Here is a 115343-nt window from a genome sequence, read left to right as displayed (position 1 = left end):
TGATCCAGGTTCGCCAGGACGCGACCCCGGACGTACTCGCCCAATTCAGCGCCGCTGGCCTGGACGACTGCGTGGCGGTGATCGGCCAGCCGATCAACAACGGCGAGATCAACATCTCGTTCAATGGCGACACGGTGTTTGCCGGCCAGCGCCGCTTGCTGCAACGCCAGTGGGCCGAGACCAGCTACCAGATCCAACGCCTGCGTGACAACGCCGACTGCGCCGAGCAGGAATTCGACGTGATCCTGGAAGAAGACAACCCGGGCCTGAGCACCAAGCTCAGCTTCGACGTCAACCAGGACATCGCCGCGCCTTACATCAAGAAAGGCATTCGTCCACAAGTTGCCGTACTGCGTGAGCAGGGCGTCAACGGCCAGGTGGAAATGGCTGCGGCGTTCGATCGTGCTGGCTTCAATGCGATCGACGTGCACATGAGCGATATCCTCGCCGGTCGCGTTGACCTCAACGAGTTCAAAGGCCTGGTGGCCTGCGGCGGTTTCTCCTACGGCGACGTGCTGGGTGCCGGTGAAGGCTGGGCCAAGTCGGCCCTGTTCAACAGCCGTGCGCGCGATGCGTTCCAGGGCTTCTTCGAGCGCAACGACAGCTTCACCCTGGGTGTGTGCAACGGTTGCCAGATGATGTCCAACCTCAGCGAACTGATCCCAGGCAGCGAGTTCTGGCCGCACTTTGTACGCAACCGTTCCGAGCAGTTCGAAGCCCGTGTTGCCATGGTACAGGTGCAGGAGTCCAACTCGATCTTCCTGCAAGGCATGGCCGGTTCGCGCATGCCGATCGCCATTGCCCACGGTGAAGGCCATGCCGAGTTCGCCAGTGAAGAAGCCTTGCTTGAAGCTGACCTGTCCGGCACCGTCGCCCTGCGTTTCGTCGACAACCACGGCAAGGTCACCGAGACTTACCCGGCCAACCCGAACGGCTCGCCGCGCGGGATCACCGGCCTTACCAGCCGCGACGGTCGCGTGACCATCATGATGCCGCACCCGGAGCGTGTATTCCGCGCCGTGCAGAACTCGTGGCGTCCGGAAGAGTGGAACGAAGACGGCGCCTGGATGCGCATGTTCCGCAACGCCCGCGTGTGGGTGAACTAAGGCCGTGTACAAGCTCAGCTTCTTCGTGCCCGACAGCCACGTGGAGACGGTGAAAACCGCTGTCTTCGCAGCGGGTGGCGGGCGCATCGGCAACTACGACAGCTGCGCCTGGCAAGTGCTGGGCCAGGGCCAATTCCGCGCGTTGGACGGCAGTCAGCCGTTTATCGGGCAGGTGGGCCAGGTTGAAGTGGTTGAAGAGTGGAAGGTTGAGCTGGTGGTGGCGGATGAGTTGATTGTGGCGGTTGTGGCTGCGTTGAAACTCAGTCACCCCTACGAGACACCGGCGTATGAGGTGTGGCAGTTGGCGGATTTTTGATTCGCACGCTGCAAAAACAAGAAACCCGCTGGGCCAGTTTGGCCAGCGGGTTTTTTGTCGGCTGTCAGGGCCTCATCGCGGGCAAGCCCGGCTCCCACATCTTGAATGTATTCACAGATAAAAATGTGGGAGCCGGGCTTGCCCGCGATGGGGGCTGTTCAGGCCAAGATTTGTTAGGCCCCAGCCCCAATCTGGCGACCGCTGACCAACCGCTCCAACGCGTCACCCAAGCCCGACGCTTTGTCACCAATCAACAAATGCCAAACACCGCTTTCCAGCTGGCTCACACCCTGGCAACCCAGAGCAGTCAGGTCAGCTTCAGACAACTCCGAGTCATCCCCTAACTCCACTCGCAACCGCGTCATCGCCACCGCTTCCAACTGGCGAACATTACCTCGGCCACCCAAGGCATTCAGCCATTTCTCAGCCTCTTGCACATTCACTGCTACGGGCTTATCCACAGGCGCCGGTTGCACGGGCACACTGGCAACAAACGAAGGCATGGCCAACCGAATCTCATCGGCAATGCTGTCTGCCATCGGCCCGACCACCACCTGCAAACTGCCGCCGTTACCTGGCCGGACGACCGCCATGGCACCCAGCGCTTTCAACTCCGCATCCACCGCCTTGTTGCGATCCACCATGTCCAACCGTAAGCGCGTGGTGCAGGCGCCGACACTCAGCAAATTCTGTGCACCGCCCAAGGCCTGGATGTAGGCCGTGGCGCGCTGGTTATCTGTCATCACCTCAGCCTGCACCACCTGGATATCCTCACGCCCCGGCGTCTTCAGGTTGAACCGGCGAATGCAGTAGCTGAACACGCTGTAATAGACCAGCGCATACGCCAGGCCTACCGGGAACACCAGCCAGCCATTGGTGGACTTGCCCCAGCCCAGCACCATGTCGATAAACCCACCGGAGAAGGTAAAGCCCAGGTGGATATTCAGCATATTGGTGACCGCCATCGACAGGCCGGTCAGCACCGCATGGATCAGGTACAAAAACGGCGCGAGGAACATGAAGGCGAATTCAATCGGCTCGGTCACCCCGGTCAGAAACGACGTCAGCGCCATCGACAGGAAAATCCCGCCCATCACTTTGCGCCGTTCCGGCAGCGCATTGCGGTACATCGCCAGACACGCCGCTGGCAGCCCGAACAGCATCACCGGGAACATGCCGGTCATGAACTGGCCGCCTTTGGGGTCGCCAGCAAAGTAACGGGTCAGGTCGCCGGTCACCACGGCACCGGTCACCGGGTCGGTAAAGGTGCCGAACACGAACCACGCCATGTTGTTGAGGATATGGTGCAGGCCGGTGACGATCAGCAGGCGGTTGAACACGCCAAACACGAACGCGCCCAGGCTGCCGCTTTCCATCAGCAGCACACCGAAGCTGTTGATGCCGTGCTGGATCGGCGGCCAGATCAGGCCAAAGATCACGCCCAGCGCCACCGCCGAAAACCCCGTGACAATCGGCACGAACCGTCGCCCACCAAAGAACGCGAGGTACTCCGGCAGCTTGATGTCCTTGAAGCGGTTATACAGCCCGCCTGCCATCAGGCCGCTGGCGATACCGGCAAGCATGCCCATGTTGATGGACGTGTCCATCACCTTGAGCGTGGAAACCATCACCAAGTAGCCAATCGCACCCGCCAAACCCGCCGTGCCGTTGTTGTCGCGGGCGAAACCCACGGCGATGCCGATGGCGAAGATCAGCGCCAGGTTGGCGAAGATCGCCTGCCCGGCGTCGTGCATCACCGCGATGTTCAAAAGATCGGTGTCGCCCAGGCGCAGCAACAGGCCGGCGATCGGCAGGATCGCGATCGGTAGCATCAGTGCACGGCCCAGGCGTTGCAGGCCTTCGATGAAATGTTGGTACATGGCGAGTCTCCTTTTTTCTTGTTGTTGTCAGCTCAGCGGCCAGTGGTATTGACAGGCTTGGCGAACGGCCTGGGCGCTGCTCAGGTCGAGCAGGCCCTGGCTCAGTTGCCGGCATTGCGCCGCGTCCAGGTGGCGGACGCGGTCCTTGATTTCTCCGATCTGCGGCGGGCTCACCGACAGCTCGCTGACCCCCAGGCCGACCAGTACCGGCGTGGCCAGCGGGTCGGAGGCGAGGGCGCCGCAGACCCCAACCCAGCGCCCGTGTTGCGCCGCGCCTGCGCAGGTCTGGGCGATCAGCCGCAGCAGCGCCGGGTGCAGTGCATCGACGCGCGCGGCGAGGCCGGCGTGGTCGCGGTCCATGGCCAGGGTGTACTGGGACAGGTCATTGGTGCCGATGGACAGGAAGTCGGCATGTTTGGCCAACTGCTCGGCCATCAGCGCGGCGGCGGGCACTTCGATCATCACGCCCAGTTCGGGACGCTGGGTCAGTTCCAACTCAGCGCACAACTCGTCCAGGCGCTGGCGAATCTGCAACAACTCATCCACCTCGCTGACCATCGGCAGCAGGATGCGGCAGCGCTCCAGCGGGCTGACTTGCAGCAGCGCCCGCAGTTGCTGGTCGAGCAGTTCCGGGCGTACCTGGGCCATGCGGATACCGCGCAGGCCCAGCACCGGGTTGGCCTCGACCGGCAGTGGCAGGTAGTCGAGTTGCTTGTCGCCGCCCACGTCGATGGTGCGGATGATCACCGACTTGTCGCCCATGGCATCCAGCACGGCCTGGTAGGCCTGGCGTTGTTCCTGTTCGTCCGGCGCGGTGCGGCGGTCGACGAAGAGAAACTCGGTGCGCAGCAGGCCGACGCCATCGGCGCCATTTTCAAACGCCACCAAGGCTTCGGCGCTGGAGGCAACATTCGCGGCAACTTCGATGCTCACGCCATCGGCGGTGCGTGCCGGCTGCCGGGCTTGGGCCTGTTGTTGCTGGCGCCGCAGTTTCTGCGTATCGCGAATCTGGTGTACTTCGGCGTGGCGCGCATCGCTGGGCGCCAGTTCCAGCCTGCCGTTGGCGGCGTCGAGGACCACGCGTTGGCCCTGGGGCACATCGAGGACTTCGGCGCCCAGCGCGACCACACAGGGCAAGCCTTTACCACGGGCCAAAATAGCCACATGGGAGGTGGCACCGCCTTCGGCCATGCAGATGCCTGCGGCATTTTGCGCGCTCAGTTGCAGCAGGTCGGACGGGGTCAGTTCGTGGGCGCTGACAATCGCCCCTGCGGGCAATTCGAAGTGCCAGGCTTCACCCAGTAATGCGCGCAGTACCCGTTGCTGCAAATCCCGCAGATCATTGGCGCGTTCGGCAAACAGCGGTTTGCCAAGGGCCAGCAACACGGCGCATTGCGCCTGGATCGCGTCGCGCCAGGCATGGGTGGCGGCACTGCCGTGCTCGATGGCGCCGGTGGCGGCGTCCAGCAGGGTCGGGTCTTCCAGCAGGGCGAGGTGGGCGGCGAATATGTCTTCTTCCTCGACGTTCTTGCGTTGGCGCGCATGATCCAGGGTGCTGCGGATTTCGCTGCGCACCTGCTCCAGGGCGGCATCCAGGCGTTGCAGTTGCTCGTCGGCAGCATGCTTGCCGGTGTCTGCCGGCAGTTCGATACCGGTCAGGCGGAACAATGGCCCGCAGACCAGGCCCGGCGCGGCACACACGCCTTGCAACACACCCACTTCGGTATTGACCCGACGGGGCGCGGCTGCCACCGGGGTGTGGTGTTCTTCCTTGACGACGGCTGACAAGGCCGCGATCACTGCCTGCACCGCCGCTTCGGCATCCTTGCCGCGACAGCTCACACGCACCTCATCCCCTTCACCGATACCCAGGCCCAGTAAACCGATCAGGCTGTCACACGAGGCGGTTTTATTGCCAAAGTGCAGCGAGGCCTGGCTGCTGAAACCCTGCGCAGCCTTGCGCACCAACGCCGCCGGGCGGGCATGTAAACCACCGCGATGGGTGATGCGTACGCGGGCGCTGGCTTCACCCGCCGAGTTATCCACAGGCGTCGACACCGACGCTGCCGAACGCGCCACGATCTGCAACAACGGCTCGCCGACCTTGACCGTTCTAGCCGCCACCGAGCGCAACTCGAAGCGCTCGCCATTGGTCAGGATGATCAGGCTGACCAGGCTCTTGCACTGGCGTGCAATGCGGTCCAGCTCAAACTGCACCAGCGCCTGGCCCTTGCTTACCCGCGCGCCATCCTTCACCAGCAAGGCGAAGCCTTCGCCGTTCAGTTCCACCGTATCGATGCCCACATGCATCAACACCTCGGCACCGTTGTCAGCGCGGATCGTCAGTGCATGCCCGGTGCGGGCGACGTGGATGATCACGCCGTCACAGGGTGCATGCAGGCAGTCATTCAACGGGTCGATGGCAATGCCGTCGCCCATGGCGCCGCTGGCGAACACTTCGTCGGGAACGTTGCCCAGGGCCAGCACCGGTCCGCTGAGGGGGGCGCTGAGGGTCAGGTCATTATTGTTGTTGGACATGGGCACGGTACTCATCAGGAAAACGCGACTCAGTGAGTGCGGGTAACTTTGCTCAGGTGACGCGGCTGGTCCGGGTCCATGCCCCGGGCTTCGGCCAAACCTGCCGCCATCACGTAGAAACTCTGGATCGCCAGGATCGGGTCCAGGGTCGGATGTTCGGCGCGGCTCAGGGTCAGGTCACGCTCGGCGATATCGTCCGGCGCAGCCAGCAACACGCGGGCACCGCGTTGACGCATGTCGGCGGCCAGGCTCAACAGGCCGGCTTGCTCGGCGCCGCGCGGGGCGAACACCAGCAGGGGGTAGTTGTCGCCAATCAGTGCCATCGGCCCGTGACGTACCTCGGCGCTGCTGAAGGCTTCGGCCTGGATCGCCGAGGTTTCCTTGAGCTTGAGCGCCGCTTCCTGAGCGATGGCAAAACCGGCGCCTCGACCGATCACCATCAGTTGCTGGCAGTCGCGCAGGGCGTCGATGGCGACCGTCCAGTCCTGCCTGGCGGCGGCACGCAGTTCGTCCGGCAAGGCGCGGCAGGCTTGCAGCAAGTCGGCTTCCTGGTTCCAGTGGCCGATCAGCAGCGCGCTGGCACTCAGTGTGGCGATAAAACTTTTGGTGGCGGCGACGCTTTGCTCCGGCCCGGCGCAGAGCGGCACGTGGAATTCGCAGGCGGCTTCCAGCGGTGAGTCTTCAGCGTTCACCAGCGAAATGCTCAGGGCGCCGCGTTTGCGCAGCAGGCGCAAGCTGTTGACCAGGTCCGGGCTTTGCCCCGACTGCGAGAAACCGAACGCCACTTGGCCGCTGACTTTCAACGGGGCTTGCAGCAGGGTCACCACCGACATTGGCAACGACGCCACCGGGATGCCCACGTGCTGCATGGCCAGGTAGGCGAAGTAGCTGGCGGCGTGATCCGAGCTGCCGCGGGCGATGGTCATCGCCACTTGCGGCGGCTGGCGGCGCAGGCGGCCGGCGACTTCTTCCAGCAGTGGGTCCAGGCGTTGCAATTGCGCCGACACGGCGTCGCAGGAGGCCAGGGCCTCTTCAAGCATTTTTGAAGTCAATGGTTTCTCCTTCGACCATTACGTCGGTGAGTGTCAGGGAGCGGTCCAGGCGCACGCAGTCGGCAAAACTGCCGGGTTGCAGGCGGCCGCGCTCTTCCAGGCCCAGGTAGTCCGCAGGAAATTGCGACAGGCGTTGTGAGGCTTCGCTGACGGGCAGGCCGATCTTCACCAGGTTGCGCAGCGCCTGGTCCATGGTCAGCGTGCTGCCGGCCAGGGTGCCGTCGGCCAGGCGCACGCCGCCCAGGCATTTGGTCACGGTGTGGCTGCCCAGCTTGTATTCGCCATCCGGCATGCCGGCGGCGGCAGTGGAGTCGGTGACGCAGTACAGGCATGGGATCGAACGCAGCGCCACGCGCATGGCGCCGGGGTGCACATGCAGCAAATCCGGGATCAATTCGGCGTACTTGGCGTGGGCCAGTGCGGCGCCGACGATGCCGGGCTCGCGGTGATGCAGCGGGCTCATGGCGTTGTACAAATGGGTGAAGCTGGTGGCGCCGGCAGCGAGGGCGGCGACGCCTTCTTCATAGCTGCCCAGGGTATGGCCGATCTGCATGCGCACGCCGCGTTCGCTGAGGGCGCGGATCAGGCCGTCATGCCCGGCGATTTCCGGGGCGATGGTGATCACGCGGATCGGCGCCAGGCGCAGATAGGCTTCCACTTCGGCCATCAAGGCGGTGTGGGCAAAGTTGGGTTGGGCGCCGAGTTTTCCCGGATTGATGTAGGGCCCTTCCAGGTGCACACCCAGTACGCGGGCGCTGCCCTTCGGACGCCGTTCGCAGAAGGTGCCGAGCTGACCGAGTACGCTTGAGATTTCATCCACCGGCGCAGTCATGGTCGTAGCCAGCAGAGAAGTCGTACCGAAACGCACGTGGGTGCGGGTGATGGTCTCGAAGGCATCGCTGCCTTCCATGATGTCCTTGCCACCGCCGCCGTGGACGTGCAGGTCGATAAAACCCGGCAGCAGGTAGGGCAGGTCGTTGTCAGTCGGGTCGCAAGGGGTGCCTTCGATAGCGATCACCTTGCCGTGCTGATGCACCAGGCGGCCGCGAATCCAGCCGCTGGGCGTGAGGATGTTGTCTTCGGACATGGGCAGTTCTCTAGAGTCGCAGTTCAGCGGAGTAGTCATGGCGGCGCAGCTCTGCGACGAAGTCGTAGTAGTCGTTGCGGCAGTAGGTGTCGGTGATTTCGATCGGTGTGTTGTCGGCGGTGTAGCCGACCCGGGTCATCAGCAGCATCGCGGTGCCGGGGGCGATGCCCACCAGCGCGGCGAACTCGTCGGAAGCGTTGATCGCCTGCACATGCTGCAGGGCGCGCACGATGGGTTTGCCGATGCTTTCGAGGTATTCGTACAGCGAATTGCCAATGCCTTGCGGGTGCGGCAGTACCGAGGCGGGCAGGGTGCTCATTTCAATCGCCATCACCGTGTCATCCGCCTTACGCAAGCGTTTGAGGCGTGCCACTTTATCGGCGGGCGAAAGGCCCAGGCGGATCATCTCTTCGTGGGTCGGCTGGGTCAGTTCTCGTTCCAGCCATTGGGAGCTGGGCACGAAACCCTTGAGCCGCAGCATCTCGCTGAACCCCGAAAGGCGCGACAGCGGCTGTTCCAAGCGTGGCGATATATAGGTGCCGGAGCCTTGATTACGGCGGATCAGCCCTTGGGCAAACAACACTTCCAGCGCCTTGCGAGCGGTGACTCGCGAGATGCTCAATTGCTCGCTGAGGACGCGCTCCGAGGGCAGGGCCTGTTCGGAGGTCCACTGGCCGGCATGGATCGCTGCTTCCAGTTTGCGCGCCAATTGCAGGTACAGCGGCGTGGATTGTTTATCGTCGGGGCGCAGGGCCAGGATGGGGTTCATCTGTCAGGTTTCCGATGCGGTTATTGGAGTGTTGTCGCCCGGTATTGGCCGGAAATTAATACCACTTAAATACCATGTCAATGCAGCTAAAACGGTGCAAGCAGCGGTTTAAAGGCTCCACAATGAGGCCTGGTATGAAGTGGTATTAGAGAGGTCTTTATCGCGCACAGAACGGCGCAGCCCGCAGGGGTGAACTGGTATTCACCGGCGGGCACAGAGGGGGGGCGGGATTTTTTTCGAATTATTTTACGAACGGTACGAGATTACGGACGAATCTCGATCAGGGTGCCGTCCTTGACCAGGTTCCACACTTCGCGCATGTCCACGTTGCGCATGCCGATGCAGCCGTCGGTCCAGTCCAGGGTATGGAACCACTGTTCCGGGTACTCTTCGCTGTCGGGCGTGCCGTGGATCATGATCATGCTGCCGGGCTTCACGCCTTCGCGGCGGGCGCGGGCGGCGTCGCTGATATTGGGGTAGGAGATGTGCATGGCCAGGTTGAAGCGGTCGCTGGTCTTGCGCCAGTCGATCCAGTACAGGCCCTCTGGCGTGCGGCGGTCACCCTCGATCAGCTTGTGGCCCTTGGGGTTCTTGCCCAGGGAAATGCGGTAGGTCTTGAGCGGCTTGCCGTCGTTGATCAACTGCAACTGATGGGCGGACTTGAGCACCAGGACCTTTTCGACGGTCTTGCCGCCCAGGGTTTCCACGGTCGAGGCTGATGACAGGGTCGCGAACGACAGGCAGATAAGGGCAAGCAACCAACGCATTAAAACGGTATCCCTAGTCATGGAGCGGGCAACACCCGCGGCTCTACAGCCTCGCTGCGCACCGGGAAGGCCTGCTGCCGACGGTCAGCAAAAAAGTATTCGAGGGTGCGCCCGACCGTGCGGAACGCCAGCTCGGACCAAGGGATGTCGGCTTCGTCGAACAACTGCACTTCCAGGCTTTCGGGGCCGGCGGCGAAGTCCAGGTCAAGCAGGTCGGCGCGGTAGAAAATATGCACCTGATTGATATGCGGCACGTCGATCAGGGTGTAGATGCTCAGGTTGTGCACGCGGGCGCAGGCTTCTTCCAGGGTTTCGCGCATGGCGGCCTGTTCCACGGTCTCGCCGTTTTCCATGAAGCCGGCGGGCAGCGTCCAGTAGCCCAGGCGCGGCTCGATGGCGCGGCGGCACAGTAGCACTTTATCGCCCCATACCGGCACGGTGCCGGCGACGATATTGGGGTTCTGGTAGTGGATGGTCGAGCAGTGATCACACACAAAGCGCAGGCGGCCGTCGCCTTCGGGGATGCGTTGGGTAACCGGTTTACCGCACTGGCTGCAGAAATTCATGCTGGGGTTCCTGGAAAGTGCGTCTATCTTGGCGTGACGGGCAGGGCGCTGCAACAAGTTGTCGTTTAGCGACACCGGGCGGGTTTTGGGGTTGGGCACCCGCGAGCTTTGGTGCATGATGCAAGGTAGCCAACAGACCGAGATGACTCATGCTGGACGAGCTACTTCGCCGGGTAAGCAACCACACCCCCCACACGCTTGAAACCGACGGGCGTTTCCCCGAGGCTGCGGTGCTGGTGCCGATTACCCGCAGTGACGAACCTGAGCTGATCCTGACCCTGCGCGCCAGTGGCCTGTCGACCCATGGTGGCGAAGTGGCCTTTCCGGGCGGGCGGCGCGACCCCGAAGACCCGGACCTGATCTTCACCGCGCTGCGCGAGGCCGAAGAAGAAATCGGCCTGCCGCCCGGGCTGGTCGAAGTGATCGGCCCGCTGAGCCCCTTGATCTCCCTGCATGGCATTCGGGTCACGCCGTATGTCGGCGTGATCCCCGATTACGTCGAGTACTTGGCCAACGATGCCGAGATTGCCGCGGTTTTCAGCGTGCCCTTGGACTTCTTCCGACAAGACCCACGCGAACATACCCACCGGATCGATTACCAGGGCCGCAGTTGGTACGTGCCCAGCTATCGGTTTGGCGAATACAAGATCTGGGGGCTGACGGCCATCATGATCGTCGAGCTGATCAATCTGCTCTATGACGATGCCAAGATCAGCCTGCACCAGCCACCCAAGAGCTTCATCAATACTTGAGCCATCGCTTGAATGGCAACGCCGTGAGGAAAAACCATGAAATACCGCCTGGGCGACGCCCGCGTCGAGACTCATCCACAGAGCTGGGTGGCACCCAATGCCACGCTGGTGGGCAAGGTCAAGCTGGAGGAGGGCGCCAACGTGTGGTTCAACGCGGTGTTGCGCGGTGACAACGAACTGATCCTGATCGGCAAGAACAGCAACGTGCAGGATGGCAGCGTGATGCACACCGACATGGGCTACCCGTTGACCCTGGGCACCGGCGTGACCATTGGGCATAACGCCATGTTGCACGGCTGCACGGTGGACGATTACAGCCTGATCGGCATCAATGCGGTGATCCTCAACGGCGCCAAGATCGGCAAGCACTGCATCATCGGCGCCAATTCGCTGATCGGCGAAGGCAAGGAAATCCCCGATGGTTCGCTGGTGATGGGCTCGCCGGGCAAGGTGGTGCGTGAACTGACCGACGCGCAGAAACGCATGCTCGAAGCCAGCGCCGCGCACTATGTGCACAACGCACAGCGTTATGCGCGGGATCTGGTCGAGCAGGAAGAATGAATCCGATTGAACGCCCCGTTGCGTCGCCGTGCGTGAGCATTTGCGCGCTGGACGATGACGATATTTGCACCGGCTGCCAGCGTACGGTGGATGAGATTACGCGTTGGAGCCGCATGGATAACGCCGAGCGCCGGGTGGTGCTGGGGTTGTGTCATGAGCGGGCGGTGGCGAGTGGATTGGTGTTTATGGCCTCTAATAAATCCGGCGCCTGAACCAACGCTATCGGGGGCAAGCCCCCCTCCCACAGTTGGCCGCGTTCAGTCTGTAGGAATGCAGTCAAAATGTGGCAGGGGGCTTGCCCCCGATAGGGCCATCCCAGACGACATATTTCAAAATGTGAAGTACCCTGTGCCCCTTGTTCACAGGTCCATCCCCATGCTCTTCCTGATCGCCTACATCAGCAGCGTCGTGCTGATCAACTTCGCCTTCTCCACCGCCCCGCACCTGGATGTCATCTGGTCCGCCTGGGGTGGCCTGGTCTTTATCCTGCGCGACATGGTGCAAACCCGCTTCGGCCATGGCGCAATCATCGCCATGCTGGCCGCGCTGGTGCTGTCGTATGTCACGTCCGACCCGGCCATCGCCCTGGCCAGCGCCACCGCGTTCGCGGTGTCCGAGTGCATCGACTGGCTGGTGTTCAGCATCACCAAGCGTCCGCTGCACGACCGCCTGTGGATCAGTTCGGCGCTGAGCATTCCCCTCGACACCTTTATCTTCTTCGGCCTGATCGGCGCGCTCACGCCGGCGGTAGTGGGTACTGCACTGGCGTCGAAGTTCGCCGGGGTCACGGTGGTGTGGCTGATCATGGCCTGGCGCATCCGCAAGCGGGCTGTCGCCAACTGAGGCCAATTCCTGCAGTTCATGTAAAATGCCGGCCTTTCTCCCAATGATCCGCTCCCCTGAGGACCTGAGATGACCCGAATCGGAACTCCATTGTCGCCAACCGCGACCCGCGTTTTGCTGTGTGGCTGCGGTGAGCTGGGCAAGGAAGTGGTAATCGAGCTGCAACGCCTGGGCGTTGAAGTGATTGCCGTGGATCGCTACGCCAACGCGCCGGCCATGCAGGTTGCGCACCGTAGCCACGTGATCAACATGCTCGACGGCGCCGCCCTGCGAGCGGTGATCGAGGCGGAAAAGCCGCACTTCATCGTGCCGGAAATCGAAGCCATCGCGACCGCCACCCTGGTGGAACTGGAAGCCGAAGGCTTCACCGTGATCCCGACCGCGCGCGCCACCTCGCTGACCATGAACCGTGAAGGCATCCGCCGCCTGGCCGCCGAAGAGTTGGACCTGCCAACCTCGCCGTACCACTTCGCCGATACCTTCGAAGACTACAGCAAGGCCGTGCAGGACCTGGGCTTCCCGTGCGTGGTCAAGCCGGTGATGAGTTCGTCGGGCAAGGGCCAGAGCCTGCTGCGCAGCGTCGATGACGTGCAGAAAGCCTGGGACTACGCCCAGGAAGGCGGCCGTGCAGGTAAAGGCCGTGTGATCATCGAAGGCTTTATCGACTTCGATTACGAAATCACCCTGCTGACCGTGCGTCACATCGGCGGCACCACCTTCTGCGCGCCCGTCGGCCACCGTCAGGAGAAGGGTGACTACCAGGAATCCTGGCAGCCACAGGCCATGAGCCCGATTGCCCTGGCGGAATCCGAGCGCGTTGCCAAGGCGGTGACCGAGGCCCTGGGTGGCCGTGGCCTGTTTGGCGTGGAGTTGTTCATCAAGGGGGATCAGGTGTGGTTCAGCGAAGTGTCGCCGCGCCCGCATGACACCGGTTTGGTAACCCTGATTTCCCAGGACCTGTCGCAGTTTGCGCTGCACGCGCGCGCCATCCTGGGCCTGCCGATCCCGTTGATCCGTCAGTTCGGGCCTTCGGCCTCGGCGGTGATCCTGGTGGAAGGGCAGTCGACCCAGACGGCGTTCGCCAACCTCGGCGCCGCGTTGAGCGAACCTGATACCGCGCTGCGCCTGTTCGGCAAGCCCGAAGTGAATGGCCAGCGCCGCATGGGCGTGGCGTTGGCGCGGGATGAGTCGATTGAAGCGGCCCGTACCAAGGCGACCCGGGCTTCCCAGGCAGTGGTGGTAGAGCTCTAAAAGCATCGGGGGCAAGCCCCCCTCCCACACTTGATCCAGTTCACAGAGTTAGATTTGTGAATACATTCAAATGTGGGAGGGGGCTTGCCCCCGATAGCGGTCTATCAGCCCACGCGATTCAAATCATTATCCCGCGTCTCTTTCAGGCACAGCACCGCAATCAAGCTCAGCAACGCTGCCGCCGACACATACCCACCGACATAACTCAGCCCACCCATCGCCACCAGCTTGGTCGCGAAGAACGGCGCGGCGGATGCCCCGACAATCCCACCCAGGTTATACGCCGCCGAAGCGCCGGTATAACGCACGCGGGTCGGGAACAGTTCCGGCAGCAGCGCGCCCATCGGGGCGAACGTCACGCCCATCAGGAACAGCTCCAGCGCCAGGAACAGCGCCACCGCCCAGGTCGAACCGTGGGTCAGCAATGGCTCCATGGTAAAGCCCGACAGAATCGCCAGGACTGCACCAGCGATCAGCACCGGCTTACGCCCATAACGATCACTGGCCAGCGCCGCCAGCGGCGTTGCCAAGCCCATGAACAGTACCGCGAAGCACAGCAGGCCGAGGAAGGTTTCACGGCTGTAGCCCAAGGTCGACACGCCATAGCTCAGGGAAAACGCCGTGGTGATATAGAACAGCGCGTAGCACACCACCATCGACGCAGCGCCCAGCAACACCGGCAGCCAGTGTTGGCTGAACAGCTCCACCAACGGCACTTTGACCGGCGCTTGCTGGGCGACGGCGTTGGCGAACACCGGCGTTTCGTGCAGCTTCAGCCGCGCGTACAGGCCTACCATCACCAGCGCCGCGCTGAGGATGAACGGGATGCGCCAGCCCCAACTGCGGAATTGCTCATCGCTGAGACTCATGGCCAGGATCAGGAACAAGCCGTTGGCTGCCAGGAATCCGATCGAAGGGCCGAGTTGCGGGAACATGCCGAACCAGGCGCGTTTGCCCTTGGGCGCATTCTCGGTCGCCAACAGCGCCGCGCCGCCCCATTCGCCGCCCAGGCCCAGGCCCTGGCCGAAACGCAGTACACACAACAGGATCGGCGCCCAGGCGCCGATGCTGTCATAACCGGGCAGCAAGCCGATCAGCGTGGTGCACACGCCCATCAGCAGCAGCGAGGCCACCAGGGTCGATTTGCGCCCGATACGGTCGCCAAAGTGGCCGAACAGCGCCGACCCCAGTGGGCGGGCGATGAAGGCGATACCGAAGGTCAGGAATGACGCCAGCATCTGCGCGGTGCCGGAGGTCTGCGGGAAGAACACCGGGCCGATCACCAGCGCAGCAGCCGTGGCGTAGATATAGAAGTCGTAGAACTCGATGGCGGTGCCGACGATGCTCGCCGTGGCGACCCGTGCGGTCGAGTTGGTCGGGGCGGCAGCAGGTGCGGCCTCGTTGTAGGTGGTGCTCATGGCGATATCCCTGACGGTCAGTGCGCGTTTGGACGCGGATTATTATTGGTCGAACACCCATGGATCAGGGTTGTGCGCGGGGCGGCTCGGGATGGGAGCGAACACCGGTCAGACACTGTAAAGCGGTGCCTGGACGCGTTCAGTGCGGGTAGCACGCGGTCGGGCGGGGCTCTGGTAAGCCGTCCCGATTATAGGAAGGGGTTTGAACACACAACAAGTCAAAATGTGGGAAGGGCAAGCCCCTCCCACATTATGTGGTTGTGTTTTGTCTGGGAACTAAGCGGCGACCGGCATCCGGCTGGTATGCCAGATCAGCACCTTGCTCACCCGGTTGTCCTCGGTCTCGAGGATTTCCAGGCGGTAGCGGCCTATTTTCAGGCACACCGCGCAATCCGGAATGGTCTCCAGCGCCTCGGTGACCAGGCCGTTGAGTGTCTTGGGGCCGTCGCTGGGCAGGTGCCAGTTCAGGCTCTTGTTCAATTCGCGGATCGAGGCGGCGCCGTCGATGATGTAGCGGCCATCCGGTTGCGCTTCGATATGCGGGTTGTCCGCACTCTGTTCGCTTTCGAATTCACCGACGATTTCTTCGAGGATATCTTCCAGGGTCACGATGCCGAGTACTTCGCCGTATTCATCCACCACCATGCCCAGGCGACGCTGCTGTTTGTGGAAATTCAGCAGTTGCAGTTGCAGCGGAGTGCTTTCCGGGACGAAGTAGGGCTCGTGGCAGGCCGCGAGCAACGCCTCTTTGGTCAGGCTCGCGTCGGGCAACAGGTGCTGGATCTGCCGCGTGTTGAGCACGGCTTCGACCTGGTTGATATCACTGTGGAACACCGGCAGGCGCGTGCGCTGGGAGGTGCGCAGCTGCTCGATGATCTCCTCGATCGAGTCATCCAGGTTGATGCCGTCCACTTCGCTGCGGGGCACCAGGATGTCGTTGACGGTGATGTTGTCCAGAGCGTGGATGCCCGGCATGCCGGGGGTACGGCCTTCGGCGATCTCGGGTTCGGGTTCGTCATCATGGTCAGGCAGCGGTTCGTCGCTCTTCTTCACCACGCCGGTCTTGCGCGCGAACGGGCGCAGCAGCAACAGACTGATACCATTGAGCAGCCAGGCCAGGGGGTAGACGATTTTGAGTGGCACGCCCAGCAGCGTATTGCCGAAGCCCAGTACCGCTTGCGGATAGCGGGTGGCCAGGGCGCGGGGCAGGTAGTCGGCCAGGATCAACAGGGTCGCGCAGGAGATCAGCCAGCCGAGCCACGGCCCGTTCTGCGCCCAGGCGTATATGGCCAGCAGCGTGCACAGGATGACCACGGCGGCGCGACACAGGCTGTTGCACAGGATCAGGCTGTTACGCGGAAAGCTCAGGCGGGTGGCCGCCTTGTCGCCCTGGCGTGTTCCGGGGCGCAGGGCCAGCAAGTGTTGCTGGGCGGCTTCGATGGCAGTAAACAGCGCGGCCCATAACACCAGCAGGGCGATTACCGCGAGCATCGGCTCCAGGGGCAAGTTGTCCATGATCGCCGCCCGTCAGATATGCAGGATGTATTCGCGAACCAGCTTGCTGCCGAAATAGGCCAGCATCAGCAGGCAGAAACCGGCCAGGGTCCAGCGGATCGCCTTGTGCCCGCGCCAGCCGAGGCGGTTGCGGCCCCACAGCAGGACGCTGAACACGATCCAGGCCAGGCAGGCCAGCAGGGTCTTGTGCACCAGGTGCTGGGCGAACAGGTTTTCGAAGAACAGCCAGCCGGAGATCAGCGACAGCGAGAGCAAGGTCCAGCCGGCCCACAGGAAGCCGAACAGCAGGCTTTCCATGGTTTGCAGCGGCGGGAAGTTCTTGATCAGCCCGGACGGGTGCTTGTGCTTGAGCTGGTGGTCCTGCAGCAACAGGAGCAAGGCCTGGAACACTGCGATGGTGAACATGCCATAGGCCAGGATCGACAGCAGGATGTGGGCGAGGATGCCCGGTTCTTCATCGATCACCGGCACCGTACCGGTAGGCGCGAATTGCGCCAGCAGCACCGTCAGCATGCCCAGCGGGAAGAGCAGTACCAGCAGGTTCTCGACCGGGATCCGGTAGCAGGCCATCAGTGTCAGCGCGATAACGGCTGCGGCGATCAGGCTGGCGGCGCTGAAAAAGTCCAAGGCCAGGCCGACCGGCGTCATCAAGTGCGTGAACAGGCTCGCGGCATGGGCGAGCAAGGCGAGGACGCCAAGGCCTACCAACAGGCGTTTGTCCGCCTTGGTGCCCTGGGCCAGACGAGTGCCCTGATAGACGGTCGCAGCGGCGTACAAGATGGCGGCGGCGAGGCTGGGTAGCAAACTGGGTGACAAAGGGAGCATAAATCCTGTTAGGCAAGCCCGAAAGGCGCTGAGTTTGGCATACCCCCGCGCAACACGAAAGACTCCCGGGCCAGACAGCGGGTGTGCATGGACGCAGTCTTCGCTATAATCCGCGACCTGCCCACGCCGCAGGCTCGCCGAGCGCTGTTTTTAATAGCGATTTACCACAGCCTGGGCCGCCATTACCTCGGTCTATGAATAGGGCCTGAAAGGATCGCGCATGTTTGAAAATCTGACTGACCGTCTCTCGCAGACGCTGCGCCACGTTACCGGCAAGGCCAAGCTGACCGAGGACAATATTAAAGACACCCTGCGTGAAGTGCGCATGGCGTTGCTGGAAGCCGACGTGGCCTTGCCGGTGGTGAAAGACTTCGTCAACTCGGTCAAAGAGCGCGCGGTGGGCACCGAAGTGTCCCGCAGCCTGACCCCGGGCCAGGCGTTTGTGAAGATCGTCCAGGCCGAACTCGAAAGCCTGATGGGCGCGGCCAACGAAGACCTGAACCTCAGCGCCGTGCCGCCGGCCGTCGTCCTGATGGCGGGTCTGCAAGGTGCGGGCAAGACCACCACCGCCGGCAAGCTGGCGCGCTTCCTTAAAGAGCGCAAGAAGAAGTCTGTGATGGTGGTGTCGGCCGACGTGTACCGTCCGGCGGCCATCAAGCAGCTGGAAATGCTCGCAGGCGAAGTGGGCGTGACCTTCTTCCCGTCCGACCTGAGCCAGAAGCCGGTCGACATCGCCAACGCCGCCATTAAAGAAGCCAAGCTCAAGTTCATCGACGTGGTCATCGTCGATACCGCCGGTCGCCTGCACATCGATGAAGAGATGATGGGCGAGATCAAGGCGCTGCATGCCGCGATCAACCCGGTAGAGACCCTGTTCGTGGTCGACGCCATGACCGGCCAGGACGCGGCGAACACCGCCAAGGCCTTCGGCGACGCACTGCCGCTGACCGGCGTGATTCTGACCAAGGTCGACGGCGACGCCCGTGGCGGTGCCGCGCTGTCGGTACGTGCCATCACCGGTAAGCCGATCAAGTTCATCGGTATGGGCGAGAAGAGCGAAGCGCTCGAACCGTTCCACCCGGAGCGTATCGCCTCGCGCATCCTCGGCATGGGCGACGTGCTCAGCCTGATCGAACAGGCCGAAGCCACCCTCGACAAGGACAAGGCCGACAAGCTGGCCAAGAAGCTGAAGAAGGGCAAGGGCTTCGACCTCGAAGACTTCCGCGATCAACTGCAACAGATGAAGAACATGGGCGGCCTCGGCGGCCTGATGGACAAGCTGCCGAACATCGGCGGTGTGAACCTGGCGCAGATGGGCAATGCCCAGGGCGCGGCAGAGAAGCAGTTCAAGCAGATGGAAGCCATCATCAACTCCATGACCCCGGCCGAGCGCCGCGACCCTGAGCTGATCAGCGGTTCGCGCAAGCGTCGGATCGCCATGGGTTCCGGCACCCAGGTGCAGGACATCGGTCGCTTGATCAAGCAGCACAAGCAGATGCAGAAGATGATGAAGAAGTTCTCCGCCAAGGGCGGTATGGCCAAGATGATGCGCGGCATGGGCGGTATGTTGCCCGGCGGTGGCATGCCCAAGATGTAAAGAATTCGAGCGGGGGCCCAGCTCCTGCTCCGACCCACAGGGATGTGGGATCTCCAGCAAACCCGCCGTTGGCGGGCGCTGACTCGCCGTTTTAACCGACGGCTCTATAGCAAATCTGGATGGCACGCTGATAGGCGCCGGAAAAAGACATTTGCAAAAGTCCGGATATTCCTTAGAATATGCGGCCTTTCGGGCACCTATGCCCGCTGTGCATTTAGATTTGCAGCACCGACTACAGGAACGATGTTCACATGCTAACAATCCGTCTTGCCCTTGGCGGCTCCAAAAAGCGCCCGTTTTACCACTTGACCGTAACCGACAGCCGCAACCCGCGCGACGGTTCGCACAAGGAACAGGTTGGTTTCTTCAACCCTGTTGCTCGTGGTCAAGAAGTTCGTCTGTCCGTGAACCAAGAGCGCGTAGCCTACTGGCTGAGCGTGGGTGCACAGCCATCCGAGCGCGTTGCAAAACTGTTGAAGGACTCGGCTAAGGCCGCAGCCTGAGCAATATGAACGCGACGCCAGCTGTTGCTGATGATTTGATCGTTATCGGCAAGATTTACTCGGTTCATGGCGTTCGCGGCGAAGTGAAGGTGTATTCCTTTACTGATCCGACTGAAAACCTGTTGCAGTACAAAACCTGGACGCTCAAGCGCGAGGGTAGTGTGAAACAGGTCGAGCTGGTCAGTGGACGCGGGAGCGACAAGTTCCTGGTCGCAAAGCTCAAGGGTCTTGATGATCGTGAAGAAGCTCGTCTTCTGGCCGGTTATGAGATCTGCGTGCCGCGCAACCTGTTCCCTGAATTGACCGACGGCGAGTACTACTGGTACCAGCTGGAAGGTCTGAAGGTTATTGATCAACTCGGGCAACTGTTCGGGAAAATCGATCATCTTCTGGAAACCGGCGCCAATGATGTAATGGTGGTCAAGCCTTGCGCTGGCAGCCTGGATGATCGCGAACGCCTGTTGCCGTATACCGAGCAATGTGTGTTGGCCGTCGACCTGGCAGCGGGCGAGATGAAGGTGGAATGGGACGCGGACTTCTAAGCGTGGCTAATTTGCGCATTGAAGTGATCAGTTTGTTTCCCGAGATGTTTTCCGCCATCAGCGAGTACGGCATCACCAGTCGGGCGGTGAAACAGGGGCTGTTGCAGCTCACCTGTTGGAACCCGCGAGACTACACGACGGATCGACATCACACTGTGGACGATCGCCCATTTGGCGGTGGCCCGGGCATGGTGATGAAGATCAAGCCCCTGGAAGACGCATTGGTTCAGGCCAAGGCCGCCGCCGGGGAGAAGGCGAAGGTGATTTACCTGTCCCCTCAAGGCCGTCAGCTGAAACAGGCTGGGGTCCGCGAACTGGCGAATGAGGAAGCACTGATCCTGATTGCCGGTCGCTATGAAGGCATTGACGAGCGTTTTATTGAAGCTCATGTCGATGAAGAGTGGTCGATTGGGGACTATGTCCTGTCCGGTGGCGAGCTGCCGGCGATGGTCCTGATAGATGCGGTTACACGACTGCTGCCTGGAGCTTTAGGGCATGTGGACTCTGCGGAGGAAGATTCCTTCACGGATGGTTTGCTGGATTGCCCGCACTACACCCGACCGGAGGTGTATGCGGATCAGCGTGTTCCCGACGTATTGCTAAGTGGCAATCACGCACACATCCGGCGTTGGCGTTTACAGCAGTCCCTTGGTCGGACCTATGAACGACGCGCCGATCTTCTGGAAAGCCGCTCGCTTTCTGGAGAAGAGAAGAAGCTGCTCGAGGAATACATCCTCGCGCGGGACGATAGTTAACAACGTATCGATGGTAGGTCCATTGACTTACCTTAGGAGCACAGCATGACTAACAAAATCATCCTTGCACTCGAAGCAGAGCAGATGACCAAAGAGATCCCTACCTTTGCCCCAGGCGACACCATTGTCGTTCAGGTGAAAGTGAAGGAAGGCGACCGTTCGCGTCTGCAAGCGTTCGAAGGCGTGGTAATCGCCAAGCGTAACCGTGGTGTGAACAGTGCTTTCACTGTTCGTAAAATCTCCAACGGTGTTGGCGTAGAGCGTACTTTCCAGACCTACAGCCCGCAAATCGACAGCATGGCCGTCAAGCGTCGCGGTGACGTACGTAAAGCCAAGCTGTACTACCTGCGTGACCTGTCCGGTAAAGCAGCTCGCATCAAGGAAAAACTGGCTTAAGTCCAGCTTTCCGATGCAGAAAAAAGCAGCCTACGGGCTGCTTTTTTGTGCCTGCGATTTGAGGTCCGAGATAGGATGCCAGCAGCCTCTCCCACTTTTCTGTTCGAGCCCCTATGCCTGCCATTGACCACCCCCTGATCGACCGTTTCCTCGACGCCCTGTGGCTGGAAAAAGGCCTGTCGGACAACACCCGTCAGGCCTACCGCAGCGACCTGGCGCTGTTCAATGGCTGGTTGCAGGAGAAAAACCTCGAACTGATCAACGCCGGCCGCGAGCTGATCCTCGACCACTTGGCCTGGCGTCTGGAGCAGAACTACAAGCCACGTTCCACCGCGCGATTCCTCTCTGGTGTGCGTGGTTTTTATCGCTATCTGCTGCGGGAAAAGCTGATCGCCCTCGACCCCACCCTGCAAGTCGATATGCCACAACTTGGCAGGCCATTGCCCAAATCCCTGTCGGAAGCCGACGTGGAGGCGTTGCTCGCCGCCCCCGACCTCAGCGAAGCCATCGGTCAGCGTGACCGCGCCATGCTCGAAGTGCTCTACGCTTGTGGCCTGCGGGTGACCGAGCTGATCAGCCTGACGCTGGAGCAGGTCAACCTGCGCCAGGGCGTGTTGCGGGTAATGGGCAAGGGCAGCAAGGAACGGCTGGTGCCGATGGGCGAGGAGGCGATTGTGTGGGTCGAGCGCTACATGCGCGATGCTCGAGGCGAACTGCTCGGTGGGCGCCCAAGCGATGTGCTGTTCCCCAGCCTGCGTGGCGAACAGATGACTCGCCAGACCTTCTGGCACCGCATCAAGCACCAGGCCAAGGTCGCCGGGATCGGCAAGGCGCTGTCGCCGCACACACTGCGCCATGCATTCGCCACGCATTTGCTCAACCACGGTGCGGATTTGCGTGTGGTGCAGATGCTGCTCGGCCACAGCGACTTATCCACCACCCAGATCTACACCCACGTGGCGCGCGCGCGTTTGCAGGATATGCACGCCAAGCACCACCCGCGAGGCTGAAAACGTCCAATTTATCCGGCCGCGGGCTGCCCTGCGGCCCAACTGTGGTAGGCTTTGCCGGTTAGCAAAGGGGACGACCCAGACCTGTGTTTCCAGGCAGTGTCACTGCGCGTCCCTGCATCTGCCTTCAGGAGTTCCCATGCGCTTGACCCAGATTATTGCCGCCGCAGCCATTGCGTTGGTTTCCACCTTTGCCTTCGCCGATGACGCTGCCGAGCAGACCATCCGCAAGAGCCTGGCCAACCTGCAACTCGACACCCCGATCGAGAGCATCAGCGCCAGCCCGATGGCCGGCCTGTACGAAGTCAAGCTCAAGGGCAGCCGCGTGCTGTATGCCAGTGCCGATGGCCAGTACATCGTCCAGGGCTACCTGTTCCAGTTGAAGGACGGCAAGCCGGTCAACCTGACTGAAAAAGCCGAACGCCTGGGTGTTTCCAAGCTGATCAATGGCATTCCAGTGGCCGAGACCGTGGTGTACCCGGCTATCGGTGAGACCAAGACCCACATCACCGTGTTCACCGACACCACCTGCCCGTATTGCCACAAGCTGCACGCCGAAGTGCCTGCGCTGAACAAGCTGGGCGTGGAAGTACGCTACGTAGCGTTCCCGCGCCAGGGCCTGGGTTCGCCGGGTGACGAACAGTTGCAAGCCGTATGGTGTTCGGCCGACAAAAAAGCGGCCATGGACAAGATGGTCGACGGCAAGGAAATCAAGGCTGCCAAATGCGCCAACCCGGTCTCCAAGCAGTTCGCCCTGGGCCAGTCCATCGGCGTCAACGGCACACCGGCCATCGTTTTGGCTGACGGCCAAGTGATTCCGGGCTACCAGCCGGCACCACAAGTTGCGAAACTGGCGCTGAGTGCCAAATAAACCAGCATCGTCGAACCTTTGACGATCATGGCCTGTGGATAAGTCGACAGGCCACTAATTGAAAGCCGCAGTCGTGCGGCTGTTTTCCACGGCCGACCTCGTGTCGGCCGTTTCATGGGGAGTTCTTCAGTGAAACCGGTCAAAGTAGGCATCTGTGGGTTAGGGACCGTCGGTGGCGGCACCTTCAACGTACTTCAGCGTAACGCTGAAGAGATTTCCCGCCGTGCAGGGCGTGGGATTGAAGTGGCACAAATTGCCACGCGTTCGCCAAAGCCTCAGTTCGAAACGACCGGTATTGCGATGACCAACGATGTCTTCGCCGTTGCCACCAACCCTGAAATCGATATCGTGATCGAACTGGTGGGCGGGTATACCGTGGCCCGCGAGTTGGTACTCAAGGCCATCGAAAACGGCAAGCATGTGGTCACTGCCAACAAGGCACTGATCGCGGTGCACGGCAACGAAATCTTCGCCAAGGCCCGTGAGAAGGGCGTGATCGTGGCGTTCGAGGCTGCGGTGGCTGGTGGCATTCCGGTGATCAAGGCGATCCGTGAAGGCCTGTCCGCGAACCGCATCAACTGGGTGGCCGGCATCATCAACGGCACCGGCAACTTCATCCTCACCGAAATGCGCGAGAAGGGCCGGACCTTCGAAGACGTCCTCGCCGAAGCCCAGGCCCTGGGTTACGCCGAAGCCGACCCGACCTTCGACGTGGAAGGTATCGACGCCGCGCACAAGCTGACCATCCTGGCGTCCATCGCCTTTGGTATTCCGCTGCAGTTCGACAAGGCCTACACCGAAGGCATCACCAAGCTGACCACCGCCGATGTGAACTACGCCGAAGCCCTGGGTTACCGCATCAAGCACCTGGGCGTGGCGCGCAGCACCCCGGCCGGTATCGAACTGCGGGTACACCCGACGCTGATCCCGGCCGACCGCCTGATCGCCAACGTCAATGGCGTGATGAACGCCGTAATGGTCAACGGTGATGCGGCCGGTTCGACCCTGTTCTACGGCGCCGGTGCCGGCATGGAACCCACCGCTTCGTCGGTGATCGCCGACCTGGTGGACGTGGTCCGCGCCATGACCAGCGACCCGGAAAACCGTGTGCCGCACCTGGCGTTCCAGCCGGATTCGCTGTCGGCCCACCCGATCCTGCCGATCGAAGCCTGCGAAAGCGCCTACTACCTGCGCATCCAGGCCCAGGATCACCCGGGCGTACTGGCCCAGGTGGCGAGCATCCTGTCTGAGCGCGGTATCAACATCGAGTCGATCATGCAGAAGGAAGTCGAGGAGCAAAACGGCCAGGTGCCGATGATCTTGCTCACCCATCGCGTGCTCGAACAGCATATCAACGATGCCATCGCCGCCCTGGAAGCCCTGCAAGGCGTGGTCGGGCCGGTGGTGCGGATCCGCGTCGAACACCTGAACTAATGGTTTTGCGGCAAGGGCCCCGCAGGTTCGGCGGCCCTTGTTCAAGAATGCTCTAGAGGAGCCAGTCATGCGTTATATCAGCACCCGCGGCCAGGCACCGGCCCTGAATTTCGAAGACGTCCTGCTGGCAGGCCTTGCCACGGACGGCGGCCTGTACGTGCCGGAAAACCTGCCACGTTTCACCCAAGAGGAAATCGCATCCTGGGCTGGCCTGCCATACCACGAACTGGCGTTCCGCGTGATGCGCCCGTTCGTCACCGGCAGCATTCCGGACGCCGATTTCAAGAAGATCCTCGAAGAAACCTACGGCGTGTTTTCCCACAACGCCATTGCACCGCTGCGCCAACTGAACGGCAACGAATGGGTCCTGGAGTTGTTCCACGGCCCGACCCTGGCGTTCAAGGACTTCGCCCTGCAACTGCTGGGTCGTCTGCTGGATTATGTGCTGGAGAAGCGCGGCGAGCGCGTGGTGATCATCGGCGCCACCTCCGGTGATACCGGTTCGGCGGCCATCGAAGGCTGCAAGCACTGCGAAAACGTCGACATCTTCATCCTGCATCCGCACAAGCGCGTGTCGGAAGTGCAGCGCCGCCAGATGACCACCATCTTTGGCGAGAACATCCATAACATCGCCATCGAAGGCAACTTCGATGACTGCCAGGAAATGGTCAAGAACAGCTTCGCCGACCAGAGCTTCCTGAAAGGCACGCGCCTGGTGGCGGTGAACTCGATCAACTGGGCGCGGATCATGGCCCAGATCGTCTACTACTTCCACGCCTCGCTGCAGTTGGGCGGCCCTGCACGTTCAGTGTCTTTCTCGGTGCCGACCGGCAACTTCGGCGACATTTTCGCCGGTTACCTGGCGCGCAACATGGGCCTGCCGATCAACCAGTTGATCGTCGCTACCAACCGCAACGACATCCTGCACCGCTTCATGAGCGGCAACCAGTACGTCAAGGAAACCCTGCACGCGACCCTGTCGCCGTCCATGGACATCATGGTCTCGTCCAACTTCGAACGCCTGCTGTTCGACATGCACGGCCGCAACGGTGCGGCGATTGCTGGCTTGATGGACACCTTCAAGCGCGGCGGCGGTTTCAGTGTGGATGAAGAGCGCTGGACCGAAACCCGCAAGCTGTTCGACTCCCTGGCCGTGGACGACGCGCAGACCTGCGAAACCATTGCAGACGTCTATGCCCAGTCCGGCGAGCTGCTCGACCCGCACACCGCCATCGGTGTGAGGGCCGCCCGTGAATGCCGTCGCAGCCTGGATATCCCGATGGTCATCCTGGGCACTGCCCACCCGGTCAAATTCCCGGAAGCGGTGGAGAAGGCCGGTGTTGGCAAGGCGCTGGAGTTGCCAGTGCACCTGGCCGACCTGTTCGAGCGTGAAGAGCGTTGCACGGTGTTGGCTAATGACCTGACGGCCGTGCAGGCGTTTGTGAGCCAGCATGGCAACCGGGGTAAGCCGTTGTAAGGCACACCGCGTAGACAAAAACGCCGCTTGCCCTTCCCTGGGGCAGCGGCGTTTTTCGTTTATGGCAGGCCCCGCTTGGTATGCGCGGCTACGTGAGTAGTTTCTGCACGATGGCCAAGACAGTGCTGAACGCCGTAAACATGGCCATGACGACACCCAATGGATACCAGAAATTCTCACGGGTTATCTTGTGGGTCTCGGCAGCGAGTTTGCGTTGCTCCGCATAAATGCGTGATATGTCGGCGTGAATCTTCTCTAGCGCAGCTTGCTCTTTGTCGTGTTCCAGCATCGTCTTCATCCTTCACAGTAAGGGCCTTCTGACATGCGCTTTTATCTGCTTGGCAGCGTCACCAGCGCTCACCGAGTAAAGGATCCACCTCTGATCTGACCCTTGGGCAAAACCCAAAACGACTTGCCAGTGCGTAAGCAGTTATGTGCCGTCGTTTTTAGGTTGTCATGTTGCAAGCGCATGCTGGAATCCGTCACCCCCTGACGGCCCCATAAAGACGATAAAGCGAACTTTCCTACGTCACAAACAGTCACTTAGGATAGATGCAGCTCCCGTTGAAACGATTGTTCCCGAACTATTGAGTGGTGATCGAGATGGAAAGTATCAGCCTATTGCTCGAAGAAGCACTGAGCCCTTATCAGGTTACGCTGACCACCTCTGGTGCGCAGGACGAGTGCCTGGTAACCGTGAAGAATCCTGCTGGCGCCATCGTGGTCGAGCGTGACGTCGACCGCGCCCAATTGATGGACAAGCGCGTACTGGTGGATGTGGTGGACTGCCTGCTGCGTGACATCAAAATTGCCGAAGGACGTCTGGAGCCTTCGGTCATCGCGGCCTTGCGCAACGCAGCCCTGACTCGCAACGCCACCGCCGCATGAAGAATTGTTTAACTGTGGAAACTTCCTACAGCGCGGCCGGTCAGACTTTGTAACAGCAAGAGCAAACATTGTGCTCCGGTGTTTGTGCCTTGCTGTACTGGTCTTTGTAGGCCACGTTTAACCCCAAAGTGTCTCCCCACGCTTTGGGGTTTCTTTTTGCCTGCGATTTGTCAGGCAAGTCATCTGGCACAGGGCATCTGGTGCCAAAGCCTGGCGGAATGGGACATCAGATCGCGCCTTCCTCGCGCAAGCGCACAATGGCGGCCGCGTCGTAGCCCAGGCCAGCGAGCACTACGCTGTTATGTTCACCCAGTTGCGGCCCCACCCATTCGCAACTGCCCGGCGTGTCCGACAGCTTGGGCACGATGCCCGGCATCTTGAATTCCTTGCCGCCGGGAAGCCGGGCCTTGAGGAACATCTCCCTGGCGAGGAATTGCGGGTCGCCCAACATGTCCTCGGCGCTGTAGATCCGGCTGGCAGGCACCTCGGCTTTGTTCAACAGGTCGACCACCTGGTCCAGCGGCAGCGAATTCACCCAACGATCTATCACCCCATACAGCTCGTCACGGCGGCTATCACGCCCGTCGTTGCTGGCCAGCACCGGATCGTTGGCCAAGTCCTCACGGCCAATGGCCGACATGAAACGCTTGAAGATCGCATCACCGTTGGCGCCGATCTGTACATGCTTGCCGTCGGCGCTGGTGTGGATGGAGGAGGGCGTAATGCCGGGCATGATGTTGCCGGTGCGTTCGCGAATAAAGCCGAACACGTCGAACTCGGGGATCATGCTTTCCATCATGGCGAAGATGGCTTCGTACAGTGCCACATCCACCACTTGGCCCAGGCCACCGTTGACCTCGCGGTGACGCAGCGCCATCAGCGCGCCGATCACTGCCCACAATGCGGCAATCGAATCGCCAATGGAAATGCCGGTGCGCACCGGCGGGCGGTCTTCGAAACCGGTGATGTAGCGCAGGCCGCCCATGGACTCGCCGACTGCACCAAACCCGGGTTGGTCTTTCATCGGTCCGGTCTGGCCGAAGCCGGAGAGACGCACCATCACCAGCTTGGGATTCAGCGCATGCAGGGTCTCCCAACTCAGGCCGAGCTTTTCCAGCACGCCGGGGCGGAAGTTTTCGATCAGGATGTCGGCGTCCGCCAACAGTTGTTTGAGAATGGCCAGGCCGTCCGGGTGCTTGAGGTTCAGCGTCAGCGACTGCTTGTTGCGCGCCTGCACGAACCACCACAGCGACGTGCCCTCGTACAGCTTGCGCCATTTGCGCAGCGGGTCGCCGCCGTCCGGCGATTCGACCTTGATCACCTCGGCGCCGAACTCCGCGCAGATTCGTGAGGCGAACGGGCCGGCGATCAGGGTGCCGAGTTCGATGACTTTCAGGCCGGCAAGTGGTTTGGCATTGAACGACATGAGGATCCTTGTCTGCGCAGGGCGGTGGTGTGATGCCTTTTAACATAGACGAGCAGCCCAGGGCAGCGCAGGATTCGTTGATTGGCCTCGTCATCGGTTAGACTGGCCGCCTTTCCCTGTCTCTAGAAGCCCGTTCATGGCCCAGCCGTCCACGACCTACAAATTCGAACTCAACCTCACCGACCTCGACCGCTCGGTGTATGAGAGCGTCAAACAGACCATCGCCCGCCACCCGTCGGAAACCGAAGAGCGCATGACCGTGCGTCTGCTGGCCTACGCACTCTGGTACAACGAGCAGTTGTCGTTCGGGCGTGGCCTGTCAGATGTCGACGAACCAGCCCTGTGGGAAAAAAGCCTGGATGATCGGGTGTTGCACTGGATCGAAGTCGGCCAGCCCGATGCCGACCGCCTCACCTGGTGCTCGCGCCGTACCGAACGCACCAGCCTGCTGGCCTATGGCAGCCTGCGTGTGTGGGAAGGCAAGGTGGTGCCGGTGGCAAACAACCTGAAAAACGTACACATCGCCGCTGTGCCGCAGGAAGTCCTGGAGACTCTGGCCAAAGACATGCCCCGCGTGATCAAGTGGGATGTAATGATCAGCGAAGGCACGATCTTCGTCACCGACGACCGCGGCCAGCACGAAGTGCAGTTGCAGTGGTTGGTCGGCGAACGCGGTTGATTGAGTCGCCGCCGGTCACCTGTTTTATTTCCGTATCAGAAGAGAAGTTTTCGTCACCCCATGCGTATCGATCCCCGCCCGTTGCCTGCCGTCCTGCCGTTTCTCGGTGAATTGCCACCGCTGTTGACCCGCCTCTATGCTGCGCGCGGCGTGCAATCCGAGGCCGAGCTGGATAAAAGCCTGGCGCGGTTGATTCCCTATCAGCAGCTCAAGGGCATCGACGCGGCGGTGGACCTGTTGGTGACGGCGTTGGAGCAACGCCAGCGCATCCTCATTGTCGGTGACTTCGACGCCGACGGCGCCACCGCCAGCACCGTGGGCACCTTGGGCCTGCGCCTGCTCGGTGCGGCCCATGTCGATTACCTGGTGCCCAACCGTTTCGAATACGGCTATGGCCTGACCCCGGAAATCGTCGCGGTGGCCCTGCAGCGCGAGCCGCAGTTGCTGATTACCGTGGACAACGGCATCTCCAGCGTCGAAGGCGTGGCGGCGGCGAAGGCGGCGGGTTTGCAGGTGCTGGTGACCGACCACCACTTGCCCGGCGACGAGTTGCCGGCGGCGGACGCTATCGTCAACCCGAACCAGCCCGGCTGTGAGTTCCCCAGCAAGGCGCTGGCCGGCGTGGGGGTGATCTTCTACGTGTTGATGGCGTTGCGTGCGCGCCTGCGCAGCTTGGGTTGGTACGAGAACAAGCCACAACCGAATATCGGCGAACTGCTCGACCTGGTCGCCCTGGGCAGCGTCGCCGACGTGGTGCCCCTGGACGCCAACAACCGCATCCTGGTGCATCAGGGGCTGGAACGTATCCGCGCCGGTCGTGCACGGCCGGGGATCAAGGCGATCCTGGAAGTGGCCAAGCGCGATGCCGCGCGTATCACCTCCACCGACCTGGGGTTCATCCTCGGGCCGCGTTTGAACGCAGCCGGACGCTTGGACGACATGAGCCTGGGCATCGAGTGCCTGCTCACCACCGACGTGGCCGCGGCCCGTGAAATGGCCGCGCAACTGGACGGCATGAACCAGGACCGCAAATCCATCGAGCAAGGCATGCAGCGCGAAGCCCTGGCCCAGCTCAAGGACTTGCCGGTGGAGTCGATGCCCTACGGTTTATGCCTGTTCGACCCGGAATGGCACCAAGGTGTGATCGGGATTCTGGCGTCGCGCATGAAAGAGCGCTATTTCCGCCCAACCATTGCCTTCGCCGACGCTGGCGACGGTTTGCTCAAGGGCTCTGGGCGCTCTGTGCAGGGTTTTCATATCCGTGATGCCCTGGCGGTGGTCGCCAGCCAGCATCCGAACCTGATCAGCAAGTACGGCGGTCACGCCATGGCGGCAGGGCTGACATTGCCCGAGGAAAACTTCCCGCTGTTCGCCGAAGCCTTCGATGCCGAAGTGCGTCGGCAACTGCGCGAAGAAGACCTGACCGGGCGCCTGCTGTCTGATGGCACCCTGGCAGTGGAAGAGTTTCACCTGGAGCTGGCCCGTGCGCTACGGCACGCCGGGCCGTGGGGGCAGCACTTCCCTGAGCCGTTGTTCCATGGCGTGTTTCAGTTGGTGGAGCAGCGCGTAGTGGGGGAGCGGCACCTGAAGGTCGTGCTCAAGAGCGAGTGCGGGTCGGTGAAGCTGGATGGCATTGCATTTGGCGTGGACCGTGAGGTCTGGCCGAACCCGACGGTGCGTTGGGTGGAATTGGCCTACAAGCTGGATGTGAACGAGTTTCGCGGGAATGAAACCGTGCAGTTGATGATCGCGCACATCGAGCCGCGTTAGATCTCACCAACACCACAAAACCAATGTGGGAGGGGGCAAGCCCGCTCCCACATTTAGATTTGTGTAAGGCTCGGGCTTATTCGGTTTTGGTTTGGTGTTTGACGATGATATCCACCAACCGCTTGGCCAGCGCCGGGTAGTTCTCATCGAAGTGATGCCCGCCTGGCAACTTGATGGCTTCACCTACAGCCGTCTTGTCCGTGCAGCCACTCTCGTCGACTTCTTCGGCGCCGTAGATGCACACCACTTTGTCAGCCGGCAGTTTGGCCATTTCCGGGCCTGTCGCCGCTTCTTTGCCCGCGTTGCCCAGCCAGCCTTCGACTTCAATCTCGAAGCTGCCAGTGCGTGCGAATGCCAGCAGGATGATTGCGTCCACACGCTGCTGCTCGTTCTCCGGCAGGCGGTTGTAGATGGCCGGCAGTACATCGGCACCGAACGAATAGCCGGTCAGTACGAAGCGCTTGGTGCCCCACTTCTGACGGTAGTGCTGCATCAGCTCGGTGAGGTCCTTGGCGCTTTGTTCCGGGGTCTTGTGCTGCCAGTAGTAGCGTAGGGTGTCGATGCCCACCACCGGATAACCGATCTTGGCCATTTCACCGGCCACGTCACGGTCGAGGTCGCGCCAGCCGCCGTCGCCGGAGAGGAACAGGGTGACAGTGTCCTTGGCCTGGCCGGCCGGTACTTCAACCACCGGTATTGCCAGGCCGCCATTGTCCGAGCCCACCAGTTGCTTGCGCAGCTCGTTGTTCAGCACTTGCGGGTAGTGGATGTCGTAGTCGCTGATGCTGGTGGTGGCGCGCGGTGTGTCGCGTACGAAACTGGCGCTTTCATCGTCAGGGTTGTCGTTCCAGGCCACCAGCCAGTTGCCGTGGGCGGCTGTCTTCGGCAGTGGGTCCTTGCAGCCTTCCTGCACCAGGGCGAAGCCGACGGAGATGGCGTTGGCGTTGTCGTCGTTCTGGGTGGCCAGCCAGCGCCAGGCGAGGGCAGCGCCAGGGCCGATGCCGCTGACCAGTGTCGCCGGGCCCTTGAGCTGGGCCAGGGCGCCTTGCAGCGCTTGTTCCTGCAGCTTGCAGTCATCCTTGGGCAGGACCACCTGGACAATCTGCGCCTTGCCGCCTTGGCTCAGGGCAATCAACTGGCTGTCGGTCAGGGTTTCATCGGCCATTACGGCCACGGCCACGCGGGCTTTCGGCGTGCCGTTGGGGGTCACCCGGGTCATGACCGAACCGTCGGCCTGGGGCAGTTGCTCCAGCACCGGCTGAGGGGCAGGGCGGTTCCAGTACCAATAGCCGCCACCCAGGACCAGGGCGAGCAGCACTACAAAGGCCAATACATACCGCCAGGAGCGTCGAATCATCAGCGTTTCACCAATCCAGTCAAGCCGCCCGCGATCAGGGCGGCGGTATCGGCCAGTGCCACCAGCGGATCAAGTCCTGCGGGCACGGCCATGTAACGGGGTTCCCAGTCAGGCTGGAACTTGTCTTTGAAGCGGCGCAAACCTTGGAAGTTATACAGTTGCTCGCCACGGCGGAACACCATCGAGCCCAGGCGTTGGGTCAACGGGGCGCCACGTCGTGGTTGCAGGCCCGACAACGGCACCATGCCGAGGCTGAAGCGGGCATAGCCGTGACTCTTATAATGTTGAATCAGGCCGACCATCATGAATTCCATGGTCAGCTTGGGCGCGTCTGGGTGGGCGCGCATCAGGTCGAGACTGGCCAGGTCATGGTTGTAGGTCTCGAGCAGGTTGGCGAAGGCTACCGGGCGCCCTTCGAAGCGAATGATCGCGATGCGAAAGTGCTTGAGGTAGTCGTCGCTGAAGCGTCCCAGGGAAAAGCCTTTTTCCCGTACGTTCTTGCCGGTCAGCCAGGCATCGGAGATCACCTTGAGTTCGTCCATCGGCGCTGTGCCCGGTTCGCAGATCTCCAGGGACAGGCCGTCCCGCGAGCCACGGTTCCAGGTGTAACGCAGGTCCTTCATCTCTTTGCCCTTGGCTTCCAGGTCAAAGCGTTTCAGGTCGACACGGGCTTCTTCGCCCAGTTTGATCGCGGTGAGGCCGATGTCCATGTAGTACGGCAGGTTCTCCGCACGCACCTGGTAGAACACCGGGCGGGCGTGGTGGATGTCGCACAGGTCTCGGAACTGCCAGATCATCTCGGCCCGTGGCTGGGTGGGGCCAATCGGGTCGTACAAGGCTACCAGGCTGCGGCCGCGACGGGCGTACATGAGGAAAGCTTCATCATTGGGGTGGAACAGCAGCGCCTTGTCGCCAGTGAGCGCCAGGCCGCCGTCAGGCTGGGAAGAGGCCATCAGGATCTTGCTGGCACGCTCCAGTTCATCGGGTGTCGGCAGATGGATCACCGGGCGCGCAGTACGCAGCAGCCAGGTCAGGGACACGATCACCAGCAACACGGCGGCGCCCAGCAGCGAGCGCAGGCCACGTGGGGCGTTGGCGTCCAGGGTGAACTGCCACCACAGCTGATGGCTGTACGGGACATCCTGGTAAGCAAACAGCAGCAGCCAGATCGACGCCCCGAGTACGCAGACACTGGCCACCAGGTACAGCGGCGAGAAGGGCAGCTCGGTGAGGCGGCTGGCGCGATAGAACGAGCGTCGGAAGATCGCCAGCAGGATCGCGGTCATGGTCATCAGGCTGGCTTCTTCCCAGTCGAAGCCTTTGAGCAGCGAGAGCAGGGCGCCCACCAGCAGCAGCACCATGGTCAGCATCCAGGCGGCCGACAGGCGTCGACGCAGGCCCTGGGCCAACAGCAGGCACAACACGCCGATCAGGCTGGCGCCAAAGTGCGAGGCGTCAATCAGGCGGTGAGGAATCAGGAAGCCGATGTTTTCCAGGCGTGAGTCGATTTCGGGCGTGGCGCCAGAGAACAGCAGGACCACGCCGGACAAAAAAACCAGGACGGCCAGTACCGGCGCTGCCAGCCCCGAGGCGACCCGCAGGCTTTGCTGGGTCTGGAACAGGCGCTGGGCTTCGTTGACCAGCAGGAACACGCAGGCGATCAGCAGAGGCAGCACCACGTAGATCATGCGGTACAGCAGCAGGGCGGCGGCCAGTGGCGCGGCGCCCAGTTTGTCGGCGAACGCCGCCAGCAGGATCGCTTCGAATACACCCACACCACCCGGTACATGGCTGAGTACACCGGCGGCCAGCGCCAGCAGGTACACGAGCAGGAAGGGGCCGAAGGGTGGCGCTTCAGGCAGCAGCATATAAAGGACGGTAGCGGCAGCGGCAACGTCCAGTGCGGTAATGATCAGTTGCAGGAAGGTCAGGCGACGGCCCGGCAGGCGCAAGGTGCGGCGGCCGGCTTTTACCAACAGGTTGTCCGGGTAGGGTTGCTCCGGCAGGCGACGGCGATAAATGCCGATGCACAACACCGCCGACAACAGCAGCACCGCGCCAGCAATACCGCCCAGCACCGCTTGTGGCAAATGCAGGTAGGTTGATGCGGCGGGCAGGTTGCTCAGTGTTGCCAATGCTGCCAGTGGCGGCAGGGCAGTGCCCAGCGCCAGGCTGGCGAACACGGTCATATGGGCGACTTCGGATGCACCGATGCCATGGCGTGCATATAAACGGTAGCGCACCGATCCGCCGGAAAGCATCGACAGACCAATGGCATTGCCAATCGCGAAGGCGGTGAAACCACCGAGGGCCAGGGTCTTGGCGGGCAGGTTCACGCCGGCATAGCGGGCGCCGGAGAACTCATAGCCTAATAGAATGACAAAACCGGCAACGGCTGCGGCAAACGCACCGAGCAGGGCTGGCTTGGGCACTTCCAGGATCGAGTCGTGGAGCGCGTAGAGGTCCAGCTCCAGCAGCAGGTGGCGGCAGGCGATCAGGGCGATGGCAAACAGCAATAAGGTGACGGCCAGCCCGATAGGCTGCCGATACTTGCTCACCAGATCCAGCCAACGCAAGCGGGTGGGTGTGATCGGTTGTTCTGCTGTGACAGTGTCTTGTGTTTCAGACGAGTTGGCGCGCATCAATCACCTCGTGGATTGTGCGCGACAGGATGGAGGTATCCAGCCAAGTTACCAATCCCTATGGACAAAATAATTACAAATATTAACGCGTATCGCCGGGGGCGGCGACTGCGGCCATTGGTCGTAGAGGGCAGCGCTTGAGCATTGAGCATAGCTTGCAATGAGATGGACTCTACAAACCGCGCGCGGTTTCATGAAAGATGCCATGCCATTGTTTCAGAAGAACTTTTTCACCGGATACAAAAAAGGCCACTCTTTCGAGTAGCCTTTCTTGATGTTTGGTTGCGGGAGCCGGATTTGAACCGACGACCTTCGGGTTATGAGCCCGACGAGCTACCAGACTGCTCCATCCCGCGTCTGTGGGCGGCATTCTACAGTCCAACGCCGAGGTGTCAACCGTTATCGGGCCGATGGGTCAAATAAGTGTGAATTGGCCTCTGAATGCTGGCCATGCACCGTAAGTGCGCGATGGCAAAGATTTTTTTGTCTTACAATTTTCGTACATAACAAAACAGGCACGCACAAAAAAGGCCACTCTTTCGAGTAGCCTTTCTTGATGTTTGGTTGCGGGAGCCGGATTTGAACCGACGACCTTCGGGTTATGAGCCCGACGAGCTACCAGACTGCTCCATCCCGCGTCTGTGTGTCGGCATTCTACAGAGGAACGCCGGTGTGTCAACCTGTGAATTAAAGAAAAGCGCTTGTGGTTCAATCGCTTAGCTCTCTATAAAAGCCCCTTGATACCCCTCGGGCCCAGTCTGGCCGAGGCTTTCAGCTCTATCGGAAGGGGAAATCCGATTGAGAAAATAAATTCATCCTGGAATTTTCCTACCGCTTAGGCGGAAGATTCAAACTACTGGTGCTATATACAGGTGTGAGTGCGATACTGGCCACCCGTAGGTAAACACCCCGTTTATATGACGCAGCGCAAAATCATCCACGTCGACTGTGATTGCTTCTACGCCGCCATCGAGATGCGCGATGACCCGAGCCTGGCGCAAAAACCGCTGGCGGTGGGCGGCTCGGCGGACCGGCGCGGGGTGATCGCCACCTGCAACTACGAGGCACGCGCCTATGGCGTGCGCTCGGCCATGTCCTCGCGGCATGCCTTGAAGCTGTGCCCGGACCTGACCATCGTCAAGCCGCGCATGGATGCCTATAAGGAAGCCTCGAAGGAAATCCAGACGATCTTTCGCGACTACACCGACCTGATCGAACCGCTGTCGCTGGATGAGGCTTACCTGGACGTGTCCGACAGCCCGCACTTTGGCGGAAGTGCCACGCGCATCGCCCAGGACATTCGTCGCCGTGTCTCCAACCAACTGCACATCACCGTGTCCGCAGGCGTGGCGCCGAACAAGTTCCTGGCCAAGATCGCCAGCGACTGGAAGAAGCCCAACGGCCTGTTTGTGATTACCCCGGACCAGGTCGAAGACTTTGTCTCGCAGTTGCGGGTCAGCAAGTTGCACGGTGTGGGCAAGGTCACGGCCGATAAACTGGCACGCCTGGGCGTTGAAGACTGCCTGCAACTGCGCGAGTGGAACAAACTGGCGCTGGTGCGCGAATTCGGCAGTTTTGGCGAGCGGCTGTGGAGCCTGGCGCGTGGGATCGATGATCGTGTGGTGCAGAACGACAGTCGTCGGCAATCGATCAGTGTGGAAAATACCTACGATGTCGACCTGCCGGATCTCTCAAGCTGCCTGGCCAAACTCCCCGAACTGATGGAAACCCTGGCCGGGCGCATGGCGCGCATCGACAGCAGTTACCGGGCCGGCAAGCCGTTCGTGAAGGTGAAGTTTCATGACTTTACCCAGACCACATTGGAGCAGGCGGGGGCAGGGCGGGACCTGGAGAGTTATCAACAGTTGCTGACGCAGGCGTTCAACCGGGGAGGGAAACCGGTGCGGTTGCTGGGGATTGGGGTGCGCTTGCTGGATCTGAGTAACGGCAACGAGCAGCTCGAATTCTCCTGGTAAAAATGGGGAGCAAATTGTGGGAGGGGGGCTTGCCCCCGATAGCAGTGGATCAGCCAGCCTATCTATAGCTGACCCGCTGCAATCGGGGGCAAGCCCCCTCCCACATTTGACCGCCAACAATTTGAGGGGCTCAGCGTGCTCCAGGATCTGCGACTAGCCGCCCCGCATCCTTGGTCAGCGCCTGCAGAAACTCTTGCTGCAACTCGGGATCATTGCGGGTCAGTTCGATCAGGCTCTGTTCCAGTTCGCTGGCTTCTTCTTCCAGGCCCAGTTCCGACAAGCGCTTGACCCGGTGCACCCACTGGCTGACTTCGTCGTCTTCCAGGTCGTCGTAGATCAGGCCGTGGGCTTCCAGCAACTTGCCGCGCAGGGTGTTGCTGATCGCCAGGGTCGAGTCCGAATGCACATCGTCCTGGCCGTCTTCCACACTGATCCTCAAGGTCGTGATGCGGTTCAGGTCCTGCTCGGCAAATGGGCTGTCCAACAGGTTCAGGCGCAGGACGCCGTTGCGGTCGGTGGTCAGCTCATGGGTCTGCTTGCCGGCGGTGACCTGCACCGGGCGTTCGCTCCAGGGCAGGCTCGAATACTCCACGCGCTTGTCGCGCTGGACTTCATCGATACCCGCCAGGTTCTGTTGCGCACGGCCGTGGGATTGCACGTTCATGAACGGGTTGAGGCCGTCCACGCCATAGATCAGCCAGTCATGGGTCATGCTGGTCGGCAGGTGGCCGAGGGCGAAGATATTCGCCACGTTGGCGCCCGCGCCCGCCACCAGGGCGACTGCACCCAAGGGCATCTCGTAGAGCTTGCGCCAGGGCTGGTAAGGGGTATAGCGGTCGTAACGACGGGTGACTTCGTACTCGGTGACCTCGAAGGTCTTCTGCTCGTGAATGCGAACCCGGCGTTGCGGCAGCTCCAGCACTTTGGGCTCGCCGACATCGATCTGCAGGCTGTGGTCGAGCAACTTACGCTCGACCCGCTCTTCGTGCTCACTGCGTTGCGACATCTGGTTGGCGCAGCCGCTGACCAGCAGGGCGCCGCACAAGGCGGCGCCCCCCAGGGCTCTGGTGTTTCGCTTGAACATGACTTCTCTTGATCTGGTTTTCAGCGACGAATACGCGCCTGGAGGAAAGACAGCACTTCAGCCACCGGCAACGGTTGGGCTTCGGCTTCGGTCCGGCTCTTGTATTCCAGATTGCCATCGGCCAGGCCGCGGTCACTGACCACGATCCGGTGCGGGATGCCAATCAGTTCCATGTCGGCGAACTTGATGCCCGGGCTGGTTTTCTTGTCCCGGTCATCCAGCAGCACTTCAAAACCAGCAGCCGTCAATTCGGCATACAGCTTGTCGGTGGCTTCGCGCACTTGCTCGGTTTCATAACGCAGCGGCACCAGGGCGACCTGGAACGGCGCCAGGGCGTCACTCCAGATGATGCCTTTGTCATCGTTGTTCTGCTCGATGGCAGCGGCAACCACGCGGGATACGCCAATGCCGTAGCAGCCCATCTCCAGGGTGATCGGCTTGCCGTTCTCGCCCAGCACTTCGCACTTCATTGCCTTGCTGTACTTGTTGCCCAGTTGGAAGATGTGCCCGACTTCGATGCCGCGCTTGATTTCCAGGGTGCCCTTGCCGTCCGGGCTAGGGTCGCCGGCCACGACGTTACGCAGGTCGGCCACGGTCGGCACCGGCAGGTCACGTTCCCAGTTCACGCCGAAGTAGTGCTTGTCGTCGATGTTTGCGCCGATCCCGAAGTCGCTCATCAGCTCGACCGAACGGTCGATGATGATCGGCAGCGGCAGGTTCAGCGGGCCGAGCGAACCGGCACCGGCGCCAATGGCGTCGCGCAGTTCGGCGTCGGTGGCCATGACCAGCGGGCTGGCCACGCCAGGTTGGTTGGCGGCCTTGATTTCGTTGAGCTCGTGGTCGCCACGGATCACCAGGGCGATCAGCTTGCCTTCTTCCTCGGCGCGCACGATCAGGGTCTTGATGGTCTTTTCAATCGGCAGATTGAATTTCTCCACCAGGGCCGCGATGGTCTTGGTATCCGGCGTGTCCACCAGGCGCAGTTCTTCGGTCGGCGCCGGGCGGGACGTTTCCCGTGGCACGGCTTCGGCTTTCTCGATGTTCGCCGCGTAGTCGGAACCGTTGCTGAACACGATGTCGTCTTCGCCGGATTCGGCCAGCACGTGGAATTCGTGGGAGCCGGCGCCGCCGATGGAGCCATTGTCGGCTTCAACCGGGCGGAACTTCAGGCCCAGGCGCGTGAACACGTTGCAGTAGGCCTGGTGCATGCGGTCGTAGGTGACCTGCAAGGACGCCTGGTCAGCGTGGAACGAATAGGCGTCCTTCATGATGAATTCGCGACCGCGCATCAAGCCGAAGCGTGGGCGGATTTCGTCACGGAACTTGGTCTGGATCTGATACAGGTTCAGCGGCAGCTGCTTGTAGCTGCTCAGCTCGTTGCGCATCAGGTCGGTGATCACTTCTTCGTGGGTCGGGCCGGCACAGAAATCGCGGCCATGGCGATCCTTGAAGCGCAGCAACTCCGGGCCGTACTCTTCCCAGCGCCCGGATTCCTGCCACAGTTCAGCCGGTTGGGTGCTCGGCATCAACACTTCCAGAGAGCCGGCGGCGTTCATTTCTTCACGAACGATGGCTTCGACCTTGCGCATCACCTTCAAGCCCATGGGCAGCCAGGTGTACAGGCCGGAGGCCAGTTTGCGGATCATGCCGGCGCGCAGCATCAGCTGATGGCTGATCACGACCGCGTCTGAAGGCGTTTCTTTCTGTGTGGCGAGCAAATATTGACTGGTACGCATGGTAGGCCGTTGTCGGTTGCTTGGACTTGAAATGACTTGGGATTGTACGGGCGCCGGCTGCTGGAGTACAGGCATCAGAATGCAGAGGGGTATGTGGGAGGGGGCTTGCCCCCGATAGCGGTGGATCAGTAACACATAAGCGCCTGACAACCTGCTATCGGGGCAAGCCCCTCCCACATTGTCAGTCTTCGGCCGGCGGACTCAACCGCGCCCGCCGATTTTCCTGGAACCAGTGCAACGCGATCAGGAACAGCGTCGGCACGCCCAGCAGGCAGGTGATCATGAAGAAATTGTGATACCCGAACTTCTCCACCATTACCCCCGAATACCCGCCGATCAGGCGTGGCAGCAACAGCATGATCGAGCTGAGCAGGGCATATTGGGTGGCGGAGAACTTGAGGTTGGTCAGGCTCGACAGGTACGCCACAAACGCCGAGGTCGCCAGCCCTGAGCTGAAGTTATCCAGGGAAATGGTGAAGATCAGCATCTGCAGGTCCGGGCCCATGTCGGCGAGCATCACGAACAGCAGGTTGGTGCCGGCCGACGCCACACCGCCGATGAACAGGATCGGCAGGATACCGAAGCGCACAATCAGCAGGCCGCCCATGCCTGCACCCAGCAGGGTCATGATCAGGCCGAAGATCTTGCTGACCCCGGCGATCTGGTCCTTGGTGAAGCCCTGGTCGATGTAGAACACGTTGGCCATCACGCCCATCACGGTGTCGGACATGCGATAGGTGGCGATCAGTCCCAACAACAGCAACGCCTGCCAGCGGTAACGCAGGATGAAGTCATTGACCGGTGTCAGCACCGGCGCCAGACCCCGTCGACCCATGGCCGACAGGCACAGCGACGTGAGGGTTATATAGAGGATGGCGCGCAGGAAGGCGCGGTCTTCCATCAGCAGATCCCACAGGCTCACGCCGTGGAATATCACGCTGCCGAAGTCCGTGTTGAACAACTGGGTAAACATTGCCGGTACCGATACCAGCAGCACGATCAGCACGAACACCGATGCCAGTTGGTGTACGAAGCTGTAGCGCCCGGCCTGCAACTGGGTGCGCAGTGGCACATCAGGTTCGCGCATGAACAGCGTGGTCAGCAGCGCCGGAATCATCAGCACGCCGAACAGTACGTAGGTGCCGGTCCAGGCCGAGTGCTTGTAGTTGAAACCGGTGGAACCGAACCCTTCGGCAAAGAACAGTGCGCCTGCGGTGGCCAGCAGCGCGGCGATGCGATAACCGGACATGTAGCTGGCGGCCAGCGCAGCCTGGCGGCTGTCGTCGGCGATTTCCAGACGGTAGGCGTCGACCGCGATGTCCTGGGTGGCGGAGGCGAAAGCCACGATGACGGCGATAGCGATCAGCCAGGACAAGTGTTTCTGCGGGTCGCAGAAGCCCATGCCGATCAATCCGAGGATCACCAGCGACTGGGCCAGCACCAGCCATGAACGGCGGCGTCCGAGTTTACCGAGCAGCGGCAGGCGCCATTGGTCGAGCAGTGGCGACCAGACCCATTTAAAGGCATACGCCAAACCGATCAGGCTCGCATAGCCGATGGTCTCGCGTGCCACACCGGCCTCGCGCAACCACACTGAAAGCGTCGAGAACACCAACATGTAAGGCAGGCCGGCGGCAAAGCCGAGCAACAACAGGACTAACGTCGAAGGGCTGGCATAGGCAGCGAGCGCGGCGCGCCAGGTTTTACGGGGCATGGGCTGGAGTCTGCCTCAGATTTGCGGAAACAAAGCGCGCACTCTAACCGCTGTGCTCTACCGGGCGCCAGCCATGGCGCTGAATATCCACGCGATTGTTGCGGACCGTGACGCCTTCATCGCGCAAACGCGCCCGTTGTTCGTCACCCGAGGCACTGCCCACCGGCAGGCTTATCCGACCACCGGCACCCAGTACGCGGTGCCAGGGCAGCCTGGTGTCTTCTGGCAGTTGGCTCAACGTACGGCCCACCCAGCGTGCGGCACGGCCAAGGCCCGCCAGGTGAGCTAGCTCGCCGTAACTCACCACGCAGCCTTCGGGCACTTGCGCCAGGGTCAGGTACAGCGCGGTACGACGCATCTCGGCGGGGCTTTGCGGCGACTCGGCAGGTTGATTCATTGAGCGGCTATCCGTTTAAATCGTCGGCATATTTGTAAGAAACGTCGGTAAACATCGCGATGAGCATTGAACTCGACCTCGATACTTGAGTCAGTCCTAGCTATCTAACACGATAATGCCTCCTTTTCGCCAACCTTGAGCCCCATACCCGCTTATGTTGTCCAGAACCCTGCTGTGCCTTGCTGTTTTCAGCGCCTCCACGCCCTTGCTGGCCGACACCGTCTGGTTGAAGAACGGTGACCGCCTGACTGGCAAGATCAAAGTCTTCGATGGTGGCAAATTGCTGATCCAGACTGACTACGCCGGTGCCATCCCCGTGGACTGGAAGCAGGTGAAAACCCTGGAGAGCGACCAGGAGTTGCTGGTCAAGCAGGACGCCTACACCGGCGAGAAGGCCAAATCCCTGAAAGCAGCGGAGGATGGCAAGGTGGTGCTGGCCAACGGTGAAGCGCCCAAGACGGTGGACTTGGCAAGCATCCAGCAGATCATCAAGCCCAAGCCTGTGATCGAAGACCTGGTGTGGAAGGGCAATGTGGACATGGCGCTGGACTACAAACGCGCCGACAAAGACACCAACGACTACGACATCGATTTCAAGACCACCGCACGCCATGGTCAATGGCGCCATACCGGACAGGGCGAGTACAACCGCGAATTCCAGGACGATGTCACCACCACCGACAACTGGGCCCTGGAATACGATCTCGACCGCTTCCTGACCGAACACTGGTTCTGGCAGGGGCGCTTGACCTACAAGCGTGACAAGGTTGAAGACCTCTCGCGCCAGCGCACCGTCGGTACCGGCCCTGGCTACCAGTTCTGGGACGATGAGCTGGGTGCGTTCTCCCTGGGCTCGCTGGTCAACCGCACCGACTATGAATACGCCGACGGCGGCAAGGACAACTTCTATTCCCTGGCCATGAAGTGGAACTACAACCGCTACCTGGTGGGCAAGACCGTTGAATTCTTTACCAATGGTGAAGTGGGCAAGCCTATCGACGGTCCTGCTGAGTACTCGCTGGATGCGGAAATGGGCCTGCGCTACAAAGTCACCGAGTGGGCCTCTCTCAACCTCAAGGCCGAGCGCGACGTGATCAGCGGCGACTCCGACAGCAGCCTGAGCAAGACCCGCTACACCGCGGGCTTCGGCGTGGCCTGGTAACACGGCCGAACAAAACCTGCTTGGCAACCTTTGCCGATAATGATTACCTTGCGTTGAGATCCATTCCCATATGCCATGGGCGGCTGAATACCCGAGGAGTCATACGTTGAGCGCACAGGTTGCCAAGAACGCCCGAGAGCTGTTGCTCAAGGAATACCGTGGGGCTCTCTCCACTTTGTCCAAAACCATGCCCGGCTTCCCGTTCGGCTCGGTCGTACCGTACTGCCTCGACGAGCAGGGTCGCCCGTTGATCCTGATAAGCCGTATCGCCCAGCACACCCACAACCTGCAGAAAGACCCCAAATGCTCTTTGCTGGTGGGGGAACGCGAGGCCGATGATGTGCAGGCCGTCGGGCGCCTGACCTACCTGGCCGAAGCGGAAAAACTGGAGGAGGGCGACGCCATCGAGGCGGCGGCCGAGCGTTATTACCGTTACTTCCCGGATTCGGCCAACTACCACAAGGCCCACGACTTCGACTTCTGGGTACTCAAGCCCGTACGCCACCGGTACATCGGTGGCTTTGGCGCAATTCACTGGGTCGACCAGTTGACCCTGGCCAACCCATTCGCCGGCAAGGCCGAGCGCAGCATGATCGAGCACATGAACAGCGATCACGCCAAGGCCATTGCCCATTACGTCGATCTCAGCGGTTTGCCCACCTCCGAGCCCGCCCAATTGGCCGGCATCGACAGCGAAGGCATGCACTTGCGTATCGGCCAATCCTTATATTGGTTGCCGTTTGCGGAGCCTTGCAACACGCCGACACAAGTACGCGAAGCCCTGGTTTCATTGGCCCACGCCGAGGCCTGGCCGAAAAAAGCCAGCGCCGACGCTTGAATTCACGAAACGGCGACGTCATCTAAGGTGGACTGGCAAGGCATTCTTGCGTTGAGGAACCATTTGATGCGCCCTTTTTTATTGCTCTTTCTGCTGTTCCCGGTGTTGGAGCTGTTCGTATTCGTTCAAGTCAGCAGCGCGATCGGGTTTTTCCCGGCCCTGTTGCTGATCATTCTCGGCTCGATGCTCGGCGTCCTGGTGCTGCGCGTCGCCGGCCTGGCCACGGCGCTGCGTGCCCGTGAAAGCCTGAACCGTGGCGAGCTGCCCGCCCAGACCATGCTTGAAGGCCTGATGATGGCCCTGGCGGGTGGCCTGTTGATCCTGCCGGGCTTCATCAGCGATGTGGTCGGCCTGGTGATGCTGCTGCCGTTCACCCGCAAGCTGCTGGCCGGCAAGATGCGCCAGCGTGCCGAAGAGGCGGCGATTCGCCAGCGAGCTTTCGCCGACGACCTGCAACCCCGTGGCGGCCCCGCTCCGCGCCAGCCGCTGGGGCGTGAAGGGGATGTGATCGAAGGCGAGTTCGAACACCGCGACAGCAAATAACCGCTTCATTGGCACGGCACCTTCGGGTGCCGTGCTGCGTTTAACCGCAGGCAGACACAAAAATTTTCATCCCCGGCCCCTTGTAATAAGCATATGCGCCCTTATGTAACGGTCACCGCAAGGTTTCTGGTGGTGACACTGGACAGACTTCCGCGTTTCGCCCCGCGAACCGCGACCGGCACCGCCGGAATTTAACCCGCCGGAATTGATACCGGCCGATGAAAAACACAATTAGGAGAGATCGACAATGAAGCTTCGTCCTCTGCACGACCGCGTCGTAATCCGTCGCAGCGAAGAAGAAAAGAAAACCGCTGGCGGTATCGTTCTGCCAGGTTCGGCTGCTGAAAAAGCCAACCACGGTGTGATCGTCGCTGCGGGCCCAGGCAAGACCCTGGAGAACGGTGATGTACGCGCGCTGGCCGTGAAAGTGGGTGACAAGGTTGTTTTCGGCCCTTACTCCGGCAGCAACACAGTGAAAGTCGACGGCGAAGACCTGCTGGTTATGGCTGAGAACGAGATTCTCGCTGTTCTGGAAGACTGATTTCCCCGCTCATTTTCCCGTTACTCCAAAGTATTTAAGGAATATCGATCATGGCTGCTAAAGAAGTTAAATTCGGCGATTCCGCCCGCAAGAAAATGCTCACCGGTGTCAACGTCCTGGCTGACGCAGTAAAAGCGACCCTGGGCCCGAAAGGCCGTAACGTGATCATCGAGAAGAGCTTCGGCGCTCCGACCATCACCAAGGACGGCGTTTCCGTCGCCAAAGAAATCGAACTGGAAGACCGTTTCGAAAACATGGGCGCGCAGCTGGTCAAAGACGTTGCCTCCCGTGCCAACGATGACGCAGGCGACGGTACCACCACCGCGACCGTCCTGGCCCAGGCCATCGTCAACGAAGGCTACAAGGCCGTCGCTGCCGGCATGAACCCGATGGACCTCAAGCGCGGCATCGACAAGGCGACCATCGCCATCGTTGCCGAGCTGAAAAACCTGTCCAAGCCATGTGCCGACACCAAGGCTATCGCTCAGGTAGGCACCATCTCCGCCAACTCCGACAGCTCCATCGGTGACATCATTGCCCAAGCCATGGAAAAAGTCGGCAAGGAAGGCGTGATCACCGTGGAAGAAGGCTCGGGCCTGGAAAACGAACTGTCGGTTGTCGAAGGCATGCAGTTCGACCGTGGCTACCTGTCCCCATACTTCGTCAACAAGCCGGAAACCATGGTTGCCGAGCTGGACAGCCCGCTGATCCTGCTGGTCGACAAGAAGATCTCCAACATCCGCGAACTGCTGCCAGTGCTGGAAGCCGTGGCCAAAGCCGGCCGCCCACTGCTGATCGTTTCCGAAGACGTTGAAGGCGAAGCCCTGGCGACGCTGGTTGTGAACAACATGCGTGGCATCGTTAAAGTCGCAGCCGTCAAGGCGCCAGGCTTTGGCGACCGTCGCAAGGCCATGCTGCAGGACATCGCCGTACTGACCGGCGCTACCGTTATCTCCGAAGAGATCGGCCTGAGCCTGGAAAGCGCCACCCTGGAAAACCTGGGTAGCGCCAAGCGCGTGACCATCTCCAAGGAAAACACCATCATCGTTGACGGTGCTGGTGTAGATCAGGACATCCAGTCGCGTATCACTCAGATCCGTGCCCAGGTTGCCGAAACTTCCTCGGACTACGACCGTGAAAAACTGCAAGAGCGTCTGGCCAAGCTGTCCGGCGGCGTTGCAGTGATCAAGGTTGGCGCCGGTTCCGAAGTTGAAATGAAAGAGAAGAAGGCCCGCGTTGAAGACGCCCTGCACGCAACCCGCGCAGCCGTTGAAGAAGGCGTGGTACCTGGCGGTGGCGTTGCGCTGATCCGTGCTCTGGAAGCCCTGACCAACCTGACCGGCGACAACGCTGATCAGAACGTGGGTATCGCTGTGCTGCGTCGCGCTGTTGAAGCGCCGCTGCGTCAGATCGCTGCCAACTCCGGCGACGAGCCAAGCGTTGTGGTCAACGAAGTCAAGAACGGCAAAGGTAACTACGGTTACAACGCTGCGACTGGCGTCTACGGCGACATGATTGAAATGGGCATCCTGGACCCTACCAAGGTGACTCGTTCCGCACTGCAAGCAGCATCCTCCATCGGCGGCCTGATTCTGACCACCGAAGCGGCTATCGCTGACGCTCCGAAGAAAGCCGAAGTAGGCGGTGGCGGCGGCATGCCAGACATGGGCGGCATGGGTGGCATGGGCGGCATGATGTAAGCCAGCCTTACCCGGCTCATAAAAAACCCCGCCTGCAGTGATGCAGGCGGGGTTTTTTTATGTCCGGTTGACCGCTCAACCCATGCCGCCGCGTCGCAACAGCTTCTTGAATGTCATCCCCCTGGCAAGCGCCGAGGGCACACGTGCAGCGGACCACGGTGCAGACGTGTGGCCGAGCGGGCCTTGGGCAGACAGAGTCGCGGCTTTAGTGCGTGGCCTGGGTATGGGCCGCCGCCAGCGGCTGGACATGGTCACCTCGCCCAGCAGTTTAAGGGTGTGGGCGTCGTAGCCGGGTGACTTGATCGAACCAGTGAAGTCAGGCGCTGCGCGGCTCACGGCAGCCGCCTGACTGGCCAGCAGCGCGCTGGCGACGATACACAGCGATAGCATCAACGTGGATAAATGCTGTTTTTGGGGACGCATGAACGGGCTCTCCAACCGGGTCCAGAGGACGGGGACCCAGGGCGCAGGGGCAACCCTGGATCAGGTGGCGAGATTACGGAGAATGCCAACGGTTCACTGTCACAGGCTGTAACACGCAGGCTATTGAGGGCGCAGCGGCAGGATCAGGGTCAGGCGTGCCCCGCCCAACGGGCTGCGCGCCACGGACAACTCACCGCGATGCCATTGGCTGGCGCGCCTGGCCAGTGCCAGCCCGAGGCCGAAGCCGCCGGGGTCATCGCCGCCCATGGCCAGTCGTACAAACGGCTCGAATATCTTTTCGCGGTTTTCGGCGAGTATGCCGGGGCCGTCGTCGTCCACATGCAGCACCAGGTGCTGGTCATCCTGGTGGGCAGCACTGACGCTCACTTGGTCACGGGCGTAGGTGATTGCATTGCTCAACAAGTTGCGCACGATCAAATGCAACAAGGCGCGGTCGCCGATCAATTGCAGGTCCGCCGGCTCGGTGTCCAGGCTCAGGCGCCGCTGGTGCCCGTCGAGCAAGGCAAACTCCTGATGCAGCCAGTCACGGATAGGGATGGGCTCATGCTGCAGGTCGGCGGGGGCGCCCGCCATCCGGGCAAAGGCCAGGCTGGCGCGCACCAGGGCTTCAAGCTCTTCCACATCGGTTTGCAGGCGTTCCTGCAAGCGTATGCGCGTGGACGGGTCATCGCTTTTGCCCAGCAGGGTCAAGGCAAAACGCATGCGTGCCAGCGGCGTGCGCAACTCATGGGAGACGGCCTGGGAAACCTCTCGGTGACGTTCGCTCATGGCGTTGATGTCTTGGGCATGTTGCTGCAAGGTCTGCAGCACGGGCGCCCATTCCTTGCCCATGGCTGGCAGCATCGCATTGGGGGTACGGGCCAGGGTAGCCAGGCAGCTATCGAGCGCTTGCAAGTCGGCACTACGCTGGCGGCGTGCGCGCAGACCGAACCACATCCACAGCACCAGCGGCAGGCCGGCCACGCACGCGGTGATCCCATACACCGGGAATTGCAGCAGGTCCTTGACCTCGGCGGTGCCCCACATCGGGCCGAATTGGATCAGCGTTTTGTCGTCGAGCGGGAAATAGGTGATGTCTTCATCGCTGCTCTGCGCCGGTTGCTGGTGCTGAAGCATGATCAGCGCTTCGGGCGGCAGTTCGACCTCATCCAGGGTGACGAGCCGGATCGGGTACTGGAAGCGCGCGCGCAGTACCTCCATACGCGCTTCACGCTGGTCAGCCGGCAAGGCCTTGAGCTGCTCCGCCACCAGATAGCCCGGTCCGGCCATCAAGCGCAAAAAGCTGTATTCGCCGACAAACACCGAGGCGTTGGCGCACAGCCACAGCAAATACAGGGTCAACGCGCCCCAGCCGGTGCCCGCGAGAATCGCCATCCAGGGTCGCACTCTAGAGAACATGCCGGGCCTCTTGCGGTGTCTCGACAAACAGGTAGCCCTGGGCGGTGATGGTCTGGATCGTCACCGGGCAGCCCAGGCCCATCAGCTTTTTGCGCAGGCGCGATACGCGCATATCCACCGAGCGATTGAGCCCGTCGTACTCCAGGCCGCGCAGGCTTTGCAGGAGTTTTTCCCGGGTCAGCAACACCCCGCAGTGGCGGGCGAAGATCGCAAGCAATTCGAACTCGGCCACCGAGAACTGCAAGGGCACCTCATCGAGCCAGGCGAAATGGCAGTCGAGGTCCAATCGAAACGTGCCCCATTGGTAATACGTACGGGGCGCCTGGGGATGGCGACGCAGCAGCGAGCGGATACGGGCCAGCAACAACAGCGGGTCGACCGGTTTGACCACGTAATCGTCCGCACCGACGTTGAACCCCGTCAGTTGCTCGGCGTTTTCGTCCAGCGCCGTCATCATCAGGATCAGGCCGGGGTACTGCTCGCGGATCTGTCGGCACAGGGTAAAACCGTCGATGCCGGGTAGCATCACATCCAGAATCAACAACGCCGGTTTTTCGTCGAGAATACGCTGGGCGGCACGGTCGCCACGGTGCTCCACCGCCACGCTGAAACCTTCGGCGCGCAGGAACTCCGCCGTCAGGGCGGCCAGTGGGCGGTCATCTTCGATCAGCAGCAGGGTGTCGGACATGAAAAGGCGTCGTCGCCGGAGAATGGGCGCAAGTGTTACGCCCTTGCCCCGCAGGAGGCAAGGGCCACGCGTGGCGATCAGCGGGCGCTGATGGCGGGTTCTGCGACCTTCGGCGCTTTCCAGCCCAGCAACTGTTGTTTGAAGCCATAGCTGGCGGCCTGGTAGTAGGTGATGGCGCGCAGGATCAGCGGGTCATCACTGCCCACCCGCAGCTCCTGGCTTTCACCCAGGGCCTGATCGTGGCGACGCAGGCCCTGGCGCGGGCTGAGGATCGCCAGGTCTTTACCGTCAAACAGCCCCAGGTGCTGGTAGTTGCCGACCACCACACGGGGTGGCAGTGGGTTGTCTTGCAGCAGGTTGCGACCGAAGAAGGTCGATTCGTAGCTCAGGTTGAGCAGGCCGAGCAAGGTGGGCGCCAGGTCGATCTGGCTGGCCAGTTGCGCGGTTTCCCGGGCGTCGACCAGCTTGGGGGCGTAGATGAACAGCGGTATCTGGTAGTTGCTGATGGGCAAGTCTTCCTTGCCCGCGCTGCCGGCAGTGTGGTCGGCGACAAACACGAAGATCGTGTTATCGAACCACGGCTTCTGGCGTGCCGCCTCCAGGAACTCACCGATGGCGTGGTCGGTGTACTTCACCGCACCGTCGCGGCCGTTACCGGATTTGATATCGATGCGCCCATCCGGGTACGTGTAGGGGCGATGGTTGGAGGTGGTCATCAGTTGCAGCAGGAACGGCTGCTGCTTGGCGTAGTCGGCATCGGCCAGTTTCAGGGTTTGTTTGTAGAGGTCTTCGTCGGCCATGCCCCAGGCGTTTTTAAATGAGATCTCCGATTCTGGCACGCTGCTCTGGTCGACGACCCGATAGCCGTTGCCGCTGAAGAACGCATTCATATTGTCGAAGTAGCCACGTCCGCCGTAGACGAACACGCTGTCGTAGCCGATGGCGGTGAGTTGCTGGCCCAGGCTGGCAAAGCCGCTTTCGCGGCCGATGCGCTTGACGATCGAGCGGCCTGGTGTCGGTGGGATGGCCAGCGTGATAGCTTCCAGGCCTCGATCCGTGCGGGTGCCGGTGGCATAGAAGTTATTGAAATACAGGCTTTGTTTGCGCAGCGCATCCAGATTGGGCGTCAGGTTGCGCTCGTCACCGTTGCTGCCCATGTATTTGGCGCTGAAGCTTTCGATGGTCACCAGCACGATATTGGGTGTGCGCGGCGTGCCGGGGTTATCGATGGCGCGGCGGATATCCAAGGGGTCCTTGTCGATGAAGCGAGCATTGGGCTCACTCAGTTCGGCGCGCAACTGTTTGGCGACAACGTCCGCGGGCAGGCTTTTATAGAACTGGGTGTAGTCCAGTTCGTTGTTACGGAACGCGGCGAAAAACTGATACGGGCCATTGCTCGCCAGTTCGTTCTTGTAGGCGTTGCCACCTTGGGCGCGTGGGCTGTCCTGGCTGATCAGTTGCAGGCTGAGGCCAGCAACCACCAACAGGCCCAGGGCATTGACCAGGCGACCCCGCATTGCCGGCAGCGGTGCATTCATCGCGGCGATGAACGGTCTGCGCAGAGCCAGGCTCAACACAACGGCGAGCATCGCCAGCAGGCTGAGCAGCTTGCCGATCGGGTAGGACTCCAGCAGGTTGTTCAACACCTCATCGGAGTACACCAGGTAATCGACGGCGATAAAGTTGAAGCGCACGCCGAATTCATCCCAGAACAACCATTCGGCGACCGAGGTGAACAGCATGGCGAACAGGCTGACGGTCAGTACCGCCTGCAGGAACCAGCGGTGACCGCGACGGCGCCAGAGGGCAGGTGGGCACAGCAGCAGATACAACCCCAGTGGCAGGGCGGCATAGGCCAGAAAGCCCAGGTCGTACAGCAGGCCCACGCCAAACACCGGCAGCAGGTTGCCACCGACTTCGTCCAGGTGAGTGATGAGCAGCACGCTGCGCGTGAGCAGGAAAACCAACAGCCAGGCACCGGTGACCAGCAGCAAATAGCGCATAGGCGCTGTTTTGAGAAACCCCATGTCCAACTTCCTTATATCGATGGGCGCGATCTTCGCTCTGACACTGTAGTCAGTTTGTGAAGCTATAGTGAAAAACTCGTTCGACTAATTAATCGGTTGAAAACCTTTATCGACGGCGCTTGCGGGTCTATCCCTGAGCCACACTTGGCCTTAAGCTGCGCGAGCCAACACGGCCGTTACCGCGTACGGAGACACTGCCCATGCGAATTCTACTGGTTGAAGACAACCGCGATATTCTGGCCAACCTGGCCGACTACCTGGGGCTGAAGGGCTACACCGTGGACTGTGCGCAGGACGGTTTGTCGGGCTTGCACCTGGCCGCCACCGAGCATTACGACCTGATCGTGCTCGATATCATGCTGCCCGGCATTGATGGCTACACCCTGTGCAAACGCCTGCGTGAAGACGCTCGCCGCGATACGCCGGTGATCATGCTCACTGCCCGCGATCAGTTGGACGACCGGCTGCAGGGCTTCAAGTCCGGCGCCGACGATTACCTGCTCAAACCGTTTGCGCTATCGGAACTGGCCGCACGTATCGAAGCCGTGCTGCGCCGTGCCCAGGGCGGCGGTCGCCGCGCCCTGCAGGTCGGTGACCTGAGCTACGATCTCGATACCCTGGAAGTTACCCGCGAAGGGCGCCTGCTCAAGCTCAACCCGGTCGGCCTGAAACTGCTGGCGGTGCTGATGCAGAAGAGCCCGCACGTGCTGCGCCGCGAAATTCTCGAAGAAGCCCTGTGGGGCGATGACTGCCCGGACAGTGACAGCCTGCGCAGCCACGTTCACCAATTGCGCCAGGTGATCGATAAACCTTTTGCCAAGCCGTTGCTGCAGACGGTGCACGGTGTGGGTTATCGCCTGGCCGAGGGTCGTGATGGAGTTTAAGCAAAGCCTTGCGCAACGGATCATCATCGCCTTTGCCTTGATGAGTGCGTTGGTGGCGGGGGCCTTCGCCATGGGTATCGTGGCGACGGTGCACCTGGTGGAAGAGAAGTTGATCTCGGCGGGCCTGGGCGGCGACTTGCAACGCCTGCTGCTGATGGACACCGTCGAGGACTGGCGGCACCGGCCCGAGCCGGACCAGCTGTTTTATTTCAGTGGTGGCCCCGGCGACTTCGAGTTGCCCAAGGACCTACGCCACCTTGAGCCCGGTTTCCATGAAGTATTCCGCGAGGCGCTGTCGTACCACGCCATGGTCGAAGTGGTCGACGGGCGGCGCTACGTACTGTTGCAGGACCAAAGCGATTTCGAAGAGCGCGAGCGCGTGTTGTTCGCCGTGGTGCTGGTGGGCTTTGTGCTCAGCCTGGCGCTGGCGGTGTTCCTCGGCTGGGTGCTGGCGCGCAAAGTGATGGCGCCGGTGGTGCGCCTGGCCCGTCAGGTGCGCCACCGTGACCAATTGCTCGGCCTGGCCCCGCCCTTGGCGCCGGATTACGCGGCGGATGAAGTGGGCGAACTGGCGGTGGCGTTCGACGCCACATTGGGACGGCTGCGCCAGGCCCTGTCCCGTGAACAGCTGTTTACCAGTGACGTGAGCCATGAGCTGCGCACACCCTTGATGGTGTTGGCCAGCTCCTGCGAACTGCTGCTGGAAAACCCCGCCATCGATCAGCGCGGGCGCAACCAGGTGCTGCGCATTGCCCGGGCCTGCGAAGAAATGCGCGAACTGGTGCAGACTTTCCTGATGCTGGCCCGTGCCCAGCATGACGAAGCGGCAATGTCGCCCCAGGTCAGCCTGACGCAGGTGGCCGAAGATCTGCTCGGCATCTGGCGCGAGCCCATCGAGCACAAAGGCCTGGAACTGATCTATCAGCCCGGCACCCCCCTGGATACGCGCTATAACACCACCTTCCTGCATGCGGTGATGGGCAACCTGCTGCGCAATGCCCTGCACTACACCGAGCAGGGGTTTATCCGGCTGACCCTGGAACCGAGCGGATTTATCGTGGAAGACAGTGGTGTCGGTATCCCCGAGGACAAGCGCGAGGCAATGTTCGAGCCGTTCGTACGCGGCAGCGAGAAGCGCGGTGAGGGCCTGGGTTTGGGGTTGTCGCTGGTGCAGCGCATCTGCGAGAACCAGGGCTGGAGCGTCAGCCTCAGTACCATGGAGCCCAACGGCTGCCGCTTTCATGTGCAATTGAGTCAGGTCAACGCCTGACGCCATCCCCTGCCGCTATCCTGCCAGAGATCCCGGTAATTCGGCGAAGATGGCCCCATGCTATTGCGTGAGTCTGTAAAGTCTTGAAATGTATGGGGCTGGACAGGACAAGTTTTTCACAACGGGTTGACCTGTTAATCACAGTGCGCTGCTTAACGTTGTAGGCATCAGCTACTGGAGACCCGTTGATGCCTACCCCGATCAAGCTCGAATTTTCCGAAAAGTACGACGACGAACACGCTCAAGAATATTTGCTCAAGCATCAGGACAATCTGGCGCGCCGGTTGTCCCACAAACGCGACGAGCAGTTGGCCCGTGGTGCGCTGGCGATGGCGGGTGAGCCTGGCCTGGTGCTGGACTTGCCCTGCGGCGCGGGGCGTTTCTGGCCCTTGCTGGCGGAAAAGCCCAACCGCGTGATCATTGGCGCCGACAACTCGGCGTCGATGTTGAAGGTGGCAATGGCAGCCCAGCCCGCCGATGTGGTGAAACGGGTACGACCCTTGCAGACATCGGCCTTTGATATTGCTTTGCCAGATAACGCGGTCGACAGCATTTTCTGTATGCGCCTGTTGCACCACATTGGTGATCCGGCGCATCGCGTGGCGATATTGCGCGAGTTTCAACGCGTTACCCGTGACAGCGTGATTGTTTCGTTGTGGGTCGATGGCAATTTCAAGGCCTGGAAACGCAAGCGGCTCGAACAGCAGCGTCGCAAGAAAGGTGAGCAGGAAGGTTACCAAAACAGATTTGTGTTACCGGCTGCTACTGTTGAAGCAGAGTTTGAGGAAGCCGGCTTCCGTGTCCAGGAGTCCCTGGACTTCATACCGCTCTACGCCATGTGGCGAGTGTACGTATTACGCAAGAGGTAACAGGATGGCAGTTGAGTGCGTAGCAGGCAGTCACGTAGCTCCCGAGGAACGATTCGATTATTTCTGGCACCAGCAAGGCGAGTGGGTCGAAGAGCCCAATCGTCGCCGTGGTGGTGAAAGCGGTGTGCAGCGTGTGATCAGCCCCAACGGACGCTTGCTCTACAGCAAGCGCCAGACCGGGCACATCTACCGCAGTTGGCTGCATCCGTTTGGCCGCCCGACGGTGCTGCGTGAGCGCGATGCCCTCAAGGGCTTGCGTTTGTTGGACGTGCGTGTGCCGGAAATGGTGTTTTGCGAAGCGCGCCGCGACCCCGAGCACCAATGGAAAGCGCTGCTGGTCACTGCCGCCCTCGACGGTTTCGACGAAATCGAGAACTGGTACGCCGCCGGTGGCCGCGAGCAATACGGCGAACTGGTGCATGAGCGTGTGCTCCAGGAACTGGCCGGCACCCTGGCGCGCATGCACAAGGGCCGATGGCAGCATGGCTGCCTCTACATCAAGCATATCTTTGTGCGGGTGACGGGCGAGGGTGACTCGGCCAACGTCGAAGTGGCGCTGCTGGACTTCGAGAAATGCCGCCAGCGCCTGACCGCTTATCGGGCCGCCTCCCATGACATGCTGCAATTGCGCCGCCATTCGTCGTGGAACGATACCGACTGGAAGAAACTCAGCTACTTTTACGAGACGGCGTTTGGCAGCGCTATCAAGGGTTTAACCAGATGAAGCTAGAAATAGCACGAGGTCTGTTCCTGGTCGGGGCGCTGGGCGTTGCAGCCCTGGCGCTGGCGGCGTGGGAACAGCCTCGCACCCAGGTGCTCAGTGCAACGCAGGGTGGCGCGCAATGCCTGTTGCCGCGCGTTGCCAAGGCGAGCACGGCGGCCAAGCCCGATCATGAGTTGTTGCTGTTCATGTTTGGCATGTCTCAAGGGATGAGGCCACAGAGTTGATGAGTTTAAAGGCAAAATGAAAAGGCCTCGCGTTACGAGGCCTTTTTTGGGCTTGTTAAAGTAGAAGGGCGTAACTTTCTTTAGTGTTTTTAATGTTCGGCCTCAGTGCGTGTATAACTTATTGAGCCGTTTTGTAGGTCGGGTACTCTGGTTGTAAAGTCGTAAAGAATGCTGTGGGGGCATTGCTTTATTTGCCGTGTTGCCTCGTTGAAGGTGCTGTCGGTTTATGAGTGTCAACGTTAACTTGGCATTATGTGGGAACTTCGTAGTTATGTTTTTTGGGCGGCAAAGCTCCAACTTCAGGGTACGCTATTTTTGTCTGCTTGGAGTACTCGGTTTTATCAGTTGGCAGGGCTGAGTAGGACCTTTCGTGGGCGACCCTATACAAGATGGCAGCCTCACTGCCTGCGTCGATTGTTGCGTAATTAAATGGAGGAGGAAGGGGTGAGTAGCGTTCACCGTCAATTTTTCCGTTGTTTTTGTATTGGTAGGGGGCAAAGTTTTTTTCTGGGTCGGCAGGGTCCGTGGGCATATGGTTACGATGGCTAAGTTCGGTTGTTAAAGAGTCAATGTAGTGGAGTAGACGTACCAAGTAGTAAGCAGCATTAGCTTGGCTTACTGGGTCCGGATTACTAGGAGTATAGTTACCGACAACCTCTATTAACCATTCATCGGGAATGATTTTAGGTCGGCTATTTACAATCTCACGATTCTCTTCGAGAATCTGACCTGCTAACCGCTTATCCCACTCTGGCCTTCCCGTAGGGCCAGTGGGTGCGACGTCGGTGTTTAATTCTGGGCGTTTGGCCTCAGTGCCACTGATGGGGGGCGTCGTTGTTTTAGGTGTTACAGTTTTCTCTGTGTCTGGAGGTGTGTCGGAAGTTTTAGCTTCTCTATTATGTTCGGTTATATCGGTTTTTTTGTTTTTCTCTGTATCTTTGGCTGGGTCTTTCAGGGCCGAATAACCGTTCTCGAGGAAGTTCAAGAACAGTTCATAATTTGAGTTTTTTGTGGGAGGCTTTCCGGGGCCATTATAGCCATCATATATCGGTCGCCCAGGTGTAGGTGATGCTCTGCTGTCCGTGCCTGATGTGATGTACCCGACCACTTGCGAGAAATCGTACATCCTGTCTGCCCGATCATTGGGGTCGGGGTTATCAATCGAAAAGTTACCAACCTTTTTATAAGCCCGGTCGAAGTCACTTTCTGGGTGCGGTCCGAAATAATACTCTTTAAGTCTGGGATTGCTGTCGACCATTTCACGTGCGCCGCGGTTATCGCCCCATGGGCGTCCAGTGGGATGGGATGGAGGGTTGGCGCGTATAACCTGAGTCTTTTGGTCTGTATTGGAGTTGCGGGTATCCGGTCCACAGGGATAGTTAGTGGCTGGCGATTCAGATGGGCACGGCGATCGATTGGCGGGCGGTGTGTGCGCTGACTGCATACCGTTGAGCGTTATAAGGTTGAACATTTATTCTCCTGGCTTGTGTAGTGATTAAAGTCACGTAGCTAAGTGGTAAATGTTCCGAATTCGTTCCATAGAGTGCGAAAGTGCCTACGGCGAGTATCTTCTACTTCTTAAGGTATTGCCGAACTCAACTTACTCTCAGAGATTTCTGAGTTACTTCCCCCTTCTGATATCAAGCAGGCGTAACAGCGAGCCGTTGCTTAACGTGGCATTCGGCTCGTGTCGGGTGAGAAGCGACCTGCACTCAGATCAGATGCAGATGGTTATCCCAAAGCCCTGCCGGCAACTCCAGCGGCGTTGCCACCAACTGTTTCTGGCGACAATCGTAGAACCGGCAACGGCCCTGGCCCGAGGTCACGACAAACCCATCCTCGACCGCGCCCACGCCGGCGCAGTCGGGCAGCGGTCCGTCCAGGCGCAGCTCGCCGCTGTCCATGTTCCAGATAAAGAAGCGGTTGCCCCGTGGGGCAGTCAACGCCACCAGGCGCAATTCGCTGTGCACTGCGACGCTGGCGGTGTAGTGCCCCATCGCCTGCAACTGCTCGTCCGCCACCGGAAACGCCACGTATGGCTGCCCCGGACGCTTGATCGCCAGCAACTCGGAACGCTCCTGTGATGCCCCCATGAACTGCTGCCCGGTGAGGATGGTGCCATCGCTGGCGATCCCCATGTGCCGCACGCTGTTCATCTGCTGGCCGAGGGTTTCCTTGCTGATCAAGGTACCGTCGCGCTGCATCAGCACCAGGCTCGGTTCCATGGCGTCGAGGTTCATCTCCACGCGGCTTTCGGCTTCGGTACGAATGCCGCCGTTGGCCACCACCAGGGTCTCGCCGTCGGGCATCCACGACACCTGGTGCGGGCCGATGCCGTGGGTGGAGATCTCGCCGGTATGCACCAGCCGCTCGCCTTCGAACCGGTACACACCGAGCAGGCCACGGCCGGGGTCGGTTGTGTCGTTCTCGGTGGCGTACAGCCAGTCGCCGCTCTTGTGAATGACCGCGTGGCCATAGAAGTGGCGGTTGACCCGGGAGGTGATGGTTTGCAGCAGCGCGCCATCGCGCAGGTCGATCAGGTAACTCTCGGTGCCCGGGCGACGGGCGACAAACAGCGCAATCGGCAGCGTCGGGTGGTTGATGATGTCGTGGCAGCGCTGGCCGACCTGGGTGGCAAATACCTGCCTGCCGTCCAGGCGGTAACCCACGGCGTAGTGCTTGCCGTCCGCATCATCCCGCGCCGAGAGCAGCAGCGGGCCCTTGTCTTTGCTTTTGAACAGCGTCCAGCCACCCAGTGTGAGAGCACTGAGCAGCACGCTGCCGATGGCCAAAGCCTGTCGCCTGAGCATCATCAGTCACCGTCGTTGGCGTTAAAGCCCAGTTGGATGCCCAGCGCCTTGGCCAGCTCGCCCTCGTGCAGGCGGTGGACGACGTTGAGGCTGTCATAGATATCGTTGAGCTGCTGGCGCCCAGCGTCATCGTTCAACAGTTCGTTGAGGGTGCGCTGGTTGCTGGCGAACAGTTTCAGCGACGCGGCATAGGCGGCGTCGATCTTGTCGGCCAACGGCTTCTGCTCTGACGGCAGCAGGCCACGCAGGCCTTTGTTGTCGACGCCGACCCATACGGTCTGGGCTGCCGCGAGGCTGGCTTCGAGGCTTTGCAGGGACGACTGGCTGCGCCATGCATCGGCCTGGAACGGCTGCGGGATACCCTTGGTCTGGCGGCCCATCGGCGTGCCGAGTTTTTTCTTCAGGGTGTCCAGTGCGGTGACCTGCACGCGCAGCAGATCGGCAATGGCTTCGTGGGAATCGGCGTAGCGCTGGTTCGGAAACTTGGTCATCTGCGCCAGCATGCCGTCGGTGCTGTTCCAGCTGGCCAGGATCTCTTCGGCCAGGGCCTTCTGACGGTCACCGATGGCGACCAGCAGCGGGCAGTAACGGGCCTTTTGTGCGTCGTCGGCGATGTCGGTCTTGGCGTCGTAGAGGATGTATTCGTAGGCGGACAGGCCTTGCACCACCACGCTGGACTTGGCCAGGGCGGCGCCGTCGATCTGCGGCTGGCTGGCGACCAGTTGCTCGACCTGGCGGCCGACCAGGTTCTTCTTGTCCGGCCAGAACTGCACCTGCCACGAACGGTTGCCCTCGGCCAGCGGCCCGATCAGCAGCGGTTGCAGCTCGGCCCAAGCCTTTTGTGCATGCAGGAAATCGGCACGCGCGGTGTCCAGGCTCTCCTTGCCCTGGCAGTAGGCCAGCGCGCTGACGGCCAGTTGGCGGTCGGCTTCGACCCAGCGGCTGTAGGTCGGCAGGATCACTTGCTTGGCGATGGCCGCAGAGGTCACTGCTTGCGGGTCTTGCGGCGAGCAGGCGCCTAGGGCGAGGGCGGCCAGGCTGGTGAACAACAACTTGGGACGGAACATGTCGAGCTCCCTTCTATAAGTGGGGCGAAGCTTATAAAGAATTCAGGAACGCCAGCAACGCAGCACGCTGCTCGGCATTGAAGGACAACACATGCTGCTGCGCCGCTTGGGCTTCACCGCCATGCCACAGCACGGCTTCGAGCAGGTTGCGGGCGCGGCCGTCATGCAAGAACTGGGTATGGCCACTCACGGTTTGCGTCAGACCAATGCCCCACAACGGCGGCGTGCGCCAGTCGCGGCCACCGGCCTTGAATTCTGTGCGGTTGTCGGCGAGGCCCGGCCCCATGTCGTGCAACAGCAGGTCGCTGTAGGGGCGGATCACCTGGTTGGCCAGTTCAGGTTCGGCGGCATTGGCGGCCGTGGTGAATGCAGGCGTGTGGCAACCCTGGCAGCCGGCTTGATAGAACAGGTTTTTACCGGCCAGCACCTGCGGCGTGTTGACGCCACGGCGCGCCGGCACCGCCAGGTTGCGCGTGTAGAACAGCACCAGGCGCAGGATGTTGTCGCTGACTTCCGGCTCGCCATCGGGGCCATTGCCGTTGGGGGCCTGTTTGCAGGCGACTTGGGCATCGGTGCAGTCATCAAAGGGTCTCAGGGATGTGGTGAGGCCCATATCACCAGAGAACGCGTGAACATTTTGTTGATTGAGGTTGGGTTGCCCGGCTTTCCAGCCAAAACGCCCGAGCACGGTTTTTTGCTGGGCGTCGTCCCAGACCCAGTTGGCGCGGCCGACAATGGCTTGCTTGTCGGCGGTCTTCGGGTCGGTGTTGCGTAGGATGTCGGCGTCGCTGATGGCTTCGAGCAAGCCCAGGCCGATCATCGGCGGCGCGATGCGTGCGGAAAAGCGCGTGTCGGGGTGCATCGGGCCGTAGCCAAGCTGAGTGATCTGCAGGTCGGGTTTACGCAACTCGACCACCGTGCCGTCCTTGAACGTCACGTTGACCGGCGTGTAATCGACCCGCACCTTGCCTTCCGGCGGCACGCCCGGCACGGCCATGTCCTGCAATTGCCCACCGTAGACCGGCTCGGGCACCACGCCAATGTGCTCGATGGCCTTGGCATAGGCGGGCGCATCCGGAATCGACAGGCGTACCAGCATCGACACCGCGTTGGGTGCATCGGGCAGCGGTGGGTGACCACGACCGTCTTTTATATGGCAGTTCTGGCAGGCGTTGGTGTTGAACAGCGGGCCGAGGCCATCACGCGCCGTGGTGGTGGACGGTGCGATCACCCAGGGGCTGCGAAAGAAGCTGTTGCCGACGCTGAAATCCAGGCGGCGGGTGGGCGACAGGTTGGCCGAGGGCAGGGAAAACGCGTTCTGGTCGCGCTTGTTCACCGTCGCAGCACCGCCCGCCCGTGATTCACCCGGCTCGGCCTTGGTAAATCTGGGCGCGTCATCGCAGCCAGCCAGGCTCAAGGCCAGCAAGGCTGCGGACAGGCGAAAAAGCGAAGGGGACATCGAATTTCCTGAACCACGGCGGAAAATAAGGTCGCAAAGTCTAACAGGGCAGGGCGCAATGAATAAGAGCAATTATCGTTTGGTGGCATCCCGATTCATTCCCGCTAGAATGACCGCACATTTTTTTCTGGAGGTGGCCCATGCAGGCTCTCGACGCTTTGCTCAACCGTGTTTCCGTGCCGCGCCTGCTGGAACCGGCGCCGACCCAGGAGCAGCGCGATGTGCTGTTTGCCGCCGCCATGCGTGCGCCCGACCACGGCCAACTGCGCCCTTGGCGCTTCCTCACGGTTGAAGGCGCTGCTCGCGAACAGATGGGCACCTTGTTGGCCGAAGCGGCCCGGCTGCAAGACGCCGATGCGCCACAGGCGGTGATCGACAAGGCCCAGAACGGCCCGTTGCGCGCGCCGTTGGTGGTGGTGGTGATTGCCCGTTTGCAGGAGCACTTCAAGGTGCCCAAGTCCGAGCAACTGCTGGCTGCTGCCTGTGCGGCTCATGGCATCCTGTTGGCGGCGTATGCCCAGGGGATTGGTGCGGTATGGCGCACCGGGGAATTGTCCTACTCGGCCCACGTGGCCAAAGGCCTGGGGCTGACGGCGGATGAGGAGGTGATTGGCTTCCTGTACCTGGGCACACCGCAGAACCCGCCGCGTACCGCGGCTAAAGAAGACCTGACGCAGTTTGTCAGTGCCTGGACCGGTCTCTAAATCCAAAGTGATCAAACTGTGGGAGGGGGCAAGCCCCCTCCCACATTGGAACTGTGTTGTTTTTGAGATTGGGTTTACACCCTGAACTGATCCATCAACTTCATCTGCTGGCTGGCCAGTGCATTGAGTTGGCTGCTGATGGCCGCCGACTCGGTGGCCTGGCCGGTGAGGGTTTCGGTCACGGTACGGATCGCCGAGACGTTGCGGTTGACCTCTTCGGCCACGGCGCTCTGTTGTTCGGCGGCGCTGGCGATCTGCAGGTTCATGTCGCTGATCACGGTGACCGCATCGCTGATCTTGCCCAAAGCCTGCACCGCCTGATGGATCTGCCCGGCATTGCTCTGGGCCTGGCTCTGGCTGGAGTGCATGGTCGCCACCACGCCACGGGTGCCGCTCTGGATGCGCTCGATCACCAGGCGGATTTCCTCCACCGAATCCTGGGTACGCTTGGCCAGGTTACGCACTTCGTCGGCTACCACCGCAAACCCTCGACCGCTTTCCCCGGCGCGTGCCGCTTCGATGGCGGCATTGAGGGCCAGCAGGTTGGTCTGCTCGGCAATGCTGCGGATCACTTCCAGCACTGAACCAATCTGTTCGCTGTTGACCGCCAGGGCTTCGACTTCGCCCACGGCCTTGCTGACTTCTTCGGCCAGGGTGGTGATGTCGCGGGTGCTCTGCTCGATGATCGACATGCCTTCACGCGCCGACTGGTCGGCACCGCGTGCCGCGCTGGCGGCATTGGACGCGCTGTTGGCGACGTCGTGGGCGGTGGCGCTCATTTCGTTGGACGCGGTGGCCACCTGGTCGATTTCGCGGAACTGCACCTGCATGCCTTCGCTGGTCTGGCGTGCGATGGCCGAAGACTGGTCTGCGGTGCCGCGTGCTTCGGTGATGCTTTGCTTGATCTGGGCGATGGTCGGTTGCAGCTTGTCGAGGAAACGGTTGAACCAGTTCACCAGTTCGCCCAGTTCATCCTTCTTGGCGTAGGCCAGGCGTTGGGTAAGGTCGCCGTCGCCGCTGGCGATGTCCTTGAGCATGGCGGCCACGCTGTTGATCGGCCGGGTCACGCCGGTAGCGGTCAGCCAGATCAATAGCAAACCGAGCAGGCCGGCGGCGGCGGCCACCAGCAGTGCCTTCAGGGTGCCGGCGGATTGGGCGTCGTCAAGCACCCGCTGCAACTTGACGTTGTCGGCGAGCATCACGGCTTTTGGCAGCTTGATCACCACGCCCCAGGATTTGGCGTCGGCAATCGGCTTGACCGGGTACACGGCGCGGATGGTGTCGTCCTGTTCGCGGATCATGCGGTTGTCACTGGCCAGCAACTGTACGATTTCCTTGCCCTCGGCGCCGAGGGTGTCGATCAGGTTCTTGCCGACCTTGGCCGGCTCGCCGCTGTAGGCGGCAATCAGGCCGGTACTGGAGAGAATCTCCAGGTGCGCTGCGCCGTTGAACAGGTCCTTCTGTGCAGCGTCGGCGGTTGCTTGCAGGGCGGTGAGGGCGATGTCGACACCGACGACGCCGATGAGTTTACCCCCCACGATCAGTGGCGAGGCGATGGTGGTCATCAGTACCTTTTTGCCGGCCACCGTATCTTCATAGGGGTCCAGCAGGCAGGTATTGCGGGTGTCCCGTGGGCAGGTGTACCAGATGTTGTAGGGCGTACCGTTGAGGGTGAGGGTGGTCTTGTTCAGGTCTTCTTCGACCATGATGGTGTTCAAGCCTTCACCGCCGGCACGGCTCCAATAGCTGGAGAAGCGCCCTGTTTCGTTGGAGACGCGTGCCTTGTCATCGACGAACTCGCTGTCCTTGCCGTCCAGGCCGTTGGGTTCGAATGACAGCCAGAACCCCAGCACTTTGCTGTTGCGATCAAAGGTGGTTTTCAGGCTCTGGTTGATTTCTTCGCGCAGCGCGCCGGCTTCCAGGCCACGCTTGCTGGCCATGGTGCGCAAATCCTTGATCTGGTCGGCCAGCGCTGTCAGCGCCATCAGGCTGTCGCCAAAGGTTTTCTGCAACTGCACCGCTTGCTCGGCGGCCCTGGCTTGCAGCAGTTGTTCCACGCTGGCGGTGAGCATGCGCGAGCTGGAATCGCTGACCAACAGATCATTCTGGTTGGTGTTGTAGATATTGATGCCGACGACCAGCGCTATCACCCCCAACAGGCAAAGGCCGGACAGCAGCACGATTTTCAGGCGGATGGAGAGGGTGTTGAACATAGGCTCACTCGCGAATGGACTGGTGGGGATGCATGCAGCAGAGCCAAGTCCATTCAGCGCTATGTCTGAAACATCGGCGTCACAAATCAATTCATGAGAAAGAGGCGATGAGCGGTAGGAAAACACCTACATGCGGCGTCAGACAGGCGCTGCAAGCCTTTCCGGGCGTGACCAGATCCACAGGTTGCCCAGGCTCATTCCGGCAATGGCCAGGTAGATCGGCCAGCCGTGGTCGAGCATCACCAGCATCAGCATGGCGCACAGCAACATGCTTACAGTGGCGCTGACTTTGGCTCGGCGAGCGATGATCTTGCCGTTGCGCCAGTTGAACAGGATCGGCCCGAACAGCCGGTGGTTCTCCAGCCAGGCGCTGAGGCGTGGCGAGCTTTTAGTGGCGGCCCAGGCGGCCAGCAGGATGAATTCGGTGGTGGGCAAACCCGGCACGACAATCGCGATCAACCCAATGCCCAGGCTGACATAGGCCAGCAGGCCGAAGAGGATCCGGGCGATTTTCGAGGTGGATTGGGTTTTGCGGGTCATGGTTTATTTGTAACGTCGCGAAGTGAGCGCCAACTGTTGGAGGGGCTTGCCCCCGATGGGGATGTGTCAGCTAGAGAAGCGTTGACTGGCGCTCTGCTATCGGGGGCAAGCCCCCTCCCACAGTTGATGGCATTTCAATCTGGATGTCAGGCCAATTCAGGGGCGCTAGCGTACGCCTGTTCGAGCAAGACGGTGAAGCGTACAAACGCGTCGATCGCACCTTTTTCCACTGCGGCTTCCTCTTCGGCACTGAACTCCAGGGCGTCGAGGGTACGGGTGAAGCTTTTCCAGCCTTCGGCGCGACCACCGGCCGGCTCACCCAGGTGACGGGCACCGAAGGTTTCGCTCAGGCCCAGGCCCACGGCACGCTTGATCAGGAACGCAGCGCCCAGTTTGGAGCCTTCGGACACAAACAGCCAGCCCAGGGCTTCGGCCTTGCTCGGGTTTTTCACGGCGCCGGCGACCGGTGCAGGCACCTCGGTGTCCAGGTCGCCCAGGTCCAGTTTGGCGGCTTCGGCACGGCAACGCTCGGCCAGGTCCGGCACGATCTTGATCAGTTCGGCATCGTTGTACAGGGCCACCAGTTCCGATTGGAACAGGTACTGCGCCACCACGAAACGGGCGAAGTTGGCCCGGGTTTCAAACGGGGCGTGAGCCTTGACCAGTGCGTCGAGCTTGGTGTGCGGCTCGTTGGTGATCTGGTTCAGGCGTTGGGAGCGCAGGCTTGCGCGTTCTGCGGTAGGGGAAGCGGTCATGAAAAGTCCTTGAGAAGGGATGCGCCTGGGTGCCCGAAAGAGAGCTGTTATCAACTAGACGAACAAGAAGACGCGGCACAGTAAAAAATCCTCACCCCGTCGAAGAAATTTCAACGGGGTGAGTAGGGCGGTGCTAGATGTCCCAGATCACGTTGATCGCAAAGTTGCGGCCGGGCTGGGTCAGGCGGTCGAGGTTGGCCGGGCCGGTCACGGCGGCTTCGCCGACACTGTCGTAGCTGCGCACGTCATCCCAGTTCCAGTACTTCTTGTCGGTGAGGTTGTAGAGGCCGCCGTTGATGGTCACGTCGTGGGTGACTTTGTAGAAGGCGGTCAGGTCGACCACACCGAAGCCAGGCGTCTTGAAGGGGCCGCTGGTGTCGCCGTCCGGCGCGTGGAAGGTGGTGCTGTCGACGCGATCCTGCTTTTTCACCAGGGTCCAGCTCAACAGGCCACCGTAGTTGTCCTGGTCGTAGCCCAGGCCGAAGACGCCCTTGAGCGGGTTGACGCTGTTCAGCGGCTCGCCGTTATCGTCGTTGCGGCCATAGGCATAGGACACCGAGCCCTGGGTGTACAGACCTTGCGGCGCACCGAAGGCATCCAGGTTCAGGCGGCCCTTGGCTTCGGCGCCCTTGATGGTGGCGCGCTTGATGTTGATGGCCTGGAACTGTTCAAGACTGCCCCCGGCAACGGCGTTGTCTTCGTCGATAAAGTCGCGGTATTTGTTGTAAAACACGGCGATCTCGAAGGAGCCTTCGTCGAACTTGCCGCGAATCCCGGTTTCGACGCCTTTGCTGGTTTCTGGCTTGAGGTCGGGGTTCGGCTCGACGGTGTAGCCCAGGTTCAGGTTTTCAAAGCGGCCGTACAAGGCCTTGGCAGACGGCGTACGGAAACCTTCGGCGTACTGGCCGAACCAGGTGTATTGATCCGTCAGGGCGTACGTCAGGCCAAACTTGGGCGTCACACGGTGCCAGGTTTTTTCCTTGTCGCTCACTGGGTCCGCCCCTGTCGGGTTGACGGTGTTGAGAAATTCCTGGGTCAGCTTGGGTTTGAGCTGGGTGTAGTCGTAGCGCACGGCGGGCAGGAAGGTCCACTTGTCCCAGGTGATCTGGTCCTGTGCGAACAGCGAATACGTGTTGATGGTCGGGTCGGGGAAGTCGCTGGACTTCTTCACACTGTCGCTGGCAATCGGGCTGGGTGCACCGATGGCGGTGCACCCACTGCCGACGGCCACGCAGGTCGCGTTGCCCTCGCGCGAACCGGTGACTTTCTGCTGCTTGAGGGTGGTGCCGTAGGTCACCTGGTGGTCGGTTTCACCGAGGCTGAACGCCTTGTCGAGCTGGGCGTCGAAAATCCACTGTTTTTCCTGGTAGAGCGTGTCGCGGGTGCGCAGGACACGACGGCCTGACTGATAGATCTCGGCGGTGGTCTGGTCGGTCTTGGCGATCTGGTAATTGAGGCTGGTCTTGATGCGGTCGGCAATCGGCGACTCGAGGGCGAAGCTGTTTTCCAGGCCGAAACGTTCACGGGTAATGGTGTCGTTGCCACGACGATCACGGTAGAGGTTGAAGCCTCGGCCGCCGATGAACGGGCCGCCTACCGCGTTCTTCAGGTTGACGTCGCGATCGTCCTTGTACTTCTCGTAGGTCAGGCCCAAGCGGTTGTCATCGCCATAGTTCCAGCCGAGCTTGGCCAGGATGTTGGTGGTGCGCGCGTCCTCCGGGTTGGCGCCGGTGCGGGCCAGGCCGGTGGCGTTGTTGCCGTCGTAGGATTCGGTCTCGTGGCCATTGCGCTGGCTCAGGTGCAGCAAACCATCGAAGTCCTGCAGGCGGCCGGCGACGGTGCCGGAGGTCAGCCAGCTTTCGTCGGCGGAGCTGTAGCCGGTCTTGAGGCGGGCGCCGAAATCCTGGCCTGGCTTGATGATGTCGTCCGGGTCGAGGGTGAAGTAGCTCACGGCGCCACCGATGGCGCTGCTGCCGTACAGGGCGGAGGCCGGACCGCGCAGGATCTCCACACGCTTGACGATCTCCGGGTCGACGTAGTTGCGACGGGTCTTGGCGTAGGGGCCGTTGAAAAAGTTGTCCGGCACTTCCACGCCGTCCACCTGGGTGAGGATGCGGTCGCCGTCGATACCGCGGATGTTGAAGCCGGCGTTACCGGAGCGGGTGCCCGCGCCGCCGACCGAGACGCCGGGCTCGTAGCGCACCAGTTCGCGGATGTTGTTGACGTTCTGGCGGTCCAGTTCTTCGCGGTCCTGCACGCTGACGGTGCTCGGTACGCTGGTCACATCCTGCTCGTTACGGGTGGCGCTGATGGTTACCTGTTGCAGGTTTAGGGTGCCGCCCGCTGCGCGTTTTTCCAGGATGATGTTGTTGCTGCCCAGCTTGCGATAGCTCAGGTTGGTCCCCACCAACAGCCGGTCCAGGGCTTTTTCCGGCGACAACGGACCGCGTACGCCAGGGGATGACACACCCTGGGCCAGTTCCGCCGGCAGGCCGACCTGCCAGCCGGTCACGGCGGTAAATGCGTTGAGTGCAGAGACCAGCGATTGCTGCTCGATGCTGAAGTTGTAGTTGCCATGGCTGCGCGGAGCAGGCTCGGCGGCGGTGGCGGTCATCACTGGCGCACCGGCCAGCAGGATGGCCGCCGTCAGCAAGGACAGCACGGGCGAAGAGGACCGGCGGTTGAAACAAGAGGACATCGAGAGCGCTCCGGGGTACGAATCTTATAGTTGCGAACCGAACCAAATAGGAATCAGTTGCATTGGCTAAGACGAGACGTACCAGTGCCAGCTATCGAGTAAAAATAATTCTCATTTAGTTGAGGATCACCAGCGCCGGGTATTCCGACAACTTGGCCGAGGTGATGTGGGCCAGCGAGCGCACCACATCCAGGGGCTGGTCGAGGCGGTAATTGCCGGTGACGGCGACGCTGGCGAGTTGGTCGTTGGTGTTGACGATCCAGCCAGGGTAATAGCGGCGCAGCTCGGCGAGCACTTCGCTCATGGGGCAGTTTTCGAAGATCAGCCGGCCTTGCACCCACGCCAGGTCCTTGTTGGCGTCCAGTCTGGCGGGCGAGCCGAAACCCTTGGGGCCGACGCGGATGCTTTCCCCGGCGCTCAGACGCACGCGGGCATCATTGAAGGTATTGCTCAGGTCGACATCGCCACGTTGCACCTGCACCTGTGCTTCGCCATTGAGGTAGCGCACGGCGAAGGCGGTATCGCGCACGCTGGCGCGCACGGGGCCGGCGTCGATTTCCAGGGGCAGGCCATGGTTGGGTTTGATTTCGAAAAACGCCTCGCCCTGGTACAGGCGAGCGATGCGCTGATGGTCCTTGATGCTGCTGGAAAACGCCGAATTGGTGTTGAGCAGCACCTTTGAACCGTCGTCCAGTTGCAGGCGCTGGCGTTCGCCCACCACGGTGAGGTGATCGGCCTGCAGGCGCACCGGCAGGTTGCTGAAACTGAACAGCCCGATCAGCAACACGGCGGCGGTGGCCAAAGGTTTCCAATGGGGTTTGATCCACCGCCAGGCGCTGGGCTTGCGCGGTGCTGCCAGGGCGACGGCGGCGCTGTGCACTGGCGCGCCACCCCAGGCCGCCTGGGCCTTGGCGAAGGCGTGGACGTGGGCGGGATCGCTGGCCAGCCAGGCTTCGAATTCGGCCTGCTGCCCGGGCTGCGGGCACTGCAAGGCGATCAGCCAGTCGAGGGCTTGGTCCATGGCCGTGTCTTGCAACACCTCATGAGCCAGCTCGTGGGGGTGCAGTTTGTTCGGGTCCGTCACGGTGTTCCTCGGGTCTTCGCCACGTTCTATTCAACTTTCCTACAGCTTGAGTCGACGTTTCTGTCGGGTGAAGCTTAAGGCCGATCCAGCCGTTCGGCCACACCTACACAGATGGCCATGATCAACTTCAGTTCCTTTTGTACGGTGCTCAAGGACACTTCCAACTGATCGGCGATCTCCTGGTAACTGCAACCGTGCAGGCGGCTGAGGATGAAGATCTGCTGCTGGCGGGCGCTCAACTGGCCCAGGCTGACGCTCAGGGCCTCGAGCATTTGCTCGGCCTGGGTGGCATCTTCGGGCGTGCTGATGGGGGCGGCGACACTTTGCAGGACGTCCAGCGGGACATCTTCCTGCAGCGTGCGTGCCTGGATCCTGCGCGCACGCAGATGATCCAGCGCCAGGTTGCGCGCGGTCTGATAGACGAAGGGTTCAAGGTGATCGATCGGCCGCTCGCTGAGGGCCCGGGTGACGCGCAGGTAGGTTTCCTGCAACAGGTCCTCGGCGGTGCTGTGGTTATTGACCATCCGCTGCAAGGTGCGAAGCAGAATCACCCGTTGGGCGAGAAAGACGTGGTTGAAGCGAGATTGGCTCACAGTGCTACCAGACCGATTTGCAGTTAATGATAATGCTTATCATCAACTGAAATGGCAAGTAGCTATTTTCCTTATGCGGGACACAAACCAGTGTGGGAGGGGGCTACACCCCGATGGCAGTGTGTCAGTCAACAAAGATGTTGAATGTGCCACCGCTATCGGGGGCAAGCCCCCTCCCACACAAGCCTCTTCAGAAGGTCCCGCACAGCTCACATTACTCGGCGTTGCACAGCGCCAGGCAGTTATCCAGCATGCGGTTGGAGAAGCCCCACTCGTTGTCGTACCAGGCCAGCACTTTCAGCAATTTACCGCTGACCTTGGTGTGATTGGCATCGAAGATCGACGACAGCGGGTTGTGGTTGAAGTCACTGGAAACCAGCGGCAGGGTGTTGTAGCCGAGGATCTTCGAGTGCTGGCTGGCTTCTTTGAGCAGCGCGTTGACTTCTTGCGCCGTGGCTTCTTTCTTCAGTTGTACGGTGAGGTCCACCAGCGACACGTTGATCACCGGCACCCGCACCGCCATGCCGGTCAGCTTGCCCGCCAGCTCCGGCAGCACCAGGCCTACCGCTTCGGCGGCGCCGGTCTTGCTCGGGATCATGTTCTGGGTGGCCGAACGCGCGCGGTACGGGTCGGTGTGGTAGACGTCAGTCAGGTTCTGGTCGTTGGTATAGGCATGGATGGTGGTCATCAGGCCGCTCTCGATACCCAGCTCGCGGTGCAGCACTTGAGCCACTGGCGCCAGGCAGTTGGTGGTGCACGAGGCGTTGGAGATGATCTGGTGGGATTGACGCAGAATGTCATGGTTGACGCCGTAGACCACGGTGGCGTCCGCGCCCTTGGCCGGTGCCGAGATGATCACCTTGCGTGCGCCGGCGGTAATATGGGCGGCAGCCTTGTCACGGTCGGTGAACAGGCCGGTACATTCGAACACCACGTCGATCTTGTGCGCAGCCCAGGGCAGGTCGGCCGGGTTGCGAATGGCACTGACGGCAATCCGGTCGCCATTGACGGTCAGGCTTTCCTGATCGTGGGCGACCTCTGCTTCGAAAGTGCCATGCACGGTGTCGTATTTGAGCAGGTGGGCATTGATCGAACTGTCGCCCAGATCATTGATGGCGACGATCTGCAAATCCTGGCGGTAGCCTTGGGTATACAGTGCGCGCAGGACATTACGGCCGATACGGCCAAAACCATTGATTGCGATACGAAGAGTCATTGGAAAGTGCCTGTCGTCGATTTGTTGTAAGAATTACAAGATTATTCGCATAAAAATAGAAAACAAGCCTTTTTAGTGGCAATATTTTGTTCAATCTACAACGAGTGACCTGAATCAACTGGTCCGATGATCCAAACGACTCCCTGCCATCCCATGCGCTGCGGGCGTTTGATCAGCATAGACACTCAGGTCGCCACATCCGTTAGCCTGGAGTTCTACACATGCATCCCCGCGTCCTTGAGGTCACCGAACGGCTTATCGCCCGCAGCCGCGCCACCCGCGAGGCTTACCTTGCGCTCATTCGCGGCGCAGCCAGCGACGGTCCGATGCGCGGCAAGCTGCAATGCGCCAACTTTGCCCACGGCGTGGCCGGTTGCGGCACTGAAGATAAAAATAGCCTGCGCATGATGAATGCCGCCAACGTGGCAATTGTTTCGTCATATAACGACATGCTCTCGGCGCACCAGCCGTACGAACATTTCCCTGAACAGATCAAGAAAGCCCTGCGCGAAGTCGGCTCGGTCGGCCAGTTCGCCGGCGGCACTCCCGCGATGTGCGACGGCGTGACCCAGGGCGAGCCCGGTATGGAGCTGAGCCTGCTCAGCCGTGAAGTCATCGCCATGTCCACGGCGGTAGCGCTGTCCCACAACATGTTCGACGCGGCCTTGATGCTGGGCATCTGCGACAAGATCGTCCCCGGCCTGATGATGGGCGCGCTGCGCTACGGCCACCTGCCGATGATCTTCGTACCGGGCGGGCCGATGCCGTCGGGCATTTCCAACAAGCAGAAGGCCGATGTGCGCCAGCGCTATGCCGAAGGCAAGGCCACCCGCGAAGAGCTGCTGGAATCGGAGATGAAGTCCTACCACAGCCCCGGCACCTGCACCTTCTACGGCACCGCCAACACCAATCAGTTGCTGATGGAAGTCATGGGCCTGCACCTGCCGGGCGCCTCGTTCGTCAACCCGTACACGCCGCTGCGTGATGCGCTGACCCGCGAAGCCGCGCACCAGGTCACGCGCCTCACCAAGGCCAACGGCAACTTCACGCCGATCGGCGAGATCGTCGACGAGAAATCCATCGTCAACTCCATCATCGCGCTCAACGCCACCGGCGGCTCCACCAACCACACCCTGCACATGCCGGCCATCGCCATGTCGGCGGGCATCATCCTCACCTGGGACGACATGGCCGACCTTTCCGAGGTGGTGCCGACCCTGTCCCACGTGTATCCCAACGGCAAGGCCGATATCAACCACTTCCAGGCAGCGGGCGGCATGTCGTTCCTGATCCGTGAACTGCTCGAAGCCGGCCTGCTCCACGAAGACGTCAACACCGTGGCCGGCAAGGGCCTGAGCCGCTACACCCAGGAGCCGTTCCTGGTGGACGGCGAGCTGATCTGGCGCGACGGTCCCATCGAGAGTCTCGACGAAAGCATCCTGCGCCCGGTGGCCCGTGCGTTCTCGCCCGAGGGCGGCTTGCGCGTGATGGAAGGCAACCTGGGGCGTGGCGTGATGAAAGTCTCGGCCGTGGCCCTCGAGCACCAGATTGTCGAAGCACCCGCCGTGGTGTTCCAGGACCAGCAGGACCTGGCCGATGCGTTCAAGGCTGGCCAGTTGGAAAAAGACTTCGTCGCCGTGATGCGCTTCCAGGGCCCGCGTTCCAATGGCATGCCGGAATTGCACAAGATGACGCCGTTCCTCGGTGTATTGCAGGATCGTGGCTTCAAGGTCGCGCTGGTAACAGACGGGCGTATGTCGGGCGCGTCGGGTAAGATCCCCGCCGCGATTCACGTCAACCCCGAAGCCCAGAGCGGCGGGCCACTGGCGCGGGTGCAGGATGGCGATATCATTCGTGTGGATGGCGTGAAGGGCACCCTGGAGCTTAAGGTGGACGCCGAAGAATTTGCAGCGCGTGCGCCTGCCACTGGCCTGTTGGGTAACAACGTGGGGGCCGGTCGCGAGCTGTTTGCATTTATGCGCTTGGCCGCAAGCTCCGCAGAGCAGGGCGCCAGCGCCTTTACCTCTGCCTTGGAGACGCTTAAGTGAAGTTAGCGCTGGTCGGTGACATCGGGGGCACCAATGCCCGTTTTGCGTTGTGGCGGGATCAGGAACTGCATTCGATCCGCGTGCATGCCACGGCGGATCATTCCAGTCCTGAGGCCGCTATCAAGGTTTACCTCAAGGAGGAAGGCCTGGAAATCGGGGACATCGGCGCGGTGTGTCTTTCCGTCGCTGGTCCGGTGAGCGGAGATGAATTTAAATTCACCAACAACCACTGGCGCCTGAGCAAGACTGCGTTTTGCAAGACATTGCAGGTGGATGATCTGCTGTTGGTCAATGATTTCTCGGCCATGGCCCTGGGCATGACCCGCCTCAAGCCCGACGAATTCCGCGTGGTCTGCGAGGGCACGCCGGAGCCGTTGCGGCCTGCGGTGGTGATCGGTCCGGGCACCGGGCTGGGTGTCGGTACCTTGCTGGACCTGGGCGGTGGCCGTTTTGCGGCGCTGCCGGGGGAGGGCGGGCACGTCGACCTGCCGCTGAGCAGCCCACGGGAAACCCAGCTGTGGCAGCACATCTACACCGAGATCGGGCATGTCAGCGCTGAAACGGCTTTGAGCGGTGGCGGGCTGCCACGTCTGTACCGGGCGATCTGTGCGGTCGACGGCCATGCGCCGGTACTGGAAACCCCCGAAGCCATCACGGCCGCCGGCCTGGCCGGTGACCCGGTGGCGATGGAAGTGTTGGACCAGTTCAGCATCTGGCTGGGCCGCGTAGCCGGTAACAATGTGCTGACCACCGGCGGACGCGGTGGTGTGTACATTGTGGGCGGGGTGATACCGAGGTTTGCCGACTTCTTTATCCACAGCGGTTTTGCCAGGAGCTTTGCTGACAAAGGCTGCATGAGCGAATACTTCAAGGGTATTCCGGTGTGGTTGGTGACGGCGCCGTATTCCGGGTTGACCGGGGCTGGCGTCGCGTTGGAACAGGCTTTTGCATAGGGACTGATGGTCCTATCGGGGGCAAGCCCCCTCCCACATTTGGAACGCATTTGCCCCCGATAAGGCCATCAATAACACCCCATAACAACAAGGAGGACCCCGTGAGCGTAATCAGTAAATCGATCCTCCTGGTCGATGACGACCAGGAAATCCGCGAATTGCTGCAGACCTACCTCAGTCGCGCCGGTTTCCAGGTGCGTGGGGTGCCGGATGGCGCGGGGTTTCGCCAGGCGATGAACGAGGCACCGTGCGACCTGGTCATCCTCGATGTGATGTTGCCGGACGAAGACGGTTTCAGCCTTTGCCGCTGGATCCGCCAGCACCCGCGCCAGGCGCAGGTGCCGATCATCATGCTCACCGCCAGTTCCGACGAGGCCGACCGTGTGATCGGCCTGGAGCTGGGCGCCGACGACTACATCGGCAAACCCTTCAGCCCTCGCGAGTTGCAAGCGCGGATCAAGGCCTTGTTGCGCCGTTGCCAGTTCGGCCAGGAGCGCAGCAGCGGCGGCGATGTGCTGGTGTTCGATGAGTGGCGGCTGGACATGATCAGCCACCGTCTGTTCCATGTGGACGGCGAAGAAGTGATCCTCTCCGGCGCCGATTTTGCCCTGCTCAAATTGTTTCTCGACCACCCGCAGCAGATCCTCGACCGCGACACCATCGGCAACGCCACCCGGGGTCGTGACCTGATGCCGCTGGATCGCATCGTCGACATGGCTGTCAGCCGCCTGCGCCAACGCCTGCGCGACACCGAAAAGCCCCCTCGTCTGATCCGCACCGTGCGGGGCAGTGGTTATCAACTGGCAGCCAGCGTGGTTGCCGGCAATGTCCACTGAGCCGTTGACCGAACGCCGCCGACGCTTCCCGGTACCGCGTTCGCTGCTGGGGCGCATGCTGCTGCTGACGCTGCTGGCAGTGTTGTTCGCCCAGGCGCTGTCCAGCGTGATCTGGGTCTCGCAATTGCGCGCCACCCAGCTCGAAGGCCTGGTCACCAGTGCCCGCAGCCTGGCGCATTCGATGACCGCCAGCGTGAGTTATTTTCGTTCGTTACCGGTGGCGTATCGGCCGCTGGTGCTCGATCAACTGCGCAGCATGGGTGGCACGCGTTTTGTGGTGACGCTCAATGATCGCCCGCTGGACATGGCCATCCTGCCGCAGACCCCGCGCAAACAGGCGGTGCTTGAAGCGGTGGATGAGGTGCTCAAGCAGACCCTGGGCGCCGATGTGCATATGTCGGTGGAGTTCGTCAGCGCCGAAGACCTGCGCATCTTCAACGCCGGCCTGAAACTCGATGAGCTGCCGCGTTCCTGGGCCCACTACGCGCTGACCCTGGAACCGGTGAACCCGCCGGTGCTGGTCACCCAGATCCAACTTGCCCAGGGCGAATGGCTGTACATCGCCTCGCTGTTGCCCGAGCCCTACACCAGCCTTGAAGAACAAGGCCTGCCGTCCCAGCAGGTGTGGTTTATCGTGCTGACCAGCGGCTTTTTACTGCTGTTCATCGGCCTGCTGGTGCACTGGCAAAGCCGGCCGCTCAAGCGCTTGGCGCGGGCGGCGCGGTACATGTCCCTGGGCGCCGACGTGGAGCCAGTGGCCGAAGGTGGCGGCAGCGAAGTGGTGGAAGTGGGCCGTGCTTTCAACGCCATGCGTGAGCGCATCAGCCGCTACCTGACCGAGCGCAGTCAATTGTTCAGTGCGATTTCCCACGACTTGCGCACACCGATCACCCGCCTGCGCCTGCGCGTGGAACTGCTGGAGGACGAGAACCTGCAAACCAAGTTCGGCCGTGACCTGGATGAACTGGAGTTGCTGGTGAAGGGCGCGCTGCAATGCGTGAAGGACACGGATATCCACGAGAACATTGAGCCGGTGGACCTCAATCATGTGCTCGAATGCCTGGTGGAGCCTTACGTGGCACCCAACGGCAACGGCCGGGTCACGCTGGACGGTGCTGCCCTGGCGGCGTATCCGGGCAAGCCGCTGGCGCTCAAGCGCTGCATCGGCAACCTGATCGACAATGCCTTGAAGTATGGGCAGAACGCCCATCTGCACATCGAGGACGATGGCGCGGAGTTCGTCCTGCATGTGGACGACGAGGGGCCCGGCGTGCCGGAGCAGCGCCTGGAGCAAGTCTTCGAGCCACACTTCCGCCTCGCCGGGCAGCAACAGGGTTATGGCTTGGGCCTGGGGATTGCGCGCAATATTGCGCACAGCCATGGCGGTGAAGTGAGTTTGCAGAATTTGCGTGAGGGTGGCTTGCGCGTGACCCTGCAACTGCCGCGCGGATTAGACTGAACACAAGCGGTAACAGTGTGGGAGGGGGCAAGCCCCTCCCACATGTTGATCGTCATTGGCTCAGATGCTCTGGCGCAACCGGGCCAGGTCACGCAACGGCGGTGCGCCAAACAATCGGCTGTATTCCCGGCTGAATTGCGATGGGCTTTCATACCCCACCCGATACCCCGCCGCCGATGCTTCCAACCCTTCGGCAATCATCAAGCGCCGTGCCTCCTGCAAGCGCAACTGCTTCTGGTATTGCAACGGGCTCATGGCGGTGATCGCCTTGAAACGGTGGTGCAAGGTCGAAACGCTCAGGTTCACTTCCTTGGCCAGGTCATCGATGCGCAGCGGTTGTTCGTAGTTGCCGTTCAACCACTTGATCGCCTGGCTGACGCGATGGCTCTGACTGTTGGCCACGGCGATTTCATACAGCCGATAGCCCTGCGGCCCACGCAATAACCGGTAAAGAATTTCGCGGTTGATCAACGGCGCGAGCATGGCGATGTCTTTCGGCGTATCCAACAGGCGGGCCAGTCGCAGTACGGCGTCCAACAGTTGGCCATCGATGCGGTCGACGTACATGCCGCGAGAAGTCGGGCGCGATGGCACGCCCATCGGGCCAGCCTCGGCAATCAGCGCCGTGAGCTGTGCCGGATCGATATTGATGCGCACCGACAGGTTCGGGTCCTCCGGCGTGGCATCGATGATCCGCCCGGCCACCGGCATCGCTACCGAGAACACCAGGTAGTTGAGCGGGTCGTAGGCAAAGATTTCGTCGGCCAGGCGTACTTCCTTGCTGCCACTGGCGAGGATGCACAGGGCCGGTTCCACCAGCACCGGCATGAAGTCGCGCGGGGTGTTGTGGCGGTTCAGAAACAGGGTGGTGATGGCCGTACCGTAGGAGCCGTCCTCCCAGGTATGCCGGTGCACGATGCTGGCCAGTTCGGCGCGCTGTTTTTCCATCTCGGCGTCGAGGGGAATGGCTGTATGTTCGGGCGACGACATGGAACGTCCTCTACTGGCTACTTCGATGGGTTCAGCTTAGCGGCGGCTTTTCAAACAGTGTTACGTCGATTCTGCACAATCCTTGCCTGATCCTGCGATACATCGTGAATCAGGCAATCGCGGCACCTGTCATCTCCCTGAAACAAGGCCTCGGGTCATGGAAAAAACCTCTGTGCCAGACGTCCTCCCTACGCTTCTCGCAGGATTGTGCAATAAGCCGACAGGAATTGACTAACCGCGCGCCGACTCGCGCCGTTATCTTTGATCCTGTGGCAACACGCCCTCACAGTGCTTGCCGAGCATCACTTCTCAACGGGAGAGTCGAACATGTCCACCCCCATTCCCGCGAGCCATATGGCCTTTATCCGCGCCCGCACCGGGTGCAGCACCGAACTCGGTGCACGCTTGAGCAGTTTGATCGAACCGGGCCGCCAGGCTCAGGGTTGCCTGCAGTTCTCGTTGCAGCATTCCCAGGTTGATCCTGATGTGTGGTTGATCTCCGGTTTCTGGAGCAGCGAGCAGGCGATGAGCGCCTACTTCAACTCCCCGGCGCTGATGATCTTCACCGAGCTGTTGAACGACATGGTCGTGCGCAGCATGGACTTCCAGACCTTCACCGATGCATCCGCCGCACACGCCTACGGCGAGTACCTGCAACTCGCCGGCTGAAGGTCTAGAATGGCCGACTTTCCATTGGCCAGGACCTGCAACATGGCACGTAAACAATTTGCCCACCACGAAGCCGTATCCGCCGTAGTACCGGGTGAAGGGGGCTACAGCGCCGCCGTTGCCGTCAAGGCACTGGATGGCATGGGCGCCCCGCAGTTTCACAAGATCCTTGACGGACAGACGTTCAAGACGGCCTCCGATGCTGACGATGCAGCCACTGTGCAGCTTGAACGGCTGACGGGTGTGGACGAAGAGGGTCAACTGACCTGGGCGAGCGCCGCCAGCTGAGCAACACCGACAGTCCAATGTGGGAGGGGGCGTGCCCCCGATAGCGGCGTGTCATTCAACAACGATGTTGAATTGCCATTGCCATCGGGGGCAAGCCCCCTCCCACGTTTTATTGTCTTTCAGTCAGGGTTTGCTGGCGCCTGGGCGATACATCCTGAACAGGGCTTCTGGCCCCAACTGAAAGTAATCCGCCGGTCCGCCACCGCGCAGGATCGGCTCGGCGGCGGCGGTATCGTAGATGCCATCCTTGAGCAGCCACTTGGCAATGTGCACCGCGACCACCTCGCCGAGCACCAGCCAGCTCGGCACCAATGCCTTGTCGGCACGTTGCAGCTGAATGATCTGCGTCACCTTGCATTCGAACGAGACCGGGCTTTCGCCCACCCGCGGCACACCAACGATCTTCGAGGCCACCGGCGTCAGGCCGGCCAATTCAAACTCGTTCACCTCGGGTGAGACGGCAGCACAGCTCTGGTTCATCTGCTCGGCCAACGGGCGGGTGGCCAGGTTCCACACAAACTCGCCGGTCTGTTCGATGTTGTTCAGGCTGTCTTTGCGCCCGACGCTGGAAAATCCAATGATCGGCGGAATGTAGTTGAACGCATTGAAAAAACTGTAGGGCGCCAGGTTCAGGTGACCTTCGTTGTCATGGGACGAGATCCAGCCGATCGGCCGTGGACCGACGATGGCATTGAACGGGTCATGGGGCAGGCCGTGGCCGTTGGCGGGTTCGTAGAAGTGGATATCGTCAGGCATGGCCGGGGTTCCTGCAGTGGTCGTCGATGAAGTGGCCATACTATGGAATTTTCATTCATCGCCCACCTATTTTTCACAGCTCCACCGTCAGTCTGCGCCCACTGTCGACAACCCAATAAGTCGGCCTATTGAGAGACTGAGCTTTGGAGCCTTCCCCCTTATGAATAAACTTCCTCAGATCACCCTGGCGTTCTGGGTCATGAAAATCTGCGCGACCACCTTGGGCGAAACCGCCGGGGATTTGCTGTCGATGACCCTGGATGTCGGTTATGCCATCAGTTCGATGATGCTGATCAGCGTGTTCCTGATCACCTTGGTGACGCAACTGCGCTCGAAAACCTATAACCCGGTGCTGTACTGGATCGTGATTCTGTCCACTAGCACCGCAGGCACCACGATGTCGGATTTCATGGACCGCACCTTGGGGCTGGGTTATGCCACGGGCTCCATGATCCTGATCGCGATCCTGATGATCATCTTCGCGTTGTGGCACCTCAGCGGCGATTCGCTGAACGTGAACAAGGTGCAGACCTTTCGGGGTGAGTTGTTCTACTGGATGGCCATCCTGTTCTCCAACACCTTGGGCACCGCGTTGGGCGATTTCCTGGCAGATGACTCCGGGCTGGGCTTTGCTGGCGGCGCCTTGTTGATCGGCTCGGCGATTGCGGCGGTGGTGGCACTCAAATACTTCACCAGGATTTCTTCGGTGCTGTTGTTCTGGGTGGCGTTTGTACTGACCCGGCCGTTCGGCGCGACCTTGGGTGACTTCCTTACCAAGCCCCATGAAAAGGGCGGGTTGGACTTCGGCACCATCGGTTCGTCGGCAGTGTTGGCGGCGGTGTTGGTGGTGATGATTGCGGGGGCGTCTTACGCGCAGCGGCGGTACGGACGTAAGACGATAGCTGAGTTGTCCTGATTCAACCTGTAGGAGGGTTTGCCCCCTCCCGCAGGGTTGACTGCAACTGACGTTTAGTCGGTGGTAATGCGCGAGTGCTTGCGGGTGTCCTTCATGGTCACGTAGACCACCAGGGACACCGCGATACACGCGGTCACGTACCAGTAGTAACCGGTTTCCATGCCGATGCTCTTGAACCACAGCGCGATGTATTCAGCGGTGCCGCCGAAGATCGACACCGTCAGCGCATACGGCAGGCCCACGCCCAGGGCGCGGATTTCGGTGGGGAACAGTTCGGCTTTCACCACGGCGTTGATCGAGGTGTAGCCGCTGACGATGATCAGCGCCGCCATGATCAGGAAGAACGCGCCCCACCAGGTCTGGATGGTATGCAGGGTGGTGAGGATCGGCACGGTGAACAGCGTACCGAGTATGCCGAAGGCGATCAGGATCGGCCGCCGGCCGATTTTATCCGACAGCCCGCCGACGATGGGTTGCAGGCACATGAACAGGAACAGCGTCGCCGCCGAGATGGTGGTGGAGTCGGAAATGCTCATGCCGACGGTGTTCACCAGGTACTTCTGCATGTAGGTGGTGTAGGTGTAGAACGCCAGCGTACCGCCCATGGTCAGGCCGACCACGGTCAGCAGTTCCTTGGGGTGGCGCATCAAGGTGCGCATTGCGCTTTCCTTGGCCTTTTCCTTTTTGGTGAACGACTCGGTTTCTTCCATGCCGCGCCGCAGGTACAGCGCAACCACTGCGCAGAGTGCGCCGATGGCGAACGGGATACGCCAGCCCCAGGCATACAGTTGCTCGGTGGTCAGCAGTTGTTGCAGCACGATCAGCACCGCCAGGGCGATGAGCTGGCCGGAGATCAGCGTCACGTATTGGAAGCTGGAGTAGAAACCACGACGTTGCTTGGTCGCCATCTCGCTGAGGTAAGTGGCGGAGGTGCCGTATTCGCCGCCGACCGACAGTCCCTGCAGCAAGCGGGCAAATACCAGCAGGATCGGCGCGCCGATACCGATGATTTCATAGCCCGGGCTCAGGGCAATCAGCAGCGAGCCGAAGCACATCAGGTAGACCGAGGCCATCAGGGCTTTTTTACGGCCGACCTTGTCGGCGTACAGGCCCATCAGCCAGCCACCGATCGGGCGCATCAGGAAGCCCACGGCGAAGATCGCGGCGGTGTTGAGCAGTTGGGCGGTGGTGTCGCCTTTGGGGAAGAAAGTCTTGGCGAAGTACAACGAGAAAGCGGCGTAGACGTACCAGTCGTACCATTCGACCATGTTGCCGACGGAACCACTGAAAATCGATTTGATGCGGCTGGAGGTAGTGCGCTCTTTTGCCGGCGCGGCCGCCGACCCCAGAGGCAGGGCGTTGGAGTTATCCATTGAAGGATCCTTCATCTAGTTGTTTTTATGGAGCGGCGCGTGCGCAGCCTGGGTCGAGCTATAGCAGGAGCTGTGCCAGGTGGATGAAGGCCCGGAACAGAGGGGTTTGAGGATTTATTTGAGCGAAAAACCGCTGATGATTTGCAGGCGGTGGGCGGAAATCCGCTTATGGCTGTTGTCCTCATCGGGGGCAAGCCCCCTCCCACACTTGAATGTATTCACAGATCAAAATGTGGGAGGGGGCTTGCCCCCGATAAGGCCTGGCAGTCAACACAAAGGTTGGCCTAGAGAAACATCTCCCGCACCAACCCATGGCGCTGCATCTTTTCATTGAAGGTACGCCGTGGCAGTTGCAGCTCGGCCAGTACCGCCTTGATATCGCCTTTGTGTCGGGTCAGCGCGGCTTTCAGGCAGTGGGCTTCGAAGGCCTCTTGCTGCGCGGCCAGGGACTGTCCGGCCTCGATGCCTTCCGGCTCCGGGTCGCCCAGGCCCAGCACCTGGCGTTCGGCGACGTTGGCCAACTCGCGCACGTTGCCCGGCCAGTCATGGCTGAGCAAGCGCCCCAACTGCGCGCCGCTCAATGGCTCGACGCTGCGGCCCAGGCGTTCGGCAGCACTTTGTGCAAAGTGATCGAACAGCAACGGGATATCTTCGCGGCGCTCGCGCAGGGGCGGCAGGCGCAATTGCGCGACGTTCAATCGATACGCCAGGTCTTCGCGAAAGCGCCCGGCGCGGGCCTCTTCCAGCAGGTCCGGCTTGGTGGCGGCGATGATGCGCAGGTCCACGTGGATGCTCTGGTTGGAGCCCAGCCGCTCCAACTTCTGCTCCTGCAGCACACGCAGCAATTTCACCTGTTGGGCCAGCGGCATGCTTTCGATTTCATCGAGGAACAGCGTGCCGCCGTGCGCGTATTCCAGCTTGCCGATGCGCTTGCCCTGGGCGCCGGTGAACGCGCCGCTTTCGTGACCAAACAGCTCGGCCTCGAATAACTGTTCCGGGATTGCCGCGCAATTGAGCGCCACGAATGGCTTCTTCGCACGTGGACCAAAATCATGCAGGCAGCGCGCGACCATTTCCTTGCCACTGCCGGTCTCGCCACGGATCAGCACGTTGACCGGCAGGCTCGCCAGGTCCAGCACCTGGCGGCGCAAGGTCTGCAAACCCCGGGACACGCCCAGCAGCGTCGATTCCAATTGCGCCCGGTGGTCGGCCTGCTGATGCAGGCGACGGTTTTCCAGGATCAAGCCACGTTTGTCCAGGGCACGACGCAGGCTGTTGAGCAGGGCGTCGGGGCTGAAGGGTTTTTCGAGGAAGTCATAGGCGCCGTCGCGCATGGCTTCGACCGCCATCGGTACATCGCCGTGGCCGGTGAGCAGGATCACCGGTAAATCGGCATCACGGCGCCGCACTTCAGCCAGCAGTTCCAGGCCGCTGAGACCCGGCATGCGCACGTCGCTGAGGATCACGCCGCGGAAATCCCTGGGCAGTTGCGCCAGGCATTCTTCGGCGCGGCTGAACAACTGCACTTCAAAGCCTGACAGGCTCAACCATTGCTCGACGGCCGTGCGGATGCTGGCTTCGTCATCGACCACAATCACCGCGTTCAACATAGGTCGGGCGTCTCCAGCGCGATGGGCAAGGTCAGGGTAAAGACTGCGCCGTCGCCCCGGTTACCGGCGATCAGGCGACCGCCCAATTCGTGCACGATAGCGTAGGACACCGCCAACCCCAAGCCGAGGCCGTCTCCCACCGGCTTGGTGGTGAAGAACGGGTCGAACACGCTGCTCAGGTGTTCTTCGGCAATCCCGCCGCCGCTGTCGCTGACCGTGAGTTGCCAGAGTTGCTGGTCGGCGTGCAGGCGGATTTCCAGGCGTTTGCGCGGTTTGTCGGCCATGGCGTCGAGGGCGTTGCGTAACAGATTGATCAGCACCTGTTCCAGGCGGATCGCGTCACCGCGTACCCAGGCGGGGCGGGCCAGGTCCAGCACCACGCCGATGGCCTCATCGCGCAGGCGTGCGTCGAGCAGGTGCAGGGACTGGTCGACCACCGTGGCCAAGTCCAGGCGTTCGCGCAGGCCACTCGGGCTTTTGCGCGCGAAGGTCTTGAGGTGGCCGGTGAGGGCGGCCATGCGTGTGAGCATATCGTCCAGCGGTGTCAGGGCCTGGTAGGCGTCGTCAATGCGGCCGTGATCGAGCAGCAGGCGCAAGGTGGCCAACTGCATGCGCTGGGCGGTCAGTGGCTGGTTGATTTCGTGGGCGAGGGCGGCGGACATCTGCCCCAGCGCCGCCAGTTTGGCCGATTGGACCAGGCCATCCTGGGCGGTGCGCAACGCCTGGGTGCGTTCTTCCACCAGTTGCTCAAGCTCCTCGCGGCTGCGCTGGCGCAAGCGGGCCAGGCGCCAGCGTTGGGTCAGGAACAGCACCAGGAACACCAGCGCCAGCCAGGAACCGGCGGCAGCGAGCCCGGCGTTGCGTTGGTCCTCAAAGGCGAACTGGGGCTTGCGCAGCAGGTGCAGGGTCCAGCCTTCGGCTTTCAGGGGCAGCGATTCCCAGATGTAGTTGGCATTGCCATCCGGGCCGTTGACGCGCATCAGATGGCTGTTTTCGTCAAAGCGCTGCAGGGTCTGGGTTTCCAGCGCCTGCAGTTGTTTTTTGTCGTATTGGCGGGTGGCTTTCAGCTCGGCAAGGTCGTTGGCCGATAACGGTCGCAGGTTGCGATAACGCCAGCCGGGCTGGTTGGCGATAAACACGATGCCGCGCGCATCGCTGACCAGCAGCAGGTCATTGCCCTGGGCCCATTCGCGTTCGAGCTCGGGGAACTCCAGCTTGACCACCATGGCGCCGAGGAACTGCTCGTGTTCATCCAGCACCGCGCTGGAGAGGAAATACCCTGGGATGCCGGTCGTCACCCCTACCGCATAAAAACGCCCGGTGCCCTGGCTCAGGGTCTGGCTGAAGTACGGCCGGAACGCGTAGTTATGGCCCACGTAACTGCTCGGCAGGTTCCAGTTGCTGGCGGCGACCGCCAGGCCGGTGCGATCCATCAATTCCAGGGTGGAGGACTGCGCGGCCCCATTGATGCGTTCGAGCTTGCGGTTGAGCACGTCCTGGGTGGCGGCGTCCATCGGGCCTTTCAACGCGCTGATCATTTCCGAGTCCAGCGCCAGCACGGCGGGTAGCGCACGGTAGCGTTCGATCAGGGTGTGCAACGAGCTGGCATAGAGTGCAAGTTGCTGATTGGCACGGGCGGCATCGTCCACCAGGGCCTGGCGTTCAGCGTGGCGGGTGGCCAGGGCTGCGGCCAGCAGTGCGCCAGCGATGATCAGCAGGGAGTAGAAGGTCAGGCGCAGGGCGCGCGGGATCACGATCATACGGTGATGGGCAGGCACGGTAAGGGGAGTGCACCATAGCATGCACGACGTTTATGTTGGGGCAAGCCCGCTCGCCACAACAAGCCCAGTGGTCACAGAAAGCCCAGAGGTCACAACCGCCGCGTTTTCCACAGGCCATAAAAAAGGCGACCGGGCCATGGGCCGCAGTCGCCTTTATGTTTGGAGGGGAAGCGCTTACTGCACTTCTACCGCCAGGCTTTCACTGATCTTTTTCTGCCAGATGGCAGGACCGGTGATGTGCACGGACTCGCCCTTGCTGTCGACAGCAACGGTGACCGGCATGTCTTTCACGTCGAACTCGTAGATCGCTTCCATGCCCAGTTCGGCAAACGCGACAACACGCGACTTCTTGATGGCTTGCGCCACCAGGTAAGCAGCGCCGCCGACGGCCATCAGGTACACGGCCTTGTGGTCCTTGATCGCTTCGATCGCAGTCGGGCCGCGTTCGGATTTGCCGATCATGCCCAGCAGGCCGGTTTGTTCGAGGATCTGGCGAGTGAACTTGTCCATCCGCGTAGCGGTGGTCGGGCCTGCCGGGCCAACCACTTCTTCGCGCACCGGATCAACCGGCCCGACGTAGTAGATGAAGCGACCTTTCAGGTCCACCGGCAGGCTTTCGCCCTTGTTCAACATCTCGACCATGCGTTTGTGCGCGGCGTCGCGACCGGTGAGCATCTTGCCGTTGAGCAACACGGTTTCGCCTGGTTTCCAGCTCTGCACTTCTTCCGGGGTCAGGGTGTCGAGGTTGACGCGACGGGCCGACGGGCCGGCTTCCCAGACGATTTCCGGGTAGGCATCCAACGGTGGCGCTTCCAGCGACGCCGGGCCCGAACCGTCGAGCACGAAGTGTGCGTGGCGGGTGGCGGCGCAGTTGGGGATCATGCACACCGGCAGGGACGCGGCGTGGGTCGGGTAGTCCATGATCTTCACGTCGAGCACGGTGGTCAGGCCACCCAGGCCCTGGGCGCCGATGCCCAGTTGGTTGACCTTCTCGAACAGCTCCAGACGCATTTCTTCGATACGGTTCTGCGGGCCGCGCTTTTTCAACTCGTGGATGTCGATGGATTCCATCAACACTTCCTTGGCCATCACCGCAGCTTTCTCGGCGGTGCCGCCGATGCCGATACCCAGCATGCCCGGTGGGCACCAGCCGGCGCCCATGGTCGGAACGGTCTTGAGCACCCAGTCGACGATCGAGTCGGACGGGTTGAGCATGGCCATTTTCGACTTGTTCTCGGAGCCGCCGCCCTTGGCCGCCACGTCCACTTCCACGGTGTTACCCGGGACGATGGAGTAGTGGATGACCGCCGGGGTGTTGTCCTTGGTGTTTTTGCGCGCGCCTGCCGGGTCGGCGAGGATGGATGCACGCAGGACGTTTTCCGGCAGGTTGTAGGCGCGACGCACGCCTTCGTTGATCATGTCGTCCAGGCCCATGGTGGCGCCATCCCAACGCACGTCCATGCCCACGCGCACGAACACGGTGACGATACCGGTGTCCTGGCAGATCGGACGATGGCCGGTGGCGCACATGCGCGAATTGATCAGGATCTGGGCGATGGAATCACGGGCTGCTGGCGATTCTTCGCGCAGGTAGGCTTCGTGCATGGCCTGGATGAAATCAACGGGGTGGTAGTAGGAAATGAATTGCAGGGCGTCGGCAACGCTCTGAATCAGGTCGTCTTGCTTGATCACGGTCATGAGTCGCGCTCCTCTATAAGGGAACATTCAATAAAGGTGGGCCCAGTGTTGCATCGGTCGGCTGGGGCCACCTTTCCAAGGCACGCCAAAGTGGTGCAGGCGCGACGCTAAAAAGGCGCGGCAGTATAACCCGGCGCGGTGGCCGATACACCCGACTATGGTCAAACTGTCGCAGGCATGATTCCCTGTGCGCGCCCCTTGTGATTGAGTCCTTATATGCCTGAACTGTACGTCGGCGAACACCATTGGTCGGTAGCCCCCGGCAGCAACCTGCTGGATGCCTTGAACCTGGCGGGTGTGGCCGTGCCCTACAGTTGCCGCGCCGGCAGTTGCCATGCCTGCCTGGTGCGGTGCCAGGGCGAGGTCGAAGACAAGCAGCCCGAGGCCTTGAGCCCGGCGCAGCGCCAGGACGGCTGGCGGTTGGCCTGCCAGTGTCAGGTCAGCGGCGACCTGCGGGTCGAAACGTTTGACCCGACGCGTGACGGCTTGCCGGCCCAGGTGGTGGGTGTCGATTGGCTGAACCCGAACGTGCTGCGCCTGCGCCTGCAACCAGAGCGAGGTTTGCGTTACCGGGCTGGGCAGCACCTGGTGTTGTGGGCCGGGCAAGTGGCGCGACCTTATTCCCTGGCGAGCTTGCCCCAGGAAGATCCATTCCTGGAGTTTCATCTCGATTGTCGCCTGCCCGGCGAATTCAGCGATCTTGCCCGGCAGTTGCAGGTGGGTGATCGACTGCGCCTGGGGGATTTGCGCGGCGGTGCGCTGCAATATGATCCGGACTGGCAAACACGGCCATTGTGGCTGCTGGCATCCGGGACTGGGTTGGGGCCCCTGTGGGGTGTGTTGCGTGAGGCGCTGCGCCAGGATCACCAGGGCGCCATCCGCGTCATTCACCTGGCCCATGATGCCGAAGGCCATTATCTGGCCGAGCCCTTGGCTGCGCTGGCTGCACAGCATCCCAACCTGTCGGTGGAACTGTGGACGGCGGCGCAGGTGGCCCAGGCATTGGCGCAACTGCGGCTTGTTTCGCGGCAAACGCTGGCCTTACTCTGCGGGCACCCGGCCAGCGTCGAGGCGTTTTCCAGGCGCCTGTTCCTGGCGGGATTGCCGCGTAATCAGCTGCTGGCCGATGTGTTCTTGCCCCGCGGTTGAGCGCTGAATGTTCCAGCCGCGAGATTTGCCATGACCGATGCCATCCAACAGTTGCGCGAACGCGGGGCGTTGATCCTGCAGTTCAATCGTCCCGACAAGAAGAACGCTCTGACCCGCGCCATGTACACGCAATTGGCCAATGCACTGGAGCACGCCGACGCGGATGCCGATATCCGCTGCGTGCTGATCCAGGGCAGCAGCGAGTGCTTCACGGCCGGCAACGACATCGGTGATTTTCTCGAACAGCCGCCCAGCGACCTCGACAGCCCACCGTTTCACTTCATGAAAAGCCTGCTCAACTGTCGAAAACCCGTAATTGCTGCGGTGGCGGGGTCTGCGGTGGGTATTGGTACAACCCTGCTACTGCATTGCGACCTGGTGTACATCAGCCGCGATGCGCGTTTGCGCATGCCGTTCGTCAACCTGGGGTTGTGCCCGGAGTTTGGCTCGAGCCTGATCTTGCCAAGGTTGCTGGGGCACGCAAAGGCCGCCGAATTGTTGCTGTTGGGTGAGGGATTTACCGGCGAACAGGCAGTGGCGTGGGGGCTTGCCACTGAAGCGCTGGGCAACGGCGAGGCGGCGCTGGCCAAGGCGCGGGAAGTGGCCGAACGGTTTGAGACCCTGGCGTCGGGTGCGGTGCAGGTGACCAAGCAGCTCATGAAAAGTGTGGATCGCGAGCAGTTGCGCCAGGTGATCGAGGAGGAGGGTGCCTTGTTCACCCAGCGGTTGAAGTCGCCGGAGGCGATTGCGGCGCTGTCAGCGTTTATCACCCGGCGATGAATGTGTGGTGGTTGATCGGGCTTCATCGGGGGCAAGCCCCCTCCCACCTTTGGTCGGCGGCGCGGTCAAGATGAGGTGCTTTGGCATCAAACAACCGCTTCCCTGAAATGCAAAAAGCCCCGCCATTTTCATGGCGGGGCTTTTGTTTGTCAGCGTGTCACTCAGACCTGAGGGTCGCCCACGTGCAGGATCTTCATGCCATTGGTGCCACCGGTGGTGTGGTAGCTGTCGCCTTTGGTCAGGATGACCCAGTCGCCTTGCTCCACGACGCCGCGCTTGACCAACTCGTCGATTGCCTTCTGGCTGACTTCGTTCGGTGCCAGTGAAGCCGGATCAAACGGAACGGTGTACACGCCACGGAACAGCGCCGCGCGGGCCTGGGCTTCACGGTGCGGTGTGAACGCGTAGATCGGCACCGAGGAGCGGATGCGCGACATGATCAACGGCGTGTAGCCACTTTCGGTCAAGGCGATGATCGCTTTAACGCCCGGGAAGTGGTTGGCGGTGTACATGGCGGCCAGGGCGATGCTCTGGTCACAGCTTTCGAACTCTTTGCCAATACGGTGGCTGGAGGTCTTGCTGGTCGGGTGCTTTTCGGCGCCGAGGCAGATACGTGCCATTGCCTGAACGGCTTCCAGCGGATACGGGCCGGCGGCGCTTTCAGCCGAGAGCATCACGGCGTCGGTGTAGTCGAGCACGGCGTTGGCCACGTCGGACACTTCGGCACGGGTCGGCATCGGATTCTGGATCATCGATTCCATCATCTGGGTCGCCACGATCACCGCTTTGTTGTGGCGGCGTGCGTGCAGGATGATCTTTTTCTGGATACCGATCAGCTCGGCGTCACCGATTTCCACGCCCAGGTCGCCACGGGCAACCATCACCGCGTCGGAAGCCTTGATCAGGCCGTCGAGGGTTTCGTCGTCGGCCACGGCTTCGGCGCGTTCGATCTTCGCCACCAGCCAGGCGGTGCCGCCGGCTTCGTCGCGCAGTTTGCGAGCGTATTCCATGTCGGCGGCATCGCGCGGGAAGGACACGGCGAGGTAGTCCACTTCCATTTCGGCGGCGAGCTTGATGTCAGCCTTGTCTTTTTCAGTCAGGGCCGGTGCCGTCAAGCCACCGCCACGACGGTTGATGCCTTTGTGGTCGGACAGCGGGCCGCCGATGGTCACGGTGCAGATCAACTCGGTGCCGGTGGCGGTGTCGACGCGCATGACCACGCGGCCATCGTCCAGCAGCAGTTCGTCACCGACGCCGCAGTCCTTGACCAGGTCCGGGTAGTCAATACCCACGACTTGCTGGTTGCCTTCGGTCAGCGGGTGGCTGGTGGAGAAGGTGAAGGTGTCGCCGATTTTCAGCTCGATCCGCTTGTTGGCGAACTTGGCGATACGGATTTTCGGGCCTTGCAGGTCACCCAGCAGTGCCACGAAGCGGCCGTGTTTGGCAGCCAGGTCACGCACCAGCTTGGCGCGAGCCTTGTGCTCGTCCGGGGTGCCGTGGGAGAAGTTCAGACGGGCAACGTCCAAACCAGCCAGAATCAGCTGTTCGAGGACTTCCGGCGAGTTGCTGGCCGGGCCAAGGGTGGCGACGATTTTGGTACGACGGACGGACATGCACAGACTCCTGAGTTCAAGCGCTGAGGAAGGCTACTATGCTCTTTCGTTGTAGTCATTGTTCGTTTGCACTACTTATCGACGATTGCCTTGTTTTCGCTGCGGCTGAATACGAACATCCTTGAAGATTTTTAACGAGGGGTCGATACACTGCACAAGACAGGAGAACCCTCATGCGAATTTTGCTCATTGCTGCCCTGGCCGTCAGTGTTATCGGCTGCACCCGTTGGTCGATGGACCACCATTTGAACAATGCCTACCGCGCCTACAAGGTCGGCGATTGCGAGCGTGTCACCCTGGAGTTGTCCCAGGTCGACCGTGAAAGCCGCACGCGCCGCTATGTGCAACCGGAGGTATCGATGTTGCGCGGGCAATGCCTTGAACGGCAGAAACTGTTCGTCGATGCGGTGCAGACCTATCAATTCATCATCAATCAGTACCCGTCGAGTGAGTACGCCTATCGTGCTCGTGCGAGGCTCGATACCTTGCAGCAGTTGGGGCATTACCGCGGTGCAAGCGTCGCCCAGCCGCGTCCCGCTTCATTGTGATGATAATCGCCATTTCATAACTGGCCTGTTGCCAGTCTTGGGCTATCCTTTGAATGTTCGTTTGTACAAGTTTCTATGCAAACGAATGCGGGCCCGGACTCGGTAGCTGTTCTGGCGACGGACTATTGCCCGTTGTCTTACCGAGATCCATGGAGAGCGGGTTTTATTACTCGTTCCGAATCACTGGCACGGCCGCGTTATGGCCACTGGATGGCGATCTCACCATGTTTACCGACCGACGGATCGAGCGGCATCAGCTACCTTACTTCCTGCAAGTGTTTAACCGTCTCACCGACAAGCCCATCGGTTTTTTGGGCAATGTTTCGGAAGACGGGCTGATGTTGATCAGCCAATTGCCCATGATGGTCGACGTGGATTTCGAGCTGCGCTTGAAGATTCCGGAGGCTGACGGCACCTTTTATCCCATTGATCTCACGGCTACCTGCCTGTGGAGCCACGAAGATATCAACCCGCAGCATTACGATTCCGGGTTCAGTGTGCTGCAGGCCCCGGAGGAGTATGGGCAATTGATCAACGTCTTGTTGCATTACTTCAGTTTTGACCCCTTGCAGGCTTCGGCCTAGCTACAACGCACTGTCGACCCGGTTCAGAGGGATTTACCTCTGCCGTGGTCGAGTGTGGTTTTTCAGAACGCTTTTCTCAGAAAGCGCCGGCTTTCTTCCAGCCCAGGTAGCGTGTCACCAGTGCGGGGCCCAGCTCGGATGGCAAGGTGTCCAGGACGGATAAGCCATGTGCGGTCAGGCGGTCATGCAGCTCGTCCCGTGTGTTGAGGTAGTCGATGGTGCCGCTGTAGGCCAGGGCTTCGGGCAAGGTTTGCACGGGGGCTTGACGCAGTTGGTCGAGTACCTCCTCGCGCAAGCTGGCCACCAGCACCTTATGTTGACGACTGATGCGTTTGACGGCCGTCAACAGGGCTTCATCGTCCTCGTCCCGCAGGTTGCTCACCACAATGACCAAGGCTCGACGCTTCTGCCGGGCCAGCAGTTGGCTTGCCGCCGCCTGGTAATCGGCGGTCCGTCGGGTGGTGTCCAGGTCGTACACCGCATTGAGCAACAGGTTCAACTGGCTACTGCCCTTGACCGGCGCCAGGTAGCGCGATTGGTCACCGGCAAAGGTGCACAGCCCCACGGCATCGCCCTGGCGCAAGGCAACATAGCTGAGCAGCAGGCACGCATTGAGGGCGTGGTCAAAATGAGACAGTTCGTCATCCTGGCTTCGCATGCGCCGGCCGCAATCAAGCATGAACACGATCTGCTGGTCGCGCTCATCCTGGTATTCACGGGCGATGGGGGTGCGTTGTCGGGCGGTGGCTTTCCAGTCGATCTGTCGCAGGCTGTCGCCTTCGCGAAACTCACGTAGTTGATGAAATTCCAGCCCCAGACCGCGTCTTTGACGTTGACGAACGCCCAATTGGCTCAGCCAGTTGTCCACACCCAGCAGTTGGGCGCCGTAGAGCCGAGCGAAATCCGGGTAGACGCGGGTGGAGTCGCTCACTTCGATATGGCGTCGTGCCGCCCACAGCCCCATAGGGCTGGGCAGATGTATTTCGCAACGGCTGAAACTGAAATGCCCGCGCCGCAGGGGGCGAAGGCGGTAGCCCAGTTCGCTGCGTTCACCGGGATACAAGGTTATGGGTTGAGGCATGTTCTCCACGCTCAGCCCGTCGGGGGCATGATCGAATACCTGCACCGTCAGCGGCTGTGGGAAGTCGTGCTCCAGAGCCAGGCGGATTTCGCCCCAGCGTCCCAGCGCCAGGCTGCCGGGCATCTGCCGTTGTACATGCGGAGATGGGCGGCGATGCAATCGTACGGCGTCCAGCATGGCCAGCAGCAACAACGCCAGGAGTAACCCCCAGACGACTGAGTGCAAGGTGTCCGGTACTGTGAGCTGCAATGCTGCCGCAGTGCCCAGCAAAATGCCCAGACCCAGCAATGCGCCGAGCCAGTTCAACAGCAGACGGGTCGGCTTCATGGGCGAGTCACTGCCGGGGTGCCGGAATCTGATCCAACAACTGCCTGAGCACCTGGTCGACCTCCAGCCCATCGATATCCAGCTCTGGCGCGATACGTACGCGATGACGCAGTACTGCCAGGGCGCATCCCTTGATATCGTCCGGTGTTACAAATTCACCACCGCGCAACAAGGTGCGGGCACGGGCGCCGCGGACCAGGTCGATTGAGGCGCGCGGTCCTGCACCGATCGCCAGCCCTGGCCAGCTGCGTGTAGCGCGTGCCAGGCGCACGGCATAGTCGAGCACCTGTTCATCCAGGGCAAGGTCACTGGCAACCTGCTGCAGTTGCAGCACATCTTCGGCCTGCAATACGGTGCGCAATGGGTGTACAGCCAGCATGTCGGCCCGCGACGAGCGGGTGACTTCGAGCACCATCTCCAGTTCCTGCTGCGCGTCGGGGTAATCCATGCGCACCTTGAGCATGAATCGATCCAGTTCCGCCTCCGGCAGGGGATATGTGCCTTCCTGTTCGATGGGATTCTGTGTCGCCAACACCATGAACGGTTGGCCGATGGGCAGCGCCTCGCCTTCGAGGGTCACCTGCCGTTCCTGCATGGCCTCGAGCAAGGCTGCCTGGGTCTTGGCTGGAGCACGGTTGATTTCATCTGCCAGCAACAAGTGGGTGAACACCGGCCCCTTGCGCAGCTTGAACTGTTCGGTATGCAGGTCATACACGGCGTGGCCTGTGACGTCGCTGGGCATCAGGTCCGGGGTGAACTGGATACGCGCGAAATCGCCCTCGAAGCAGCGTGCCAGGGCGCGCACCAGCAAGGTTTTGCCCAGCCCTGGCACGCCTTCGAGCAGCACGTGGCCACCGGCGATCAGTGCGGTCAGGACGTCTTCGATCACCGAATCCTGGCCAATCACTGCCTTGCGCAACTCAGTGCGCAGGGCTTGGGCCTGCCCACTGGCGCGTTGCAGGGCTTCACTGGTCAAGGCAGTGGTGCTTGGGAAATCACTCATAAGGCATTCCTGAGGGTTTGCAGGCACGCCACCTGTCGGCTGAAATCGGCGCTGGAGAGCCGTTTTGCCGGGAGTGGGCCAAGGGCCTGGTTGATGACGTGAGAGGGTTGGCGCGTCAGGTGTTCAAGCACGTGGCGCTGTTCTGCGTTGTCGAGGCGTTCAAAACCGGGGTGGCGGCGTCGGGCCGCACGCAAGATATCGCGTTGCAGGGCCTGCAGCAGGGTGCCCTGGCCGCTTCGCCGCAGCAGGAAATCGGCACTGGCTTTCAGGTGTTCCTGCAATTGGCGACGCGCGGGGGATGCAGGGGCCCGAATCGGGCCTTGACGCACGCCGGCCCGCCAAAGTCCCAAGGCGACGAGGGCAGTGAGTGCCACCAGGGCTTGGGGGAAATACCGCATCAGCAAGGTGAACAGGTCGTCGAAGTCGCTGGTGAACAGCAAAGTCACGGCGGTGCCCTGGTTCAGGTACCACAGCAGCCAGGCATTGTCGTGCTTGCCGATGTTCGGGGTTTTCCACAGGTCGCTGTCCGTGATCACTGTGACACTGCCTTCCCCAAGGTCGAGCTGCATCAGGTGGCTGGCCCTTGCGCTGTTGGCGGAGAATTGAGCCAGGTGCTTGGGGTCGGTCAGGTTGAAATCTGTGTCGAAACTGAAATAAGCCGGTGCGGTTTCATTGTCGACATAGAGTTTGGTCAGGTCCCGGGCTTTCTTGCTTGAGGGCTTTTTGAGGGAAGTGGCAGGTTCTTCAGGTTCGTCACTCAGTGTCTGGTGAATCTGCAGGCGATCGAGCAGCAGGTCACCGCTTTTGCCAGTCTCTTCATCCCACAGCGCCTCGGCGACCAGCAACAGATGGCCGCCTGACCTGGCCCACTCCAGCAACTGTTCTACCTGGCGTGGCGACATATTACTACGCTCGCCGAGCAGCAGTAGGCTGTTGCCCTTGGAGGGCAAGGTATCCAGCTGTTTCAGGTTATAGGCATGCTCTACGGTCAGGCCTTGTTGGCGCAGAAAATGTTCGGCTGCCAGGTAAGGATTGGCCAGCGCCTCTGGCGAAGGACCACGATCTACCACTTCGTCATAGGGAGTCGCCTTGCTCCATGCGTAGTAACCGCCCGCGCCAAGCAGGCACGCCAGTAATAACCCCACCCATAGTAATGGCCGATTCATGGATTGCTCCCTGGGCTGAACAGGGCGCGCCAATCACTGCATAGTTTCTGCTGGGCAGGGAGCGGAGGCAGGCGGTGACCATAAGCGAGGTTTTGCCAATGACGGGTCAGTTCATCACTGAAGGCCAGCAGCTGTGGTTGCTGCAACTGGTGTACACGTGCCAGGACCTGGCCTTCGGTATCAGCGCCTTTCAATGGCAGGTTGAAATCATGCAATAACCGGCTGAGCAGGCCTCGATACAGCAGGGCGAGGGCTACCCTGGGTTGGGTGGCCCATAGCTGTTCGGCGGCGCCGGCAACGTCGTCGGGCAAGGTTTCGGTACCCAGTTCAAGACCGAACAATTGCGTGGGCAGGGGTTTGGCAACCTCTGTCTTACGCGGCCCGCGCCGGCTGACGAAGGTGTGCAACCAGTCTCGGTAACGCCACGCGAGCATGATCAGGCTGCCGATGAAAACGCCCCACAGTAGAACTTCCAAGCCTTGGGCGATGTGCTTGAAGGTATTGCTGTTGAGGTTGTCCAGCAGCGCCTTCAGCCAATCGGGAAGTCTGCCGTCACTGTGTGTTTTGTTTTTACCGGCTGGCTTTTCTTCGCCAAACCGATAACGGGTTACGGTTTCCGGGTTCTTGAAGGGCGGTTTGTCCAGCAGCGATTTGATGGATTGGCTCGCGCTCGGGGTACTCAGCGGTTTGGAGGGACTGGAAGCTTCGGCCATGACAGGATGGCTGAGAGGCAGCAGCATCAGTCCGATCATCAATAACAACAGCGGGGCCACATTGCTCAGGCGCTGACGAAGGCGTCGGAAGACCAGCTCCAGGTCCCAGGCTTCCAATACGGTGCGACGATTAAGGTAGAGGCTGAAGCCGCAGGCGACATAGATGGGTTCCCAAAATATCAGCAGCAAGACATAGAATGCGTTGCCCAGGTGCTCCAGCCATAACCCTTCCGAACTTGTCGCCAATAACAGGCGCTGCCAGTCCCAATCCATCTCGAGGTTTTGTGGGATGAACAGATAGAACAGTGCCATGCAGCCGAACCACAGGCCTATTTCCAGGTGCATTCCGATGATGGTGAGCCAGCGCGCGGCTCCGGCATCGCGTTGCTGCAACACGCCCAGGCGTTTCTGGCGTGCCGGGCCGTCCAGGCCTTCGAGCTGGCTCACCGGCATTACAAAGCTGCGGCTCAGGCTCAGCCGTCGCCAGGTCAGGCTGGCCAGCAGTTGACCCTTGAGGAGGAGCGGCCACTGGCGCACAGCGTGCTTGATAGTGGGCGTTTCACCAAACAGGGCCTTGGACAAAATGTACAGCGGCAAGCGGTCGAAGGCCGGCTTGAGCCACCAGAACAGAAATATGGCGGTGGACGGATACTGCCACAGCAGGGCTGTAAGCAAGGCGAACACAGGTACGGTGACCAATGCCCAACTGCCCATCAATAGCACGCGATGCTCCCGTGCCATCAAGGCGCCAAGATCCATGGCTTCCCAGGCAGTACGCGGCCGTATGACCACGCTGGCATCAGTCAGGCGCATGGCGATTCCTTCCCGCAAAGCCCAGGTAAGTGCCCACCAGCAGCCACAGAACAGCGCCCACCAGGTATTTGACCCACGGGGTTATCACGGTGGTGGATGACCAATAAGCCTCGATGAACGCTGCGATCAGCAGGAAAATCATGACACCGCAGAGCATTTGCACGCTCTTGCGTGCAGCCAGCCGCAATGATTCACCACGGGTCAATTGTCCCGGAGCGACCAGTGCCCACCCCAACTGCAAGCCTGCGGCCCCGGCGAGGGCGATCGCGGTCAGTTCGAATGCGCCATGGCCGATGACGAATGACCAGAAGGTCTGGCCATAGCCGATCTCGGTCAGGTGACCGGAGACCGCACCGATGATGAGGCCGTTGAAAACCAGAAAGAACACGCTGCCCAGACCGAACACTAAACCGGCGGCAAACGTCTGGAACGCGATACCGATGTTGTGCATCACGTAGTAGCCGAACATCATCCAATCTTCGCTCGATGCACGCTCGGCGGCGCGGCCCAGGCGGCTGGCATCAGGGTCGTACATGCCCTGCATCTCGGCCACCTGTTGCGGGCTGACGATGCTGTAGATCAGGTCGGGAAACAGGTAGACCAGCAGGGCAATACCCACCAGGCTGCCAAAGAACAGCAGGCTGGCGATCAGCACAAACCGCCACTGCTCCCGTACCAGCCGAGGAAAATCGGCGAGTACAAAGCTCAGCGCATTCGCCGCCAGTTGGCTGCGATGACGGTAGAGTTGTTGGTGGCCGCGCAGGGCCAGTTGTTGCAATGGGTCTACCAGATAGCTGCTGTAGCCGCGTTCCTGGGCCAGGGCCAAATGCTGGCACAGGCGTCGATATTGATGAGGGAAATCGGCCACGTCACCGGCCTTGGCCTGGCCTTGCTCCAACTGTTTGAGCTGTTCGGCGAAGGCTTGCCATTGGCGCTGGTGACGGCTTTCGAAAAGGCTCTGTTTCATGCTGGCCCCAGCAGGCCACGGGCCACGCCATTGAGTTGTTCCGCAGCGCGGGCAGGGGATACCTGCAAGGGGGCGGCAAGAATCGAGGCCAATTCGTGAACGCGCTCGGTGGACAGTTCCCCCTGGCGTTCCGCGAAACCAAGGATCGCCCGTTGTTCGCTCAAATCCAGGGCGAAGGGCAGGCGCAGGGCCGTCGCTTGAGGAATCTGGGGGCGTACCAGCGGCTGTTCACGGTAGATCACCAGAGTGCCGGCGGCCAGGTCGCCCAGGCGCTTGAAATGGGGGTGCTGCAGGCAACTGATCGCGCCGAGGCAGTAGCCGAACGGCAGCATGTCGACAAACCGCAGCAGGTTGCGGATCAGTGATGCGGACCAGCCAATCGGAGTGCCGTCATCTTGTACGACACGCAACCCCATGACCTGCTTGCCGGGTGAGCAACCCTGGTTGAGCACCTCGAACAGCACCATGTACCACCAACTGATCAGGAACAGCAGCAGCGCTCCCAGGCCGATACCGACGTTGCCAAGCAAGGCCAATGGCACCAGCAGAACGCCCATGACCACCGCGCGTACGCCCAGGTCGAAGGCAAAGGCGAGCACGCGCGGCACCAGGCCGGCCGGGCGCAGGGGCAGGTCGATGCCCTCCGGGGTCTCGATCTGGTAGCGGGTGTCCAATGGGGCTGACGGCATCGCGATCCTTGGCAGTGCAGAGTGGCTGGAAGACACGGATGCTAGCAGTGTCGGGGATGGAAGCAACCACTCAAGATTTTGCTGGATGTTTGTACAGTATATTTGGTGCTGGTCGCGGACGCCTTCCAGCGCCTAGACTTTGTCGATCTTCAGTACAGGAACAGCCCGTGACCTCCATTTTCTGGTACGACTATGAAACCACCGGCATCAACCCGCGCAGCGATCGCCCTCTTCAGGTAGCCGGAATTCGTACCGACCTTGAACTCAACGAGATCGGCGCGCCGGTCAATCTCTATTGCCAGCCCAGCGACGATATCCTGCCGCACCCCATCGCCTGTGCGATCACTGGAATCACGCCCGCAATACTCGCGGAAAAAGGCTTGGCCGAGGCCGACTTCATGACTCGGGTGCACACTGAACTGGCCGTCCCGGGTACATGCGGCGCCGGTTACAACACGCTGCGATTTGATGACGAGATGACGCGCTACAGCCTCTATCGGAATTTTTTCGACCCCTACGCACGAGAATGGCAGGGGGGTAACAGTCGCTGGGATTTGATCGACGTGGTTCGCACCGCCTACGCCCTGCGCCCGGAGGGCATCGAGTGGCCGCAGGAGGATGGGCGTGTCACGCTCAAGCTGGAGCGGCTGACCGAAGCCAATGGTATCGACCATGGCCAGGCACACGATGCGTTATCCGATGTGCGTGCCACGATTGCATTGGCTCGGCTGGTACGTGAGAAACAGCCCAAGTTGTATGAATGGCTGTTTCAACTGCGCAGCAAGCAACGGGTGATGGACCAGGTGCGTCTGCTGCAACCGATGGTGCATATTTCCGGGCGTTTCTCTGCCGAACGTCATTACCTGGGGGTGGTGCTGCCGCTTGCATGGCACCCGCGTAATCGCAATGCATTGATTGTCTGTGACCTCGGACTCGACCCGCAAGGGCTGCTGGACCTTGATGCCGATACCTTGCGCCAGCGTCTCTACACTCGCCGTGACGATCTGGCCGACGGTGAACTGCCGGTCCCCCTCAAATTGGTGCATATCAATCGCTGCCCCGTGGTGGCGCCCTTGAATGTGCTGCGCGCAGAAGATCGTGAGCGTCTGCACTTGGACATGAGTATTTATCAGGAGCGGGCGCTGCGGCTAACTGACGCACAGGAACTTTGGCGCGATAAGTTGGCGGCCATTTACGCGCACGAAGACTTCACGCCGAGTTCGGACCCTGAGCAACAGCTTTACGACGGTTTTATCGGAGACCGTGACCGGCGTTTATGTGAACAAGTCCGAACGGCTGAACCTGCGCAATTAGCGCGCCAGCAGTGGCCTTTTGATGACGAGCGTTTGCCTGAATTATTGTTCCGCTACCGAGCACGCAACTTCCCCGATACGTTGAACAGCGAGGAGCAACTGCGCTGGAAACTTTTCTGTCAGCAACGTTTGTCGAGCCCGGAATGGGGCGCACCGAATACCCTTGAGGCGTTTGAACAGGCTCGGCGTGAGTTCGCTATAAGTGCTACACCGTTGCAGTCCCAGGTGCTGGAGCAATGGCAGGAGTATGCGGACTCTCTAGCAACCAGAATGAATCTGTAGTCGGTTTTGCAGACTATGCAGACAATAAAAAACGCCAGCAAGCTGGCGTTTTTTATGTGTAACGGCTCAGGCGCAAGCCTGGTGAGGCTTAGCCCAGCAGGGTAGCCCAACCTTCAACTACGTCGCCGCCCCACTTGGCTTTCCACTCTTTCAGCGTTTTGTGGTTGCCACCTTTGGTTTCAATCACTTCGCCGTTGTGCGGGTTTTTGTACTGTTTGACTTTGCGGGCACGCTTGGTACCGGTAGTTTTTACGGCGCCGCGTGGAGCCTTAACTTTCGACTCTGGATCCAGCAGCGCAATGATGTCACGCAGGGATTTGGAGTATTCACCCATCAGGGCGCGCAATTTACCTTCGAATTCCAGCTCGGTTTGCAGTTTGTCGTCTTGGGACAGGTTCTTCAAACGGGCTTGCAGCTCTTTGATAGCTTCTTCGGTGGCACGGTATTCGTTGATCAGAGACATGTGGACTACCTTATGTAGAGCGCTGATTGACAGGGATAGTGGCCCAATAATAGTCAGGCGGTTTGCCCAAGTAAACATTTAAGGTCGCATTTATGTGAATTACTTTGAATGTTTGTAGCAATGCTATGCATTCGAGTTAATTACCAGGGCGTAGACCCTAAGATAAATCTGCTTGAAAAGCGGGAGCAGCCGTGACGTGGCGCAACAGCCTCATATATGCAGTGGTAAAACCATAGGCTATTAAGGGACAAGGCTGTGGGCGGTGATCAGAATAAACGTTAACGAGTACTGCAGTTTTCCTGCGCAATCGCTAGAATGGCGGCCTTTGCGAAGTTCTGGAGTTTCCCCCTAATGCGCACTTTTCGGCTGGTGATTGCTTGCCCGGACCGGGTCGGCATCGTTGCCAAAGTCAGTAACTTTCTGGCCTCCCACAACGGCTGGATCACCGAGGCGAGTCATCACTCGGACAATCTCAGCGGTTGGTTCTTCATGCGTCACGAGATTCGTGCCGATTCGCTGCCTTTTGGTCTTGATGCCTTCCGCGAAGCGTTTGCGCCGATCGCCGAAGAGTTTTCGATGACCTGGCACATCACCGACACCGAGCAGAAAAAACGCGTGGTGTTGATGGCCAGCCGCGAATCCCACTGCCTGGCCGATTTGCTGCACCGCTGGCACAGTGATGAACTGGACTGCGAGATAGCTTGCGTGATTTCCAACCACGACGACCTGCGCAGCATGGTCGAGTGGCATGGCATTCCGTATTACCACGTGCCGGTCAACCCGCAGGACAAGGAGCCGGCGTTCGCCGAGGTTTCTCGCCTGGTCAAGCAGCACGAGGCTGACGTTGTGGTGCTGGCGCGCTACATGCAAATCCTGCCGCCGGAACTGTGCCGCGAATACGCCGGCAAGGTGATCAACATTCACCACAGCTTCCTGCCGTCGTTCGTAGGGGCCAAGCCGTACCACCAGGCTTCCCTGCGGGGGGTGAAGTTGATCGGCGCGACTTGCCACTACGTCACCGAGGAGCTGGACGCCGGCCCGATCATCGAGCAGGACGTGGTGCGTGTCAGCCACAGCGACAGCATTGAAGACATGGTGCGTTTCGGCCGTGACGTCGAGAAGATGGTCCTGGCCCGAGGCCTGCGCTACCACCTGGAAGACCGCGTGCTGGTGCACGGCAACAAGACAGTGGTGTTCTGACCGACCTGTTGTGATTGAAGAATGAAGGGCCTGGGCGTTAAATCGTTCCAGGCCTTTTTTCTTTGCGCGCCTTTGAGGATTGAGCGATGAGTGATCCGTTGGACAAAGCCACGTCAAAAGCCCCCGCTACGTTGGGGGAGGGGTGTTTGAGTCGATATGACCCGGATGACCTGGACAGCGAGGACGGCACCGAATTTCCCGGTGCCGCCGAGTTGTGGGAGCAGGAGCAGGCCAGGTCCGAGCCTGAGGACTGCTGATCAAATCCGGAAACTACCGACCAATTGCTTCAACCGTGTCGCTTGTTGCTCAAGGTCGGCACATGCTCGCAGCGTGGATTGCAAGTTTTCCACCCCTTCCTGATTGAGGGTGTTGATCTCGGTAATGTCCATGTTGATCGACTCCACCACTGAAGTCTGTTCCTCAGTCGCGGTGGCGACCGACTGGTTCATGCCGTCGATCTCGCCGATGCGCTGGGTCACGCTGTTCAGGCGTTCGCCGGCCAGGTTGGCGATGTCCACGCTGTCGAGGCTATGGCGCTGACTATCACTCATGGTACTGACCGAATCCCGGGCGCCGACTTGCAGTTCCTCGATCATCTTCTGCACTTGCTGCGCGGATTCCTGCGTGCGATGCGCCAGGTTGCGCACTTCATCGGCAACCACCGCAAACCCACGGCCCGCTTCCCCGGCACGTGCCGCTTCAATGGCAGCGTTTAACGCCAGCAGGTTGGTTTGCTGGGAAATACTGGTAATGACTTCGAGAATCTGGCCAATATTCACCGTCTTGCTGTTAAGCGCTTCGATATTGCTGCTGGAAGCGCTGATCATCGCTGACAGCTGATTCATCGCCTTGATATTGCGCTCGACCACTTGCTGGCCGTCCTCAGCCAGATGCCGCGCATCGCTGGCCTGATGGGACGCTTGCGCGGCATTGCGCGCAATTTCCTGGGCGGCTGCGCCCAATTCATTGATGGCGGCGGCGACACTGTTGGTACGGTTGGCCTGCTCGTCGGAGTTGACCATCGACGAGTTGGACGCGCTGACCACCCGCAGTGCTACCTCATTCACCTGTTCGGTGGCTGAGGACACCTCGCGGATCGACGTATGAATACGCTCCACGAAGCGGTTGAACGCGTTACCCAGTGTGCCGAACTCATCATGATTCTGGATGGTCAGACGACGGGTCAGGTCGCCTTCGCCATCGGCAATATCCTGCATGGCGCGGGTCATCACATGCAGCGGTTGCATCAATACGCGGATAAGCATGCCGAGCAGGGCAATGATGATCACCACGGCAATAACCGTGGCTATTACCGCCGAAGTGCGGAATTCGCTGAGCATGGCGAAGGATTTGTCTTTATCTACTGAAATACCGAGGTACCAGTTCACCGAGGGCAGGCCCTTGATCGGTGTAAAGGTCACGATGTTGTCCTTGCCGTTGACCTCGACTTCGCTGAAGTCAGGGCTGATCTTCGGTGTGTTTTTTGGATAAACGTCAGCCAGGGTTTTCATCACCAGGTTTTTGTCCGGGTGTACCAGTACCTTGCCATCGGCGCTGACCAGAAACGCATAGCCCATGCCGCCGAAGTCCAGCGCGCCAATGTTATCCACCAGGGTTTGCAGGCTCAGGTCGCCACCCACTACGCCGATGCTCTGAGCGCCTCGAGTGCTGGGGGTAGCCACGGAGATGATCAATTTGCCGGTGGCCGCATCGATATAGGGTTCGGTCAGGGTTGAGCCGTTGCTGCTTTGGGCGCCCTTGTACCAGGGCCGCACACGCGGGTCGAAACCATCCGGCATCTTGGTGTCGGGGCGGATGGTAAAGGCGCCCTGACTGTCGCCGACGTAGGTCGCCATAAATGAGGACGTCAGGGTTTTCTGTTCCAACAGGCCGGCAACCGCAGACGGCTCGGGGTTGATGGCGATGTTTTGTGCGGCGTTTTCCACCAGCGCAATACGCCCGCTAAGCCAGGTTTGAATGTTGCTGGCGGTGACGTCGCCCATTTCATGCAGGTAGTTGTTGAGGTCGTCGCGAATGGCGTTGCGTTGCAGGTAGTCGTTGTAGAGGGTAAACAGCGCGAAAGCCGCGATGACGATAAGGGAGGCTGCAAGCAGGATTTTGTGGCTGAAGCGCAGATTTTTATTCATGGCTTGTAGGGTCCGCTAAGGTCTTAATATCCAAGGCGCGTCCTTGTGGGATGCGCAAAATGACAGCGTCAAAAAAGGTGTGATACTTCTTGTAGTAGCTCTGGTGGTCCATGTAGGAACTATCTGACCTATTTTTAGACTTTGTGGGTCTCACATCTGCCTGTATCGACCTGGCGACACTAAAGATTAACCATGGGTGACGAAATGCCTGACTCCTCGCAACTGCTTATCGGTGCCGATCTTTCCGGCCAGCCCATCGCCCAGGCCATGCGGTTGGCCAATCGCCACGGGTTGATCGCCGGTGCCACCGGCACGGGCAAGACCGTTACATTGCAACGCCTGGCGGAAGCCTTCAGTGACGCCGGCGTGGCGGTGTTTGCCGCGGACATCAAAGGGGACCTTTGCGGCCTGGGCGCCGCAGCGAACCCGCAAGGCAAGGTCGCCGAGCGCATCGCCGGCATGCCTTTCCTGAACTACACGGCCAAGGCTTATCCGGTCACGCTGTGGGATATCCACGGGCAGTCCGGTCATCCATTGCGCACCACCATCAGCGAGATGGGCCCGTTGTTGCTCGGTAGTCTCCTGGAGCTCACGGACAGCCAACAGTCGGCGCTTTACGCAGCGTTCAAGGTGGCGGATCGCGAAGGCTTGCTGTTGCTGGACCTCAAGGACCTCAAAGCGCTGCTTAACCACCTGCGCTATCACCCGGAATTACTGGGTGAAGACGCGGCGCTGATGACCACCGGATCCAGCCAGGCCCTCTTGCGGCGCCTGGCGGTGCTGGAGCAACAGGGCGCTGAAGCCTTGTTTGGCGAACCGGCCCTGCAGTTGGAAGACATCCTGCAACCCACCAGCGATGGGCGCGGGCGCATCCATCTGCTGGACGCCAGCCGCCTGGTGCACGAGGCGCCGAAGGTGTATGCGACGTTCCTGCTGTGGCTGTTGGCGGAGCTATTCGAGCAACTGCCCGAGCGTGGCGATGCAGACAAGCCGCTGCTTGCACTGTTTTTTGATGAAGCTCATTTGTTGTTCACCGATACGCCCAAGGCCTTGCAGGAGCGCCTGGAACAGGTGGTGCGGCTGATTCGCTCCAAAGGCGTCGGTGTGTATTTCGTCACTCAATCGCCAGGCGACCTGCCGGACAGCGTGTTGGCCCAACTCGGCCTGCGCATCCAGCATGGCTTGCGGGCGTTCACCACCAAGGAACAGAAATCCCTGCGCGCCGTAGCGGATGGGTTTCGGCCAAACCCTGCATTTGATGCCTTGTCGGTATTGACGGAACTGGGCACAGGTGAGGCCTTGGTGGGCACCTTGCAGGAAAAAGGCACGCCGGAAGTCGTCCAGCGCGTTTTGGTGGCACCGCCGCAATCACGGATAGGGCCGCTCAGCGAAGCCGAACGCGCCGCGTTGGTAGCCAGCTCGCCGCTGCAGGGGCGTTATGACAAGCCGATCGACCGGGAGTCCGCTTACGAAGTGCTGATGTCACGCAAGGCGCTTGGCCCGACCGAAGAAACCAGGCCGACCAACGACGAGCCGAGCTTCACCGACAGGGCCGGTGCATTTCTGGGCACCACGGCAGGCAAGGCGTTGAAATCGGCGATGCAGCAGGCCGTCAATCAGATGGGACGGCAACTGGTGCGTGGTTTGTTGGGATCGTTGCTAGGCGGCAGCAAGCGCAAATAGAGACTCAGGGTTTGGGCCTGGCGTGGGCTGCCAGCCGCTCAAGTGCAGCGCGCAAGGCGGGGTTGCTGATCCCGTCGGCTGTTGCCTGAATGGTTTCGGCGGCATTCGTCGACAGGTCGTGAGTATGCTCCACCACGGCAGGCAGGGTGGTGGGCGGTTGTACCTTGAACTGGATGCGCGTCAGTCCGGCGAATTCATCAAAGGCCATCAATTGACGTTGCAGGCGTTTTTGCTGATAACGCAGACGTGTCGCCCAATGGCCATCTGTGACAATTAGCAGCAGGTTGCCTTCGCGCCAGGACGCTACGCGGCAGTGTTCGCGCGCGGCCGGTTGCAGCTGGCTTTCAAGCAGGCGTTGCAGGCGGCCCAGGCGTTGCGCATGGCCGAAGATGGCTTTCAGCGGCTTGGCATCACGAAGCAACACCGCAGGCGCGCGGGCTGGTGAGGGGCGAAATGCCATTATTGGACACCTTAAGTAACAGAGCTGCCATCGTAGCAGAAAGCCCCCGTACGCCCCAGGCGCTGCATCCATGGGTTTTGCTCGTGAAATCAATCGGTAACTTCTGCGCTCCATGGGTTGAAGTTCCGGTAAAAGCCCTTATTTTAAACAAGCCCTCTCACCGCCCCATGCCAGCATCGGGGAACAACGCCACTTTCCTCACCCACGATTCCGGGTAGAATGCGCGTTCGCATGCGGCCGTGAGGGCTGCTCGGGCCACTCACGGTGCGCCCTCCATCCCTATGTGTGGAAGAACCTGCCGATATGTTTGCGCCTTTGTTAAAGAAACTTTTTGGAAGCAAGAATGAGCGCGAAGTCAAACGCATGCTCAAGACGGTGCAGCTGGTCAATGCCTTCGAAGAGCAGATGGTTGCCCTTTCGGACGAGCAATTGCGCGCCAAGACCCAAGAGTTCAAGGCCCGCATAGCCAAAGGTGAAACCCTCGACAAGCTGCTTCCCGAAGCCTTTGCGGTCGCCCGTGAAGCCGGTAAGCGTGTCATGGGCATGCGCCACTTCGACGTCCAGTTGATCGGCGGCATGACCTTGCATGAAGGCATGATTGCCGAAATGCGCACCGGTGAAGGCAAGACCCTGGTGGCGACCCTGGGCGTTTACCTCAACGCATTGTCCGGCAAGGGCGTGCACGTGGTGACGGTGAACGACTACCTGGCTCGCCGCGATGCCAACTGGATGCGCCCGCTCTATGAATTCCTCGGCCTGACCGTCGGCGTGGTAACGCCGTTCCAGCCGCCGGAGGAGAAGCGCGCCGCCTATGCCGCCGACATCACCTACGGCACCAACAACGAATTCGGTTTCGACTACCTGCGCGACAACATGGCGTTCAGCATGGAAGAAAAATTCCAGCGCGAACTCAACTTTGCCGTGATCGACGAAGTCGACTCCATCCTCATCGACGAAGCCCGTACCCCGCTGATCATCTCCGGCCAGGCCGAAGACAGCTCGCGCCTGTACACCGAGATCAACAAGTTGATCCCGCGCCTGGAGCAGCACATCGAGGAAGTCGAAGGCGTGGTGACCAAAGAAGGCCACTTCACCATCGACGAGAAGACCCGCCAGGTCGAACTCAACGAAGCCGGTCACCAGTTCGTCGAAGAAATGCTGACCCAGATCGGCGAGCTGGCCGAGGGGGAAAGCCTGTACTCGGCGCACAACCTGGGCCTGTTGACCCACGTGTATGCCGGCCTGCGTGCCCACAAGCTGTTCCATCGCAATGTCGAGTACATCGTGCAGGACGGCCAGGTCGTGCTGGTCGACGAGCACACCGGCCGTACCATGCCGGGTCGCCGTCTGTCCGAAGGCCTGCACCAAGCCATCGAAGCGAAGGAACACCTCAACATCCAGGCTGAAAGCCAGACGTTGGCGTCCACCACCTTCCAGAACTACTTCCGTCTTTACAACAAACTGTCCGGCATGACCGGTACGGCCGACACCGAAGCGTTCGAATTCCACCAGATCTACGGTCTGTCGGTGGTGGTTATCCCGCCGAACAAGCCACTGGCGCGTAAGGACTACAACGACCTGGTGTTCCTGACCGCCGAAGAGAAGTACGCGGCGATCATCAATGACATCAAGGACGGCATGGCCAAGGGCCGTCCGATTCTGGTGGGTACCGCCACCATCGAGACTTCCGAGCATGTGTCCAACCTGCTCAACAAGGAAGGCATCGAGCACAAGGTCCTCAACGCCAAGTTCCACGAAAAAGAAGCCGAGATCATCGCCCAGGCCGGTCGTCCGGGCGCACTGACCATCGCCACCAACATGGCGGGTCGTGGTACCGACATCCTGTTGGGCGGCAACTGGGAAGTGGAAGTCGCGGCCCTGGACAACCCGAGCCCCGAGCAGATCGCCCAGATCAAGGCCGACTGGCAGAAGCGCCACCAGGCCGTGCTGGAATCCGGCGGCCTGCAGGTGATCGCTTCCGAGCGTCACGAATCGCGCCGTATCGACAACCAGCTGCGTGGCCGTGCCGGTCGCCAGGGTGACGCCGGTTCCAGCCGCTTCTACCTGTCCCTGGAAGACAGCCTGATGCGCATCTTCGCCTCGGACCGCGTGAAAAACTTCATGAAGGCCCTGGGCATGCAGTCCGGTGAAGCGATCGAGCACCGCATGGTGACCAACGCCATCGAGAAGGCGCAGCGCAAGGTTGAAGGCCGCAACTTCGATATTCGTAAGCAACTGCTCGAGTTCGATGACGTCAACAACGAACAGCGTAAAGTGATCTATCACATGCGTAACACGTTGCTGGCCGCCGACAACATTGGCGAGACCATCGCCGATTTCCGCCAGGACGTGCTCAACGCCACCGTCAGCGCGCACATCCCGCCACAATCCCTGCCTGAGCAGTGGGATGTTGCCGGCCTGGAAGCGGCGTTGAAGAGCGACTTCGGTGTCGACTTGCCGGTCCAGCAGTGGTTGGACGAAGACGACCATCTTTACGAAGAAACCCTGCGCGAAAAACTGATGGCCGAATTGCTGGCCGCGTACAACGAGAAAGAAGAGCAGGCGAGTGCCGAAGCACTGCGCACCTTCGAGAAGCAAATCGTTCTGCGCGTGCTGGACGACCTGTGGAAAGACCACCTGTCGACCATGGACCACCTGCGTCACGGCATTCACCTGCGCGGTTACGCCCAGAAGAACCCGAAGCAGGAGTACAAGCGCGAGTCGTACACGCTGTTCTCCGAACTGCTGGATTCGATCAAGCGCGATTCCATCCGTGTGCTCTCCCACGTTCAGGTGCGTCGCGAAGACCCGATCGAGGAAGAGGCCCGCCTGCGTCAGGAAGCCGAGGCACTGGCTGCGCGTATGCAGTTCCAGCACGACGAAGCACCGGGCCTGGAAGCCCCTGAGGTATTGGGCGAAGAGATCGATGTGGCCCTGGCTCAAAGCCCGGTGCGCAACGAACAGAAGCTGGGTCGCAACGAGCTGTGCTGGTGCGGCTCGGGCAAGAAGTTCAAACACTGCCACGGCCAGATCGAATAGGATTTCCGCCTGACGCTGCAACACCCTGCGCCGCGACCGGCTCCTGCCGTCGCGGCGTTTTGCCATTAATTTCACCGTCGCTCACGACGGCACAGACATCACCCATTTTTAAGGAGCGCATTCATGGCTGTTGGTCTTGGTCCTTTGCCCACGTTGCACCCGGTTGCCGGTTTTGAACTCGGTATCGCTTCGGCCGGCATCAAGCGCCCGGGGCGCAAGGATGTGGTCGTGATGCGTTGCGCCGAAGGCTCGACCGTTGCTGGTGTGTTCACCCTCAACGCCTTCTGCGCCGCGCCGGTGATCCTGGCCAAGCAACGCGTGGCCGGTACCATCCGCTACCTGCTGACCAACACCGGTAATGCCAACGCTGGCACCGGCGAGCCAGGTCTGGTAGCGGCGGCGCGTACCTGCGCCAAGCTGGCCCAACTGACCGGCGTGGACGCCAGCCAAGTGCTGCCGTATTCCACCGGCGTGATCGGTGAGCCATTGCCCGTCGAGAAAATCGAAGGCGCGCTGCAAGCCGCATTGGACGACCTGTCTGTGGATAACTGGGCGGCCGCCGCCACCGGCATCATGACCACCGACACCCTGCCAAAAGGCGCCAGCCGTCAGTTCGTGCACGACGGCGTGACTGTCACCGTGACCGGCATCAGCAAAGGTGCGGGCATGATCCGTCCAAACATGGCCACCATGCTCGGCTACATCGCCACCGACGCCAAAGTCTCCCGCGACGTGCTGCACAGCCTGATCCTGGACGGCGCCAACAAGTCGTTCAACCGCATCACCATCGATGGCGACACTTCGACCAACGACTGCTGCATGCTGATCGCCACCGGCCAGGCCAACCTGCCGGAGATCACCGAGGCCAGCGGCCCGCTGTTCGCCGCGTTGAAGCAGGCGGTGTTTGAAGTGTGCATGGACGTGGCGCAGGCCATCGTGCGGGACGGCGAGGGCGCGACCAAGTTCGTGACGGTTGAAGTCAACGGCGGCGCTAACCACCAGGAATGCCTGGACGTGGGTTACACCGTGGCTCACTCGCCACTGATCAAGACCGCGCTGTTCGCCTCTGACCCGAACTGGGGCCGTATCCTGGCGGCCGTCGGCCGCGCCGGTGTGCCGGACCTGGACGTGAGCAAGATCGATGTGTTCCTGGGCGATGTGTGCATTGCCAGCCGTGGCGCCCGTGCTGAAACCTACACCGAAGCCCAGGGTTCGGCGGTCATGCAGCAGGAAGAAATCACCATCCGCATCGAGTTGGGTCGCGGCGAATGCAGCGAAACCATCTGGACCACTGACCTGTCCCACGAGTACGTGAAGATCAACGCGGAATACCGTACCTAAGAGGATAAGCGCGGTGAAACGAGTGCATGTAGCAGCAGCGGTGATCCGCGGTGTCGACGGCAAAATCCTGCTGGCGCGCCGCGCCGATACCCAGCATCAGGGCGGCCTCTGGGAGTTTCCCGGCGGCAAGGTGGAAGCCAATGAATCGGTAGCCGGCGCACTGTCCCGCGAATTGCAGGAAGAGCTGGGCATCCAGGTCACCACGGCGCGACCGCTGATCAAGGTGCAGCATGACTACCCGGACAAGCAGGTGTTACTGGATGTCTGGGAAGTCTCGGCTTTTACCGGTGAGCCCCATGGCGCCGAAGGGCAACCGCTGGAGTGGGTGGCGCCCCGGGATCTGCTCAACTACGAGTTCCCGGCGGCCAATGCACCGATCGTTGCGGCTGCGCGTTTACCTGCCGAGTACCTGATCACACCGGGCGAACTGGAAACCCCGACGTTACTGCGGGGTATTCAGAAAGCCATTGCTGGCGGCATCAAGCTGGTGCAACTGCGCGCGCCCAACGGCTACGACCCCAAATACCGCGACCTTGCGGTGGATGCGGTGGGCCTGTGTGCGGGCAAGGCCCAGTTGATGCTCAAGGGGCCGTTTGAATGGCTGGGGGATTTTCCTGCGGCCGGTTGGCACATGACCTCGGCGCAATTGCGCAAATACGCCAGCAAGGGGCGCCCGTTGCCAAAGGATCGCTGGCTGGCTGCTTCCTGCCATAACGCCGAGGAATTGGCTCTGGCAGAAATGATGGACGTGGATTTTGTCACGCTGTCGCCGGTGCAACCGACCCATACCCATCCTGATGCGCAGCCGTTGGGTTGGGAGCAGGCCGCAGAGCTGATCCGTGGGTTCAGCAAACCGGTGTTTCTGTTGGGCGGGGTTGGACCCGCCGAGCGGGAGAAGGCTTGGGAGGCTGGGGCCCAAGGTGTAGCAGGGATTCGCGCGTTCTGGCCTGAGATTTGAGGCTGTTCTGACCGGCCTTATCGGGGAGGCAAGCCCCCTCCCACATTCGACCGAGTTCTACCGTTGGAATGCGGTCAAATGTGGGAGTGGGCTTGCTTGCGAAGGCGTCAGATCAGGCGCTGGATAATCAGTGGGGTTTAGCGGCAGCCTGCCATAAAACCTCGGCCACGCCCTGGCGCCTTGCAATCACCCGCGCCGCCACAAACAGCAAATCCGACAACCGATTGATATACGCCAACCCCACCCCTTCCAACGGCTCGATCGCATTCAACTGCTGACACCGCCGCTCCGCACTGCGCGCCAGGCTGCGGCACATATGGGCCTGGGCGATCAACGCCGAGCCTCCGGGCAGGATGAAGTTCTCCAGCGGTCCCACTTCTTCATTCCAGCGGTCAATCGCCGCCTCCAGCCGGTCCACTTCCGCCGCATTCAACGCCTTGTACACCGGCATCGCCAACTCGCCCCCCAAGTCGAACAAGCGATGCTGGCAAGGCGTAAGCACCTCGATCACATCCTTCAGTTCCGGATGTTTGCCACTCTGTTCTTCCAGGCTGGCCAGTAACAAGCCCAACTGGCTGTTCAACGTATCAACCTCGCCAATGGCCTCCACCCGTGGGTGATCCTTGGGCAAGCGGCGGCCGTCGCCCAGGCCGGTTTCGCCCTTGTCGCCGGTGCGGGTGTAGATTTTCGACAGGCGAAAGCCCATGTTCATTGCTCCAGTTGGGTGAGTTCGTAAGGCGGCAGTTGGCTGCCGGCCAGGGGTAAGCGCAAGGTAAAGCAGGTGCCCTGACCGAGGGTGGAGTGCACTTCCATCTGACCTTTGTGGTTGTTGGTGATGATGAAATATGACACCGACAGCCCAAGCCCGGTGCCCTGGCCGATTTCCTTGGTGGTGAAGAACGGCTCGAAAGTGCGTTTGCGCACGTTTTCGCTCATGCCGATGCCGTTGTCTTCCACCTGGATCTCTGCCCACGGCGGGTTGAGGCGGGTACGCAGGATGATGCGCCCCGGTTCGCTGTCGTCTTCACGCAGGTGGATGGCCTGGGCCGCGTTTTTCAGCAGGTTGAGCAGGACCTGTTCGAGTTCGTTGGCGGTGCCGGGGACCGGACCCAGTTGGGGATCGAACTGGCGGATGATCGCCTGGCCCTTGAAGTCAAAGCCGATGGCCAGGTCGAAATCGTTGCCGGCGATCTCCACCGCCTGGTCGATCAATGCCGGCAAGTCGCAAGGCGCCATCTGCCGGTTGCTGCGGCGACTGAAACTGAGCATATGGGTGACGATCTTCGCCGCCCGCGCCCCGGCCTGCTGGATGCCGTCGAGCAACTGCGGCACTTCGCGGCTTTGCAGGTAGCGGTTGACGGTCTCCAGCTCGATACCCACCTGTTCCGCGTGTTCCAGGTTCTTCGGCAAGTCGGGGGACAAGCGGCGGCGGATGTTCTGCACGTTATGCAGGATCGCGCCCAGCGGGTTGTTGATCTCGTGGGCCATGCCGGCGGCCAGGCCGCCGACGGAGAGCATTTTCTCCGACTGCACCATCATTTCTTCCAGGGACAGGCGCTGGGTGATGTCATCGATGCGGATCACCACGCCACGTCCGGCACCGCCCATCAGCGGGTAAAACGTGAGGGCATAGTGCTTGGCTTCGTCGTCCTTGAACCAGGTGACGCGTTCGATGCGCTCCACCGTGTGTTGCTCGACCGCCGCCCTGATCTGCGGCAAGTAAGGCTTGAGCGGCTGGAAGGCCAGGTAGATCGGCTGATTCAGGGCTTCATCCAGGCGCGTGCCGGAGAGGGCGCTGGCTTCCTGGTTCCATTGGGTGACGTAGAGCTGTTCATCCAGGGCGATCAAGGCCGAGGGCATCGAGTCGATGATGCTGTTCAGGTAATTCTGGAAACCGGTGAGCTTTTTCTCGATCTTGCTGCGGACCTGGACTTCCAGCTCCAGCTTGCGGTTGGTGTGGCGCGTCTCCTCGGCCAAGCCTTGGGCCTGGTCGTACGCCGCCTGGGAGTCGTCCCGTGCACGCTTGAGCTGCTGCTCTCGGGCTTCGATGCGCGACAGCATGGTGTTGAAGGCTTCGGCCAGGCTGCCGATTTCATCGCGGTTACCGCGACCGGCACGCAGGGCGTAGTTCTCTTCGCGGGTGACCTGGCGCGACAGTTCTTCCAGCTCGTGGATCGGCCGGGTGATCAGGCGTTTGATCTGGCGGGCGATGACCAGCCACAACAGTACGCTGAAAATCAGGATGCCCAGGCTGGCTGTCAGCGTGCCGGTGTAGAACGCCACTGGCAGCTCGCTGCTGGCCACCAGCAGCAAATGCCCGGACGGTTGGCCGGCGCGAGGCAGGGTGATGACTTGGTTGCTGCGAAACTCGGTGACACGCCAGGCCTCGATATGCCGGTAGTTATCGGGAAGGTGCAGGCGGTCACCGTGTTGCATCTGCGCTAAACGGTTGCCTTCGCCGTCGTACAGGGCGGCGGCGCGCAACGGCGAATAGCTGGTCAGTTCATTGAGCAATGCGTCGGCCTTGGCCGGCGATTCGAGGGCCTCGGCGGCGAGCGCCGGGTTGGACACCAGGCGGCCGATGGCCTGCAAGGCCTGGGGCGCCATGCTTTCCTGGGAAATCCAGTAGGCGGCGCTGATAAAGGTCAGGTTGGCCACCAGCAGTACGGTGGTCAACAGCACCAGCAAGGCGGCCAGCAGTTTCTGCCCGACCGGTAGGTTTTCAAGACGCTGGCGCAGCGGCATCAGGGTTTTCCCAGGTGATAGACAGGCGGGCAGGGTAGCGCGTGGTTCAGTCGCGGGGCAATCCGCGTGCAAGCAACTGCTCGACCAGGCGCACTTTTAGCTGTTGAAGGTGCGGCAGGTTCAGTTGGTGGTGGGCGGCCGCCTGGCAAGCATAGCCCAATAGGTAGCTGATTTCGGTGCGGCGGCCGGCGGCCACGTCCTGGTACATGGAGGAGTAGTTCGCGGCGGTGGCCTGGATCACCCGTTTCACCTCGTGTTGCAGGTCCAGCGCGGCGTCGGGCTGGCCGCAGCATTCCAGCAGTTCGCCGAGTTCGGCGCACAGGGTGGCGACTTCGCACTGGTGGGCCTGTAGCTCGCCATTGCGGCACTGATACAGCACGGTCAGCGGGTTGATGGCGCAATTGAGCGCCAGCTTGCGCCAGAGCCGCGTGAGGATGTCAGTGCTCCAATCGTGGGGGATGCCGGCGGCGTGCAAGTCGTCGAGCCACAGCGGCGGGGTAGGGTGGCCCGCATCGCCCAGCCAGGTGTAGCCATGGCCGGCGAACACCACGCGCCAGTCGCCATCGCGAAACGCGCCTTCGGTGCTGGAGGCGAAGATGCAGCGGGCCTGGGGCAGTTGCGCGGCGATGGCATCCTGGCTGCCCAGGCCGTTCTGTAACAGGATTAGTTCGGCGTCCAGTGCAAGGCGGTGTTGCAACTGTGCGACGGCGGCTTGAGCGTCGTAGGCTTTGCATGCCACCAGCAGGCGATGAATCGGCCCCGGACTGTCAGCTGTTTCGCCGATCACCGGGTAGGTGTGTTCTACACCTTGTTCCACCAGGGTCAGCCCCTTGGCTGCCTGATAACTGGCCAAGCGCGCTTCATCGCGCAGGATCAACCGTACGGGCACGCCAGCGCGCGCCAGGCGAGTGGCCCAAAGGGTGCCCAGGCTGCCGGCGCCGAGAATATGCCAGGTGGTCGACATCAGTTTTTGCTCCGTAGGGTCGCCCGCAGCGAACGGGACGAAAGAACCGCTATAATGCCCCGGCATTTTAGCTTGGGCGCGCTCCATCTCTACTGAGCCCGCCCCTTATATTGGAGATATGACATGCCTTCGTTCGACGTGGTATCCGAACTGGACAAACACGAAGTCACCAACGCCGTCGAGAACGCCGTCAAGGAGCTGGATCGCCGCTATGACTTGAAAGGCAAGGGCAGCTTCGAATTCAAGGAAAAAGAGCTGACCGTCAACCTGACCGCTGAAGCCGATTTCCAGCTGGAAGCGATGATCGAGATCCTCAAGCTGTCGCTGGTCAAGCGCAAGATCGATGTGCAGTGCCTTGAAGTAAAGGACGCCTACGCCTCCGGCAAATTGATGAAGCAGGAAGCCGTGCTCAAGGAAGGCATCGACAAGGAGCTGGCGAAGAAGATCGTCGCCCACATCAAGGACGCCAAGCTGAAAGTCCAGGCCGCGATCCAGGGTGAACAGGTACGCGTTACCGGCAAGAAGCGTGACGACCTGCAAGAAGCCATCGCGGCCCTGCGCGCCAAGACCTTCGACATGCCGCTGCAGTTCAATAACTTCCGCGACTGATTGCACATTGGGGAACCTGTGGGCGTTTTTGACGTCCCACGCCCCACAACCTGCGCCTACTATTGAGCCCTCCTGGGCTCAATTGCATTTATGGCCACTCGATACGCCGAACATCCGGTAACCAGGAGAATGTAGATGGATTTCAATGCTGAAGTGGATCACCTGATCAAGACCTCAGAGTCGTGGCTGCCGATGATCATGGAATACGGCAGCCGGTTTTTGCTGGCGGTGGTCACCCTGGCCATCGGTTGGTGGCTGATCAATGTGTTGACCCACCGCGTGGGACGTTTGCTGGCAATGCGCAATGCCGACCTGGCCCTGCAACACTTCATTACCAGCCTGGCGAACATTGCGCTCAAAGTCATGCTGGTGGTCAACGTGGCCTCGATGATCGGCGTGGCAACCACCTCGTTCGTAGCCGCGATTGGTGCCGCCACCCTGGCTATCGGCCTGGCCTTGCAAGGCAGCCTGGCGAACTTTGCCGGCGGCGTGCTGATTCTGCTGTTCCGCCCGTTCCGCATTGGTGACTGGATCGAAGCCCAGGGCACCTCGGGTACCGTCGACAGCATCCAGATCTTCCACACCGTGCTGCGCACCGGCGACAACAAGACCGTGATCATCCCTAACGGCAGCCTGTCCAACGGCCTGATCACCAACACCAACCGCCAGCCGACCCGCAAGGTGGTGTTTGATGTGGGTGTGGACTATGAAGCCGACCTGCAGAAAGCCCGTGAAGTGCTGCTGGAGCTGGCGAAGGATCCGCGCGTACTGGCCGATCCGGCCGCCGTGGCGGTGGTTTCGACTTTGGGCGACAGTTCGATCACCGTTTCCCTGCGTTGCTGGACCAAGACAGCGGATTATTGGGATGTGATGTTCATGTTGAATGAACTGGCGCGTGACCGTTTGAAAGCGGCGGGAATTGATATTCCATTTCCGCAGCGGGTTATTCGTGTGATGCAGGAAAGTGTTACGAAGTAACTAAGGACAATGGCGTTGAACTTGGCCAAAAGGTCAGGTTCAAGGTCGACGGGTTAATCGTAAGCGATCCATAAACCCCACCTATCCCAAGGTGAGTCAACGGTTTACCGTGGCATCTCCGGTGAGCAGTTCCACGGCAGCAAGGCTTCGTAGTCTTCGACCGTCGAGGCATATGGCAACCGCTCCAGTACGTGGCGCAGCCACGTATAGGGCTCCTGGCCGTTGACCTTGGCGGTCTCGACCAAGCTGTAAATCTTTGCGCTGGCGGCGGCGCCGTTGACGGTATCACTGAACAACCAAGCTTTGCGTCCGATCACAAACGGCTTGATCGCTCTTTCAGCGGCGTTGTTGTCGATGGGTAAATAACCCGCTTCGACATAGCGCTCCAGTCGGTTCCAGT

Annotated in this window: 104 protein-coding genes, 2 tRNA genes and 2 pseudogenes (1 of these 108 running past the window's edge); 51 read left to right on the top strand and 57 right to left on the bottom strand. The window is 61.0% G+C overall.

The window, feature by feature from the left end:
- Both purL and BM026_RS25245 read left to right on the top strand, forming a co-directional pair.
- On the top strand, window positions 1-1106 hold the final stretch of the coding sequence (purL, locus tag BM026_RS25250; RefSeq protein ID WP_093530471.1) for a phosphoribosylformylglycinamidine synthase. The gene continues 2791 nt to the left of window position 1, outside the view; only the last 1106 of its 3897 coding nucleotides appear in the window; its start codon lies off the left edge, out of view; the stop codon is at window positions 1104-1106.
- A 4-nt stretch (window positions 1107-1110) separates the two neighbouring features.
- Window positions 1111-1422, top strand: coding sequence for a YqfO family protein (locus BM026_RS25245; protein WP_015885716.1), 312 nt, complete (start codon window positions 1111-1113; stop codon window positions 1420-1422).
- A 173-nt stretch (window positions 1423-1595) separates the two neighbouring features.
- On the opposite strand, the gene nagE is transcribed toward BM026_RS25245, so the two are convergent.
- The 7 genes from nagE to BM026_RS25210 all read right to left on the bottom strand — a co-directional run bounded on the left by nagE (window position 1596) and on the right by BM026_RS25210 (window position 10081).
- Window positions 1596-3302, bottom strand: a complete 1707-nt coding sequence (gene nagE / locus BM026_RS25240; protein ID WP_092246720.1) for an N-acetylglucosamine-specific PTS transporter subunit IIBC — start codon at window positions 3300-3302, stop codon at window positions 1596-1598.
- A 27-nt stretch (window positions 3303-3329) separates the two neighbouring features.
- Window positions 3330-5840, bottom strand: a complete 2511-nt coding sequence (gene ptsP / locus BM026_RS25235) for a phosphoenolpyruvate--protein phosphotransferase (RefSeq protein ID WP_093530469.1) — start codon at window positions 5838-5840, stop codon at window positions 3330-3332.
- A gap of 29 nt (window positions 5841-5869) precedes the next feature.
- The gene (locus tag BM026_RS25230; RefSeq protein WP_092246726.1) at window positions 5870-6892 is read right to left on the bottom strand and encodes an SIS domain-containing protein; all 1023 of its coding nucleotides are present in this window, start codon (window positions 6890-6892) and stop codon (window positions 5870-5872) included.
- On the bottom strand, window positions 6873-7979 hold the full coding sequence (gene nagA / locus BM026_RS25225) for an N-acetylglucosamine-6-phosphate deacetylase (RefSeq protein WP_093125034.1): 1107 nt from the start codon (window positions 7977-7979) through the stop codon (window positions 6873-6875). Before nagA ends, BM026_RS25230 begins: the two co-directional genes overlap by 20 nt.
- Window positions 7980-7989: 10 nt before the next feature.
- Complete coding sequence (locus BM026_RS25220; RefSeq protein WP_071489278.1) at window positions 7990-8748, bottom strand: GntR family transcriptional regulator; 759 nt, start codon at window positions 8746-8748, stop codon at window positions 7990-7992.
- A 263-nt stretch (window positions 8749-9011) separates the two neighbouring features.
- Entirely contained in the window at window positions 9012-9515 is a 504-nt protein-coding gene (locus BM026_RS25215; protein WP_071489279.1) for a L,D-transpeptidase family protein, read from the bottom strand.
- Window positions 9516-9532: 17 nt separating this feature from the next.
- Entirely contained in the window at window positions 9533-10081 is a 549-nt protein-coding gene (locus BM026_RS25210; RefSeq protein ID WP_092246731.1) for an NUDIX hydrolase, read from the bottom strand.
- A 149-nt stretch (window positions 10082-10230) separates the two neighbouring features.
- Between BM026_RS25210 and BM026_RS25205 the strand changes: the two genes are divergently transcribed.
- From BM026_RS25205 to purT, 5 genes are all read left to right on the top strand, one after another.
- Window positions 10231-10833, top strand: coding sequence for a CoA pyrophosphatase (locus tag BM026_RS25205; protein WP_071489281.1), 603 nt, complete (start codon window positions 10231-10233; stop codon window positions 10831-10833).
- A gap of 36 nt (window positions 10834-10869) precedes the next feature.
- Window positions 10870-11394, top strand: a complete 525-nt coding sequence (locus tag BM026_RS25200) for a gamma carbonic anhydrase family protein (protein ID WP_071489282.1) — start codon at window positions 10870-10872, stop codon at window positions 11392-11394.
- Entirely contained in the window at window positions 11391-11606 is a 216-nt protein-coding gene (locus BM026_RS25195) for a DUF1289 domain-containing protein (protein WP_071489283.1), read from the top strand. The genes BM026_RS25200 and BM026_RS25195 overlap by 4 nt, the downstream gene beginning before the upstream one ends.
- A gap of 163 nt (window positions 11607-11769) precedes the next feature.
- Complete coding sequence (locus BM026_RS25190) at window positions 11770-12237, top strand: VUT family protein (RefSeq protein WP_032890779.1); 468 nt, start codon at window positions 11770-11772, stop codon at window positions 12235-12237.
- A gap of 69 nt (window positions 12238-12306) precedes the next feature.
- A complete protein-coding gene (gene purT / locus BM026_RS25185; protein ID WP_093530467.1) occupies window positions 12307-13488 on the top strand; it encodes a formate-dependent phosphoribosylglycinamide formyltransferase in 1182 nt (393 codons plus the stop codon).
- A 104-nt stretch (window positions 13489-13592) separates the two neighbouring features.
- Here the strand turns inward: purT and BM026_RS25180 are convergent, their stop codons facing one another.
- From BM026_RS25180 to BM026_RS25170, 3 genes are all read right to left on the bottom strand, one after another.
- Complete coding sequence (locus tag BM026_RS25180; protein ID WP_093513889.1) at window positions 13593-14906, bottom strand: MFS transporter; 1314 nt, start codon at window positions 14904-14906, stop codon at window positions 13593-13595.
- Window positions 14907-15182: 276 nt separating this feature from the next.
- Window positions 15183-16421, bottom strand: a complete 1239-nt coding sequence (locus tag BM026_RS25175) for a transporter associated domain-containing protein (RefSeq protein ID WP_093125051.1) — start codon at window positions 16419-16421, stop codon at window positions 15183-15185.
- Window positions 16422-16433: 12 nt separating this feature from the next.
- Window positions 16434-17246, bottom strand: a complete 813-nt coding sequence (locus tag BM026_RS25170) for a cytochrome C assembly family protein (protein WP_071489286.1) — start codon at window positions 17244-17246, stop codon at window positions 16434-16436.
- A gap of 220 nt (window positions 17247-17466) precedes the next feature.
- On the opposite strand from BM026_RS25170, the gene ffh reads away from it, so the two are divergent.
- The 9 genes from ffh (at window position 17467) to thrC (ending at window position 25831) form a co-directional block, all read left to right on the top strand.
- On the top strand, window positions 17467-18843 hold the full coding sequence (ffh, locus tag BM026_RS25165; protein WP_003193965.1) for a signal recognition particle protein: 1377 nt from the start codon (window positions 17467-17469) through the stop codon (window positions 18841-18843).
- 251 nt (window positions 18844-19094) lie between these two features.
- Complete coding sequence (gene rpsP, locus BM026_RS25160; RefSeq protein ID WP_003175899.1) at window positions 19095-19346, top strand: 30S ribosomal protein S16; 252 nt, start codon at window positions 19095-19097, stop codon at window positions 19344-19346.
- A 5-nt stretch (window positions 19347-19351) separates the two neighbouring features.
- A complete protein-coding gene (gene rimM, locus BM026_RS25155; protein WP_053135622.1) occupies window positions 19352-19888 on the top strand; it encodes a ribosome maturation factor RimM in 537 nt (178 codons plus the stop codon).
- Window positions 19870-20643 (top strand): tRNA (guanosine(37)-N1)-methyltransferase TrmD, encoded by a 774-nt coding sequence (gene trmD / locus BM026_RS25150; RefSeq protein WP_016971933.1) that lies wholly within the window; start codon window positions 19870-19872, stop codon window positions 20641-20643. Before rimM ends, trmD begins: the two co-directional genes overlap by 19 nt.
- 45 nt (window positions 20644-20688) lie before the next feature.
- Entirely contained in the window at window positions 20689-21039 is a 351-nt protein-coding gene (gene rplS, locus BM026_RS25145; RefSeq protein WP_003175895.1) for a 50S ribosomal protein L19, read from the top strand.
- 113 nt (window positions 21040-21152) lie between these two features.
- Window positions 21153-22049 carry a site-specific tyrosine recombinase XerD gene (xerD, locus tag BM026_RS25140; protein WP_093125056.1) on the top strand — a complete coding sequence of 299 codons (897 nt, stop codon included), beginning with the start codon at window positions 21153-21155 and terminating at the stop codon, window positions 22047-22049.
- A 139-nt stretch (window positions 22050-22188) separates the two neighbouring features.
- Window positions 22189-22920: a thioredoxin fold domain-containing protein gene (locus BM026_RS25135; RefSeq protein WP_010207987.1), complete on the top strand. Its 732-nt coding sequence runs from the start codon at window positions 22189-22191 to the stop codon at window positions 22918-22920.
- 129 nt (window positions 22921-23049) lie between these two features.
- Window positions 23050-24354 carry a homoserine dehydrogenase gene (locus BM026_RS25130; RefSeq protein ID WP_071489287.1) on the top strand — a complete coding sequence of 435 codons (1305 nt, stop codon included), beginning with the start codon at window positions 23050-23052 and terminating at the stop codon, window positions 24352-24354.
- Between the two features lie 67 nt (window positions 24355-24421).
- A complete protein-coding gene (thrC, locus tag BM026_RS25125) occupies window positions 24422-25831 on the top strand; it encodes a threonine synthase (protein WP_092246747.1) in 1410 nt (469 codons plus the stop codon).
- Between the two features lie 88 nt (window positions 25832-25919).
- On the opposite strand, the gene BM026_RS25120 is transcribed toward thrC, so the two are convergent.
- Window positions 25920-26120 carry a hypothetical protein gene (locus BM026_RS25120; protein ID WP_092246749.1) on the bottom strand — a complete coding sequence of 67 codons (201 nt, stop codon included), beginning with the start codon at window positions 26118-26120 and terminating at the stop codon, window positions 25920-25922.
- A gap of 314 nt (window positions 26121-26434) precedes the next feature.
- On the opposite strand from BM026_RS25120, the gene BM026_RS25115 reads away from it, so the two are divergent.
- A complete protein-coding gene (locus tag BM026_RS25115) occupies window positions 26435-26719 on the top strand; it encodes a DUF3509 domain-containing protein (RefSeq protein ID WP_092246752.1) in 285 nt (94 codons plus the stop codon).
- 226 nt (window positions 26720-26945) lie between these two features.
- Here the strand turns inward: BM026_RS25115 and BM026_RS25110 are convergent, their stop codons facing one another.
- On the bottom strand, window positions 26946-28145 hold the full coding sequence (locus tag BM026_RS25110) for a CaiB/BaiF CoA transferase family protein (RefSeq protein ID WP_093513892.1): 1200 nt from the start codon (window positions 28143-28145) through the stop codon (window positions 26946-26948).
- Window positions 28146-28281: 136 nt separating this feature from the next.
- Between BM026_RS25110 and BM026_RS25105 the strand changes: the two genes are divergently transcribed.
- On the top strand, window positions 28282-28824 hold the full coding sequence (locus BM026_RS25105; protein WP_032858231.1) for a YaeQ family protein: 543 nt from the start codon (window positions 28282-28284) through the stop codon (window positions 28822-28824).
- A gap of 60 nt (window positions 28825-28884) precedes the next feature.
- Entirely contained in the window at window positions 28885-30594 is a 1710-nt protein-coding gene (gene recJ / locus BM026_RS25100; RefSeq protein WP_071489291.1) for a single-stranded-DNA-specific exonuclease RecJ, read from the top strand.
- 76 nt (window positions 30595-30670) lie between these two features.
- Here recJ and BM026_RS25095 read toward each other — a convergent pair whose 3' ends face one another.
- The 4 genes from BM026_RS25095 to BM026_RS25080 form a co-directional block, all read right to left on the bottom strand.
- The gene (locus BM026_RS25095; protein ID WP_093513893.1) at window positions 30671-31951 is read right to left on the bottom strand and encodes a virulence factor family protein; all 1281 of its coding nucleotides are present in this window, start codon (window positions 31949-31951) and stop codon (window positions 30671-30673) included.
- Entirely contained in the window at window positions 31951-34593 is a 2643-nt protein-coding gene (mprF, locus tag BM026_RS25090; RefSeq protein WP_071489293.1) for a bifunctional lysylphosphatidylglycerol flippase/synthetase MprF, read from the bottom strand. The genes BM026_RS25095 and mprF overlap by 1 nt, the downstream gene beginning before the upstream one ends.
- Before the next feature lie 279 nt (window positions 34594-34872).
- Window positions 34873-34949 (bottom strand) — tRNA-Met (locus tag BM026_RS25085).
- 205 nt (window positions 34950-35154) lie between these two features.
- Window positions 35155-35231 (bottom strand) — tRNA-Met (locus BM026_RS25080).
- A gap of 279 nt (window positions 35232-35510) precedes the next feature.
- Between BM026_RS25080 and dinB the strand changes: the two genes are divergently transcribed.
- On the top strand, window positions 35511-36569 hold the full coding sequence (gene dinB / locus BM026_RS25075) for a DNA polymerase IV (RefSeq protein WP_093530465.1): 1059 nt from the start codon (window positions 35511-35513) through the stop codon (window positions 36567-36569).
- Window positions 36570-36699: 130 nt separating this feature from the next.
- Here the strand turns inward: dinB and BM026_RS25070 are convergent, their stop codons facing one another.
- The 4 genes from BM026_RS25070 to BM026_RS25055 form a co-directional block, all read right to left on the bottom strand.
- Entirely contained in the window at window positions 36700-37653 is a 954-nt protein-coding gene (locus BM026_RS25070) for a hypothetical protein (RefSeq protein WP_093530463.1), read from the bottom strand.
- Window positions 37654-37673: 20 nt separating this feature from the next.
- Complete coding sequence (locus BM026_RS25065; RefSeq protein WP_093530461.1) at window positions 37674-39389, bottom strand: proline--tRNA ligase; 1716 nt, start codon at window positions 39387-39389, stop codon at window positions 37674-37676.
- Window positions 39390-39570: 181 nt separating this feature from the next.
- Window positions 39571-41103 carry an AmpG family muropeptide MFS transporter gene (locus tag BM026_RS25060; RefSeq protein WP_092246767.1) on the bottom strand — a complete coding sequence of 511 codons (1533 nt, stop codon included), beginning with the start codon at window positions 41101-41103 and terminating at the stop codon, window positions 39571-39573.
- 43 nt (window positions 41104-41146) lie between these two features.
- Window positions 41147-41500, bottom strand: a complete 354-nt coding sequence (locus BM026_RS25055; RefSeq protein WP_058423311.1) for an MGMT family protein — start codon at window positions 41498-41500, stop codon at window positions 41147-41149.
- 154 nt (window positions 41501-41654) lie between these two features.
- On the opposite strand from BM026_RS25055, the gene BM026_RS25050 reads away from it, so the two are divergent.
- The 5 genes from BM026_RS25050 to groL all read left to right on the top strand — a co-directional run bounded on the left by BM026_RS25050 (window position 41655) and on the right by groL (window position 46284).
- Window positions 41655-42662 carry a DUF481 domain-containing protein gene (locus BM026_RS25050; RefSeq protein WP_071489298.1) on the top strand — a complete coding sequence of 336 codons (1008 nt, stop codon included), beginning with the start codon at window positions 41655-41657 and terminating at the stop codon, window positions 42660-42662.
- A gap of 106 nt (window positions 42663-42768) precedes the next feature.
- Window positions 42769-43500, top strand: a complete 732-nt coding sequence (locus tag BM026_RS25045) for a HugZ family pyridoxamine 5'-phosphate oxidase (RefSeq protein ID WP_093530459.1) — start codon at window positions 42769-42771, stop codon at window positions 43498-43500.
- A gap of 66 nt (window positions 43501-43566) precedes the next feature.
- On the top strand, window positions 43567-44043 hold the full coding sequence (locus tag BM026_RS25040; protein WP_016975517.1) for an FxsA family protein: 477 nt from the start codon (window positions 43567-43569) through the stop codon (window positions 44041-44043).
- 247 nt (window positions 44044-44290) lie between these two features.
- Window positions 44291-44584: a co-chaperone GroES gene (locus tag BM026_RS25035; RefSeq protein WP_003193940.1), complete on the top strand. Its 294-nt coding sequence runs from the start codon at window positions 44291-44293 to the stop codon at window positions 44582-44584.
- Window positions 44585-44634: 50 nt separating this feature from the next.
- The gene (gene groL, locus BM026_RS25030; protein ID WP_092246773.1) at window positions 44635-46284 is read left to right on the top strand and encodes a chaperonin GroEL; all 1650 of its coding nucleotides are present in this window, start codon (window positions 44635-44637) and stop codon (window positions 46282-46284) included.
- A 75-nt stretch (window positions 46285-46359) separates the two neighbouring features.
- Here groL and BM026_RS25025 read toward each other — a convergent pair whose 3' ends face one another.
- The 4 genes from BM026_RS25025 to BM026_RS25010 all read right to left on the bottom strand — a co-directional run bounded on the left by BM026_RS25025 (window position 46360) and on the right by BM026_RS25010 (window position 50841).
- Window positions 46360-46707, bottom strand: coding sequence for a hypothetical protein (locus BM026_RS25025; RefSeq protein WP_092246776.1), 348 nt, complete (start codon window positions 46705-46707; stop codon window positions 46360-46362).
- A 120-nt stretch (window positions 46708-46827) separates the two neighbouring features.
- Window positions 46828-48126 (bottom strand): ATP-binding protein, encoded by a 1299-nt coding sequence (locus tag BM026_RS25020; RefSeq protein ID WP_092246779.1) that lies wholly within the window; start codon window positions 48124-48126, stop codon window positions 46828-46830.
- A complete protein-coding gene (locus BM026_RS25015; RefSeq protein WP_092246783.1) occupies window positions 48116-48814 on the bottom strand; it encodes a response regulator in 699 nt (232 codons plus the stop codon). The genes BM026_RS25020 and BM026_RS25015 overlap by 11 nt, the downstream gene beginning before the upstream one ends.
- Before the next feature lie 77 nt (window positions 48815-48891).
- The gene (locus BM026_RS25010) at window positions 48892-50841 is read right to left on the bottom strand and encodes an LTA synthase family protein (protein ID WP_093513896.1); all 1950 of its coding nucleotides are present in this window, start codon (window positions 50839-50841) and stop codon (window positions 48892-48894) included.
- 200 nt (window positions 50842-51041) lie between these two features.
- On the opposite strand from BM026_RS25010, the gene colR reads away from it, so the two are divergent.
- The 5 genes from colR (at window position 51042) to BM026_RS24985 (ending at window position 54812) form a co-directional block, all read left to right on the top strand.
- Window positions 51042-51725 (top strand): two-component system response regulator ColR, encoded by a 684-nt coding sequence (gene colR, locus BM026_RS25005; RefSeq protein WP_003175870.1) that lies wholly within the window; start codon window positions 51042-51044, stop codon window positions 51723-51725.
- A complete protein-coding gene (locus BM026_RS25000) occupies window positions 51715-52995 on the top strand; it encodes a sensor histidine kinase (RefSeq protein ID WP_092246789.1) in 1281 nt (426 codons plus the stop codon). Before colR ends, BM026_RS25000 begins: the two co-directional genes overlap by 11 nt.
- Before the next feature lie 188 nt (window positions 52996-53183).
- A complete protein-coding gene (locus BM026_RS24995; RefSeq protein ID WP_092246792.1) occupies window positions 53184-53864 on the top strand; it encodes a class I SAM-dependent methyltransferase in 681 nt (226 codons plus the stop codon).
- Window positions 53865-53868: 4 nt separating this feature from the next.
- Window positions 53869-54588 (top strand): lipopolysaccharide kinase InaA family protein, encoded by a 720-nt coding sequence (locus BM026_RS24990; RefSeq protein ID WP_092246795.1) that lies wholly within the window; start codon window positions 53869-53871, stop codon window positions 54586-54588.
- Window positions 54585-54812, top strand: a complete 228-nt coding sequence (locus tag BM026_RS24985) for a hypothetical protein (RefSeq protein WP_028617789.1) — start codon at window positions 54585-54587, stop codon at window positions 54810-54812. The genes BM026_RS24990 and BM026_RS24985 overlap by 4 nt, the downstream gene beginning before the upstream one ends.
- 250 nt (window positions 54813-55062) lie before the next feature.
- On the opposite strand, the gene BM026_RS29020 is transcribed toward BM026_RS24985, so the two are convergent.
- The 4 genes from BM026_RS29020 to BM026_RS24970 all read right to left on the bottom strand — a co-directional run bounded on the left by BM026_RS29020 (window position 55063) and on the right by BM026_RS24970 (window position 60148).
- Window positions 55063-56283: a hypothetical protein gene (locus BM026_RS29020; protein WP_139217577.1), complete on the bottom strand. Its 1221-nt coding sequence runs from the start codon at window positions 56281-56283 to the stop codon at window positions 55063-55065.
- 241 nt (window positions 56284-56524) lie between these two features.
- The gene (locus BM026_RS24980; protein ID WP_092247151.1) at window positions 56525-57622 is read right to left on the bottom strand and encodes a DUF1513 domain-containing protein; all 1098 of its coding nucleotides are present in this window, start codon (window positions 57620-57622) and stop codon (window positions 56525-56527) included.
- 2 nt (window positions 57623-57624) lie between these two features.
- A complete protein-coding gene (locus BM026_RS24975; protein ID WP_071489310.1) occupies window positions 57625-58689 on the bottom strand; it encodes an imelysin family protein in 1065 nt (354 codons plus the stop codon).
- 31 nt (window positions 58690-58720) lie between these two features.
- Entirely contained in the window at window positions 58721-60148 is a 1428-nt protein-coding gene (locus BM026_RS24970) for a di-heme oxidoreductase family protein (protein ID WP_093530457.1), read from the bottom strand.
- Window positions 60149-60288: 140 nt separating this feature from the next.
- Here BM026_RS24970 and BM026_RS24965 point away from each other — a divergent pair, with 140 nt between their 5' ends.
- Window positions 60289-60852 carry an NAD(P)H nitroreductase gene (locus BM026_RS24965; RefSeq protein ID WP_071489312.1) on the top strand — a complete coding sequence of 188 codons (564 nt, stop codon included), beginning with the start codon at window positions 60289-60291 and terminating at the stop codon, window positions 60850-60852.
- A 74-nt stretch (window positions 60853-60926) separates the two neighbouring features.
- On the opposite strand, the gene BM026_RS29700 is transcribed toward BM026_RS24965, so the two are convergent.
- The 8 genes and pseudogenes from BM026_RS29700 to gap form a co-directional block, all read right to left on the bottom strand.
- Window positions 60927-61682: a methyl-accepting chemotaxis protein gene (locus BM026_RS29700; RefSeq protein ID WP_370468593.1), complete on the bottom strand. Its 756-nt coding sequence runs from the start codon at window positions 61680-61682 to the stop codon at window positions 60927-60929.
- 102 nt (window positions 61683-61784) lie between these two features.
- Window positions 61785-62792, bottom strand: a pseudogene (locus tag BM026_RS29695) (HAMP domain-containing protein); the annotation flags it as partial.
- 411 nt (window positions 62793-63203) lie between these two features.
- A complete protein-coding gene (locus BM026_RS24955; protein ID WP_071489314.1) occupies window positions 63204-63605 on the bottom strand; it encodes a YbaN family protein in 402 nt (133 codons plus the stop codon).
- Between the two features lie 146 nt (window positions 63606-63751).
- Window positions 63752-64360, bottom strand: coding sequence for a biliverdin-producing heme oxygenase (locus tag BM026_RS24950; RefSeq protein WP_071489315.1), 609 nt, complete (start codon window positions 64358-64360; stop codon window positions 63752-63754).
- Window positions 64361-64493: 133 nt separating this feature from the next.
- Window positions 64494-67058: a TonB-dependent receptor gene (locus tag BM026_RS24945; protein WP_093125129.1), complete on the bottom strand. Its 2565-nt coding sequence runs from the start codon at window positions 67056-67058 to the stop codon at window positions 64494-64496.
- Window positions 67059-67173: 115 nt separating this feature from the next.
- Window positions 67174-68142, bottom strand: a complete 969-nt coding sequence (locus tag BM026_RS24940; protein WP_093513900.1) for a FecR family protein — start codon at window positions 68140-68142, stop codon at window positions 67174-67176.
- Between the two features lie 74 nt (window positions 68143-68216).
- On the bottom strand, window positions 68217-68735 hold the full coding sequence (locus tag BM026_RS24935) for an RNA polymerase sigma factor (protein WP_093530455.1): 519 nt from the start codon (window positions 68733-68735) through the stop codon (window positions 68217-68219).
- A gap of 214 nt (window positions 68736-68949) precedes the next feature.
- Window positions 68950-69951: a type I glyceraldehyde-3-phosphate dehydrogenase gene (gene gap / locus BM026_RS24930; protein WP_058426789.1), complete on the bottom strand. Its 1002-nt coding sequence runs from the start codon at window positions 69949-69951 to the stop codon at window positions 68950-68952.
- A 221-nt stretch (window positions 69952-70172) separates the two neighbouring features.
- Here gap and edd point away from each other — a divergent pair, with 221 nt between their 5' ends.
- The 4 genes from edd to BM026_RS24910 all read left to right on the top strand — a co-directional run bounded on the left by edd (window position 70173) and on the right by BM026_RS24910 (window position 75247).
- Complete coding sequence (edd, locus tag BM026_RS24925) at window positions 70173-71999, top strand: phosphogluconate dehydratase (protein WP_071489320.1); 1827 nt, start codon at window positions 70173-70175, stop codon at window positions 71997-71999.
- A complete protein-coding gene (locus BM026_RS24920; protein ID WP_093513901.1) occupies window positions 71996-72952 on the top strand; it encodes a glucokinase in 957 nt (318 codons plus the stop codon). The genes edd and BM026_RS24920 overlap by 4 nt, the downstream gene beginning before the upstream one ends.
- Window positions 72953-73053: 101 nt before the next feature.
- The gene (locus tag BM026_RS24915) at window positions 73054-73788 is read left to right on the top strand and encodes a response regulator (protein WP_058423302.1); all 735 of its coding nucleotides are present in this window, start codon (window positions 73054-73056) and stop codon (window positions 73786-73788) included.
- Window positions 73778-75247: an ATP-binding protein gene (locus tag BM026_RS24910; RefSeq protein WP_093530453.1), complete on the top strand. Its 1470-nt coding sequence runs from the start codon at window positions 73778-73780 to the stop codon at window positions 75245-75247. The genes BM026_RS24915 and BM026_RS24910 overlap by 11 nt, the downstream gene beginning before the upstream one ends.
- Window positions 75248-75307: 60 nt before the next feature.
- Here the strand turns inward: BM026_RS24910 and BM026_RS24905 are convergent, their stop codons facing one another.
- Entirely contained in the window at window positions 75308-76237 is a 930-nt protein-coding gene (locus BM026_RS24905; protein ID WP_092246822.1) for an AraC family transcriptional regulator, read from the bottom strand.
- Between the two features lie 327 nt (window positions 76238-76564).
- Here BM026_RS24905 and BM026_RS24900 point away from each other — a divergent pair, with 327 nt between their 5' ends.
- On the top strand, window positions 76565-76906 hold the full coding sequence (locus BM026_RS24900) for an antibiotic biosynthesis monooxygenase family protein (RefSeq protein ID WP_010208042.1): 342 nt from the start codon (window positions 76565-76567) through the stop codon (window positions 76904-76906).
- Between the two features lie 42 nt (window positions 76907-76948).
- The gene (locus tag BM026_RS24895) at window positions 76949-77194 is read left to right on the top strand and encodes a hypothetical protein (protein ID WP_093530451.1); all 246 of its coding nucleotides are present in this window, start codon (window positions 76949-76951) and stop codon (window positions 77192-77194) included.
- Window positions 77195-77317: 123 nt separating this feature from the next.
- On the opposite strand, the gene BM026_RS24890 is transcribed toward BM026_RS24895, so the two are convergent.
- A complete protein-coding gene (locus tag BM026_RS24890) occupies window positions 77318-77950 on the bottom strand; it encodes a flavin reductase family protein (RefSeq protein WP_092246825.1) in 633 nt (210 codons plus the stop codon).
- 160 nt (window positions 77951-78110) lie between these two features.
- On the opposite strand from BM026_RS24890, the gene BM026_RS24885 reads away from it, so the two are divergent.
- On the top strand, window positions 78111-78866 hold the full coding sequence (locus tag BM026_RS24885; protein ID WP_071489326.1) for a COG4705 family protein: 756 nt from the start codon (window positions 78111-78113) through the stop codon (window positions 78864-78866).
- Between the two features lie 53 nt (window positions 78867-78919).
- Here the strand turns inward: BM026_RS24885 and BM026_RS24880 are convergent, their stop codons facing one another.
- The 4 genes from BM026_RS24880 to BM026_RS24865 all read right to left on the bottom strand — a co-directional run bounded on the left by BM026_RS24880 (window position 78920) and on the right by BM026_RS24865 (window position 85328).
- Entirely contained in the window at window positions 78920-80239 is a 1320-nt protein-coding gene (locus tag BM026_RS24880; protein WP_071489327.1) for an MFS transporter, read from the bottom strand.
- Between the two features lie 284 nt (window positions 80240-80523).
- The gene (locus BM026_RS24875; RefSeq protein ID WP_093125147.1) at window positions 80524-81849 is read right to left on the bottom strand and encodes a sigma-54-dependent transcriptional regulator; all 1326 of its coding nucleotides are present in this window, start codon (window positions 81847-81849) and stop codon (window positions 80524-80526) included.
- Complete coding sequence (locus BM026_RS24870) at window positions 81843-83609, bottom strand: sensor histidine kinase (RefSeq protein WP_093530449.1); 1767 nt, start codon at window positions 83607-83609, stop codon at window positions 81843-81845. The genes BM026_RS24875 and BM026_RS24870 overlap by 7 nt, the downstream gene beginning before the upstream one ends.
- 195 nt (window positions 83610-83804) lie before the next feature.
- On the bottom strand, window positions 83805-85328 hold the full coding sequence (locus BM026_RS24865) for a fumarate hydratase (protein ID WP_027605509.1): 1524 nt from the start codon (window positions 85326-85328) through the stop codon (window positions 83805-83807).
- A gap of 216 nt (window positions 85329-85544) precedes the next feature.
- Between BM026_RS24865 and BM026_RS24860 the strand changes: the two genes are divergently transcribed.
- Window positions 85545-86477, top strand: coding sequence for an iron-sulfur-binding ferredoxin reductase (locus BM026_RS24860; RefSeq protein WP_071489330.1), 933 nt, complete (start codon window positions 85545-85547; stop codon window positions 86475-86477).
- Between the two features lie 30 nt (window positions 86478-86507).
- Complete coding sequence (locus BM026_RS24855; RefSeq protein WP_092246834.1) at window positions 86508-87257, top strand: enoyl-CoA hydratase; 750 nt, start codon at window positions 86508-86510, stop codon at window positions 87255-87257.
- Between the two features lie 161 nt (window positions 87258-87418).
- On the opposite strand, the gene pyk is transcribed toward BM026_RS24855, so the two are convergent.
- The gene (gene pyk, locus BM026_RS24850) at window positions 87419-88870 is read right to left on the bottom strand and encodes a pyruvate kinase (RefSeq protein ID WP_071496512.1); all 1452 of its coding nucleotides are present in this window, start codon (window positions 88868-88870) and stop codon (window positions 87419-87421) included.
- Window positions 88871-89043: 173 nt separating this feature from the next.
- Between pyk and BM026_RS24845 the strand changes: the two genes are divergently transcribed.
- Complete coding sequence (locus tag BM026_RS24845) at window positions 89044-89418, top strand: tetratricopeptide repeat protein (RefSeq protein ID WP_092246837.1); 375 nt, start codon at window positions 89044-89046, stop codon at window positions 89416-89418.
- A gap of 224 nt (window positions 89419-89642) precedes the next feature.
- Window positions 89643-90002, top strand: coding sequence for a PilZ domain-containing protein (locus BM026_RS24840; RefSeq protein ID WP_071489334.1), 360 nt, complete (start codon window positions 89643-89645; stop codon window positions 90000-90002).
- A gap of 76 nt (window positions 90003-90078) precedes the next feature.
- Here BM026_RS24840 and BM026_RS24835 read toward each other — a convergent pair whose 3' ends face one another.
- Genes BM026_RS24835 through BM026_RS24810 form a run of 6 tightly spaced genes read right to left on the bottom strand, consistent with a single transcriptional unit; the run spans window position 90079 to window position 96761 of the window.
- Window positions 90079-91410, bottom strand: coding sequence for a DUF58 domain-containing protein (locus BM026_RS24835; RefSeq protein ID WP_092246840.1), 1332 nt, complete (start codon window positions 91408-91410; stop codon window positions 90079-90081).
- A 7-nt stretch (window positions 91411-91417) separates the two neighbouring features.
- Entirely contained in the window at window positions 91418-92413 is a 996-nt protein-coding gene (locus tag BM026_RS24830; protein WP_093530447.1) for an AAA family ATPase, read from the bottom strand.
- The gene (locus BM026_RS24825; protein WP_093513906.1) at window positions 92410-93579 is read right to left on the bottom strand and encodes a DUF4350 domain-containing protein; all 1170 of its coding nucleotides are present in this window, start codon (window positions 93577-93579) and stop codon (window positions 92410-92412) included. The genes BM026_RS24830 and BM026_RS24825 overlap by 4 nt, the downstream gene beginning before the upstream one ends.
- Window positions 93576-95105, bottom strand: coding sequence for a DUF4129 domain-containing protein (locus tag BM026_RS24820; protein ID WP_093530485.1), 1530 nt, complete (start codon window positions 95103-95105; stop codon window positions 93576-93578). The genes BM026_RS24825 and BM026_RS24820 overlap by 4 nt, the downstream gene beginning before the upstream one ends.
- The gene (locus BM026_RS24815; RefSeq protein ID WP_093125214.1) at window positions 95092-96072 is read right to left on the bottom strand and encodes a stage II sporulation protein M; all 981 of its coding nucleotides are present in this window, start codon (window positions 96070-96072) and stop codon (window positions 95092-95094) included. Before BM026_RS24815 ends, BM026_RS24820 begins: the two co-directional genes overlap by 14 nt.
- A complete protein-coding gene (locus BM026_RS24810) occupies window positions 96069-96761 on the bottom strand; it encodes an RDD family protein (RefSeq protein ID WP_092246852.1) in 693 nt (230 codons plus the stop codon). Before BM026_RS24810 ends, BM026_RS24815 begins: the two co-directional genes overlap by 4 nt.
- Window positions 96762-96928: 167 nt before the next feature.
- On the opposite strand from BM026_RS24810, the gene sbcB reads away from it, so the two are divergent.
- Window positions 96929-98356: an exodeoxyribonuclease I gene (sbcB, locus tag BM026_RS24805; protein ID WP_093530445.1), complete on the top strand. Its 1428-nt coding sequence runs from the start codon at window positions 96929-96931 to the stop codon at window positions 98354-98356.
- 88 nt (window positions 98357-98444) lie between these two features.
- Here sbcB and mvaT read toward each other — a convergent pair whose 3' ends face one another.
- Window positions 98445-98819 (bottom strand): histone-like nucleoid-structuring protein MvaT, encoded by a 375-nt coding sequence (gene mvaT / locus BM026_RS24800; RefSeq protein WP_016970296.1) that lies wholly within the window; start codon window positions 98817-98819, stop codon window positions 98445-98447.
- Window positions 98820-99170: 351 nt separating this feature from the next.
- Here mvaT and purU point away from each other — a divergent pair, with 351 nt between their 5' ends.
- Entirely contained in the window at window positions 99171-100019 is an 849-nt protein-coding gene (gene purU, locus BM026_RS24795; RefSeq protein ID WP_071489376.1) for a formyltetrahydrofolate deformylase, read from the top strand.
- A gap of 86 nt (window positions 100020-100105) precedes the next feature.
- Complete coding sequence (locus tag BM026_RS29255) at window positions 100106-100276, top strand: hypothetical protein (RefSeq protein ID WP_165447918.1); 171 nt, start codon at window positions 100106-100108, stop codon at window positions 100274-100276.
- On the opposite strand, the gene BM026_RS29690 is transcribed toward BM026_RS29255, so the two are convergent.
- Together BM026_RS29690 and BM026_RS29685 are read right to left on the bottom strand one after the other, a co-directional pair.
- Window positions 100277-101041, bottom strand: a complete 765-nt coding sequence (locus tag BM026_RS29690) for a methyl-accepting chemotaxis protein (protein WP_371914386.1) — start codon at window positions 101039-101041, stop codon at window positions 100277-100279.
- 93 nt (window positions 101042-101134) lie between these two features.
- A pseudogene (locus tag BM026_RS29685) lies at window positions 101135-102166 on the bottom strand (cache domain-containing protein); the annotation flags it as partial.
- Between the two features lie 204 nt (window positions 102167-102370).
- Between BM026_RS29685 and BM026_RS24785 the strand changes: the two are divergent.
- A complete protein-coding gene (locus BM026_RS24785; protein ID WP_093530483.1) occupies window positions 102371-103849 on the top strand; it encodes a helicase HerA-like domain-containing protein in 1479 nt (492 codons plus the stop codon).
- A 4-nt stretch (window positions 103850-103853) separates the two neighbouring features.
- Here the strand turns inward: BM026_RS24785 and BM026_RS24780 are convergent, their stop codons facing one another.
- Entirely contained in the window at window positions 103854-104309 is a 456-nt protein-coding gene (locus tag BM026_RS24780; RefSeq protein WP_071489378.1) for a DUF721 domain-containing protein, read from the bottom strand.
- A 303-nt stretch (window positions 104310-104612) separates the two neighbouring features.
- Here BM026_RS24780 and secA point away from each other — a divergent pair, with 303 nt between their 5' ends.
- From secA to BM026_RS24765, 3 genes are all read left to right on the top strand, one after another.
- Complete coding sequence (gene secA / locus BM026_RS24775) at window positions 104613-107348, top strand: preprotein translocase subunit SecA (protein ID WP_093530443.1); 2736 nt, start codon at window positions 104613-104615, stop codon at window positions 107346-107348.
- Between the two features lie 123 nt (window positions 107349-107471).
- The gene (gene argJ, locus BM026_RS24770; protein ID WP_071489380.1) at window positions 107472-108689 is read left to right on the top strand and encodes a bifunctional glutamate N-acetyltransferase/amino-acid acetyltransferase ArgJ; all 1218 of its coding nucleotides are present in this window, start codon (window positions 107472-107474) and stop codon (window positions 108687-108689) included.
- Between the two features lie 13 nt (window positions 108690-108702).
- Window positions 108703-109647, top strand: a complete 945-nt coding sequence (locus BM026_RS24765) for a Nudix family hydrolase (RefSeq protein ID WP_093530441.1) — start codon at window positions 108703-108705, stop codon at window positions 109645-109647.
- A gap of 127 nt (window positions 109648-109774) precedes the next feature.
- Here the strand turns inward: BM026_RS24765 and BM026_RS24760 are convergent, their stop codons facing one another.
- The 3 genes from BM026_RS24760 to BM026_RS24750 are packed head-to-tail and all read right to left on the bottom strand — an operon-like array spanning window position 109775 to window position 113356.
- Window positions 109775-110353, bottom strand: a complete 579-nt coding sequence (locus BM026_RS24760) for a cob(I)yrinic acid a,c-diamide adenosyltransferase (protein ID WP_093530439.1) — start codon at window positions 110351-110353, stop codon at window positions 109775-109777.
- A gap of 2 nt (window positions 110354-110355) precedes the next feature.
- Window positions 110356-112392 carry a sensor histidine kinase gene (locus tag BM026_RS24755; RefSeq protein ID WP_093513909.1) on the bottom strand — a complete coding sequence of 679 codons (2037 nt, stop codon included), beginning with the start codon at window positions 112390-112392 and terminating at the stop codon, window positions 110356-110358.
- Between the two features lie 46 nt (window positions 112393-112438).
- Window positions 112439-113356 carry a putative 2-dehydropantoate 2-reductase gene (locus tag BM026_RS24750; protein ID WP_093530437.1) on the bottom strand — a complete coding sequence of 306 codons (918 nt, stop codon included), beginning with the start codon at window positions 113354-113356 and terminating at the stop codon, window positions 112439-112441.
- Window positions 113357-113479: 123 nt separating this feature from the next.
- Between BM026_RS24750 and BM026_RS24745 the strand changes: the two genes are divergently transcribed.
- Together BM026_RS24745 and BM026_RS24740 are read left to right on the top strand one after the other, a co-directional pair.
- Window positions 113480-113965 (top strand): YajQ family cyclic di-GMP-binding protein, encoded by a 486-nt coding sequence (locus BM026_RS24745; protein ID WP_071489385.1) that lies wholly within the window; start codon window positions 113480-113482, stop codon window positions 113963-113965.
- A gap of 135 nt (window positions 113966-114100) precedes the next feature.
- On the top strand, window positions 114101-114943 hold the full coding sequence (locus tag BM026_RS24740; RefSeq protein WP_071489386.1) for a mechanosensitive ion channel family protein: 843 nt from the start codon (window positions 114101-114103) through the stop codon (window positions 114941-114943).
- Between the two features lie 104 nt (window positions 114944-115047).
- Here the strand turns inward: BM026_RS24740 and BM026_RS24735 are convergent.
- The coding region (locus tag BM026_RS24735; RefSeq protein ID WP_139217576.1) for a transposase domain-containing protein at window positions 115048-115343 on the bottom strand (296 nt) is incomplete at its 5' end.

This window comes from Pseudomonas sp. NFPP24 (genome assembly GCF_900112095.1).
Classification (GTDB): domain Bacteria; phylum Pseudomonadota; class Gammaproteobacteria; order Pseudomonadales; family Pseudomonadaceae; genus Aquipseudomonas; species Aquipseudomonas extremorientalis.
Note: the sequence above shows the minus strand (reverse complement) of the source record. Positions and strands in the feature narration are given on the sequence as shown.

Coding starts and splice junctions, on each gene's coding strand:
- nagE (WP_092246720.1), bottom strand. CDS start 3,302: ATGTACCAACATTTCATCGAAGGCCTGCAACGCCTGGGCCGTGCACTG.
- ptsP (WP_093530469.1), bottom strand. CDS start 5,840: ATGTCCAACAACAATAATGACCTGACCCTCAGCGCCCCCCTCAGCGGA.
- nagA (WP_093125034.1), bottom strand. CDS start 7,979: ATGTCCGAAGACAACATCCTCACGCCCAGCGGCTGGATTCGCGGCCGC.
- BM026_RS25220 (WP_071489278.1), bottom strand. CDS start 8,748: ATGAACCCCATCCTGGCCCTGCGCCCCGACGATAAACAATCCACGCCG.
- BM026_RS25215 (WP_071489279.1), bottom strand. CDS start 9,515: ATGCGTTGGTTGCTTGCCCTTATCTGCCTGTCGTTCGCGACCCTGTCA.
- BM026_RS25210 (WP_092246731.1), bottom strand. CDS start 10,081: ATGAATTTCTGCAGCCAGTGCGGTAAACCGGTTACCCAACGCATCCCC.
- BM026_RS25205 (WP_071489281.1), top strand. CDS start 10,231: ATGCTGGACGAGCTACTTCGCCGGGTAAGCAACCACACCCCCCACACG.
- BM026_RS25200 (WP_071489282.1), top strand. CDS start 10,870: ATGAAATACCGCCTGGGCGACGCCCGCGTCGAGACTCATCCACAGAGC.
- BM026_RS25195 (WP_071489283.1), top strand. CDS start 11,391: ATGAATCCGATTGAACGCCCCGTTGCGTCGCCGTGCGTGAGCATTTGC.
- BM026_RS25190 (WP_032890779.1), top strand. CDS start 11,770: ATGCTCTTCCTGATCGCCTACATCAGCAGCGTCGTGCTGATCAACTTC.
- purT (WP_093530467.1), top strand. CDS start 12,307: ATGACCCGAATCGGAACTCCATTGTCGCCAACCGCGACCCGCGTTTTG.
- BM026_RS25180 (WP_093513889.1), bottom strand. CDS start 14,906: ATGAGCACCACCTACAACGAGGCCGCACCTGCTGCCGCCCCGACCAAC.
- BM026_RS25175 (WP_093125051.1), bottom strand. CDS start 16,421: ATGGACAACTTGCCCCTGGAGCCGATGCTCGCGGTAATCGCCCTGCTG.
- BM026_RS25170 (WP_071489286.1), bottom strand. CDS start 17,246: ATGCTCCCTTTGTCACCCAGTTTGCTACCCAGCCTCGCCGCCGCCATC.
- ffh (WP_003193965.1), top strand. CDS start 17,467: ATGTTTGAAAATCTGACTGACCGTCTCTCGCAGACGCTGCGCCACGTT.
- rpsP (WP_003175899.1), top strand. CDS start 19,095: ATGCTAACAATCCGTCTTGCCCTTGGCGGCTCCAAAAAGCGCCCGTTT.
- rimM (WP_053135622.1), top strand. CDS start 19,352: ATGAACGCGACGCCAGCTGTTGCTGATGATTTGATCGTTATCGGCAAG.
- trmD (WP_016971933.1), top strand. CDS start 19,870: ATGGGACGCGGACTTCTAAGCGTGGCTAATTTGCGCATTGAAGTGATC.
- rplS (WP_003175895.1), top strand. CDS start 20,689: ATGACTAACAAAATCATCCTTGCACTCGAAGCAGAGCAGATGACCAAA.
- xerD (WP_093125056.1), top strand. CDS start 21,153: ATGCCTGCCATTGACCACCCCCTGATCGACCGTTTCCTCGACGCCCTG.
- BM026_RS25135 (WP_010207987.1), top strand. CDS start 22,189: ATGCGCTTGACCCAGATTATTGCCGCCGCAGCCATTGCGTTGGTTTCC.
- thrC (WP_092246747.1), top strand. CDS start 24,422: ATGCGTTATATCAGCACCCGCGGCCAGGCACCGGCCCTGAATTTCGAA.
- BM026_RS25120 (WP_092246749.1), bottom strand. CDS start 26,120: ATGCTGGAACACGACAAAGAGCAAGCTGCGCTAGAGAAGATTCACGCC.
- BM026_RS25115 (WP_092246752.1), top strand. CDS start 26,435: ATGGAAAGTATCAGCCTATTGCTCGAAGAAGCACTGAGCCCTTATCAG.
- BM026_RS25110 (WP_093513892.1), bottom strand. CDS start 28,145: ATGTCGTTCAATGCCAAACCACTTGCCGGCCTGAAAGTCATCGAACTC.
- BM026_RS25105 (WP_032858231.1), top strand. CDS start 28,282: ATGGCCCAGCCGTCCACGACCTACAAATTCGAACTCAACCTCACCGAC.
- recJ (WP_071489291.1), top strand. CDS start 28,885: ATGCGTATCGATCCCCGCCCGTTGCCTGCCGTCCTGCCGTTTCTCGGT.
- BM026_RS25095 (WP_093513893.1), bottom strand. CDS start 31,951: ATGATTCGACGCTCCTGGCGGTATGTATTGGCCTTTGTAGTGCTGCTC.
- mprF (WP_071489293.1), bottom strand. CDS start 34,593: ATGCGCGCCAACTCGTCTGAAACACAAGACACTGTCACAGCAGAACAA.
- dinB (WP_093530465.1), top strand. CDS start 35,511: ATGACGCAGCGCAAAATCATCCACGTCGACTGTGATTGCTTCTACGCC.
- BM026_RS25070 (WP_093530463.1), bottom strand. CDS start 37,653: ATGTTCAAGCGAAACACCAGAGCCCTGGGGGGCGCCGCCTTGTGCGGC.
- BM026_RS25065 (WP_093530461.1), bottom strand. CDS start 39,389: ATGCGTACCAGTCAATATTTGCTCGCCACACAGAAAGAAACGCCTTCA.
- BM026_RS25060 (WP_092246767.1), bottom strand. CDS start 41,103: ATGCCCCGTAAAACCTGGCGCGCCGCGCTCGCTGCCTATGCCAGCCCT.
- BM026_RS25055 (WP_058423311.1), bottom strand. CDS start 41,500: ATGAATCAACCTGCCGAGTCGCCGCAAAGCCCCGCCGAGATGCGTCGT.
- BM026_RS25050 (WP_071489298.1), top strand. CDS start 41,655: ATGTTGTCCAGAACCCTGCTGTGCCTTGCTGTTTTCAGCGCCTCCACG.
- BM026_RS25040 (WP_016975517.1), top strand. CDS start 43,567: ATGCGCCCTTTTTTATTGCTCTTTCTGCTGTTCCCGGTGTTGGAGCTG.
- BM026_RS25035 (WP_003193940.1), top strand. CDS start 44,291: ATGAAGCTTCGTCCTCTGCACGACCGCGTCGTAATCCGTCGCAGCGAA.
- groL (WP_092246773.1), top strand. CDS start 44,635: ATGGCTGCTAAAGAAGTTAAATTCGGCGATTCCGCCCGCAAGAAAATG.
- BM026_RS25025 (WP_092246776.1), bottom strand. CDS start 46,707: ATGCGTCCCCAAAAACAGCATTTATCCACGTTGATGCTATCGCTGTGT.
- BM026_RS25020 (WP_092246779.1), bottom strand. CDS start 48,126: ATGTTCTCTAGAGTGCGACCCTGGATGGCGATTCTCGCGGGCACCGGC.
- BM026_RS25015 (WP_092246783.1), bottom strand. CDS start 48,814: ATGTCCGACACCCTGCTGCTGATCGAAGATGACCGCCCACTGGCCGCC.
- BM026_RS25010 (WP_093513896.1), bottom strand. CDS start 50,841: ATGGGGTTTCTCAAAACAGCGCCTATGCGCTATTTGCTGCTGGTCACC.
- colR (WP_003175870.1), top strand. CDS start 51,042: ATGCGAATTCTACTGGTTGAAGACAACCGCGATATTCTGGCCAACCTG.
- BM026_RS25000 (WP_092246789.1), top strand. CDS start 51,715: ATGGAGTTTAAGCAAAGCCTTGCGCAACGGATCATCATCGCCTTTGCC.
- BM026_RS24995 (WP_092246792.1), top strand. CDS start 53,184: ATGCCTACCCCGATCAAGCTCGAATTTTCCGAAAAGTACGACGACGAA.
- BM026_RS24990 (WP_092246795.1), top strand. CDS start 53,869: ATGGCAGTTGAGTGCGTAGCAGGCAGTCACGTAGCTCCCGAGGAACGA.
- BM026_RS24985 (WP_028617789.1), top strand. CDS start 54,585: ATGAAGCTAGAAATAGCACGAGGTCTGTTCCTGGTCGGGGCGCTGGGC.
- BM026_RS29020 (WP_139217577.1), bottom strand. CDS start 56,283: ATGTTCAACCTTATAACGCTCAACGGTATGCAGTCAGCGCACACACCG.
- BM026_RS24980 (WP_092247151.1), bottom strand. CDS start 57,622: ATGCTCAGGCGACAGGCTTTGGCCATCGGCAGCGTGCTGCTCAGTGCT.
- BM026_RS24975 (WP_071489310.1), bottom strand. CDS start 58,689: ATGTTCCGTCCCAAGTTGTTGTTCACCAGCCTGGCCGCCCTCGCCCTA.
- BM026_RS24970 (WP_093530457.1), bottom strand. CDS start 60,148: ATGTCCCCTTCGCTTTTTCGCCTGTCCGCAGCCTTGCTGGCCTTGAGC.
- BM026_RS24965 (WP_071489312.1), top strand. CDS start 60,289: ATGCAGGCTCTCGACGCTTTGCTCAACCGTGTTTCCGTGCCGCGCCTG.
- BM026_RS29700 (WP_370468593.1), bottom strand. CDS start 61,682: ATGCAGGTGCAGTTCCGCGAAATCGACCAGGTGGCCACCGCGTCCAAC.
- BM026_RS24955 (WP_071489314.1), bottom strand. CDS start 63,605: ATGACCCGCAAAACCCAATCCACCTCGAAAATCGCCCGGATCCTCTTC.
- BM026_RS24950 (WP_071489315.1), bottom strand. CDS start 64,360: ATGACCGCTTCCCCTACCGCAGAACGCGCAAGCCTGCGCTCCCAACGC.
- BM026_RS24945 (WP_093125129.1), bottom strand. CDS start 67,058: ATGTCCTCTTGTTTCAACCGCCGGTCCTCTTCGCCCGTGCTGTCCTTG.
- gap (WP_058426789.1), bottom strand. CDS start 69,951: ATGACTCTTCGTATCGCAATCAATGGTTTTGGCCGTATCGGCCGTAAT.
- edd (WP_071489320.1), top strand. CDS start 70,173: ATGCATCCCCGCGTCCTTGAGGTCACCGAACGGCTTATCGCCCGCAGC.
- BM026_RS24910 (WP_093530453.1), top strand. CDS start 73,778: ATGTCCACTGAGCCGTTGACCGAACGCCGCCGACGCTTCCCGGTACCG.
- BM026_RS24905 (WP_092246822.1), bottom strand. CDS start 76,237: ATGTCGTCGCCCGAACATACAGCCATTCCCCTCGACGCCGAGATGGAA.
- BM026_RS24900 (WP_010208042.1), top strand. CDS start 76,565: ATGTCCACCCCCATTCCCGCGAGCCATATGGCCTTTATCCGCGCCCGC.
- BM026_RS24895 (WP_093530451.1), top strand. CDS start 76,949: ATGGCACGTAAACAATTTGCCCACCACGAAGCCGTATCCGCCGTAGTA.
- BM026_RS24890 (WP_092246825.1), bottom strand. CDS start 77,950: ATGCCTGACGATATCCACTTCTACGAACCCGCCAACGGCCACGGCCTG.
- BM026_RS24885 (WP_071489326.1), top strand. CDS start 78,111: ATGAATAAACTTCCTCAGATCACCCTGGCGTTCTGGGTCATGAAAATC.
- BM026_RS24880 (WP_071489327.1), bottom strand. CDS start 80,239: ATGGATAACTCCAACGCCCTGCCTCTGGGGTCGGCGGCCGCGCCGGCA.
- BM026_RS24875 (WP_093125147.1), bottom strand. CDS start 81,849: ATGTTGAACGCGGTGATTGTGGTCGATGACGAAGCCAGCATCCGCACG.
- BM026_RS24870 (WP_093530449.1), bottom strand. CDS start 83,609: ATGATCGTGATCCCGCGCGCCCTGCGCCTGACCTTCTACTCCCTGCTG.
- BM026_RS24865 (WP_027605509.1), bottom strand. CDS start 85,328: ATGACCGTGATCAAGCAAGACGACCTGATTCAGAGCGTTGCCGACGCC.
- BM026_RS24860 (WP_071489330.1), top strand. CDS start 85,545: ATGCCTGAACTGTACGTCGGCGAACACCATTGGTCGGTAGCCCCCGGC.
- BM026_RS24855 (WP_092246834.1), top strand. CDS start 86,508: ATGACCGATGCCATCCAACAGTTGCGCGAACGCGGGGCGTTGATCCTG.
- pyk (WP_071496512.1), bottom strand. CDS start 88,870: ATGTCCGTCCGTCGTACCAAAATCGTCGCCACCCTTGGCCCGGCCAGC.
- BM026_RS24845 (WP_092246837.1), top strand. CDS start 89,044: ATGCGAATTTTGCTCATTGCTGCCCTGGCCGTCAGTGTTATCGGCTGC.
- BM026_RS24840 (WP_071489334.1), top strand. CDS start 89,643: ATGTTTACCGACCGACGGATCGAGCGGCATCAGCTACCTTACTTCCTG.
- BM026_RS24835 (WP_092246840.1), bottom strand. CDS start 91,410: ATGAAGCCGACCCGTCTGCTGTTGAACTGGCTCGGCGCATTGCTGGGT.
- BM026_RS24830 (WP_093530447.1), bottom strand. CDS start 92,413: ATGAGTGATTTCCCAAGCACCACTGCCTTGACCAGTGAAGCCCTGCAA.
- BM026_RS24825 (WP_093513906.1), bottom strand. CDS start 93,579: ATGAATCGGCCATTACTATGGGTGGGGTTATTACTGGCGTGCCTGCTT.
- BM026_RS24820 (WP_093530485.1), bottom strand. CDS start 95,105: ATGCGCCTGACTGATGCCAGCGTGGTCATACGGCCGCGTACTGCCTGG.
- BM026_RS24815 (WP_093125214.1), bottom strand. CDS start 96,072: ATGAAACAGAGCCTTTTCGAAAGCCGTCACCAGCGCCAATGGCAAGCC.
- BM026_RS24810 (WP_092246852.1), bottom strand. CDS start 96,761: ATGCCGTCAGCCCCATTGGACACCCGCTACCAGATCGAGACCCCGGAG.
- mvaT (WP_016970296.1), bottom strand. CDS start 98,819: ATGTCTCTGATCAACGAATACCGTGCCACCGAAGAAGCTATCAAAGAG.
- purU (WP_071489376.1), top strand. CDS start 99,171: ATGCGCACTTTTCGGCTGGTGATTGCTTGCCCGGACCGGGTCGGCATC.
- BM026_RS29255 (WP_165447918.1), top strand. CDS start 100,106: ATGAGTGATCCGTTGGACAAAGCCACGTCAAAAGCCCCCGCTACGTTG.
- BM026_RS29690 (WP_371914386.1), bottom strand. CDS start 101,041: ATGGTCAACTCCGACGAGCAGGCCAACCGTACCAACAGTGTCGCCGCC.
- BM026_RS24785 (WP_093530483.1), top strand. CDS start 102,371: ATGCCTGACTCCTCGCAACTGCTTATCGGTGCCGATCTTTCCGGCCAG.
- BM026_RS24780 (WP_071489378.1), bottom strand. CDS start 104,309: ATGGCATTTCGCCCCTCACCAGCCCGCGCGCCTGCGGTGTTGCTTCGT.
- secA (WP_093530443.1), top strand. CDS start 104,613: ATGTTTGCGCCTTTGTTAAAGAAACTTTTTGGAAGCAAGAATGAGCGC.
- argJ (WP_071489380.1), top strand. CDS start 107,472: ATGGCTGTTGGTCTTGGTCCTTTGCCCACGTTGCACCCGGTTGCCGGT.
- BM026_RS24760 (WP_093530439.1), bottom strand. CDS start 110,353: ATGGGCTTTCGCCTGTCGAAAATCTACACCCGCACCGGCGACAAGGGC.
- BM026_RS24755 (WP_093513909.1), bottom strand. CDS start 112,392: ATGCCGCTGCGCCAGCGTCTTGAAAACCTACCGGTCGGGCAGAAACTG.
- BM026_RS24750 (WP_093530437.1), bottom strand. CDS start 113,356: ATGTCGACCACCTGGCATATTCTCGGCGCCGGCAGCCTGGGCACCCTT.
- BM026_RS24745 (WP_071489385.1), top strand. CDS start 113,480: ATGCCTTCGTTCGACGTGGTATCCGAACTGGACAAACACGAAGTCACC.
- BM026_RS24740 (WP_071489386.1), top strand. CDS start 114,101: ATGGATTTCAATGCTGAAGTGGATCACCTGATCAAGACCTCAGAGTCG.